The 115,343-nt window shown below is 41.7% G+C and carries 106 protein-coding genes, 1 riboswitch and 1 other annotated feature (2 of these 108 cut by a window edge); of the genes, 72 read left to right on the top strand and 34 right to left on the bottom strand.

Annotated features, from left to right (window positions below; translation table 11 throughout):
• The 7 genes from C4B60_RS13020 to C4B60_RS12990 all read left to right on the top strand — a co-directional run.
• Positions 1 to 273: the end of an ABC transporter substrate-binding protein gene (locus C4B60_RS13020; RefSeq protein WP_104058434.1), read on the top strand. It extends 1,272 nt beyond the left edge of the window; the window shows 273 of its 1,545 coding nt (coding positions 1,273–1,545); the start codon falls outside the window, past its left edge; it ends in the stop codon at positions 271 to 273.
• A gap of 85 nt (positions 274 to 358) precedes the next feature.
• Entirely contained in the window at positions 359 to 1,276 is a 918-nt protein-coding gene (locus tag C4B60_RS13015; protein WP_104058433.1) for an ABC transporter permease, read from the top strand.
• 8 nt (positions 1,277 to 1,284) lie between these two features.
• Entirely contained in the window at positions 1,285 to 2,184 is a 900-nt protein-coding gene (locus tag C4B60_RS13010) for an ABC transporter permease (protein WP_104058432.1), read from the top strand.
• 15 nt (positions 2,185 to 2,199) lie between these two features.
• Positions 2,200 to 3,189: an ABC transporter ATP-binding protein gene (locus C4B60_RS13005; RefSeq protein WP_104058431.1), complete on the top strand. Its 990-nt coding sequence runs from the start codon at positions 2,200 to 2,202 to the stop codon at positions 3,187 to 3,189.
• The gene (locus C4B60_RS13000) at positions 3,147 to 4,199 is read left to right on the top strand and encodes an ABC transporter ATP-binding protein (protein WP_425331163.1); all 1,053 of its coding nucleotides are present in this window, start codon (positions 3,147 to 3,149) and stop codon (positions 4,197 to 4,199) included. The genes C4B60_RS13005 and C4B60_RS13000 overlap by 43 nt, the downstream gene beginning before the upstream one ends.
• Positions 4,174 to 5,355, top strand: a complete 1,182-nt coding sequence (locus C4B60_RS12995) for a M24 family metallopeptidase (RefSeq protein ID WP_104058430.1) — start codon at positions 4,174 to 4,176, stop codon at positions 5,353 to 5,355. The genes C4B60_RS13000 and C4B60_RS12995 overlap by 26 nt, the downstream gene beginning before the upstream one ends.
• Positions 5,356 to 5,698: 343 nt before the next feature.
• Positions 5,699 to 5,784, top strand: a riboswitch (cyclic di-GMP riboswitch).
• Positions 5,785 to 6,270: 486 nt separating this feature from the next.
• On the top strand, positions 6,271 to 6,501 hold the full coding sequence (locus tag C4B60_RS12990) for a hypothetical protein (protein WP_104058429.1): 231 nt from the start codon (positions 6,271 to 6,273) through the stop codon (positions 6,499 to 6,501).
• Here the strand turns inward: C4B60_RS12990 and C4B60_RS12985 are convergent.
• From C4B60_RS12985 to C4B60_RS21845, 8 genes are all read right to left on the bottom strand, one after another.
• Positions 6,498 to 7,238 (bottom strand): serine/threonine protein kinase, encoded by a 741-nt coding sequence (locus tag C4B60_RS12985; protein ID WP_209020087.1) that lies wholly within the window; start codon positions 7,236 to 7,238, stop codon positions 6,498 to 6,500. The two genes, C4B60_RS12990 and C4B60_RS12985, sit on opposite strands and share 4 nt — an antisense overlap.
• A 284-nt stretch (positions 7,239 to 7,522) precedes the next feature.
• Complete coding sequence (locus C4B60_RS12980) at positions 7,523 to 7,765, bottom strand: hypothetical protein (RefSeq protein WP_104058427.1); 243 nt, start codon at positions 7,763 to 7,765, stop codon at positions 7,523 to 7,525.
• Between the two features lie 63 nt (positions 7,766 to 7,828).
• Positions 7,829 to 8,455 carry an HNH endonuclease family protein gene (locus C4B60_RS12975; protein WP_104058426.1) on the bottom strand — a complete coding sequence of 209 codons (627 nt, stop codon included), beginning with the start codon at positions 8,453 to 8,455 and terminating at the stop codon, positions 7,829 to 7,831.
• A gap of 465 nt (positions 8,456 to 8,920) precedes the next feature.
• Complete coding sequence (locus C4B60_RS12970) at positions 8,921 to 9,784, bottom strand: sulfurtransferase (RefSeq protein ID WP_104058425.1); 864 nt, start codon at positions 9,782 to 9,784, stop codon at positions 8,921 to 8,923.
• 384 nt (positions 9,785 to 10,168) lie between these two features.
• Positions 10,169 to 10,333, bottom strand: a complete 165-nt coding sequence (locus C4B60_RS21490; RefSeq protein ID WP_167578659.1) for a hypothetical protein — start codon at positions 10,331 to 10,333, stop codon at positions 10,169 to 10,171.
• A 72-nt stretch (positions 10,334 to 10,405) separates the two neighbouring features.
• Entirely contained in the window at positions 10,406 to 10,852 is a 447-nt protein-coding gene (locus C4B60_RS12960; protein WP_104058424.1) for a GlcG/HbpS family heme-binding protein, read from the bottom strand.
• 620 nt (positions 10,853 to 11,472) lie between these two features.
• Positions 11,473 to 12,492 (bottom strand): zinc-binding alcohol dehydrogenase family protein, encoded by a 1,020-nt coding sequence (locus C4B60_RS12955; protein ID WP_104058477.1) that lies wholly within the window; start codon positions 12,490 to 12,492, stop codon positions 11,473 to 11,475.
• A gap of 348 nt (positions 12,493 to 12,840) precedes the next feature.
• The gene (locus C4B60_RS21845) at positions 12,841 to 13,572 is read right to left on the bottom strand and encodes a toxin regulator (protein WP_104058423.1); all 732 of its coding nucleotides are present in this window, start codon (positions 13,570 to 13,572) and stop codon (positions 12,841 to 12,843) included.
• Positions 13,573 to 14,008: 436 nt separating this feature from the next.
• Between C4B60_RS21845 and C4B60_RS12945 the strand changes: the two genes are divergently transcribed.
• The 14 genes from C4B60_RS12945 (at position 14,009) to C4B60_RS21485 (ending at position 35,227) form a co-directional block, all read left to right on the top strand.
• Entirely contained in the window at positions 14,009 to 16,678 is a 2,670-nt protein-coding gene (locus C4B60_RS12945; protein WP_104058422.1) for an endo-beta-N-acetylglucosaminidase, read from the top strand.
• A gap of 154 nt (positions 16,679 to 16,832) precedes the next feature.
• Positions 16,833 to 18,212: a glycoside hydrolase family 1 protein gene (locus tag C4B60_RS12940; RefSeq protein WP_104058421.1), complete on the top strand. Its 1,380-nt coding sequence runs from the start codon at positions 16,833 to 16,835 to the stop codon at positions 18,210 to 18,212.
• Positions 18,164 to 19,129, top strand: coding sequence for an ROK family protein (locus C4B60_RS12935; RefSeq protein WP_135122120.1), 966 nt, complete (start codon positions 18,164 to 18,166; stop codon positions 19,127 to 19,129). The genes C4B60_RS12940 and C4B60_RS12935 overlap by 49 nt, the downstream gene beginning before the upstream one ends.
• Positions 19,122 to 19,742, top strand: a complete 621-nt coding sequence (locus C4B60_RS12930) for a YesL family protein (protein ID WP_167578658.1) — start codon at positions 19,122 to 19,124, stop codon at positions 19,740 to 19,742. The genes C4B60_RS12935 and C4B60_RS12930 overlap by 8 nt, the downstream gene beginning before the upstream one ends.
• 20 nt (positions 19,743 to 19,762) lie before the next feature.
• On the top strand, positions 19,763 to 22,459 hold the full coding sequence (locus C4B60_RS12925; RefSeq protein WP_104058418.1) for an alpha-mannosidase: 2,697 nt from the start codon (positions 19,763 to 19,765) through the stop codon (positions 22,457 to 22,459).
• 23 nt (positions 22,460 to 22,482) lie between these two features.
• Positions 22,483 to 23,784: a glycoside hydrolase family 125 protein gene (locus C4B60_RS12920; protein WP_104058417.1), complete on the top strand. Its 1,302-nt coding sequence runs from the start codon at positions 22,483 to 22,485 to the stop codon at positions 23,782 to 23,784.
• Positions 23,785 to 23,818: 34 nt separating this feature from the next.
• Positions 23,819 to 26,950 (top strand): alpha-mannosidase, encoded by a 3,132-nt coding sequence (locus C4B60_RS12915; protein WP_104058416.1) that lies wholly within the window; start codon positions 23,819 to 23,821, stop codon positions 26,948 to 26,950.
• A gap of 66 nt (positions 26,951 to 27,016) precedes the next feature.
• Entirely contained in the window at positions 27,017 to 28,792 is a 1,776-nt protein-coding gene (locus C4B60_RS12910) for a sensor histidine kinase (RefSeq protein WP_167578657.1), read from the top strand.
• Position 28,793: 1 nt separating this feature from the next.
• Complete coding sequence (locus C4B60_RS12905) at positions 28,794 to 30,317, top strand: response regulator transcription factor (RefSeq protein WP_104058414.1); 1,524 nt, start codon at positions 28,794 to 28,796, stop codon at positions 30,315 to 30,317.
• Positions 30,318 to 30,498: 181 nt separating this feature from the next.
• Positions 30,499 to 31,437 carry an ABC transporter permease gene (locus tag C4B60_RS12900; RefSeq protein ID WP_104058413.1) on the top strand — a complete coding sequence of 313 codons (939 nt, stop codon included), beginning with the start codon at positions 30,499 to 30,501 and terminating at the stop codon, positions 31,435 to 31,437.
• Positions 31,438 to 31,503: 66 nt separating this feature from the next.
• Positions 31,504 to 32,427, top strand: a complete 924-nt coding sequence (locus tag C4B60_RS12895; protein WP_104058476.1) for a carbohydrate ABC transporter permease — start codon at positions 31,504 to 31,506, stop codon at positions 32,425 to 32,427.
• A gap of 63 nt (positions 32,428 to 32,490) precedes the next feature.
• Positions 32,491 to 33,945, top strand: coding sequence for an ABC transporter substrate-binding protein (locus tag C4B60_RS12890; protein ID WP_104058412.1), 1,455 nt, complete (start codon positions 32,491 to 32,493; stop codon positions 33,943 to 33,945).
• A 105-nt stretch (positions 33,946 to 34,050) separates the two neighbouring features.
• Positions 34,051 to 34,959, top strand: a complete 909-nt coding sequence (locus tag C4B60_RS12885; protein ID WP_104058411.1) for an ROK family protein — start codon at positions 34,051 to 34,053, stop codon at positions 34,957 to 34,959.
• A gap of 103 nt (positions 34,960 to 35,062) precedes the next feature.
• Positions 35,063 to 35,227 carry a hypothetical protein gene (locus C4B60_RS21485; RefSeq protein WP_167578656.1) on the top strand — a complete coding sequence of 55 codons (165 nt, stop codon included), beginning with the start codon at positions 35,063 to 35,065 and terminating at the stop codon, positions 35,225 to 35,227.
• Positions 35,228 to 35,381: 154 nt separating this feature from the next.
• Here the strand turns inward: C4B60_RS21485 and C4B60_RS12880 are convergent, their stop codons facing one another.
• A complete protein-coding gene (locus C4B60_RS12880) occupies positions 35,382 to 36,164 on the bottom strand; it encodes an ABC transporter permease subunit (RefSeq protein ID WP_167578655.1) in 783 nt (260 codons plus the stop codon).
• Entirely contained in the window at positions 36,157 to 37,062 is a 906-nt protein-coding gene (locus C4B60_RS12875) for an ABC transporter ATP-binding protein (RefSeq protein WP_104058409.1), read from the bottom strand. Before C4B60_RS12875 ends, C4B60_RS12880 begins: the two co-directional genes overlap by 8 nt.
• A 134-nt stretch (positions 37,063 to 37,196) precedes the next feature.
• Between C4B60_RS12875 and C4B60_RS12870 the strand changes: the two genes are divergently transcribed.
• From C4B60_RS12870 to C4B60_RS12860, 3 genes are all read left to right on the top strand, one after another.
• Positions 37,197 to 37,769, top strand: a complete 573-nt coding sequence (locus C4B60_RS12870) for a TetR/AcrR family transcriptional regulator (RefSeq protein ID WP_104058408.1) — start codon at positions 37,197 to 37,199, stop codon at positions 37,767 to 37,769.
• Between the two features lie 107 nt (positions 37,770 to 37,876).
• On the top strand, positions 37,877 to 38,992 hold the full coding sequence (locus C4B60_RS12865) for a plasmid pRiA4b ORF-3 family protein (protein WP_167578654.1): 1,116 nt from the start codon (positions 37,877 to 37,879) through the stop codon (positions 38,990 to 38,992).
• Positions 38,993 to 39,175: 183 nt separating this feature from the next.
• Complete coding sequence (locus C4B60_RS12860) at positions 39,176 to 40,441, top strand: M48 family metallopeptidase (RefSeq protein WP_104058406.1); 1,266 nt, start codon at positions 39,176 to 39,178, stop codon at positions 40,439 to 40,441.
• 63 nt (positions 40,442 to 40,504) lie between these two features.
• Here the strand turns inward: C4B60_RS12860 and C4B60_RS12855 are convergent, their stop codons facing one another.
• A complete protein-coding gene (locus C4B60_RS12855) occupies positions 40,505 to 41,914 on the bottom strand; it encodes a YfcC family protein (RefSeq protein ID WP_104058405.1) in 1,410 nt (469 codons plus the stop codon).
• A 353-nt stretch (positions 41,915 to 42,267) separates the two neighbouring features.
• Here C4B60_RS12855 and C4B60_RS12850 point away from each other — a divergent pair, with 353 nt between their 5' ends.
• The 14 genes from C4B60_RS12850 to C4B60_RS12785 all read left to right on the top strand — a co-directional run bounded on the left by C4B60_RS12850 (position 42,268) and on the right by C4B60_RS12785 (position 60,162).
• Positions 42,268 to 43,365, top strand: coding sequence for an amidohydrolase/deacetylase family metallohydrolase (locus C4B60_RS12850; protein WP_104058404.1), 1,098 nt, complete (start codon positions 42,268 to 42,270; stop codon positions 43,363 to 43,365).
• A complete protein-coding gene (locus tag C4B60_RS12845) occupies positions 43,343 to 44,446 on the top strand; it encodes a DgaE family pyridoxal phosphate-dependent ammonia lyase (RefSeq protein ID WP_104058403.1) in 1,104 nt (367 codons plus the stop codon). Before C4B60_RS12850 ends, C4B60_RS12845 begins: the two co-directional genes overlap by 23 nt.
• Position 44,447: 1 nt before the next feature.
• Positions 44,448 to 45,203, top strand: coding sequence for a 2-dehydro-3-deoxy-phosphogluconate aldolase (dagF, locus tag C4B60_RS12840; RefSeq protein ID WP_104058402.1), 756 nt, complete (start codon positions 44,448 to 44,450; stop codon positions 45,201 to 45,203).
• The gene (locus C4B60_RS12835) at positions 45,196 to 46,212 is read left to right on the top strand and encodes a sugar kinase (RefSeq protein ID WP_104058401.1); all 1,017 of its coding nucleotides are present in this window, start codon (positions 45,196 to 45,198) and stop codon (positions 46,210 to 46,212) included. The genes dagF and C4B60_RS12835 overlap by 8 nt, the downstream gene beginning before the upstream one ends.
• Positions 46,212 to 46,925 carry a GntR family transcriptional regulator gene (locus C4B60_RS12830; RefSeq protein WP_104058475.1) on the top strand — a complete coding sequence of 238 codons (714 nt, stop codon included), beginning with the start codon at positions 46,212 to 46,214 and terminating at the stop codon, positions 46,923 to 46,925. The genes C4B60_RS12835 and C4B60_RS12830 overlap by 1 nt, the downstream gene beginning before the upstream one ends.
• Before the next feature lie 91 nt (positions 46,926 to 47,016).
• Positions 47,017 to 48,501: a sodium:solute symporter family protein gene (locus C4B60_RS12825; RefSeq protein WP_104058400.1), complete on the top strand. Its 1,485-nt coding sequence runs from the start codon at positions 47,017 to 47,019 to the stop codon at positions 48,499 to 48,501.
• 399 nt (positions 48,502 to 48,900) lie between these two features.
• Positions 48,901 to 50,046, top strand: a complete 1,146-nt coding sequence (locus C4B60_RS12820) for a GntR family transcriptional regulator (protein ID WP_104058399.1) — start codon at positions 48,901 to 48,903, stop codon at positions 50,044 to 50,046.
• Positions 50,047 to 50,357: 311 nt separating this feature from the next.
• Entirely contained in the window at positions 50,358 to 51,653 is a 1,296-nt protein-coding gene (locus C4B60_RS12815) for an ABC transporter substrate-binding protein (RefSeq protein WP_245153969.1), read from the top strand.
• A 174-nt stretch (positions 51,654 to 51,827) separates the two neighbouring features.
• Positions 51,828 to 52,679, top strand: coding sequence for a carbohydrate ABC transporter permease (locus C4B60_RS12810; protein ID WP_425331165.1), 852 nt, complete (start codon positions 51,828 to 51,830; stop codon positions 52,677 to 52,679).
• Positions 52,680 to 52,690: 11 nt separating this feature from the next.
• Positions 52,691 to 53,524, top strand: a complete 834-nt coding sequence (locus tag C4B60_RS12805; protein WP_104058398.1) for a carbohydrate ABC transporter permease — start codon at positions 52,691 to 52,693, stop codon at positions 53,522 to 53,524.
• 29 nt (positions 53,525 to 53,553) lie between these two features.
• Complete coding sequence (locus C4B60_RS12800; RefSeq protein ID WP_104058397.1) at positions 53,554 to 54,453, top strand: sugar phosphate isomerase/epimerase family protein; 900 nt, start codon at positions 53,554 to 53,556, stop codon at positions 54,451 to 54,453.
• Positions 54,454 to 54,456: 3 nt separating this feature from the next.
• A complete protein-coding gene (locus C4B60_RS12795; RefSeq protein WP_104058396.1) occupies positions 54,457 to 55,575 on the top strand; it encodes a Gfo/Idh/MocA family protein in 1,119 nt (372 codons plus the stop codon).
• A 121-nt stretch (positions 55,576 to 55,696) separates the two neighbouring features.
• Positions 55,697 to 57,001: a glycoside hydrolase family 125 protein gene (locus tag C4B60_RS12790; RefSeq protein ID WP_104058395.1), complete on the top strand. Its 1,305-nt coding sequence runs from the start codon at positions 55,697 to 55,699 to the stop codon at positions 56,999 to 57,001.
• A gap of 26 nt (positions 57,002 to 57,027) precedes the next feature.
• Positions 57,028 to 60,162 (top strand): alpha-mannosidase, encoded by a 3,135-nt coding sequence (locus C4B60_RS12785; RefSeq protein ID WP_104058394.1) that lies wholly within the window; start codon positions 57,028 to 57,030, stop codon positions 60,160 to 60,162.
• 93 nt (positions 60,163 to 60,255) lie between these two features.
• Here the strand turns inward: C4B60_RS12785 and C4B60_RS12780 are convergent, their stop codons facing one another.
• The 3 genes from C4B60_RS12780 to C4B60_RS12770 form a co-directional block, all read right to left on the bottom strand.
• Positions 60,256 to 60,960, bottom strand: a complete 705-nt coding sequence (locus tag C4B60_RS12780; RefSeq protein ID WP_104058393.1) for an NlpC/P60 family protein — start codon at positions 60,958 to 60,960, stop codon at positions 60,256 to 60,258.
• 197 nt (positions 60,961 to 61,157) lie between these two features.
• Complete coding sequence (locus tag C4B60_RS12775) at positions 61,158 to 61,523, bottom strand: DUF948 domain-containing protein (protein WP_104058392.1); 366 nt, start codon at positions 61,521 to 61,523, stop codon at positions 61,158 to 61,160.
• A 188-nt stretch (positions 61,524 to 61,711) separates the two neighbouring features.
• Positions 61,712 to 62,164: a DUF948 domain-containing protein gene (locus tag C4B60_RS12770; RefSeq protein ID WP_104058391.1), complete on the bottom strand. Its 453-nt coding sequence runs from the start codon at positions 62,162 to 62,164 to the stop codon at positions 61,712 to 61,714.
• A gap of 454 nt (positions 62,165 to 62,618) precedes the next feature.
• Between C4B60_RS12770 and C4B60_RS12765 the strand changes: the two genes are divergently transcribed.
• Positions 62,619 to 63,554, top strand: coding sequence for an acetamidase/formamidase family protein (locus C4B60_RS12765; RefSeq protein ID WP_104058390.1), 936 nt, complete (start codon positions 62,619 to 62,621; stop codon positions 63,552 to 63,554).
• Positions 63,555 to 63,615: 61 nt separating this feature from the next.
• Here the strand turns inward: C4B60_RS12765 and C4B60_RS12760 are convergent, their stop codons facing one another.
• The 4 genes from C4B60_RS12760 to C4B60_RS12745 all read right to left on the bottom strand — a co-directional run bounded on the left by C4B60_RS12760 (position 63,616) and on the right by C4B60_RS12745 (position 66,060).
• Positions 63,616 to 63,972, bottom strand: a complete 357-nt coding sequence (locus tag C4B60_RS12760) for a VOC family protein (RefSeq protein ID WP_104058389.1) — start codon at positions 63,970 to 63,972, stop codon at positions 63,616 to 63,618.
• Between the two features lie 81 nt (positions 63,973 to 64,053).
• Positions 64,054 to 64,653, bottom strand: coding sequence for a YdcF family protein (locus C4B60_RS12755; RefSeq protein ID WP_104058388.1), 600 nt, complete (start codon positions 64,651 to 64,653; stop codon positions 64,054 to 64,056).
• Positions 64,654 to 64,817: 164 nt separating this feature from the next.
• Positions 64,818 to 65,303, bottom strand: coding sequence for a competence protein ComK (locus C4B60_RS12750; protein ID WP_104058387.1), 486 nt, complete (start codon positions 65,301 to 65,303; stop codon positions 64,818 to 64,820).
• Positions 65,304 to 65,577: 274 nt separating this feature from the next.
• Complete coding sequence (locus C4B60_RS12745; RefSeq protein WP_104058386.1) at positions 65,578 to 66,060, bottom strand: sigma-70 family RNA polymerase sigma factor; 483 nt, start codon at positions 66,058 to 66,060, stop codon at positions 65,578 to 65,580.
• A gap of 352 nt (positions 66,061 to 66,412) precedes the next feature.
• Here C4B60_RS12745 and C4B60_RS12740 point away from each other — a divergent pair, with 352 nt between their 5' ends.
• Positions 66,413 to 68,125 (top strand): DUF2207 domain-containing protein, encoded by a 1,713-nt coding sequence (locus tag C4B60_RS12740; protein ID WP_104058385.1) that lies wholly within the window; start codon positions 66,413 to 66,415, stop codon positions 68,123 to 68,125.
• A 180-nt stretch (positions 68,126 to 68,305) separates the two neighbouring features.
• Here the strand turns inward: C4B60_RS12740 and C4B60_RS12735 are convergent, their stop codons facing one another.
• Positions 68,306 to 68,749 (bottom strand): GNAT family N-acetyltransferase, encoded by a 444-nt coding sequence (locus C4B60_RS12735; RefSeq protein ID WP_104058384.1) that lies wholly within the window; start codon positions 68,747 to 68,749, stop codon positions 68,306 to 68,308.
• 178 nt (positions 68,750 to 68,927) lie between these two features.
• Positions 68,928 to 69,144: a binding site (T-box leader), on the top strand.
• Between the two features lie 35 nt (positions 69,145 to 69,179).
• Between C4B60_RS12735 and proS the strand changes: the two genes are divergently transcribed.
• Entirely contained in the window at positions 69,180 to 70,631 is a 1,452-nt protein-coding gene (gene proS / locus C4B60_RS12730; protein WP_104058472.1) for a proline--tRNA ligase, read from the top strand.
• Positions 70,632 to 70,740: 109 nt separating this feature from the next.
• On the top strand, positions 70,741 to 71,196 hold the full coding sequence (locus tag C4B60_RS12725) for a GNAT family N-acetyltransferase (RefSeq protein WP_104058383.1): 456 nt from the start codon (positions 70,741 to 70,743) through the stop codon (positions 71,194 to 71,196).
• A 133-nt stretch (positions 71,197 to 71,329) separates the two neighbouring features.
• Here C4B60_RS12725 and C4B60_RS12720 read toward each other — a convergent pair whose 3' ends face one another.
• Both C4B60_RS12720 and C4B60_RS12715 read right to left on the bottom strand, forming a co-directional pair.
• A complete protein-coding gene (locus C4B60_RS12720) occupies positions 71,330 to 72,457 on the bottom strand; it encodes an MFS transporter (protein WP_104058382.1) in 1,128 nt (375 codons plus the stop codon).
• A gap of 76 nt (positions 72,458 to 72,533) precedes the next feature.
• Positions 72,534 to 73,070: a TetR/AcrR family transcriptional regulator gene (locus C4B60_RS12715; protein WP_104058381.1), complete on the bottom strand. Its 537-nt coding sequence runs from the start codon at positions 73,068 to 73,070 to the stop codon at positions 72,534 to 72,536.
• 363 nt (positions 73,071 to 73,433) lie between these two features.
• Here C4B60_RS12715 and C4B60_RS12710 point away from each other — a divergent pair, with 363 nt between their 5' ends.
• Positions 73,434 to 73,646: a hypothetical protein gene (locus C4B60_RS12710; RefSeq protein WP_104058380.1), complete on the top strand. Its 213-nt coding sequence runs from the start codon at positions 73,434 to 73,436 to the stop codon at positions 73,644 to 73,646.
• Positions 73,647 to 73,675: 29 nt separating this feature from the next.
• Here the strand turns inward: C4B60_RS12710 and C4B60_RS12705 are convergent, their stop codons facing one another.
• From C4B60_RS12705 to C4B60_RS12695, 3 genes are read right to left on the bottom strand one after another with little or no spacing between them, the layout of a single operon-like run.
• Positions 73,676 to 74,287, bottom strand: a complete 612-nt coding sequence (locus C4B60_RS12705) for an FMN-binding negative transcriptional regulator (RefSeq protein ID WP_104058379.1) — start codon at positions 74,285 to 74,287, stop codon at positions 73,676 to 73,678.
• Positions 74,265 to 74,822, bottom strand: a complete 558-nt coding sequence (paiA, locus tag C4B60_RS12700; RefSeq protein ID WP_104058378.1) for a spermidine/spermine N(1)-acetyltransferase — start codon at positions 74,820 to 74,822, stop codon at positions 74,265 to 74,267. Before paiA ends, C4B60_RS12705 begins: the two co-directional genes overlap by 23 nt.
• Positions 74,823 to 74,846: 24 nt before the next feature.
• Positions 74,847 to 75,299, bottom strand: a complete 453-nt coding sequence (locus tag C4B60_RS12695) for a MarR family winged helix-turn-helix transcriptional regulator (protein WP_104058377.1) — start codon at positions 75,297 to 75,299, stop codon at positions 74,847 to 74,849.
• Positions 75,300 to 75,599: 300 nt separating this feature from the next.
• Here C4B60_RS12695 and C4B60_RS12690 point away from each other — a divergent pair, with 300 nt between their 5' ends.
• From C4B60_RS12690 to modB, 7 genes are all read left to right on the top strand, one after another.
• A complete protein-coding gene (locus C4B60_RS12690) occupies positions 75,600 to 76,022 on the top strand; it encodes an RDD family protein (RefSeq protein WP_104058376.1) in 423 nt (140 codons plus the stop codon).
• Between the two features lie 121 nt (positions 76,023 to 76,143).
• Positions 76,144 to 76,848 (top strand): class I SAM-dependent methyltransferase, encoded by a 705-nt coding sequence (locus C4B60_RS12685; RefSeq protein WP_104058375.1) that lies wholly within the window; start codon positions 76,144 to 76,146, stop codon positions 76,846 to 76,848.
• A 39-nt stretch (positions 76,849 to 76,887) separates the two neighbouring features.
• Positions 76,888 to 77,052 (top strand): hypothetical protein, encoded by a 165-nt coding sequence (locus C4B60_RS21480; RefSeq protein ID WP_167578653.1) that lies wholly within the window; start codon positions 76,888 to 76,890, stop codon positions 77,050 to 77,052.
• Between the two features lie 60 nt (positions 77,053 to 77,112).
• Positions 77,113 to 77,289: a hypothetical protein gene (locus C4B60_RS21475; RefSeq protein WP_167578652.1), complete on the top strand. Its 177-nt coding sequence runs from the start codon at positions 77,113 to 77,115 to the stop codon at positions 77,287 to 77,289.
• Positions 77,290 to 77,335: 46 nt separating this feature from the next.
• The gene (locus C4B60_RS12680; protein WP_104058374.1) at positions 77,336 to 77,968 is read left to right on the top strand and encodes a class I SAM-dependent methyltransferase; all 633 of its coding nucleotides are present in this window, start codon (positions 77,336 to 77,338) and stop codon (positions 77,966 to 77,968) included.
• Positions 77,969 to 78,157: 189 nt separating this feature from the next.
• Complete coding sequence (gene modA / locus C4B60_RS12675) at positions 78,158 to 78,937, top strand: molybdate ABC transporter substrate-binding protein (protein ID WP_104058373.1); 780 nt, start codon at positions 78,158 to 78,160, stop codon at positions 78,935 to 78,937.
• On the top strand, positions 78,937 to 79,596 hold the full coding sequence (gene modB / locus C4B60_RS12670) for a molybdate ABC transporter permease subunit (protein ID WP_104058372.1): 660 nt from the start codon (positions 78,937 to 78,939) through the stop codon (positions 79,594 to 79,596). The genes modA and modB overlap by 1 nt, the downstream gene beginning before the upstream one ends.
• A gap of 130 nt (positions 79,597 to 79,726) precedes the next feature.
• Here modB and C4B60_RS12665 read toward each other — a convergent pair whose 3' ends face one another.
• A complete protein-coding gene (locus tag C4B60_RS12665) occupies positions 79,727 to 80,755 on the bottom strand; it encodes an ABC transporter permease (protein WP_104058371.1) in 1,029 nt (342 codons plus the stop codon).
• A complete protein-coding gene (locus C4B60_RS12660; protein WP_104058370.1) occupies positions 80,752 to 81,483 on the bottom strand; it encodes an ABC transporter ATP-binding protein in 732 nt (243 codons plus the stop codon). The genes C4B60_RS12665 and C4B60_RS12660 overlap by 4 nt, the downstream gene beginning before the upstream one ends.
• Before the next feature lie 169 nt (positions 81,484 to 81,652).
• Between C4B60_RS12660 and C4B60_RS12655 the strand changes: the two genes are divergently transcribed.
• The 4 genes from C4B60_RS12655 to C4B60_RS12640 all read left to right on the top strand — a co-directional run bounded on the left by C4B60_RS12655 (position 81,653) and on the right by C4B60_RS12640 (position 84,687).
• Positions 81,653 to 82,270, top strand: a complete 618-nt coding sequence (locus C4B60_RS12655) for a TetR/AcrR family transcriptional regulator (protein ID WP_135122123.1) — start codon at positions 81,653 to 81,655, stop codon at positions 82,268 to 82,270.
• A 256-nt stretch (positions 82,271 to 82,526) separates the two neighbouring features.
• On the top strand, positions 82,527 to 83,009 hold the full coding sequence (locus C4B60_RS12650; RefSeq protein WP_104058368.1) for a DUF2975 domain-containing protein: 483 nt from the start codon (positions 82,527 to 82,529) through the stop codon (positions 83,007 to 83,009).
• Between the two features lie 9 nt (positions 83,010 to 83,018).
• Positions 83,019 to 83,228, top strand: a complete 210-nt coding sequence (locus C4B60_RS12645; protein ID WP_104058367.1) for a helix-turn-helix domain-containing protein — start codon at positions 83,019 to 83,021, stop codon at positions 83,226 to 83,228.
• A 238-nt stretch (positions 83,229 to 83,466) separates the two neighbouring features.
• Positions 83,467 to 84,687 carry an MFS transporter gene (locus tag C4B60_RS12640; protein ID WP_104058366.1) on the top strand — a complete coding sequence of 407 codons (1,221 nt, stop codon included), beginning with the start codon at positions 83,467 to 83,469 and terminating at the stop codon, positions 84,685 to 84,687.
• A gap of 482 nt (positions 84,688 to 85,169) precedes the next feature.
• Here the strand turns inward: C4B60_RS12640 and zupT are convergent, their stop codons facing one another.
• Together zupT and C4B60_RS12625 are read right to left on the bottom strand one after the other, a co-directional pair.
• A complete protein-coding gene (zupT, locus tag C4B60_RS12630; protein WP_104058365.1) occupies positions 85,170 to 86,024 on the bottom strand; it encodes a zinc transporter ZupT in 855 nt (284 codons plus the stop codon).
• 245 nt (positions 86,025 to 86,269) lie between these two features.
• The gene (locus C4B60_RS12625; protein WP_104058364.1) at positions 86,270 to 87,199 is read right to left on the bottom strand and encodes an LCP family glycopolymer transferase; all 930 of its coding nucleotides are present in this window, start codon (positions 87,197 to 87,199) and stop codon (positions 86,270 to 86,272) included.
• A gap of 277 nt (positions 87,200 to 87,476) precedes the next feature.
• Here C4B60_RS12625 and C4B60_RS12620 point away from each other — a divergent pair, with 277 nt between their 5' ends.
• From C4B60_RS12620 to C4B60_RS12565, 12 genes are all read left to right on the top strand, one after another.
• Positions 87,477 to 88,385 carry an ROK family protein gene (locus C4B60_RS12620; protein WP_104058363.1) on the top strand — a complete coding sequence of 303 codons (909 nt, stop codon included), beginning with the start codon at positions 87,477 to 87,479 and terminating at the stop codon, positions 88,383 to 88,385.
• Between the two features lie 209 nt (positions 88,386 to 88,594).
• Complete coding sequence (locus C4B60_RS12615; protein WP_104058362.1) at positions 88,595 to 89,602, top strand: LacI family DNA-binding transcriptional regulator; 1,008 nt, start codon at positions 88,595 to 88,597, stop codon at positions 89,600 to 89,602.
• A 158-nt stretch (positions 89,603 to 89,760) separates the two neighbouring features.
• Complete coding sequence (locus tag C4B60_RS12610; RefSeq protein ID WP_104058361.1) at positions 89,761 to 90,486, top strand: RraA family protein; 726 nt, start codon at positions 89,761 to 89,763, stop codon at positions 90,484 to 90,486.
• Between the two features lie 24 nt (positions 90,487 to 90,510).
• Positions 90,511 to 91,374 carry an NAD(P)-dependent oxidoreductase gene (locus C4B60_RS12605; RefSeq protein WP_104058360.1) on the top strand — a complete coding sequence of 288 codons (864 nt, stop codon included), beginning with the start codon at positions 90,511 to 90,513 and terminating at the stop codon, positions 91,372 to 91,374.
• A 169-nt stretch (positions 91,375 to 91,543) separates the two neighbouring features.
• The gene (locus C4B60_RS12600; protein WP_104058359.1) at positions 91,544 to 92,866 is read left to right on the top strand and encodes an ABC transporter substrate-binding protein; all 1,323 of its coding nucleotides are present in this window, start codon (positions 91,544 to 91,546) and stop codon (positions 92,864 to 92,866) included.
• Between the two features lie 90 nt (positions 92,867 to 92,956).
• The gene (locus C4B60_RS12595; RefSeq protein ID WP_104058358.1) at positions 92,957 to 93,847 is read left to right on the top strand and encodes a carbohydrate ABC transporter permease; all 891 of its coding nucleotides are present in this window, start codon (positions 92,957 to 92,959) and stop codon (positions 93,845 to 93,847) included.
• Positions 93,848 to 93,857: 10 nt separating this feature from the next.
• Complete coding sequence (locus C4B60_RS12590) at positions 93,858 to 94,784, top strand: carbohydrate ABC transporter permease (RefSeq protein ID WP_104058357.1); 927 nt, start codon at positions 93,858 to 93,860, stop codon at positions 94,782 to 94,784.
• Between the two features lie 37 nt (positions 94,785 to 94,821).
• Complete coding sequence (locus C4B60_RS12585) at positions 94,822 to 95,517, top strand: RraA family protein (RefSeq protein ID WP_104058356.1); 696 nt, start codon at positions 94,822 to 94,824, stop codon at positions 95,515 to 95,517.
• Complete coding sequence (locus C4B60_RS12580; protein ID WP_104058355.1) at positions 95,495 to 96,598, top strand: Ldh family oxidoreductase; 1,104 nt, start codon at positions 95,495 to 95,497, stop codon at positions 96,596 to 96,598. Before C4B60_RS12585 ends, C4B60_RS12580 begins: the two co-directional genes overlap by 23 nt.
• Positions 96,598 to 97,788: an iron-containing alcohol dehydrogenase gene (locus C4B60_RS12575; protein WP_104058354.1), complete on the top strand. Its 1,191-nt coding sequence runs from the start codon at positions 96,598 to 96,600 to the stop codon at positions 97,786 to 97,788. The genes C4B60_RS12580 and C4B60_RS12575 overlap by 1 nt, the downstream gene beginning before the upstream one ends.
• A 15-nt stretch (positions 97,789 to 97,803) precedes the next feature.
• Positions 97,804 to 99,300: an aldehyde dehydrogenase family protein gene (locus C4B60_RS12570; protein ID WP_104058353.1), complete on the top strand. Its 1,497-nt coding sequence runs from the start codon at positions 97,804 to 97,806 to the stop codon at positions 99,298 to 99,300.
• A gap of 92 nt (positions 99,301 to 99,392) precedes the next feature.
• Positions 99,393 to 100,028 carry a DUF624 domain-containing protein gene (locus tag C4B60_RS12565; protein ID WP_104058352.1) on the top strand — a complete coding sequence of 212 codons (636 nt, stop codon included), beginning with the start codon at positions 99,393 to 99,395 and terminating at the stop codon, positions 100,026 to 100,028.
• Positions 100,029 to 100,189: 161 nt separating this feature from the next.
• Here C4B60_RS12565 and C4B60_RS12560 read toward each other — a convergent pair whose 3' ends face one another.
• The 5 genes from C4B60_RS12560 to C4B60_RS12540 form a co-directional block, all read right to left on the bottom strand.
• Positions 100,190 to 100,813 (bottom strand): polysaccharide deacetylase family protein, encoded by a 624-nt coding sequence (locus C4B60_RS12560; protein ID WP_104058351.1) that lies wholly within the window; start codon positions 100,811 to 100,813, stop codon positions 100,190 to 100,192.
• Positions 100,814 to 101,055: 242 nt separating this feature from the next.
• Positions 101,056 to 102,636: a hydantoinase/oxoprolinase N-terminal domain-containing protein gene (locus tag C4B60_RS12555; RefSeq protein WP_104058350.1), complete on the bottom strand. Its 1,581-nt coding sequence runs from the start codon at positions 102,634 to 102,636 to the stop codon at positions 101,056 to 101,058.
• Between the two features lies 1 nt (position 102,637).
• Positions 102,638 to 103,729, bottom strand: coding sequence for an S-methyl thiohydantoin desulfurase family protein (locus C4B60_RS12550; protein WP_104058349.1), 1,092 nt, complete (start codon positions 103,727 to 103,729; stop codon positions 102,638 to 102,640).
• The gene (locus C4B60_RS12545; protein WP_104058348.1) at positions 103,726 to 105,063 is read right to left on the bottom strand and encodes a purine-cytosine permease family protein; all 1,338 of its coding nucleotides are present in this window, start codon (positions 105,061 to 105,063) and stop codon (positions 103,726 to 103,728) included. Before C4B60_RS12545 ends, C4B60_RS12550 begins: the two co-directional genes overlap by 4 nt.
• A 27-nt stretch (positions 105,064 to 105,090) precedes the next feature.
• Positions 105,091 to 105,693, bottom strand: a complete 603-nt coding sequence (locus C4B60_RS12540; RefSeq protein WP_104058347.1) for a TetR/AcrR family transcriptional regulator — start codon at positions 105,691 to 105,693, stop codon at positions 105,091 to 105,093.
• Positions 105,694 to 105,998: 305 nt separating this feature from the next.
• Between C4B60_RS12540 and C4B60_RS12535 the strand changes: the two genes are divergently transcribed.
• On the top strand, positions 105,999 to 107,516 hold the full coding sequence (locus tag C4B60_RS12535) for a hypothetical protein (protein WP_104058346.1): 1,518 nt from the start codon (positions 105,999 to 106,001) through the stop codon (positions 107,514 to 107,516).
• Between the two features lie 188 nt (positions 107,517 to 107,704).
• Here the strand turns inward: C4B60_RS12535 and C4B60_RS12530 are convergent, their stop codons facing one another.
• Positions 107,705 to 109,888, bottom strand: coding sequence for an FUSC family protein (locus C4B60_RS12530; protein ID WP_245153965.1), 2,184 nt, complete (start codon positions 109,886 to 109,888; stop codon positions 107,705 to 107,707).
• A 136-nt stretch (positions 109,889 to 110,024) separates the two neighbouring features.
• Between C4B60_RS12530 and C4B60_RS12525 the strand changes: the two genes are divergently transcribed.
• The 5 genes from C4B60_RS12525 to cntA form a co-directional block, all read left to right on the top strand.
• Entirely contained in the window at positions 110,025 to 110,903 is an 879-nt protein-coding gene (locus C4B60_RS12525; protein ID WP_104058344.1) for an AraC family transcriptional regulator, read from the top strand.
• Positions 110,904 to 111,129: 226 nt separating this feature from the next.
• A complete protein-coding gene (locus C4B60_RS12520) occupies positions 111,130 to 111,972 on the top strand; it encodes a histidine racemase CntK family protein (protein WP_483413972.1) in 843 nt (280 codons plus the stop codon).
• A 17-nt stretch (positions 111,973 to 111,989) separates the two neighbouring features.
• Complete coding sequence (locus C4B60_RS12515; RefSeq protein WP_104058343.1) at positions 111,990 to 112,787, top strand: SAM-dependent methyltransferase; 798 nt, start codon at positions 111,990 to 111,992, stop codon at positions 112,785 to 112,787.
• A 26-nt stretch (positions 112,788 to 112,813) separates the two neighbouring features.
• Positions 112,814 to 114,115: an opine metallophore biosynthesis dehydrogenase gene (locus tag C4B60_RS12510; RefSeq protein ID WP_104058342.1), complete on the top strand. Its 1,302-nt coding sequence runs from the start codon at positions 112,814 to 112,816 to the stop codon at positions 114,113 to 114,115.
• A 99-nt stretch (positions 114,116 to 114,214) separates the two neighbouring features.
• Positions 114,215 to 115,343 carry the 5' portion of a staphylopine-dependent metal ABC transporter substrate-binding lipoprotein gene (gene cntA, locus C4B60_RS12505; RefSeq protein ID WP_104058470.1) on the top strand. 479 nt of this gene lie beyond the right edge of the window, so 1,129 of the gene's 1,608 nt are visible here — the first part of the coding sequence; the start codon lies at positions 114,215 to 114,217; its stop codon lies beyond the right edge, outside the window.

Raw genomic sequence — 115,343 nt, 5'->3', positions numbered from 1 at the left:
GGGCAGTCCACTATTGAAAATTTATTCACTCAAGAAGCCCCATATAGCAGCTTTTACCAAGAAGATATTGAAGAAAAAATCACTCAAACTAATCAGCTCTTTGATCAGGACGAGCGTAAAGCAGGCTATGAAGAAATTCAGCAGGATTTAGTCGAGCAGGCAGCATGGGTGCCATTATGGCAGCAAGCTGACCTTTACGCTATTAGCACATCGTTAAATTTCACTCAACGTGTAGATGAAAAGCTGAATGTGTATGAAATGTCATGGAAATAGATTCATAGTTTTTAGTTAAGAAAGTAGAGAATGGGAGGTTACGGCCTCTCTTCTTTTATTGAAAGGCATAAGGGGGGGATAACCTATGTTGGATTTTATAGTAAAGCGATTGCTGCAAGTTGTTCTCGTGGTATTTCTAGCCCTTACAGTTGTTTTTTTCCTAATTCGTTTATCTGGAGATCCAACAACACTTTTTTTGCCTCCTGATGCTCCAAGGGAACAAATTGAAGAGTACCGGGAATTACTTGGATTTAATCGCCCGTTGTACGTGCAGTATGGTGATTTCATGTTCAACGCGGTGCAGGGTGATTTTGGACAGTCCCTAAGAAGCGGGGAGGATGCATTGAGTTTAGTCTTGCAAAGAATGCCTGCTACCTTCCAGTTAGCTATTTCAGCACTGTTTCTTTCAATCATAATCGCCATTCCTCTAGGTGTACTCTCAGCCTATAAACGAAACACCTTTTTTGATAAAGCGAGTGTAGGGATTACTGTCATTGGTCAGGCGATACCAAACTTTTGGTTTGGATTAATTTTAATCTATATTTTTGCAGCTCAGCTTCAGCTGCTTCCTTCTAGTGGAGGCGGGTCACTCTCGCACCTGGTACTTCCGGTTATCACATTAGCCCTGTACAGTGTATCCAGATTTGTCCGTTTTACAAGGTCTGCCATGCTTGATGTTTTAAGTAAGGACTATATTCGGACCTCCCGGGCAGCAGGTGCCCCTACGTCAAGATTGATCATGAAATATGCATTAAAGAATTCTTTAATTCCAATTATCACTCTGGTCGCACTTGATCTTGGGGTTTTGCTGGGAGGAGCCGTTATAACAGAGGCTGTCTTTTCCTGGCCGGGTGTGGGTAGATTACTGCACCAGTCCTTAATGAATCGTGATTTTCCTATTGTACTGGCAGGCGTCTTTATCATTGCCATTATATATGCCGTCATTAATTTCATTGCAGATATTTTATACGCATATGTAAACCCTCAAATTAGAGTAAAGTAGGTGAGGATATGGAAACGGGCACGGTGACAACAGCTAATCCACTAAATGTGAAGGCAAAGAAAGAATCAAAGTCAAAAGAGATAGCAAGGAAGCTATTACGAAGCTGGACAGGAGTAATTGGTTTTAGTCTTATCATCCTGCTGCTGATCCTAAGTATATTTGGTGAAGTCATTGCTCCATTTGATCCAATGGATGCCCAGCTGAGAGATCGGCTCCTGCCGCCTTTAACAGATGGTCATTTATTAGGAACTGACCAGTTAGGACGAGATATATTATCCAGGGTTATTGTAGGAGCAAGAGTGTCAGTTGTGATCGGTCTTTCAACGGTTTTATTAGCTGGTCTGATTGGCACCATTGTCGGAGTAATCGCAGGGTATTACAGAGGCTGGATCGATATTGTTCTGATGAGAATCGTTGATGTGCAGCTAAGCTTTCCATTCATCTTACTTGTTCTTGTCATAAGTGCGGTACTGGGAGCAGGACTTACGAATATTGTTATTTCTTTAGCACTTGCAGGCTGGGTCATTTTTGCACGGGTGATTCGAAGCGAGGTGCTCGCTTTACGGGAAAAAGAATTTATCACTGCTGCCATTGCAACAGGGGTCCCAAAGCTTCAAATATTAGTTCGGCATATCCTGCCTAATATTTTCACGCCCATTATCATTCTGGGGTCCTTGCAAATTGGAACATATATTATCGCGGAGGCATCGGTCAGTTTCTTAGGCTTCGGTGTTCAGCCGCCAACAGCCGCATGGGGGAACATGCTGGATGAAGGGAAGGATTATATTTTCAATTCCTGGTGGCTAATTACATTCCCGGGAATTGCGATTATTCTAACCGCATTAGGCGTTAATCTGTTTGGCGACTGGCTGAGAGACACACTCGACCCTGAACTTAAAGGTGAATGATAGGAGTGAAAAATAATGTCTGATATCCTGCTCGAGATCAAAGATCTTGGCATCCAATTTAATACAGGCAAGGGGCCGATTCAACCGATCCGAGGAGTCAGTTTCTCGTTAAAGTCAGGAGAAACCCTCGGAGTGGTTGGAGAATCAGGCAGCGGAAAAAGTGTAACCTCTTTAGCTGTTATGGGCCTGCTGCCAGAGAAAAAAAGTAAAATCGTTTCTGGAAGTATTCATTTTAATGATGAAGATATTACCAAGTTAAGTGAAAAGCAGTACAGAAAGCTGCGTGGCAATGAAATGTCGATGATTTTTCAGGAACCCATGACCTCTTTAAATCCAGTGTTTACGATTGGTGAACTATTAAGTGAACCATTAAAGCAGCATAAAAAAATGTCTAAAAAAGAGAGAAAAGAAGCAATAATTAATGTCTTAAAGCAAGTAGGAATCCCCAGGGCAGAACAAATCATAAATGAATACCCTCATCAATTATCCGGCGGAATGAGACAGCGGGTTATGATTTCTCTGGCTTTGTTGTGTGAACCAAAGCTCCTGATTTGTGATGAGCCTACTACAGCACTAGATGTTACCATTCAAGCGCAGATACTGGAATTGATGAAAGAGATCAAAGCAGAAAAAAATATGAGTCTATTATTTATCACACATGATTTAGGCGTAGTAGCAGAAATGTGTGATCGGGTTGTCGTGATGTATGCAGGGGAGATTGTAGAAGTGGCGGAGATAAATGAATTATTTGACCAGCCCCTTCATCCTTATACTCAGGGGCTGATTCACTCACGTCCTACTAATAATAGTAGAAAAAGTGCTCTTTATTCGATAAAAGGACAAGTGCCAAGACCCGAGGAAATAGGAATAGGATGTACATTTGCTAACCGATGCCCGCATGCATTTGAAAAATGTTTAAAAGAAACACCGCCAATATTTGAAAAGGGAGACCACTTAAGTAAATGCTGGCTGCAGGATTCAAAAAGGCAGGCGGTGATGAAATGACAGACATCCCGATTCTTGAAGTAACTAATTTAAAAAAATACTATAAAATTTCGCAAGGCTTATTTAAATCCAATATTGTCGTTAAAGCAGTCGACGATATAAGTTTTTCTATTAAAAAAGGGGAGACGTTTGCTTTAGTGGGAGAATCCGGATGCGGAAAATCTACTACAGGAAGAACCCTTCTGCGATTAACGGAGGCCACCTCAGGTGAAGTCCGATATAAAGGAAAGGATCTTATGTCCTTACCTTATGAAAAAATGAGATTTTTGAGAAAAGAGCTGCAAATGGTTTTTCAGGATCCTTATGCATCACTTAACCCTAAAATGACCATAAAACAAATCCTGACTGAGCCGTTGCGCGTCCATAAAAAATATACTCCAAGCGAGCGGACTAAGAAAATAATCGAGATATTAAAAATAGTCGGACTCTCCGAGGAGCATCTTGATCGTCATCCAAATGAGTTCTCGGGAGGACAGCGTCAGCGTATTGGAATCGCAAGAGCTGTTATCTTAAATCCTGATTTTATTGTCGCTGATGAACCCGTATCTGCTCTGGATGTTTCCGTGCAGTCTCAGGTAATCAACTTAATGCTTGATCTGCAAAAGGAGTTTGAATTAACTTATTTATTTATCTCTCATGACTTAAGCGTTGTAGAGCATATGACCGACCGGGTTGCAGTTATGTATCTGGGTAAAATAGTTGAATTGACTGAGACAGAGAAGCTTTTTAAAGACCCTAAACACCCTTATACCCAGGCGTTAATTTCCGCTGTTCCGGCCTCTCACCCGAGAGAAGTTAAAAAACGTATTGTGTTAACAGGAGATGTCCCTAATCCTGCAAACCCTCCATCCGGCTGTGCGTTTCATACTAGATGCCCTTTTGTCATGGAAAAATGCAAGTCCATAGCGCCAAATTTAACAGAAGTAGCTGATGGCCATCAAACTAGCTGCCATTTATATAGCGAAAAAAAGGAGGAAAAAACAAATGTTATTATCCATTCCGAAGTATGAATTCAAAGAAAGACAGCAGAAATTTGTCAAAGCCTATCAGGAAAAGGGGTGTGAAGCTGCTGTTCTATTTTCAGTAACAGACATCTTTTATTTAACCGGGTTTCATTTTCACCCAACTGAAAGACCGATGGGACTCGTCATTGATCCAAATGCTAAAATTCATTTATTCGTGCCGGAATTAGAGCATGAACACGCAGAAGAGTATAGTGTAATAGATTATGTTCACTCGTATCCTGAATATCCAGGCATCAAGCATCCGATGGAATATTTTAAAGAGCTGCTAAAAGAAAACCACTTTGAGAATAAGGCAATTGGCTACGATTCTTTAGGATATGGTTCCACCATGGGGTATCGTGGGCCGTCTATTGATAAACTAATTGATGCGAAACAATTCATTTCTTTACAGGGTGTAGTAGAGGAACTGAGATTTATTAAAAGCCCAAATGAAATTGAATTAATAAAAGAATCATGCCGGTGGGGGAATTTGGTTCATCGACTGCTGCAGAAGTATACGAAAAGCGGCTTAAGCGAAATTGAGATTACGAGTAAAGCATCCTCTGAAGCGACTAAAGCTATGATCGATACACTTGGACCTGATTATAAACCTCATGGAAGTACGGCCTACGCTGTTTTCCGGGGACAAATTGGTCCGGAATCTGCTTTTCCCCATGCAGTAACTCAAAATATTGTCTTGAAAAAAGGTGACACGCTCGTAACCGGAGCTGCCTCCAGTGTATTTGGTTACACAAGCGAGCTGGAGCGGGTTATGTTTGTAGAAGAAGCAAATAAAGAGCAGGAGAAATATTTTACCCATATGTATGAAGCACAGGAAGTTGCATTTAAAGCGATAAGACCTGGTAGAAAGTATTCAGATGTGGAGGAAGATGTTCAAGCTTACTTTAGAGAAAATAATCTAACGGAATTAACTAAACATCATACTGGCCATAATATCGGATTGCTGGGCCATGAAGCACCTTTCTTTGACTTGGGAGATCATACTACTATTGAACCGGGAATGGTCGTAACAGTAGAACCAGGCATTTATGTGAAAGGATTAGGAGGCTTCAGGCATTCTGATACTGTTCTTGTTACAGAGAATGGAATCGAAATGCTTACTTATTATCCTAGAGATTTACAGTCGTTGATTTGTTATTAATAGTAGTGCGATGAGGGAAAAGTAAAAATATTAAAGTCCTGCAGAGGTAGATTTTCTGCAGGACTTTATTTCGTTTTGGGCAGGTGTTTAGCTGTTTTTCATCTTCCTTAGTTTCATTTATTTTATACACATTCTTAAGCATTAATCTTCTATTAATAGCTGCCCTATCACTTAGGTTTGAGAATCTAGAAGTATACTATTCAGAACAATCTTCACCTATTTGATAATTTATATGGGTAATAAATAGTATTTAAATTTTAATATATTTTACAGTTATTTAAAATATTGTTTTTCAGGAAAAGATTTTGTATAATAATTACATAAATAAAGAAAATCTTTGTATCTAAGATAAAGGCAAATTTATTGAAAAGTAGAGACGCAAAGCTCCAGGTCTAAGGCTTAAAACGCTATGATGGCTGAGTTGCCAGAGTACAAAAGAACATCTTGTGTTTTGGGGGAGAAAGATGAACAACGTATCATTTTTGAGTGTGGGTTATAAAGAATGAAGAAGCTTAGATACTGGGTGGATTGCCGATTTAAGAAAAAACATCGTTATAATTTTTACACAGGCCGCTGCATTGTTTGTGGCAGAAAAAAATAGATTAGAATTGAGCAATAATCGACAAGTGCCTCGACAAGTGCCTTCGACAAGTGCCTGGCACCACCCGAGTGTATCTTGAAGGAAACAAAGGTTTACCGCAGCATTGTAGATAAAGGGTATCCTTCTGATCATTATCCGGTTGTGGCTGTGGTTGATATTGATTCAAAGGGATTTTAGTTGTACAAAATTATAAACAGCATTATGATCGTTACAGAAGGTGTGTTTGACGTTTATTGTGGCACACCTCTACGCGAGAGGAGAATGCTGAATGTTTAAGAAGATTATAAAGAGCATTTCAAAAGGACTCAAGAAGCGTGGCAGCAGCAGTGGGCGAAGAAAGTATCGTCGACACGGATCAAGCAGTGAAAAGAAGCGCGGGTATGGCGGAAGCAGCAGCAGCCGGCGCGGACGTGACCCTTTCTCTGGTTCAAACCGCTATAAAAACAAAAGATACTACTCCAGCAGCTGATTATATCGAAAATAATGTAGTAAAGACTCCGCTGATCGGATGTACTGATCAGCGGAGTCTTATTTGTGTTTTTTAAGAAAGCAGGGCGATCGTTTTCTCGATATCAGTCAAGATCTCTTCACAATTCTTATAGGGGTGCGAAATGTTGAGGAGACGTTTTAACAGCCCCGTTGTGTGTGGATGAAGGCTCATCTCCTGAGTCCAGGGCCTTCCTTTTTTTGCTTCTCCTTCATAAGACGAGTAAAGAAGGAACAGAAGGAAATCACCCAGGTCAAAAAAATCATCCTGTGCGAGCTGTTCACGCTGCTTTTGATTTTTGCTGTCCGCATGCAGATGGCTTGCCAGACCGAAGTCTATCAGGTGGATGTCACCATTGTGAAGGAGTACATTGGGAACCCTGATATCGCCATGAAATACGCCTTTTTGATGAATGTAGCAGACGATCGCAGTCAGTTTTTTAGCCATTTCCAGAGATTCCTTCTCGGTGTACTTCTGCTTTGATGCAAATAACGTATCTTCTACATTCTTCCCTTCAACAAATTCCATTGAAAAAAACTTTTCATCCTTGTATGAGAATGCTTCGATTAATGCGGGGATACCTTTATGATCAAGCAGCTGAAGAATGACAGTTTCCTGTACATAATTCTCTAAGTTTTCTTTTCTTTTACTTTTGCGCATCTGTTTTACAACGCATCTCTCTCCGGTTTTTAGATCCTGGCATAAATATATGATTCCATAGCTCCCATTCCGTAGCACTTTCTCAATCTTATATCGCCCCGCCAGTCGGTCGTTGATCTTATAATGATGGTCCATAATCCTCTGCCGTGCCCTTTTAATCAGCAAATGTACAGCTTCCATACGCACCTCTGTGTTGTATTTTTCATCTCATGTAGAACAAAATGAACTGGCTCCGCTAATACCATTATGATTGTTCAGCACTACTATTATATAGGAAGAAACAACACCAGGCATTACCTATTCAGCTGAGCCCTCAGTAAAATCAAAAACTGGCATCCTCTTTAAATAGCGGGGATGCCAGTCGTTTTAACTAAATTTTAAAATCAAGAATCGAAAACTCTTATCCATAGTATATGGACTTAAGGACGTTCCAGAACAGCAGCAAGCATACGATGAACAACCTCATGATCACTCGGATCATTCAGCTTGTAGTTTTCACCGGGAAGGGTGTACCATTCCTTCGCACCGACATATGTGATTTCTAAGGTAAGGCTGCCGCTGTCATCACAGCTGGTTACCAGTTCAAGCTCTCCGCTTATCACGCCAACTTCAGTCGTCATAACGCCGTGTGTTGCGGTGAAGATGGAAGATTTTTTATCCATGAGTTTGTCTCCTTTCTTAAAAAGAATAGTTAGTTTGTTAGTTTTTTAGATATGTAAACCATGTTAGTAAGAGCATCCATTTAGCATCGTTTGAAGAGAGGATTTCTCTGTAGACTGCAGGGTCAGATCCCACTTGTGCTTCGTGTTGATCCACCATTTTGCGTATCCGCAATGGGCGGCATAGCGTGGAGGCTGCCATGTGGAAGGATCCTGGTCACCCTTGGAACGATTGACGCTGGCGGTTACGGCAATCAGATGAGGGCCGCTTAAGTCATTTGCGAATGCTCTTCGTTCTTCTCTTGTCCATGAGCTCGCTCCGGAACGCCATGCCTCCGCTAACGGAACGATATGATCAACGTCAATTTCAGATGGAGAGTAGACGATTACGCCGTCAAAATAACTGTACCATTTTCCAGAGGTGGTAGGGCAGGTTCCGCTGTAGTAGTCAGCATCACGCTGAAGTACAATCTGGCGTGTGTCACACCCATTCCCCTGACCAATCCAGTGTGGAAACTCATCTCGCGAATAGCCGGCCATTGAGCTTTCAGGTGCTACTGTCAGTGAGTTCAGTTGGTTCTGGGCGGCTGACTTTGAAGGCGTTTCAGGTAAAAATGCTGATGCTGATTCCTGTGTAAAAGTGGAAATGGAGAGAAGCAGGGCAAAAACAAAAAACAATGATTTTCTAAGCATGTAAAGCCTCCTGTATGTAATTTTATATATTGACATCCAGGTTCAAGGTTGATGAACAGGATGTTAATATCCCTATGAGAATTATGCTTTCAGGCGGTTACTAGCAATGATGATCGTTAGAAAAAGATAGTATTTAATAAGGGGAAAAGCAGAGAAGAGCTTCTATCTGTAATGATAGGCTATGGTTAAATTCTATAACAAGTTAAGAATATGTAAATGAGCGAGAAGGTGTGAAAGGATGGAAGCTGAGGCAGTAGACCTTTGTTATGGGTAAAAGGATATATTCGTTAAGATTGGGGACGTATTGATGTGTAATTAGGATACTGACCTGGGTAAATCGATCTGTTATAATTCATTTTTGGTGAGAAATTTAAGTAATTGGTTTACTAAAACTTAATGCAAATCTATACAGAAAAAAGCAAAAATCCTCTTTAACGATTGAGGATTTTTGCTTTTTTCTATATGTCATCTTTCAATCGGCAGTTCTTTATCAGCCATCCACTCAGACATAGACCCATCATAAACCGCTACATTCGTTTGACCAAGTTTTCGGAGCAGCAAAGCATTCCACGTAGCAGCAATTCCTCCGCCACAATACGTGATCACTTTCTTATCTGTGTTAAGGAGGTTTGCTTTTTCAAAGGTTTCTTTTAGCTGTTCATCTGAATGAAGAGCCTTCGACGCTCGATCAGAGTGATCAACAAAAGGAATGTTGCAGCTCCCAGGAATTCTGCCATTTTCGAAATCCTGCTGGGACAGGCTGTTTACAAGAATCACATTTTCATCATTTATTGCTTCCTGAACTTCTTCTTTAGAAACGAAAAGATCATTGCGCCGCGTTCCTGTAAACGAGGAGCGTGGATAGGTTTCCACACCTGATGCATTTTCCCGTCCTTCGTCCTGCCATTTAGCAAAGCCGCCGTCAAGAATGGATACATAATCAAATCCTTCATATAGAAGCTGCCACGCAAAGCGGGAGGCCCAGTCGGATGCAATGGCTTCGGATCCAACGGTTGCATAGCCCTGATCATAAATCACGACATGCGTGCCTTCATCCCCAATTCCAATCGATTCAATTTTTTCAATGAACTGCTCTCTTGGCGGGACGGTAAAGCGTAAAGTAGAAGCCGGATCAGAGAAATCATTCAGCAAATCAGCAAAGACCGCGGAAGGAATATGATTCTTCTTATACGTTTCTTCCCCTGACCATAAGTCCACTCCACTTTCAGTAGGCTTAAGGTAGGTTGTCGCATCTACAATACGGATGTTTGGATCGTTCAGATGCTCAGCCAGCCAATCAGTTGAAACAAATAACGGTATACGTTCCATTAAAATCCCTCTTTTCAGATAGTGTTTAATTTCATTTATCTTGGTTAGTATTTTAACATTTTGGGTGAGGGGGTTCTATTTTTTAGTCTGATTCTGGTTTTACTATTGATAAACTGGTAAGCATTTTAATTACTATTTTTCAGGACTTATTGCTTAAAAAAGTAATGAATTTGATAGATTGAACAGCTGCACAAGTAAATGAGGTTTTTTAAAGGAATATAAGAATCAAAACATTGTATTCATTTAATCTATTTAATCCAGTTTTTAATTGACTAGCACTGTGAAAGGATGTTGACAGGGTAGTAAAGCAAAAAGGCTGGCTATAAAACAGAAAGAAATTTCTTTTAGCCAGCCTTTAGGAATAGGCAGTTTTGGAAAGCTGTATCAAAAATTATGGCAGTCGAGTTCGATTCGACTGAGATCATCACGCATAAAGTACGGCTCGATCAGACGCATGACGCGTACAACACCTTTTACAACCATGCGGACAAATGTATTAGATTCGTCCTGAAGCCTTAAATGATCGCATGAGAAGAGGGGCTGTGCCACGAGGGCTCGTACCCTGAGGGACAGCCCTATGTGTTTAGCCGTTTCGTCCAATATTGGAGGAACCCAGTATCGTTATAGCAAGCTCACGGAAGACCCGATCCGCACCTTCGGATAGGTTTCGAAAGCCCGCACCGCCGCTTTCGCAACCTCAATATCGTTTGCGACCGTACTGCCGCTTGCGCCGACCGCCCCTACGACTCTCCCTTCGAACGATAACGGAATCCCCCCTCCGAACACGACCACACGTCCGTGGTTGGTCGTATTGATCCCGTACAGCTCGCCGCTTGGGACCGCCAATTGAGCAAGGCTCTCCGTGGGCATATTTAGCGCGACCGCCGTCCATGCCTTATTATGGGCGATGTCGATACTGGCCAGCCAGGCATTGTCCATTCGGTGAGAAGCAACGAAATTCCCGCCATCGTCTACGATGGCGATCACTTCCGCAATCCCGAGTTCCCTTGCCCGGACTTCTGCTGCTTGAATCAAAACCTTGGCGACCTCCAGAGTGATTTTCAACATCTGCGTCCTCTCCCTCTCGACTGAATCGAAACATGATATGCATTAAACGCTTTAAATATACACTCGATCCCGTCATCATAGGGATTCGTACATCCATGAATGGAGCGGGTAAAATTCCGCTTCTTTTCTTGCTCTCCATTGTATTATCCTAAAGTGGTATGACGGAAAGGAACGGTTTGTGGAGGTAATACAGTTAAAAGTTACGTGATGAAAATAGTAAATTGAAAGAGACAAAATAACATTTAAGAGCTTGAATACTATTCCTGCGATTAGTAAGTTTAGATTAGGTGGTGCTATGCTATAAATATTTCCTATTAACAGGTGAAGATATTTAATCCCTTTTTGGTAACTTGGGCAGCGATGTCGAGCAATCCGGAGGAAAACGAAAGCGGCTTTTCAAAAACGACGAGAACAGAGCCGTTTTTTAGAAATTGTTCCACGGAAGACTGAAAATGTTGGAATATCGAACTGTTTCATAAATTGTTTCATAATTTTCTTATTGCAAAATTAGAGCCGACTACAAACAGCAGCCGGCTCTAATTTATTTCTTCTTGCGAATAAACGTATCACCTGCTTATTGGGCAAGAAAATTCTATTAGGTGCTTTCCGAGAAAAGGTGCTTAAACAAAATTCTCTAGCACAACCTTGCCAATCGTCCTATTGCTCTCCAATAGCTTGTGAGCTTGGCGAAGATTTTCTGCTGAGATCGGTCCTAGTACTTCGGCGAGCGTTGTCTTCAATTTTTGATGATCCACAGCATCAGCTATCTGATTGAGCAGTAAGTGCTGCTCGATCATATCATCCGTTTCATAAAGCGAACGCGTAAACATAAACTCCCACACGAAAGTGGCGCTTTTTTGCTTAAGCAATTTGAGGTTAAGCGGAGAGTCAGGGTCATCAATTGCGCAAACGACTCCTTGGGGAGAGATGGCTTCACTGATACCGGCCCAGTGTTTTTCCAAAGCATTCAGGCAGAAAATATACGGAACGCTTGAAAACCCAATTGCTTCAAGCTGCGGAAGGAGCGGCTCATGGTGATTAATGGTATAGTCTGCGCCCATTGATTTAACCCAATCGACGGTTTCCGAACGGGAAGCCGTCCCGATTACATTGAGCCCCGCCTGTTTTGCAAGCTGGATGGCAATCGACCCTACCCCTCCAGCTGCCCCGATGATCAGCAAGGATTTTTCTTGATTGGCGCCTGAATCTTTAGAAATCGACATTCGGGTAAATAATGCTTCCCAAGCTGTAATAGAGGTTAAAGGAAGAGCTGCCGCTTCCGCGAAATTCAAGGAAGCTGGCTTGCGCCCTACAATCCGTTCATCAACCAGATGGTATTCACTATTTCCACCTTGTCGTGCAATGCTGCCCGCATAAAAAACTTCATCCCCCGGACGGAACAACGAGCAGTCCGGTCCCGACTCTTCAACAATACCTGCAACATCCCACCCTAAAATTTTAGGAGCTTCTTCAACGCTGTCTTTAGGAGCACGTACCTTAGTGTCAACCGGATTGACCGATATGGCGATAACTTTAACCAAAATGTCACGACCAGCCGCTCTTGGTTTCTCCACAACTACATCTACTAAGCTTTCTGGATTTTCAATTGGAAGGTACCGGGTTAGTCCTACCGCCTTCATTGTAGCCATAATGAACCACATCCTTTCCTTACTAGTATACAACTTATAACGTAATGATTAAAATGCTGTTAGTCGTTACAAAAAGAAAACGAGAGGGGATAAAGTCATCCCCAATTCAGTCATGAACTATTGGATAAAGTAAAAAGAATTAAAACAGAGAACAAATTTAGTATGTGAAATCGAGTCTGGTGAAATTAGATCTCCTTTAGATACGTCACGGTGACCCTATTAGGATTAAGTATTTTAGCATTTTTGGGGGAGGGTTTCTATTTATTAGTTCTGGATTGAATATCCGTTTATAAATATGAAAAACCACACGAATACGCTCGTGTGGTTAAAGAAAAATCATTATTGCTCAATCTTAAGAATCAATACACTTGGAATTGTAATGTCTCCACCCATTGTTGATTCATAAGTAATCAAACCATCAGAAAGCCCCATTATGGTTATCACATCATCTTCAAGAATTCTGGAGTCAGTAATGGAAGAATCAAATTCTCCTAAAAGGATATTGTCATAGTTTTCATTAACTGCGAATCTGATTTGAGTAATACCATCGCCTTCAATAACTTGTACTACTTGACCAGAAAATTTGACCTTTGAGGCACTGTAATCATCAGGGGTTCTAGCTAGTTGGTCATAGGTTATACCAGTATCGTATCCTATTCTTTCTTCTTCTTCAGCTTTTCTCTGAGCTTCAGCTTCCTCAGCAGCTTTCTTTTCAGCAGCTATTCTAGCTTCCTCTTCTTCTTTAGCTTTTTTAGCGGCTTCTTCTTCAGCCTTTTTCTGTTTTTCTTTTTCTTCAGCAGCTTTTTGTTCATCAATTTTTTTCTGCTGTTCTTTTTCACTTAAATCAAACCAAGGTTTAGCTTGCTCGACTTTTTCTTTCAGCAGCTCATTTTCTTCACTAAGGCTGCTTATTTCTTTTTGTTTCTCTTTTATTTCTTTTTCCAGAGAAACAATTGAGGTTTCACTTTTAGAAGCCGCTTCCGATGCAGAGGAAGAGTAAAAAAGCAGACCCAGAGAGACAATAGCCAAATAAACGATAATTGCTTTTTCGCTTTGTAAATATTTTTTCATGATGTCCTCCAACTAGTAAAATAGTTTACTTATTAATTATTACTATACGAATAAAGTAATAGGTAACGAGTAAAAATATTATATAACAAAATGATCATATAGTATACAAAAAATAGTAATTAAACAACATATTGGTTTATAAGTGTGACTCCTCGAAAAACTTGATGATGTTGCTTTTGATAAGAAATTTTGTTCACTTATAGATGAACAAACTATAGTTTAAGTGAAAAAAGCTTACCATTACGCTGGGAACGATTGACATCATTAGTTTCCTCTACTATGTTTTATCCAATTAACAGACAATGACAAATCCATAGGATTGTTTAAAAATGAAAGCGCTTTATTTTAGAAGGCTGTCATTCGTCAATTAATAGGAACGGTGGTGAAGCAGTACGAAAAGCTAGTCTGAAAACTACTAAAACATAGAGGAGTGAAAATGGTGAAAGTAAAACATTTTATTGTAATGGGATTTCTCGCATTTTTCTTGGTTGGATTTCAAAGCCAGGCGTTAGCGAGTCAGCCGGAGTCTTCCTATTGGTATCCGGAAGGGCTTTTGGATTGGAGTCCGGAAAATGATCCGGATGCAGCGTTTAATCGAAGTACAATTCCTCTTGCCACGAGAGATGTGCATTATTCAACCAATGAAACGCAGCAGGATGATGCCAGATTGGTCGCATTATCAGCTTTGAACCCGAATACGAGTGGTGTTCCTTCACAGGGGGATCGAGAATTTTTTGCTAATACCTTCAGCTACTGGCAGTACGTGGACTTGATGGTGTATTGGGCAGGCTCTGCGGGAGAAGGGATCATTACTCCTCCAAGCGGGGATGTCATTGATGCATCACATAAAAATGGAGTGTCCATTTTAGGAAATGTATTTTTTCCTCCGAAAGTATATGGCGGGAAGGACGAGTGGGTGGACCAGATGCTTGCTCAGGAGGAAGATGGATCATTCCCGGCTGCAGACAAGCTTTTAGAAGTTGCAGAATACTACGGATTTGATGGATGGTTTATCAATCAGGAAACAGAAGGCGGAACTCATGAAACTGCACAAAAAATGCAGGATTTCCTGGTTTACTTACAGGAAAATAAACCAGAGGATATGGAAATCATGTGGTATGATTCCATGATTAAAGATGGCAGTATTAAATGGCAAAACTATTTAACCGATCAAAATACGATGTTTTTCCAGGAAGGAAATGAAACTGTTTCTGACAGCATGTTTTTGAATTTCTGGTGGTGGAATGCCAGCCAAAAAAGCTCGTATGACAAGGCGTTAGAATTAGGAAGAAACCCGTATGACCTTTATGCAGGAATAGATGTGGAGGCCAATGGAACAGAGACCTATGTTGAGTGGGATAATTTGTTTCCAAATGGCGAAGCGCCTTATGCATCATTAGGAATTTATCGTCCGGATTGGGCGTTTAAATCCACTGATACTATGCAGGATTTTTATAATCGGGAGCATGAATTTTGGGTCGGGGAAGCAAAAGACCCTTCTAACACAAGCGAAAACCCTGATAACTGGAAAGGGATGGCCCACTATTTTAATGAAAAAACCGCGATTGATACACTTCCGTTTGTGACTCACTTTACTACGGGAAGTGGAGAGTTTTTCTCAATAGACGGCACAGTAAAGTCTGATAAAAGCTGGAACAACCGAAGCCTGCAGGATATCCTGCCTACCTGGCGCTGGATCACTGAAAGCGACGGGGAGTCTCTTGCTGTTGATTTTGATTGGGAAGACGCTTTTTATGGAGGAAGCTCCTTGAAAATCTTTGGTGAGCTTTCGAAAAAGAATGCCACCCATGTAAAGCTTTATAAAACAAATCTGCCTGTGGACAAGGACACAGAGCTTTCGATTACGTATAAGACACCATCAAAGAAATCGAATTTAAAGGTTGGACTCAGCTTTCATGATGCACCTGATGATTTTACGTTTTTGGATGTGAAGAAAAAAAGCAATGGGAAATGGGCAACTGATGAAATAAAGCTAAAGAAATTTAAAGGAAAATCGATTGCCGCTATTTCTTTATATGCGGAAAGTGATGCTGTGATCGAAGACTATCAATTAAACATAGGTGAGCTGAAGGTAACGAATAAAGAGAGTAAAAAAGATAAGCCGGAAAAGCCATCAAATTTTGTGATAGATGATTTGTCGTTTAAGGATGGGATTTATGCGGATATTCGGTTGAGGTGGGATGCCAATGAAAATCAAAACGGTACGTATGAAATTTATCGTAATCTCGGTAAAGGGAAAAAAGAATTTCTTGGATCCACTCCAAACAATGTCTTTTACGTTTCTCAATTAAAGAGGGATGGAAAAGAGGATACTGGCACGATAGAGATTGTTTGGGTAAATGAAAATCATGAGAGAAGTAAAAAAGGGACTGAGGCTTCGTTTGACTGGCCGGACTATCCTGCTCCAACGGCTGGATTCAGTGTAAGTAAAACGATCGCGGCTCCCGGGGAAGGGATCACCTTCTTTAACCAGTCTTCAGAGGTCACTGAAAGCGTACAATGGACATTTGAAGGAGCAAGCCCCTCAGTTAGCGAAGAGGAAAATCCGGTTGTCACTTATGAAAATGAGGGCACCTACTCAGTTAAGCTTGTTGCGAGTAACAGTGAAGGTGAGGATGTGCTGGTAAAGGATCAATACATTACGATTTCAGAGGATGCCAAAAATATCACTAATGTTGCCCTTAATAAACAGGCTACAGCCAGCGGACAATGTGCAGCAACGGAAAGCCCCGCTTATGCACTGGATGGGATTGTTACTGGAAATAGTAAATGGTGTGCAATTGGTTCAGCAAGCTGGATGATAGTGGATCTGGGAGAGGCTTATCAGCTTTCAGAGTTTGTCTTGAAGCATGCAGAGGCGGGGGGAGAGCCGGCAGCCTTTAATACGAGAATGTACACCATTGAAGTAAGTAATGACCTGGATGAGTGGGTGGAGGTGACGAAGGTAACAGATAATACACAGGCGGTCAGCAGTCACTCGATTCCATTAACACAGGCCAGGTACGTCCGCTTATCCATTCAGCAGCCTACGCAGGGCGGAGATCAGGCAACGAGAATGTATGAGTTTGAGGTGTATGGGTTTTAACGTTTTGAAAGCGTCCCGTATTTAATGTTATTTTTAAAGTTTTCATGCGTTTATTAAAGGACTTGGAGTGAACTTATTCCAAGTCCTTTTTGTTCTTTATATGATAGGGATAAGTAAAATGTAAGCGATTTCTAAACATTGGAGGCAAGTTGATATGAGTAGAAACTTTCCTGATCAGTTTTTATGGGGCGCAGCATCCTCAGGTCCTCAAATGGAGGGAGCGGGCAGCCTGAACGGAAAAGCTCAAAATGTATGGGATTACTGGTTCGAAAAAGAGCCTGAAACGTTTTATCAGCAAATCGGGCCGGAAGAGACGTCCGGTTTTTATCACCACTATAAAGAAGACATCGTTTTGATGAAGGAGATTGGATTTAATTCCTTTCGCACATCGATCTCGTGGACAAGGCTGATTCCTGATGGACTTCAGGTTAATGAAGAGGCTGTCAGCTTTTACCGGGATGTATTTAAAGAGTTAAACGATAAAGGCATTAAGCCCATCATTAACTTATACCATTTTGATATGCCTGTACGGCTGCACAAGCAGGGTGGATGGGAAAACCGGGAGACGGCAGAAGAGTTTTCCCGGTATGCAAAAATTGCTTTCACCCGTTTCGGAGACCTGGTTGATGAGTGGGTAACCTTTAATGAACCGATCGTTCCGATTGAAATGGGCTACTTAAATGATAAGCATTTACCCGCAGTCTATGACCTGAAAAGAGCATTTCAAGCAGGCTTTCATACAATGCTTGCCCATGCGAAGGCTGTTAAGGCGTTTAAGAAATCAGGCCATTCAGGAAAGATCGGCATCATATTAAATTTAATGCCAAGCTATCCGCGCAGTTCAGATGAAAAGAATGACCAGGATGCTGCCTTCTATGCAGATCTTCTCTTTAATCGAAGCTTTTTAGACCCAGCGGTAAAAGGAGCGTATCCTGCCGAGCTGGTCGAGTTCATGAAGCAGGAGGGCATTACCCTTTCCTTTACTGGAGAAGACCTTGAGATCATTAGAGCTAACAAAATTGATTTTTTAGGGGTCAATTATTATCAGCCAAGAAGAGTACAAGCAGGGGATCCTTTAGGGAGTGGTCTGGACAAGTATTTTCAGCCGTATCAGTGGCCGGAAGCGAAAATCAATCCACATCGGGGCTGGGAAATCTATGAAAAAGGGATCTATGATATTGCCATCACCATTCGGGATCACTACAGCAATATTCCCTGGTTCATTGCTGAAAATGGCATGGGAGTAGAGGGGGAAGAGCGCTTTGAGGATGAGAAAGGAATTATCCAGGATGATTACCGGATCGACTTTATGAGCGATCATCTGGGCTGGCTGCATAAAGCAATTGAAGAGAGATCGAACTGTTATGGCTATCATGTGTGGACATTTATCGATAACTGGTCGTGGCTGAATGAGTATAAAAACAGATATGGGCTGGTACGGCTGGATCTCGCTTCAGGCAAGCGCTATAAAAAGAAAAGTGCTGATTGGTTCAATGCCCTGGCTTCCTCCAATCAGCTAACGGACAAATGGTGATGGAGCGGGAATATCTTTTAGCCATTGATATCGGCGGCACTTTTATCAAGCTTGCACTCGTTTCACCTACTGGTCAGTTAAACGGAAAATCCCAGGTCAGGACTCCTGATTCCCTTGAACAATTCTGTTCTATAATTGACCGCTATTATGAGCTGCAAAAGAACCAATATAACATTATAGGCGTTGCAATCAGCAGTCCCGGAAGTGTGACGGAGGCAGGGGATAGCTTAGGCTACAGCTCAGTTCCTTTTGTCCACGAAATCAATTTAGCCAGTATGTTCAGTGCAAGGTATGATCTGCCCGTATCCATTGAAAATGATGCAAACTGTGCAGCCCTTGCAGAGCTGTGGAATGGGGAGGCTGTTCAATTAAAAACCTTCGCCTGTATCGTTTGCGGCACGGGGGTTGGGGGAGCTGTTGTCATTAATAAGCAACTGTATAAAGGAGCTAATCTTCATGGGGGAGAATTTGGCTATACGATTCTATCAAGCAACCTGAAAGAGAGCAGCTACGATACATGGAGTGAGCTCGGTTCCTCCTCTGCCATTACCCGAAGACTTACTCAAGAGCCGCCATATTACACAAATTGGACAGGGCCTAAGGTATTTCAGCAGGCTGGAAATGATCATGATAAAGCATTGGCGTCTCTTCATACTTTTTTCCATACATTAGCAGTCGGGATCCACAATATCCAATACATCCTGGACCCGGAAAAAATTTTGATCGGCGGGGGAATTACAAGACAGCCGGATTTTATGAATCAGGTACACAGCGAACTGAATAACATTTATGCTGAGAAGCCATTTGCGAAGATACGGCCATCTGTTTCATTATGTCAGCATCTTGATCAGGCCCAGCTGTTTGGGGCTGCGTATGTATGGCTCGAGCGATATAGAAAGGGTGAGAGATATGTTTAATCGACTTGGCAGTTTTTTTACGGAAGCGAGCTTATGGATTTGGAAAATCATGCAGCTAAATCTTATCTGGCTTGCTCATATTTTGTTAGGAGGCGTGATCCTTGGACTTTTTCCCGCTACTGTTTCGATGTTTGCCACAACTAGAAAATGGTTAACTGGCGGGCTGGATAGTCCGATCTTAAAGGACTATCACCGCTATTACCGGGAGAATTTCTGGAAAGCAAACGGTCTTGGCTGGATTTACGTAAGTCTTGGTGCGTTTTTGCTTTTTGACCTTCATCTTGTGACGCAAATTACCGGGATGATCGCGCTGGTTAGTACCATGCTCCTGCTATTTTTATTGCTCATTTATGTATTTTCATTTCTATACTTATTCCCCTACTATGTTCATTTTTCGCAGTCCTTTAAGCAATATTTAATTCAGCCTTTTATCATTACCGTCATTAGCTTTAAACAAAATATTTTAGTTGCGATTGGCTTAATTATGGTTGGTTCCTTGATTTATCAAATGCCCGGGTTAATTCCATTTGTTCCTGGGGTTATGCCTGCTTATTGGGTGATGAAGGTATCCATGAACCGTTATAAGGAAATGCAATTGACTCATTCACATTAAATGGTTGGAGGTTTGTTGTAATGGAGAAAAAAACAGCTCATATTATTTCTCATTCACATTGGGATCGTGAATGGTATATGTCTTTAGAGGAGCATCGTTATTATTTAGTAAAGCTTTTTGATGATTTATTGGAGCAGCTGGCAATCGACCCTGACTTTCATAGCTTTCATTTAGATGGGCAGACAATTATGGTGGATGACTATCTGCAGGTGCGGCCGCAAAAGGAAGCTGAAGTAAAAAAATATATTCGTGAGGGGCGTCTTATAATAGGGCCCTGGTATATTTTGCAGGATGCTTTTTTAACAAGTGCTGAAGCGAATATCCGCAATCTGCTTTACGGAATGAAGGATACAAAAAAGCTTGGACAGGAAGGCACGCTCGGCTATTTTCCGGATACATTTGGAATCTATGGCCAGGCCCCTCAGATTTTAAAGCAGGCAAAAATTGACGTGGCTGCTTTTGGAAGAGGCGTTACACCGACAGGATTCAATAATCAGGTCCACCACAGCGATGATTTTTCATCCCCCTACTCTGAAATGATGTGGGAAGCTCCAGATGGCTCAAAGGTGCTCGGCATTCTTTTTGCCAATTGGTATTCAAATGGCAACGAAATCCCTGCTGAAAAAGAAGCAGCCGCTGCATTTTGGCAAAAGAAGCTTACGGATGTGGAAAAGTTCGCCTCAACTTCTCAGCTGCTGTTCATGAATGGCTGTGACCATCAGCCGCTTCAAAAAGACGTCATAAAGGCGATTGACCTTGCAAATGAATTGATGCCAAACGTTACTTTTAAGCATTCAAGCTTTAATGAATACATAGCCGAGCTCAAGCAGGAGCTGCCAAAAGAGCTTCAGACGATCATCAAAGGAGAGCTCCGTAATCAGAAAACAGATGGCTGGTCCACTCTTGTGAATACTGCCTCTGCAAGAATCTATTTAAAGCAGGCCAATGATCGCTGCCAGACGTTATTAGAACGGGTACTGGAGCCGATGGGTCTGATGGCGCCGGATAAAGATCTTCATCGTGACTTTACGGAATTCTATTGGAAAATGCTGATGGAGAATCATCCGCACGACAGCATTTGCGGATGCAGTGTGGATGAGGTTCACCGTGAAATGGAAACGCGGTTCGAAAAAGTCGAAAAAGGGGCTAAAAGATATATCGAAGAACAGGCAAGAGAGATTGCAGCCACTCTGCCAACAAGCCATCAAAATCCGGATGCAGTGCCGCTTGTCCTTTTTCATGCAAGCGGTAAAGCCTGCGGAAAAGTGATCAAAACAAATGTATTTGTTCATAAAATCTATTTTGACGAAATGAATTTTCAGGACATTCCGGAAGCACTTAAAAAGATTGATCTTCCATCCTACTTTGTTGAGCGTCCTGACGGCTCAATCCATCAGGCTCACGTAAAAGAAATAGGTACGACCTTTGGCTATGATCTTCCGAAGGATGGATTCAGAAAGCCTTATTATGCAAAAGAAATAGAAGTGAACTTTTGGCTGGAGACGGATATCCAGGTTGGATTTGAGGTTTGTCATTTAGTTCCTGGTGAAAGAACGTTCAGTGAAGGCAATCCTATTTGGCAGGCTTCAGCAAAAAAACTTGAGAACGAGCATCTTAGCGTATCCATCCATGAAGACGGCACCTATTGTATCAAAGACAAAAACACAGGGCTGGCATATAACCATTTAGGTTCGTATGAGGATACAGGCGATATTGGTAATGAGTATATGTATAAAGCGAGTGGAGACGGAAAAACATTGTCAACAAAAAATAGCTCATCCTCGATTGAAGTGATAGAGAATACGGCGTTTAGAGCAAGCATCTTACTGTCAACTACCTTCTCTGTTCCCAAACAGGCGGATGATCAATTGAAGCTTGAGCGGGAAAACCTAGTTTGGCACCCTGAGCGTACGGCGGGAAGACATCAGGAGTCAGCCGAATTGAAAATTCAAACCGTTTTAGTGCTGGAAAAAGGATCTAAAGGATTAGAGGTAAAGGTGAACATAAATAATCAGGCGAAGGATCACCGTCTGCGTGCGCTGTTCCCTGCTGGTTCAGGAAACAGCCACCATTACGCGGACAGTATTTTTGAAATTGTTAAGCGTCCGAATCAGCCAGAAAATCAATGGAGTAATCCTTCCTTTGATCACCATATGCAGCGTTTTGTCAGCTTAAATGATTCAAACCAGGGATTAACTGTCGCCGGCAAAGGACTGCATGAATACGAAATCCTGGACGGGAAAACGATCGCCGTAACGCTGCTTCGGTCAGTAGGAGAGCTTGGGGACTGGGGCGTATTTGAGACTCCGGAGGCTCAGTGCATTGGAGAGCAGCGGGCAGAATTTTTCCTGATTCCGCATAAGGGAGATGTCATTTCCTCAGAAGCCTACAATCTCGCATATGACTATCCGCTGGAAACTGTGGTTATTCAGACAGCTCAAAGCGCAGGAGAAGGAGATCAGGCTGCTAATTTGCTGAACTGGAGTGGAAGTGCTCTATCTCTAACAACCTGCAAACCGGCTGAAGAAGGCAATGGAATGATTGTGAGATGGTTTAATCCTGGAGAAAAAGTGCAGGAGCTTACGGTTCAGGGAACTGAAAATAAAGCTATTTATTTATCAACGATTTTAGAAGATAAAGAGGAGCATATGGGAAGCGGAGCAGTAAAAATGAATGTTCAGCCTCATCAGATTATTACACTTTTATTTGAACAATAATCATTAAAGGAGAGAAGACTAAAATGATAGATAAAAAAAACATCCCGCAATCATTTCAAAAGATTATTAATCAAGTAAATGAAGTGTACGCGGACGATCAGGATGTTCAAAAGCTATTTGAAAACTGCTTTTTAAATACGTACCAGACAACATTAAAGCAGGATGACGAGGGCACGTTTGTGATTACCGGCGACATACCAGCGATGTGGCTGCGTGATTCATCCGCTCAAGTAAGGCCTTATCTTGTGCTGGCAAAGGAAGATCAAGAGGTCGCCGGGATGTTAAAGCAGGTGATTGAACGGCAATGGAAGTACATTCTGATGGATCCATATGCGAACGCTTTTAATCGCACACCTTCAAATCAGGGGCATCAAAACGACCGCACCGACATGAGCCCATGGATTTGGGAAAGAAAATATGAAGTGGATTCATTATGCTATCCAATCCAGCTCACCTATCTTTATTGGAAGGCGACAGGTGACAGATCAGTTCTGAATGAAGAGCTTAAAAGAGTTCTTAAGACGATTCATGATGTATGGAAAGTGGAGCAGAATCATGAAGAACAGTCCCCTTATTTGTTTGAGCGGGATGATTGCCGTGTTTCTGATACATTGCTGAGAGAAGGCAAAGGAGGATATTCTGTCAAAACCGGAATGACCTGGTCCGGTTTCCGCCCAAGCGATGATGCATGCTTATACGGCTATTTAATCCCTGCGAATATGTTTGCAGTAGTGACGTTAGGCTACGCAGAAGAAATGTTATCAGAAATGGGAGAAACAACACTTGCCAGTCAAATGGCTGAGCTTGCTGGGGAAATAAAAAACGGAATTGAAACGTATGGGAAAATTCAGCATCCCGTTTTTGGCGAAATGTATGTGTATGAAACAGATGGAAATGGCCAGGTAAACTTAATGGACGACGCCAATGTGCCAAGTCTTTTGTCCATGCCATATTTAGGCTACACCGCTTTGGATGACCAAACGTATAGGAATACCCGTAATTTTATCTTGAGCCGACACAATGCTTACTATTATGAAGGATCTTCAGGCGATGGGATTGGAAGCCCGCATACTCCGGATCACTATATTTGGCACATCGCTTTAGCCATACAGGGGATGACTGCAGCATCAAAAGAAGAACGGGCAAAGATCCTTGCCATGTTTAAACATACACACGGTTCCACCTATTTTATGCACGAAGGATTTAATGCAGATCGGCCGGAGGAGTATACACGCACCTGGTTTGCATGGGCTAACTCCATGTTCAGTGAGTTTATTTTAAGCGAAATTGGTCTTCATGTACCTGGCAGTCCACTTTCCCGCTAACCTGAAGTGAAAATTTCTTTATTGGAGGTTTCCTATGTTTTATCGAATTGAAAAACTTGAAAATCGAATAAATGAAATAGACCGGCTGCGCTACCGGAAACAGGAGCAAATCAGCCATTTTCATACGTACAGCCCAAAAGAGGGAGAAGAAAATCAGCTGCCGGCAGCCTTTTCAGATGAGAAGCTATCGGTTAACGACACCTGGTCAGGAAGAGACCGATATCTCTGGTTGAATTGTACACTTGAGATCCCGGAGCAATGGAAGGAAAAAAAGACGGTTCTTTTCCTGGATTTAGGAAGAACAGGCGGCGGGAACAATTCAGGCTTTGAATCGTTAGTGTATGTGGATCAAAAACCCTTCCAGGGAGTCGATTCAAATCATAAAGAAGTAATTTTACCCCGCTCTACGCACGGACCAGTTGAGATCTCGATTCAATTATGGTCCGGATTAGAGGGCGGAGGCGTTCCTTCTAAACAGTTCTATCGATTAAAAGAAGCCTGGTTCGGCTATTTGGATGAAAGAGTAGACGAATTGTTTTTTAAATCAAAAGCCATTCTTGATTCGATTAAAAAACAGGACATGAATGACCCGAATCGTTCGATCATGCTATCCATTCTTAATGAGTCGCTTGAGCAAATCGATTGGTCATCTACCGGAAGCGATGCATTTTATGATTCCTTGTATCAGGCATTTGATAAGTTGAAAACCGAGCTTGGGAAGCTTAAAAAGCATGCGGATGTTACCGTTCATGCGATCGGTCATTCCCATATTGATCTTGCCTGGCTATGGAGAACGAAGCACACGAAGGAAAAAGCAAAACGGACCTTTTCAACTGTCCTGAGATTAATGGAGCTTTACCCTGATTATACGTATCTGCAAAGTCAGCCACAGCTATATGAATGGATAAAAGAAGAAGATCCGGACTTGTTTGAAGCGATTAAGCAAAAGGTGAAAGACGGTCAATGGGAAGTTGAAGGATCAATGTGGGTGGAGGCTGATTGCAATATTCCTTCAGGTGAATCATTTGTTCGTCAGCTGTTATACGGAAAGCAGTTTTTCCAAAAAGAATTTAATCAAAAAAATCGAACGCTTTGGCTGCCGGATGTATTCGGCTACAGCTGGTCGCTGCCCCAAATTCTCCGTAAGTCCGGAATTGATACCTTTATGACGACAAAAATCAGCTGGAATCAGTACAATCGCATGCCTCATGATACGTTTAACTGGAGAGGTATAGACGGGTCTGAGATTTTAACTCATTTTATTACAACACCTGAGCCGGGAAGAGCGGAGGATTCATGGTTCTATACGTATAATGGGTTAATTACAGCGGAGACTGTTAAAGGGATTTGGGAGAAATATAGAGATAAAGAGCTTAATAAAGATCTTCTATTAGCTTATGGATATGGAGACGGAGGCGGCGGTGTCAACCGGGAAATGATTGAAATGAAGCGTCAGTTTGATGAGATCCCAAGCATGCCAAAAGTCAAATCCACTAAGGCAGAGGATTATTTTAAAAAACTGCACGAAAACGTAGAAAGCTCAAATGAGTATGTGCACACCTGGGACGGGGAGCTTTATCTTGAGTATCATAGAGGGACCTATACGAGCCAGGCTAAGATGAAAGAAATGAATCGCAGGCTTGAATTTGCTTATCGGGAGGCAGAATGGCTGTCAGCCTGGAATAGTGTCATGCACGGCTGGAGCAGCTATCCTGCTGAGGTACTGAAAAAAGGATGGAAATTAGTGCTGCTGAACCAGTTTCACGATATCATCCCCGGCTCCTCGATCACAGAGGTTTATGAGGATGCTCACCGGGATTATGAAACAGCAGCCAGCATGAAGGATGAGGTTATTTCTGCTCAGGAGCATCACATCATTAAGGGGGAAGAGACCAGCTGGTCGTATTCGCATCCGCACCAGTACGAGACGCCTCAGCTCTTAGTGGTACCAGGAGGAAAGGATTCCCATGCCGGTCATTTTCAACTGGATGGCGAGGATTTAGTAAGCCAAAAACTGACGAATGGCGATCACCTCGTTTTAGTTAAAGAAACGAAGCCTTTTACCTATCAAACGATCAATGCTGTTGACCATGAAGATGACAAAGCTGAATCATTAAGCGAAATTAATTTGGAGAAGCGCATATGGGATACTCCGTATTACACGATTAGCTGGAATGAAAATGGTCAGCTGACAAGCATGTTTGATAAAGAAGAGAAGCGAGAAATAATTGAATCCGGAAAAGCTGGTAATGTGTTTAAACTATACGAGGACAAGCCGCTTGCCCATGACGCCTGGGACATTGATTTATTCTATCAGGAAAAATCTGCTTCTATTGATTTCTTAAAAGAGTGTACTATACTTGAAAATGGACCCCTGCAAACAACTGTAAGCTTAGTATGGAGTTCTCCTCAGGCGGAAATTGTTCAGCAGATTCATAGTTATTCTCACACAAAGCGAATTGATTTTGAAACAGATGTGACATGGACAGCGCGCCAGCAGCTTCTTAAGGTTGAATTCCCGGTAGCTATTCGTACGACAGAAGCCATCTATGATATACAGTTTGGCAATGTGAAACGGCCAAACCACTGGAATACATCATGGGACTTTGCACGATTTGAATCAGTCGGCCATAAATGGGCTGCACTAGCAGAACCTTATTACGGAATCAGTCTGATGAATAACAGCAAATACGGTTATTCGATTAAAGAGAATGTACTAGCACTATCCTTATTAAAAGGGGCGGTTCATCCCGATCCTTTAGCAGACATTGGATCCCATCATTTTGTTTACTCCATTTACCCATTTAGCGGGCAAACGAATAAACAGGATGTAGAGCGGGAGGTAACTTACCTGAATTCTCCGCTAAGGGTTGTAGCCGGCAGCGTCCATCCTGATTTTCAACAGTCACTATTTTCGCTATCAAGTAATCAGGTTATTCTTGATACGATTAAAAAAGCTGAAGAAAGAGACACCATTATCTTAAGGCTTCATGAAATGGAAGGTTCGCGTTGTGCCGTAGCCTTAAAGAGCGGGCTTAAGATAAAACAGTGGAGAGAAGTGAATCTCATGGAGGATGAAGTGATGACTGACTTCAGTGAGGGTGAGATGACTCTTGCTTTTGCTCCATATGAAATTAAGACAATTGAAATTGAGATAGATAGGTAAGAGGAGAACAGGGGCTATGAAAATTTAGTCTCTGTTTCTTTTACCTTTTACCGGGGAGTGATGAAATTGAAAGCGCTTCGCTATATTAAAAAAATAAGCCGCAGAATGTTTTATCGTGTATTTTTAACGTACTCCCTCATCATTTTTCTAACCATGTCTGCGTTATTTGTTTTTCTATCCGAATATTATTCTGATTTTATTGTTCAACGGGAGCTTGACAGGCATGAAACGCTCATCAACGAGATTAAGTCCGAGCTTCAGGAAAAGCATCAATTTGTAAATCAAGGGATTCGGCAGCTTTATTTGGAAGAGAGGCTCATTGAAGATCTGGCATTTGCCTTGCAGCATGATTACCAGGAGTACATCGGCTACCGGCTCGATAAATTTTCCTCAAGCGATTCCTTCGTGCCCTACAATTTTGATATTTACGTGAAGAACTATTTTTCCAGAGATCCTGAAGCGATTGCGCTGCAAATTCGAAATGAAAATTTAGGAACAGAATACGTCTATCTCTATGACCATAGCAGATGGAATCAAAGTAATCATTACAAGGAAGATCATGCGACAGAGTTTGATACGTATAATTCAGCACCTGTTGAGACATATCAGCCTCCTAAAGACATGTTTATCGTGGAAGAGCAAATCAATGATCCGGTTTCAATGGACCGGCTTGGAAAAGTAATGGTGTATTTCAGCTATGAAAATATTAACCGGCTATTATCCCTAAGAGACACACCGGCTCAAGGAACGATCTTTATTACTGATGAGCAGGGGAATTTATATTATTCCTATGGCAGTGTTTCTGAAAGTTTAATAGACGAATTAAATTATACTGTTGTCCAAAAGCAGGTAAAACGGGATGACCGTTATTATATTCAGTCCTCTATTGATCCTGCGAGCCAGCTTATGGTCACAGCTGTTATTCCGGAAAAAGAGATCGCCCAGCTGCTTACGTATAAAACAACGATTTTTTCCATCATTCTTGTATTAACAGTCGTTGCGATTGCTCTTCCTTATTTTTCACTGAGGGGTTATTCAAAGCGGGTTGATGAAATTCTTACGAAGATGAGAGACGTTCAGAACGGCAATTTGACAGCCAGAATCCATGCAACAAAAGTAGATGATGATCTGACGATTATTTCTCACACCTTTAATGAAACGCTGGATGAGCTGAATAACTATATTAACAAAGTTTATTTTTCAAAGCTGAAACAAACCGAAGCAGAGCTTGCTAATCTGCAGGCGCAAATTAATCCTCATTTTTTATATAACACACTTGAGGCGATCCGGATGAAATCCCTTGCTGAAGGTGGTAGAACATCCGCCAAAATGATCGTCCAGCTTGCTGAATTATTCCGTTATTCGTTAAAAAGTGCTGATGTGGTAACAGTGGAAGAAGAAATGAAGCATGCCCTTCAGTATATTGAATTATTTAAAATAAGATTTAAAAATCAGTTAAACAGCCATTTCGAGGTCGACGAAAAATATTATTCCTATTACCTGCCTCCATTTATCCTGCAGCCTTTAATTGAGAATTTTTTACTCCATGGATTCAAAAGGGGAAGCGAAGTAAACCAGGTGAACGTTACGATTTATGAAAAAGAGAATTCCCTTAAAATTGATATTGAGGATAATGGGAGTGGGATTGAAGGTGATAGACTAAATGGGATCAAAGAAAGACTTAAGCGCGGGGAAGGGTCTGAGAATTCCATTGGACTCGGAAATGTGAATCAGCGAATACGTTTAAAATACGGGGAACAATACGGAGTCAGCATTACGAGTACGCCAAATGTAAAGACTACTGTATCCGTAATGCTGCCACTGATAAGGGGGGTGGATTGACATGATCAGAGTCATGCTGGTAGACGATGAACCACTTATTTTAGAGGGGTTAACTTATATCATTGATTGGGAATCGATCGGCTTTGAGGTTGTGGCGACAGCTGAAAATGGGCTGGAAGCATTGGAAAAGTCGCGAAGCATCCAGTTTGATGTATTAATTACCGATATTAATATGCCCCAAATGACAGGGCTGGAGCTGATCGAGAAGATTAACCAGGAAAATGAGTCAATAAAGTCTATTATTCTATCAGGTTTTCAAGAGTTTGATCTTATTAAAAGGGGATTAAAGCTTGGAATTGAAAATTATCTTTTAAAACCGGTTAACGAAGATGAGTTTTTATCATCTCTTCTTCATGTAAAAGAGAAAATAGAACGTTCAACACTGGAAGAAGAGTCGGTTCTCATTCTTCGTGATCATTCTATTTGGCGCTGGTTAATGGGGAAAATGGATGATCAAGATTTCAAAGAAAGACTTTCCTTTTACCCGACAACGAAATTCCGGGCACCCATGCATCTTGGGCTATTAAAACTGGATTGGGAAGAGCAGACAGAGCATCTTTTGTACTCTCTTCAGGCAAAAATAGAACAGGAGACGAATGGAGTTGCCGTGATAACCCCGTCTGGTGATTTATTTTTAATCTGGTGTGAAGGTTCAGAGCAGGATTTTGAAAGGGAAAAAGAAGTCTTTGCTTCTCTTATCCAGCACGAGGCAGCCGGTAGAGAGCATGTGTATGTAATTAGCGGTACGGTAGATTCCTTTAAAGAAGTGCCTGCTGTCTACCGCTCATTGGAGATGGCCTGTGAGTTAAAGCTGCTCTTGCCGGATCAGGATCATTTGATGGCTGAACAAATGTATTTAAAATCCTCCCGTAAAAATGCAGATCAGGATATACAGATCCACAGGTATTTAAAGCCTGAATTAATGGAGCAGCTAGCCAACCAGGACTATGATTCGGTTAAACATTATTTAAAAGAAGTTTTTATTCAACTGGAGCAGAACAAAGAATTTTTCGTGATAAAAAGTGTATTGCTGGAGTTCTTTTTCCAGGTCAAGAATAAGTTCATGATTTCGCTGGAGTACACGCATTACATCCAAATGATTCATCAGATTCTTTATTTGCAGCAGGCAGAGGATGCATTAGGTATTATTGATCAATGCACAGATTTAATCGAACAGGATCGCACAGTTGAAGAGGAGAAAAGCCCAATTGTTCAAACGGTTCTTTCTTATATTCATAAAAATTACTCAGAGGATATGTCCTTAAAAACGTTAGGTCACACCTTTCACATTAATCCCATTTATTTAGGGCAGCTGTTTCAAAAAGAAGTGAAGAGTTCATTCACTAAATATCTTAATCAACTTAGGATCGACCGTGCTAAAAATCTGCTGTTAAACTCTTACGAAAAGGCTGGCCATATCGGAAAAAAAGTAGGCTACACCGATGCTACGTATTTTTATAAGCAGTTTAAAAAGTATGAAAAAGTTACGCCATCAGAATGGAGAAAAAAACATATGCAGGTGTAAAGGAAATCTCTTATCAGGAGGTTTCTTTTTTATTAGTAGATTGATAGAAGTGCTGTGTTTACAAAAGCTTTAAAAAATTGTATTTATTTTTACCATTAAATCTAAGATATCTCAACTATAAGAAATGTAAGGGTTTTCATATAATTGATGTAGGCAGTAAAAGGTTGAAAGGAGGCAGGCTATGAAGAAACTAAAACAATTTGGAAAGAATTTATATGATAACCGTATCTGGCTGCTAATGATTTTGCCGGGATTTATCTGGCTGATTGTTATGAAGTATATTCCAATGTTCGGTCAAATCATTGCATTTAAGGATTTTCGATTTCACCCGGATGGTTTTTTTGCAAGTGTTTTTCATAGTGAGTGGGTGGGGTTAGAGAACTTCCAATTTTTGTTCAGTACAAATGATGCATTTATTATTACACGAAACACGCTGCTATATAATATTGTTTTTATCGTAGTCGGACTCATTTTAGCAGTTGCAGTAGCCATCATATTAAGTGAATTAACTAAACAGAAGCTTGCAAAGGTATATCAAACAGGCATGCTGTTTCCTCATTTTTTATCATGGGTTGTCGTTAGTTACTTTGTTTTTGCCTTCTTGAGCATGGATAAAGGATTGTTTAACAATGTACTAGGGTTTTTTAATATAGACCCGGTAGCCTGGTATAACGAACCGGATTATTGGCCTTATTTTATTACCGTCATTAGCCAGTGGAAGGGTGTAGGGTTCAGCAGCATTGTTTACCTGGCTGCTATAGTAGGAATTGACCGCACCCACTATGAAGCCGCCATGATTGACGGGGCAAATAAATGGCAGCAAATCAGGCATGTAACGATTCCAATGATTATGCCACTGATCGTCATTTTAACCATCTTAAATATTGGCAGTATTTTCAGTGCGGATTTCGGTCTGTTCTATCAAATCCCGCGTGACTCAGGACCTCTATACTCTGTTACAAATGTTATTGATACATATGTTTATCGCGGTCTCATGACAATGGGAGATATCGGCATGAGTACGGCTGCCGGGTTATATCAGGCAACAGTTGGCTTCGTTTTAATCTTATTAACAAACTATATTGTAAGAAAAATAGATGAAGAAAATGCGTTATTCTAATTCATTTAGGACAAGGGGAGTGATGATATGGATAAACCAGCCGAGCTATTAGAGCGGGAGGAGAGCATGCCGAAAAGGATTCCCAGAAAAAAACGATACAATCCATATGGCTTCTCAGGTAAAACAAGTATTTTCATGCATGTCATGCTGGGGACCTTTGCCTTTCTCTGTATCTTTCCTTTTCTTTACGTCATTATCATCTCTTTATCGAACGAACAATCGTTAGCTGCCAATGGTTATCAGCTTATTCCTGAACAGTGGAGCTTTGAAGCCTATAAATATTTATGGCAAATGAGATCACAGGTCGTGCAGGCCTATGGAGTTACGATTCTCGTGACAGTGTTAGGTACCTTAATCAGTGTTTCCGTAATCGCCCTATATGCGTACGCGATTTCACGTAAACAATTCATATACCGTAAACAATTTACCTTTATCGCTTTTTTTACCATGCTGTTTAGCGGTGGAATGGTTCCTTTTTATATTGTAATGACTCAGTTTTTAGATTTGAAGAATTCGATATGGGCGTTAATTCTTCCGATGGCAGTCAACGCGTTTTACATTATTATTATGAGAACGTTTTTTATGAGAACAGTACCTGAAGCTATTCTGGAATCTGCCAGAATTGATGGGGCGGGGGAATTAAGAATCTTTTTAACGATTGTATTGCCTCTTTCGATCCCGGGTATTGCCACAATCGCTCTTTTTAGTACGCTGGCATACTGGAATGACTGGTTTAATGCATTGCTGTTTATCGATGATCCAAACCTGATTCCTCTGCAATCTCTTTTAATGAGAATTGAGAACAATATGGATTTTATTAAGCAAAATGCCATGCTGTCCAATCAAAACAGTGCTATTTTAAGTTCGATTCCACAGGATTCTGCAAGAATGGCGATGGTCGTTATCGCGACTCTGCCGATTGCTTTATCTTATCCGTTCTTCCAAAAGTATTTTGTTAAAGGCCTGACGATAGGCGGAGTAAAGGACTAATTTGTTCACTGAAGGAGCTTGCTTCTTTTTTGATAGATTAAAGATGAAATAAAGGGGATGTAAATGAAGAAGATTGGGTTATTATCACTTGTCTTTATGATGTTTGCAGGGGTACTGGCAGCTTGTAGCAGTGATGATTCAAGCGCTGATTCATCGGGGGATTCTACAGACGATCACGTTACATTAGTCTGGTATTTAATTGGTACTCCACAGCAGGATACTGAAATGGTGATGGAGGAAGTTAATAAGTATACGAAGGAAAAAATCAATACCTCCATTGACCTGAAGCTTCTTGACTGGGGTGAGTTTGGTGACAGAATGCAAGTAATCACTACTTCAGGCGAAGAATATGATATAGCATTCTCAAGCTCATGGGCTAACAATTATTCGTTAAACGCAAGACGCGGTGCTTTTGTTGGTTTGAACGATTTAATGGATGAGTACGGTAAAGAAATGAAAGAACTCATTGACCCTGCATTTCTTGAAGGAGCTCAAATTGACGGGGAGCTTTATGCAGTCCCTACAAATAAAGAAGTTGGCCAACAGGCTGTTCTATCTTTCAACAATGAGCTTGTTGAAAAACACGGTTTGGATCTTTCAACTGTAAACTCGATTGAAGATCTTGAGCCTCTATTGGCTGTTATTAAAGAAAATGAACCTGGTGTGACTCCGATTGCTACGTTTGATGCTCACCTGCCTTTTGACTCTGTTTTACAAGGGGAGCTTCCATTTGCTTTCCGTCTTGACGGCAACACAGATGAGGTCATTAATAAGTACGAAGAAGACATTACGATGGAAACGTTAAAAACGATGCATGAATACTACAAAAAAGGCTATATCGCACAGGATGCAGCAACAAGTACAGATTCATGGCCTCTGGAAACACCTAACTGGTTTGTTCGTAAGGAATTGTACCAGCCTTATGCAGAATCAGTTTGGTCAAGATCTGCAGGATATGAAATTGTAACCCGCCCATTGGAAGAACCACATATTTTTAATGGCTCAGTAACGGGTTCCATGCAGGCAATTTCAGCTACTTCCAAGCATCCGGAAAGAGCAATGATGTTTTTAAATCTTCTTAACTCTGACCCGTACCTAAGAAACCTGCTTGATAAAGGAATTGAAGGTACACATTATGAAGAAAATGAAGATGGAACCATCAAACACCTGCCAGCTCGAATTGACAACTTCAATATGCCTAGCTTTGCTATTGGGAATCAGTTCCTTCTTAAGCTTTATGAGGACGATCCTGAGGATAAGTGGGAGGCATTTGAAGAGTTTAATGCTAACTCTACCCCTTCCCCTGTACTAGGCTTTTACTTTGATTCAAATCCTGTACGTACCGAAATCGCAGCGCTTTCGAATGTAGCGAGTGAATTTTCACCTGCATTACTAAAGGGAGCTGTGGACCCGGAGGAGTACCTGCCTGCCTTTAATAAAAAATTAGAAGAAGCCGGTATGCAAAAAGTAATGGATGAGATTCAAAAACAGTATGATGAATGGAAAGAAAATCAATAATTGTTTTCAGGATTAGTTGGTAACGGAGGGGCGCTAAAAGGTTGAGAAGACCTTTTAGTTCCCCTCCATTTTTGTATTAATAAAAGTGAGAAGGGGAAGATCTTCATGTATACAGCAGGAATAGATCTTGGCGGTACAAGGGTTCGAGTCGGAGTAATAGATGAGCACTATAAGCTTCTACACTGGGAGGAAGCAGCTTCTGAGGTCGCAAAGGGACATGAATATACACTTGGAATTATCTTTGATATGCTGAATCGTGCCAGAGAAAAGTATCAATTTTCGCGAATCGGCATTTGTGCTCCAGGCCCGCTTGATCATAAAAAGGGGATTCTTTTAAACCCTCCTAATCTTATAAACTGGATTAATGTACCGGTTACCAGTTTAGTTGAAAATCAGTTTAAGCTGCCAGTGTATTTGTTAAATGATGCGAATGCAGCGGCTTTATCTGAGGCAAGCAGTGGATCTGGTGCAGACTACGAAAGTGTATGGTTTACAACTGTGAGTACTGGCGTTGGAAGCGGCTATGTTCATGACGGGCGATTAATTCAGGGAGCTTTCGGATGTGCCGGGGAAATCGGAAACATGATTATAAAGCCGGATGGACTTGTGCATTCAAACCTGAACCCTGGTGCACTTGAAGCGTATGCGAGCGGAACCGCTTTGTCGCAGGTCAGTAAAGAACAATTCGGCTGGCAGGGAGGAGCCCAGGAAGCGATTGAAAGAGCGATGCATGGAGAAAAAGAAGCTTTACATTTAATAAATGAAACCATGACGTATTTAGCAATTGGACTCGCGAATGTTGTACATACTGTAAACCCGGACGTTTTCGTCATGGGAGGAGGCGTTATGACAAACCATGCGTTTCTCCTGCCGATTTTGGAAGCTAAAACGAATGAGCGGGTTTATGAAAGTTTGAGGGGCACGTTTGATTTTAAGTATGCTATGCATGGGAAGGAATCGGGGGTGTTGGGGGCTGGGGTTTATGCTAGAAGCCAAATACTTGATGATTTATGAGTAAGGGGAGAAATTTATTTATGCTGGGATGAAAAGTGCACTATTTTGTGTGCTTTTTCTTTTATGGGAAAACAATAAAGTTTGATCGGCAGCAGGGTTCTTAATGATTTTGAGTTTTGGTTTTACAGCATTTTGGATTGTTTTTGATTTTAGCTCTGGAAGAGGGGATTCTCCCAATTATGCACCGTTTATCGCGGCATTAGTTGGATACAATGCAGGGGAAATCACCAGGATGAAAAAACTAAAAAGAGAAGTACCTGCTAGTTGATTGATAAACATCTTTCTGATAATGCGTCAGGCTACATTATTGTAACTCTCCAAAATTAGTTAGAGTAACTTGGATATAAATAATTGTGATTGTAGCCTTTAGTAAAAAGGCTACAATCATTTTTAATTTCTATAGGAGAAATGCTACAAGCGCCTTACAACGGCAAGTCTTTTCGCTTAAAGACGAGCATTCCAAAGAAGTAAAGAATAACCGCTAACAAGGCTAAGAGACTTAATTTCCACTCATAGCTATTATTTTGAATAATGGCGTTTGTGTCATAAAACGTGATAATCGTTGCGTTTTTCAGAAACTCCAGGCTATCACTCATTCCTGAAAGCAGATTAGCAGCAAAGAAAAACACCGATAGTCCTGCGCCAAGAGCAAGTGAATGACTGCTGCGGTTGAATAAGCACGAAGCGAAAAAAGTGATTCCGCTGATCGCCAGATGCAGAAGGAAGGAACCTGCTGTTAGAAGGAAGAATTCTTTAACCGGCAGTTCACCGGGCTGAACAAGCTCTGCGACTCCATACCCTGTCACAAAGATCAACCCGAACATGATCAAAAGTGAGGAAACAAGGTAAAGTGCGCTTGTAAAAGTATATTGATTCCTTGTAATAGGTGCTGACAGATGATAGGCCATGCTCCCTTTATCGACCTGATCTGCTACGAGTTTATTGCCGAAAATAATGGAATAGATAATAGCAAAGATGAGCGCGAAATTGCCGAAGTACTGATTTGAAACAAAGCTAATTAAGGTTGAGATGTCCCCTAAAGGATTAATGGGTGCATCCATGCTTGTTTGCGTAATTTCCTGCATCGTTTCCGGGGTGAAGATACTCATCACTATTCCGATCAACAGAGTAAGTGCCCCTGCGATAAGGAAAAAAAGATTCCTATTCGTTTTGATTAAATGGATAAATAACGGCTTATTAAACATGGTCATGATCCCCTTGCTTATAGAAATTCATAAAAGAATCCTCAAGTGAAACTTTCATTTCACGAATGGATAACACATCTTTTTTCCCCAAAGACCCTATGAGCTCATTAATCTGAAGGTCCTCAATTTCAACTAGTACAGCTAATGCTTCGCTTTGAATGTCGGTAATCGTAAATTCTTCCTTCTGAATAGCGTGAAAGTCCTGGAGACTGCGAAATGTTATTTTGTAGGTGGTTTTATCAAAATGTTTAAAGTCCTGTGAGTTCAATGCTGAAGTTAATCTCCCTTGTCTGATCATCGCAATGCGATCACAGGTACCTTCAATTTCCTCGAAGTGATGAGAAGACATAAGAATGCTTTTCCCTTTTTGTTTTTCCCGGTGTATTAGCGTAACAAAGACGGATTGCATGAGAGGGTCAAGACCTGTTGTCGGTTCATCAAGAATGAGAATTTTAGGATCGTGGATAAAAGCACAAACAATTCCAACTTTTTGCTTCATTCCCTTGGACATTCTTTTTATAAGAGGAGAGGGATCCAAATCAAACATCGTGATTAATTCCTGAGCCAACGTCATGTCTTTAAGACCGCGCATATTCGCCGCATGCTGTATAATCTGTGCTCCTGTCATATTTGCCGGAAACGCAATTTCTGCCGGTAAATACCCAAGATGCTGGTGTATTTCTTTTGATTGTTTCCAGGAATCCAGACCTAAAATGGTTGACGTTCCGCTTTGTGGTTTAGTGAATCCCAGCAGGTGGCGTATGGTTGTGGTTTTACCTGCACCATTAGGACCTAAAAATCCAAAAACCTCACCCTCTTCAATATGAAAGGAAACCCCAAAAATTCCTTTATTGTTGCCGTAATCCTTTGTTAGCCCCTGTATTTTTATTGCTGGCATGCTACATCCTCCGTTTCTTCTTTTAAAATCCTACAACATGTCGTATGATCTAAGTGTAAGATGACAATAAGGTATGATCAACCGACATTATGGCCTCTCCTGTCGGAAAATGGAGAGGCGATAGGAGGAATGACATGAAAAAGAATCCGCCAATCACTGAGCTAACGAAACAAAATTTAAACGATGCTTTTTGGGAACTCTATTGCACGAAGCGAATTGAAAAAATTACCATTAAGGAAATTACGATGAAAGCGGGCTATAACCGCTCTACTTTTTACGAATATTTTTCAGATGTATATGATGTGTTGGAGCAAATTGAAGATCAGCTGATTTCTAAGCTTCAGGAGCTGCCTCTAAAGCAGCTGTCACCTCAAACGGACTCATTTCCGCTTGAAGCGCTTGTAAAAATATTTTCAAAACACGGTCACGTTCTTGGGATCCTTCTTGGAGATCAAGGAGATCCGGCTTTTCAGGGAAAAATCAAAGCCAGCATGAGGCCAATGATAAAAGAAGTACTCCTGGCACAGGGCGCAATAGATGACTTTGAACTGGAATATACACTGGAATATGCCCTATCAGCCATGATTGGAGTCTTAAGCTACTGGTTCGGTCAGGATGAAAAATCACCGTCGATTGAAGAACTGGTGAAGCTGCTGACCGAGCTTTCAGAGAGAGGGATTATAAAGAAATTAAAAGGGGAGGAGTGAGTGCTGGTTTTGAGGGTGGCTTGAATAAGGCATGTGGTATAATTGCGACGAAACAGAGGAAGAGATGTTTGTAGAGATCCTCTATAATGCTGATAGGAGCGCTAAACATGTTAATCCAATGTACAAAAAAGCTATTAACTGGATTAAAGGTTAAACCGATGCAGACGGAGATTTACGAGCCGCTGTTTTCCTGGCATGCCAATATTTTTACGATTAATCGCAGGAAGACGGTTGTTCTGGTGAATGACAGCAATCGGTATGTGATTGTTCTATATGGTTTAAAAGCGAAGGAACTTAAGAATATTGATCAATTAATTGTAGAAGCAATTGGTGAAGCTTTCCGAGGAGAGGGGATTAAGAAGGAGGTAATTGAGCGGTATCTTTCGGCGTCTCAGAGTTTTAGCTTTACAGGGACACAAGACAGGAGTTCTATTAGTAGAGTGAATAAAGCAATTGAGAGTGTGTATGTTTTTGATAGAGAGCTTTATGAGGCTTCGAATTTTCAGATTTCATTAAGCAAAAGGCTGAGCCGCATACTCGTTGGACGGGGAAAAGGGAAGAGTGGCTACACCCATCCCAATAAGGATTTATATCGCGACCTGGAGGAGTTTACAGGAGGCCCCGTGTTTAATTCTGAGGCGGTCATTGTTCGTGTATCGCTTGAGCTTGGTAATCACTCCATTTGGCGCAGAATAGCAATTCCAACGTACTTATCTTTCCCAGAGCTGCACGAAACGCTGCAGATTATTTTTGACTGGAGCGACTCCCATCTTCACGAGTTTTATCTATTTCCCGGTCAGCCGTTTAATCCTCAAGGACTGAGCGGCAAGAAAGATCAGAAGGATGTTGTCAAACTAGTCTCTCATGAAGAATCACTAAGCTTTCAATCCAGGATTCCTATGAAGCTTGAAAAAGGTGAGAAGCTCTCAGACTACCTCCCTGGTGAAATGCTGTACATTTATGATCTTGGCGACAGCTGGCAGCACCGGATAGTGGTTGAGGAAACGATTGATGATTATGATGTGAATTATCCTATCTGTCTCGCAGGGGAAGGCGAAAGACCGCCTGAAGACGTTGGTGGTGAAGGTGGATATGAGGAATTTCTGAAGGTGATGGCTGATCCCACGCATTCCGATTATGAGCATCTGAAGGATTGGAGCGAGGACCAGTTCATTGATGAGTTTGATCTTGAGATGGTTAATCGGGGATTGATGTATTTATAGGGATTTTGAAGAAAGCTTTGCAGGTGGGTTTAGACTCTGCAAAGCTTTTTATTTGCTAAATTTTAGTTCTTTTTATCTTAAAAAGTAGGTTAAATGATAAAAAATAGATTGACCACCTCCTACTCCTGAACTATATTTAAATTTGTATGTAAAATGTATCCAGTATCAGGGGGAGTTTGGGAAATGAACGGAGCAATTAAGTCTGAGCGTGAGACGGTCTATTTTATTTTAAGCGCCATTTTTAGTGGAATTATTTATCTTATTGCAGCTATTTCAATTATAGGGATCGGCATTGCGCTTGCGGTATTCGCTGTCGTGTTATTTATGAATGCGATGATGCTTGGGTCCATTCGCGGGAATGGGGTCAGGATTAGTGAGAAGCAGTTTCCGGATGTGTATGCACGAGTGACGGAGTTATCGGAGCAGATGGGCTTGAAAGCCGTTCCGGATATGTTTGTAATTCAGTCGGAAGGCGCGCTAAATGCCTTTGCGACACGTTTTTTCGGGCGGAATATGGTTGTTTTGTATTCGGAAGTTTTTGAGTTAGCGAGACAGGAAGGGCAGGATGAGCTGGATTTTATTATTGCGCATGAGCTTTCTCATATAAAACGGCGCCATGTTTGGAAAAACATCCTCGTTATGCCAGCACAGTTTATTCCGTTTTTAGCTCAGGCCTACAGCCGGTCGTGTGAGTATACCTGTGACCGCGAAGCAGCTTACACGATTCAAAACGTAACGGCTGCAAAACGGGCGCTAACGATTTTAGGCATTGGAAAGTTAACCGCAAATGAAGTAAGTGAGGATGCTTATTTGGAACAGATTCACTCTGAATCGAATGGAGCAGTTTGGCTGAGTGAGGTCCTATCCACGCACCCGCGTCTACCAAAGCGTATTCAATCGGTAGGGCAGTTTATGAGTCCGGAAACGACGCCGTTGTATCAACCGAATAATGGGAAAATTGCGCTTGGAGCAGGGTTGTTGTTAGGTGGAATGTTTGCGGCTTATATTGCGGTGATTTTGACGTTTTCAGTGGGGGGAGCGGTGTTTGCTTCGTTTTTGCCAGATGATTTTTTTGAAATAAGTAATCCTCCATTAATTGAAGCAGTTGCCGAGGGTGATCGGGAAGCTGTTCAGGAACTGATTGATGAGGGGGCAGACTTAGAAGAGACGGATGAATTTGGCTCAACAGCCCTAATGTTTACTACTTATTATGGTGACGTAGAAATGACACGCCTTTTATTGGACGCAGGTGCTGATCCGAATGCTGAGGATGAATACGATACTGTCCTTACCTCAGCCATCAATAACGGATCCTATGATATTGCTTTGCTATTATATGAATATGGAGCGCTTCCTGACTATGAAAACGAATACGGTGAAAGTGGATTTAGTCTTTTAGGGGTAACGAATGAGACCAACTTTGTGAGGGAACTGGAGTCCATGCAATAAGGGTTGATAACTATAAAGAAGAGCCGCTTGTGTCTGTTGCCCAAGCGGCTCTTTTTCTTTTTTCTAAACTGGTCCCCACCCAATAAATACAGCAAAAACCAGCATTGATACAGCAATTACTGTCCAAATGAGCAGCAAAGGAAACATCCATTTTGCCCATTTGATCCAGGAAACACCTGCGACAGCTAAGCTTGCCATAAGCGGTCCTGAGGTTGGGAAGATGCTGTTGGTGAAGCCGTCTCCAAACTGGTAGGCCTGAACTGCGATCTGGCGGTTAATGCCGATCATATCTGAAAGCGGCGACAGAATCGGCATTGCGATCATTGCCTGGCCGCTGCCGGATGGAATTAAAAAGTTCATGATACCATTGGCTACAAACATGCCAAGCGTTGCGAAAACCGGTGATAAATTTTCAAGCGGAACAGATAGCGCCTGGACGAAGGAATCAAGGATAGATGCGTCTTCCATGACGATTAAGATCGCACGAGCCACGCCAATAATTAATGCACCGTATACAAGCTTCTGACATCCCTCTAAAAATGTAATGGCAACTTTGTTGTAGTTCATCCCGGCAATCACACCTGATACAAGACCGATAATGATAAAGAAGGCGGCCATATGATCAACCGTCCATTCATATTGAATGGTGGCAAAGATGAAAAAGGAGAGCATTAACCCGACGAATGACAGAATGATTTTATGACGTTTGGTGAAAGGTGCCTTAAGGTCTTCGTTTTGGGAAGAACCTTCATCAAGTACGCCAATGAGACTTTTGGATGGATCGTTTAATATTTTTTTCGCATAGATCCAGGTGTACCAGATCGTAGCACCGACAATAATGACAAAGGCAATGACACGAAGCAGCATACCGGAAAACAGTGGCACTCCTGCGATCGATTGTGCGATTCCAACGGTGTAGGGATTTAAAAACCCTACATTAAAACCGGCAAATGTTGCACCAAATGTGATGGCAACAGCGACAATGGCATCAAGCTTAAGCGCTCGTGCGATAATGACACCAATAGCTACAAAGGGAATGACTGAATTGGCGACAGCACCTACCGCTCCTCCAAGAGCAAATAACAGGGAAACGAATGCGATCAAGTAGAACTCTTTTCCTTTTGTTTTATTGACTGCGCGTAAGATCCCGCCTTTAATCGCTCCGGACCGTTCAATCACTTCAAACGCGCCTCCTGCAAACAATACAAGAAAAATCAGTCCGCCAGACTCCACCATCCCAAACTGAAGGGCAAGAAAAATATCCATAAGCCCTGTCGGATTCCCGCTTACTTCACTATACGTCCCCGGCACAACCCTTTCGACCCCGTCAACCATCTCCCGGTCAAAGGATCCAGCCGGCACAAAGTAGGTAGCAATAACTGCGATCAGCAGAACAAGAAACAAAATTACATATGTATCAGGCATTTCCCATTTTTTCTTTTTTGGTGTGTTTTCCTCGATTTGTGAACTCATCTTGTTATAGGCCTCCATGTGGTTGATTTTCTATATTCGTGTGAACCTCCAATCTTATTCGTTTTCAATATGTAATAAATAATGTTGCCTATTATATAACTCATATAATATTTTTGCAAAATTTAAAATATATTGTCAGATTGAGTAGGGGGGGACAAACCGGGGAGTGACAGGCACTTGTCGAATGCGTCGACAAAAATCGGGTAGTGACAGGCACTTGTCGAAGAGGAACATGTCTATTTTAAACAACATAACATTATAACGTTATGTTTACAGAAAATTCATACTATGTTATCTTTTTATTTATAGGTTTGATAGGTAAGTAGATGGCTGATTGGAAAAGGTGAAGAGAAATGGAAGAACGTATAGTTTTGAGAAATGTAAAAAAGGTCGATGGTGAAGTGGTTGATCTTGTTATAGAGCAAGGCAACATTGTTGGGATCACTGTGCCTGGAGAAGGGCGAGGCGAGATAAGGGATTGCACGGGGCTGTTTGTTTCAAGTGGATGGATTGATCTGCATGTTCATGCGTTCCCGGAGTTTAAACCGTATGGCGATGATATTGATGAGATTGGGGTTAAGCAGGGGGTAACAACGATTGTTGATGCGGGGAGCACTGGTGCTAACCGGATTTCGGAGCTGGCTGCCAGGGGGAAAGAAGCGAAAACAAATGTCTTTGCTTTTTTGAATATATCCAAAATCGGTCTTGAGAGAATTGATGAGCTTTCCAGGCTGGAATGGATCGATCAACAGGCTGTGATAGAGGCTGTTCAAGCCAACGATGAGATCATTGTAGGGTTAAAAGCACGCATCAGCCAATCGGTGGTTAAGGAGAATGGACTTGAACCACTTCGCATCGCACAGGAGCTTTCAGCTAAGACACAAAAGCCGCTAATGGTTCATATCGGTTCAGCTCCCCCGAAAATAGAGGATGTGATTCCACTTTTAAAAGGAGGAGACGTCATCACTCATTATTTAAATGGGAAAGAAAACAAGCTTTTTGATCAGGAAGGAAAACCTCTGCAGGTTTTACAGGAGGCAATCTCTAGAGGGGTTCAGTTGGATGTTGGGCATGGAACGGCCAGTTTCTCATTCAAGGTCGCAGAAGGAGCAAAGGAGTCAGGTGTCAGGTTCAATACCATCAGCACGGACATTTATAAAGATAATCGGCTGAACGGTCCGGTTTATGGAATGGCAAATCTTTTAACGAAGTTTCTTTCACTGGGTTATTCACTAGAGGAAGTAATCGAAGGTGTTACGGTCAACGCAGCTGATTGGCTGCAAAAGCCGGAGCTTGGACGTATCAAAATTGGTGAAAAAGCTAATTTGACGCTGTTTTCAATAAAGAATGACCCAATCGTCTTAAAGGATTCATACGGAAATGAGAAGAGGTCAAATACAAGAATTAAAGCAGAGGGGGTAGTTGTAAATGGCGAATACATTGAGTGCTAAATACGGTTTAAAGCGTGTGATCAATGCGAGCGGCAGGATGACGATTCTTGGGACCTCCACTTCCACTGATGGCGTGATGGAGGCAATGAAGCAGGGTGGACAAAATTATGTGGAGATCGCAGATTTAGTTGATAAAGCGGGACAATACATAGCGAATCTTCTGGGCGCCGAATCGGCAATTGCTGTTAATTCCGCATCAAGCGGCATTACTTTATCCATTGCTGCACTCGTCACAAAGGGTGACAGACGCAAAAGTGAAAGACTTCATCAGGAAGAACTTGTGAATAACGAGATTATTTTGCTGAAGGGCCATAATGTGCAGTACGGAGCACCTGTTGAGACCATGATTTATTTGGGTGGCGGAAAGCTGATAGAGGCAGGCTACGCAAATGAAGGGAAAGCAGAGCATATTGAAAGTGCAATTTCAGAAAAAACGGCGGCGATTATGTATGTGAAATCCCATCATGCTGTACAGAAAAATATGATTCCAATTGAAGAAGCATGGGAAGTGGCACAGCGGAATAATGTTCCGTTTATCGTTGACGCAGCGGCAGAAGAAGACCTTAAAAAATACATTATGTATTCCGACCTGGCAATTTACAGTGGTGGGAAAGCAATAGAAGGCCCAACATCAGGAATTGTTGCCGGTAAAAAAGAGTATATCGACTGGCTGAAGGTTCAAATGCATTGCATTGGCAGAAGCATGAAGGTCGGGAAAGAAACGACATTTGGCTTGCTGCAGGCATTGGATGAGTACTTTGTAAAAGAAGATACGAGTGATCAGGAAAAAGAATCACTGCAAGGCTTGCTTGCTCTTAGTGAACTGGATGGAGTCACTGTCAAAATTGTGCAGGATGAAGCGGGACGCAAAATCTTCCGTGCAAGAATCCTAATTGAAGAGGACCGCTGCAACCAGAATGCCAAACAGACAGCAGAAGCTTTGAAAAATGGAGACATCGCCATTTACACACGAGACTACGGTGTCCGTGAAGGTTTTTTTGATATAGATCCTAGACCACTCAATGGCGATGATATAGAAGTAATTGAATCTCGAATACGCGAAATATTGGGAGGGAACTAAAATGTCAACAATCGCAAAACGTTTTTACAAAAATCGGGTGGCGCTTAATGTACTGGCTAATAGCATTGAAAACGCAAAAGACATTTTTACAGCAGCAGAGGGCTTTGTTGTTGTAGGCGTTCTGTCAAAAAACTATCCAACAGTTGAAGAAGCAGTGACTGCAATGAAACAGTATGGTCAGGAAATTGATGACGCAGTATCGATCGGCCTTGGCGCAGGCGACAATCGCCAGGCGGCAGTTGTTGCAGAAATTGCGAAGGAGTATGCGGGCAGCCACATTAATCAAGTATTCCCTTCCGTTGGTTCAACACGAGCTAATCTTGGAGAAAAAGAGAGCTGGATTAATAGTTTAGTTTCTCCTACGGGGCGCGTTGGCTATGTCAACATTGCAACAGGTCCGCTTAGTGCTGCTCAGGAAAAGCAAGCAATTGTACCAATCGAGACAGCCATTGCCCTGGTGCAGGATATGGGCGGCAATGCATTAAAGTATTTTCCAATGAAAGGATTAAGCACGGAGGATGAATTTCGAGCTGTCGCAGAGGCGTGCGGGAAAGCCGGTTTTGCGCTAGAGCCAACAGGAGGAATTGACAAAGAAAACTTTGAGAGAATTTTAGCCATCGCACTAGAAGCAAATGTTCCTCAAGTTATCCCTCATGTCTATTCATCTATTATTGATAAAGAATCCGGGGATACTAAGGGGGAAGACGTAAGAGAGCTTCTGGAGACGACAAAACGTTTGGTCGATCAATATGAGTAAAAAGATTGCGGCTTTCGGGGAAGTAATGATGCGGCTGCAGGTACCAGGCTATGAGCTGCTTTCACAGGCAAACACGCTGCATTATTCTTTTTCAGGAACAGGCGTTAACGTGGTTTCAGCCATGACAAATTACGGTCATGAAGGCTATCTCGTATCTGCATTGCCAAAAAATGCTGTAGGGGATGCAGCGGCGACCTATTTAAAAAAATTAGGGATCTTCCAGTCGTACATCGTTCGAAGAGGAAATTATCTTGGGCAGTATTTTTTAGAGACAGGTTTTGGTATAAGGCAAAGCCGGGTTACCTATTCCAACCGGCTTGAAAGCAGCTTTAATACAGCCTCTGAAGATACGTATAACTTCAGCAAAATTGCTAAAGAAGTAGACATTGTTCACTTTTGTGGCATTACTCTGGCAATGAATGAAACGACCTTAAGTAATACACGAAGATTTGCACATGCTGTTAAAGAAAGTGGCGGGCTAATCGTGTTTGATTGCAACTACCGGCCTTCTTTATGGGGAGAGGGAGGCTATAAAAAAGCGAAACCTTTTTATGATGAGCTTCTCGGACTTTCGGAAATTGTCCTGATGAATGAAAAAGATGCTATGTATGTGCTTGGGTTGAAAACGGAGAAAAGCAGCCGCATGGACCAGTTGACAGAGCTGATACCGCTGGTTGCAAAAAAATACTCTATCCCGGTCATTGCCGGCACTCACCGAACGATCAACGAAAACCAAACGCATTCTTTGCAGGGCTACCTTTATAAAAATAATAAATTCACATTTTCTGATACTCTCACCTTTTCAGTCTATGACCGGATTGGAGCGGGAGATGCATTTACAAGCGGGATTATACACGGGGAAGCTGAAGGATTTACAGAACAAAAAACGATTGATTTTGCCGTAACGGCGGGGATGCTAAAGCATACGACGTTAGGAGACACACCGGTTTTATCGGAGTCGGATATTCTCCGGGCGATCTCTATGAAAGGGGGAGACATTAGACGATGATGAGCATTTCAAAACGAAAAGGTCCTCTTTATTTGCAAATCAAAAACATTCTAAAAGACCGGATTACGCATGGTGTTTATGCGTTAGGAGAAAATATTCCACCGGAGCCGCAATTGGAAAAGGAATTCGATGTAAGTAAAATCACTATCCGTAATGCCATCTCAGAGCTTGTGCAGGAAGGCTATTTGGAGAAAAAAAGTGGCAAAGGCACCAAAGTGATTCGCAACATGGTTATCTCAAAGGTATCAAAAGGGAAGCGGTTTACGGAAATTCTGGTTGGATCAGGACACAAGATTTATAAGCAGTTAATCGAGGCAGAGGTTGTCTTTAATAAAGAGGACACGGAACAATACGAGCTATTCGGTAAACAATGTCTGCGTATTGAACGGCTTTATCATTTCAATGAGGTGCCATACATTCACTTCACGCATTATTTAACGACACGTATGGAGGAAATGGACCTTGAGGATTTAGACAAGCAGTCTTTATATGGGCTTGTAGAAGAGGCAGGGATTTCACTAGAAAACTTCCGTGATGAATTCGCGGCTGTCATAGCACCCTCTGAGATTACAAAAATTTTAGCAATGGAAGCTGACACACCAGTATTAAAGCGAATGCGCTACGCCTATGATGAAGCGGGAAACATCATCGAAAACAGTATTGGCTACTACAATACGGAAATGCAGCACTACGTGGTCAATTACGATATTTAACGTATTAAATTATCGGAACATTGCGCTTTTTAAAAGAATAAGAAGTACAAAAAACAGATAGATGCAGGTTAACAACTAAAGGGGGATCATCATGGTTGAAAATCAATGGGTATATATTTCTGTTTTCATTACTGTCACAGTGTTAATGATTTTGGTCGGGGTTTGGGCAGCAAAAAAAGTAAAGAGCGGGGACGACTTCCTGATGGGTGGCCGTAATTTACCTCTGCCTTTATTAATTGGTACGACGGTTGCGACATTAGTAGGTACGGGATCGAGTATGGGGGCAGTCGGATTTGCTTACACGAATGGCTGGGCTGGAGCTTTATATGGATTAGGCGGCTCAATTGGTATTTTTGCTCTTTTGTTTCTATTTGCAAATGTCCGTAAGTACAACTTCACAACTTTTTCAGAAGAGCTTGGTTTTTACTTTGGGGAAAGTAAATTATTCAGAGGCGTTACGGCAATTCTCTTGTATTTGGCGGCAGTCGGCTGGCTTGGTGCTCATATCATGGGGGGCAGCCTGTACTTATCCTGGATTACAGGATTGGATTTATCCACAGCAAAACTGATTACAGCTTTAGGGTTTGCAGTCTACACTCTTATTGGAGGTTATTTAGCGGTTGTTTATACTGACACGATCCAAGGGTTCATTTTGTTCTCCGGTTTCGTTTTACTCGCTGTTCTTTCGCTTGTCGAAGTCGGCGGTTATGAAACGATGTCAACACAAATTCCATCAGAAATGGTTTCCTTCCTTGGTATCGATGTGATGGGTATTCTCCCAGCCGTTTCAATGATTGTCGTTATTGCAATTGGGGTACTAGCAGCGCCATCGTACCGTCATCGAATTTATACGAGTAAAAACACGTTTACATTAAAAAAAGCATTAGTGATTTCAGGTCTTCTTTTTGCAGCATTCTCCATTTTCCCTTCTATTATTGGTATGGCGACGCAAATCCTGAACCCGGAGCTTGAGGCGGGGTATGCATTCCCTTACTTAGCAACGGAAGTGTTTCCATTATGGGTTGGTGCGATCATATTAACGGCTGGTCTCAGTGCTACGATGTCTTCCGGCAGCTCTGACTTCATTGCTGGTGTTACGATCCTTGTAACGGATGTTTATCAGATCGTTTTCGGAAAGTCCGTACCTAAAGAAAAGCTAAAAACGTATTCCCGAATTGCACTTCTTTTGACCCTGACTTTGGCATTTGTCGGAACCATGGGTGCTACGAATATTATCGATTACATAACGAACTTTATTTCAACCATTATGGCAGGACTCTTCGCCGCATCAGTTTTAGGAAAGTTCTGGCCAAAAGCAACGTGGCAGGGCGGACTGGCTTCCCTGCTAGGCGGATCCATTACTTCATTTATTGTTCTGAATACTCCTTCATTGCTGGAAACGTTCGGAAATCCTGTTATTCCCGCTTTAACAGTAGCTTTCCTGGCAGGAATCATCATCAGCCTGATCACCCCGGGAAGTATCGTAACAGAAGAAGAAGCATTGAGGAAACTAGAAGAAACCAGACAGCAAGAGGCCGCAAGCGCAGCGGAAGTAAAGGCAGAGCTTACAAAATAATAAGTAGTGAGCAGAAGGAGCACATGGGCATGTGCTCCTTCTTTTTAATAGTAAAAAATCGGGTGGTGCCAGGCACTTGTCGAAGGCACTCTTCGATTAGTCGATACCTTTAGTAAAAGTTCGACAAAAATCGGGTGATGACAGGCACTTGTCTAACAAAGGTTGTTCCTATTTATTGAGGTATTGGTTGAAAAAACATAAAAGTCTTTAAATTAGGATAAATTTGATTTTGGTTGTTATACTGTAAGAGGATAGTGAATAAATTGGCATAAGTCGTAGACAATAATTAGTAGTAATATATACTAAATTCTACTTGTGATAAGAAATTGACAATGATAACTTGAATGATATAATTTACATACCAAATATAACAACTGGATTTGAGGGTGACGAAAAGCTATGAATATACCCCTGTATGAGCAAATTTATAATTCAATACTTGAGCAAATAAAAGAAGGATTCTTAAAAAAAGGCGATCGTGTTTTATCTGAAATAGAATTAGCTGAGAAATTTAATGTAAGCCGTATTACTTCGAAAAAGGCGTTAGACAAGCTCGCCCAAAATAATATTATTGAAAGAATTAGGGGGAAGGGCTCATTTGTTGCGCAGGATCATCCAACGGTAAATCAAGCTGATATATCAAAGCCTTATAACACTTCTAATAGTAAGTTAATCGCATTGATCGTTCCTGGATTTTCAGACTCTTTCGGTTCGAAACTTGTAGGAATGATTGAGGAAACATGTTCGCAAAATAATTGCAACCTGATTATTCGATTTACACGAGGGGATGTCATAGAAGAAGAAAATGCGATAAAAAGCCTTGTGGATTATGGAGTGGACGGTCTCATTATTCACCCGGTTCATGGTGAAAATTATAACGTAGAATTATTGAAGCTGGTGTTAGAGAATTTTCCGTTAATTCTAATTGACCGCTACCTGAAAGGGATACCTGCAAGTTCCGTGAGTACTGATAATCAAAGGGCAAGTGAGTGCTTAACTAATTACTTGTTCGATCTGGGGCATGCTGAAATTGGATTTTTATCTTCTTCTCCCGACGGCACATCTACCATTGAAGAGAGGGTAAAAGGTTTTAATCTTGCGTACTCTAAAAGGGGATTAATTTTAAATCCGAGTTTTCACATAAATCATCTTATATCCAACTTACCTCAAAATCATAATAGAGAATCACTGGATAAGGACTATGCAGCAGTAAAACAATTTATCCTTGATCATCCTACTGTCACCGGTTTTAATGTCTGTGAATATGACTTAGCGCTAATTCTATTAAAAGTGATAAAAGATCTGGGGAAAAATATCCCTGAAGATTATTCAATTGTTTGCTTTGACTCACCGGAAAACCTTTTAAACAGGCCCGTCTTTACTCATATACGTCAAAATGAGTTTGATATGGCCAAGATAGCGGTACAACATTTATTGCAGCTGATTCAAGGGGAACAAATACCAAAACATACTATGGTTGATTTCACCTTAGAGGAAGGTGAATCTACGATGGGTCTGATTTCAACTCAATTAAATGAATGTTGATTTAAAACAATCCTTCAATGTGAGGATTGTTTTTTATTTTTCTTTTTTTGTCCGGAATGAGAGATGTGCTTGAATCTAATCGAAGCAACAAAAAATAATTTAATAATTCAGTTTAATTTTAAAAAACATATTGACTTATAAAATATATGAAGTTAATCTACTAATATATTAATAAGTATATCAAGTGTAAGTTGTTATACTAAGTTAATAATATGTCTTATATTTTTTTATTGTTTTATGTAAGTGCTTTATTTTTAGATCATGTATTCATTTTAGGGGAGCTAGACCAACTATTAAAAAGGGGGATTAACATGATTAAAAGTAAAAAAATGATGATGAAGTTAGGGATGGTTTCTGTTTTAACATTATCCACGGTTATGGCCGGCTGTTCGTCTGATTCTGGATCTGGTGCAACAGAAGATGGGAAAACAACTGTAACATTTTGGCATTCGCTGACTGATTCTACTGGTGATGCTGCTGAAGCCGTTATTAAGGCATTTGAAGAACAAAATCCCGATATCAAAATTAACTCTGTTTATACTGCTAATCAAGGCGAAGGACAAAATGAAAAACTTCTTACAGCTGTATCAGGGGGAAATCCGCCTGATGTCGCTTATTTTGACAGATTTGAAATAGGTTCGTGGGCTGCTCAAGGATCATTAGAGGATTTATCAGCACTTGCTGAAGAGAGTGGCATTAATGAAGAAACGTATTATCCTTTTGCATGGGAAGAAGCAAGCTATGACGGTAATTTATACGGATTGCCGATTTCAACTGACTCAAGACTTGTTTATTTTAATGTAGACCATTTCGAAGAAGTAGGATTGGATCCTGAAAATCCTCCGCGAACAATTGCTGAATTAGAAGATGCAGCAGATAAATTAACGATTAAGGATGGCAATCGTTTTGAAAGAATTGGATTTATTCCTTGGTTTGGACAAGGCTGGTTATACGGATGGGGCTGGTCCTTTGGAGGAGAATTCTTTGATCCTGAAACAAATATGGTTACCGCAAATGATCCTAAAATTGTAGAAGCCTTGCAATGGATGACTGATTTTGGACAGAAATATAATGTTGAAGACATTGCTGGTTTCACGGATTCCCAAGGTGATGGCGCGATGGATCCTTTCTTAACAAGCCAGTTAAGTATGAAGGTCAGCGGGCCGTGGGAAGTATCAGCAATTAATAAATTCAAGCCTGATTTGAATTATGGCGTTTTTCCTATTCCGACGCCTACTGGAGAAGATCATACAACCTGGTCGGGTGGTTGGTCTGTCGTTATACCAAAAGGTGCGAAAAATAAAGATGCTGCCTGGGAATTCATGAAGTTCTTTGGTGGAGAAGAGGGCCAGAAGATTTTTAGTGAGATTGCGAGAGATTTCTCTGTTATCGATTCTGTGAATGAAGAGCTTGGCTATAAAGATGATCCTATTCTCGGTGAATTCGTTGAAATATTGCCAGTATCAAACAATAGACCTGTTATGACCCAAGGCTCTTTATATTGGAATGAATTGGCGAGTGCTGTGGAAAATGCTACACGAGGAATTGTGACACCACAAGAGGCATTAGACAATGTGACTGAAAAAGTAAACAAAGAGCTGAAGTAATCAATTGAAAGGGAGAGGTTTTTTCTCTCCCTTTTATAAAAGAAAGGAGAGAAACTATTGAGTGAGAATGCTCAAAAGATAGAGCCGGCCAATAATTCAGAACCGCCATATGAAAGACAATTAAAATTAGTCCCAGCAAAAAAGAAATCTTTTTGGAGTAAAAATAAGCACGGGATATTATTCGCTTCACCTTGGATATTAGGCTTATTAATTTTTTATGCCATCCCGTTATTTTCTTCTATTTACTTTAGCTTTACCACCTATAGTATCCTGCAGCCGGGAGAGTTTGTTGGATTGCAGAATTATAAAGACTTATTTACGGATTCACTATTTTGGAAATCTGTCTATAACACAGTATATTTTGCCGTATTTTTTGTTCCTTTAAGTATTATTTTTGGTGTGGCACTTGCCATGATGTTGAACATGAACGTAAAAGGGATGGGGATTTACCGTACCATCTTTTTCCTGCCAACCCTTGTTCCGCATGTAGCCCTTGCCGTTTTGTGGATGTGGTTATTAAACCCGGGCTTTGGTCTGGTTAACGGCCTTCTTAGTACTATTGGTATTGACGGTCCAGCGTGGCTCGGAAGTGTAACGTGGTCTAAGCCTTCCTTAATTATGATGTCCTTATGGGGAATTGGACAGGCTGTGATTATTTATCTCGCAGGATTAGGTGATATTCCGGAAGATTACTATGATGCAGCAAAGGTTGATGGGGCAAACTGGTATCAAAAGATGCGCCATATCACCCTGCCTCTTTTAACACCAGTGATCTTTTTCAATCTGGTTATGGGGATTATCGCAGCGTTTCAACAGTTTACTTTGCCTTATACCCTGACTCAAGGGCAGGGAACGCCGGCTAATTCGTTAAGTTTTTATGTTATGTATTTATACGACAATGGCTTTAAATTCTTTAAAATGGGCTACGCATCTGCAATGGCCTGGATTTTATTTGTGATCATCATGGCACTTACTGCACTGGTGTTTATCACATCTAAACGCTGGGTTCATTATCAAGGGAAATAAGGAGGGAAACGATGGATAGCACAACGAAAAAGAAGGTTAGCCGATATTCAGCACATATAGTTTTAATTGTTGCATCATTTTTCTTTTTAATTCCATTTCTGTGGATGGTTTCGACATCTTTAAAGCCATTAACTCAAGTTTTTACATTTCCGCCTGAATGGATTCCAAGACCATTTATGTGGAGCAATTACACTGATGCAATGGAGTACATACCATTTTTCACTTACCTAAGAAATACCATTGTCATTACGGTTTTAAGCACACTCGGCGCCGTTATTTCATGTCCGCTTGTTGCCTATAGCTTTGCTAAGCTAAGGTGGCCTGGGAGAAATATTCTTTTTATCATCACAATTGGGGTAATGATGATTCCCGGTCAGGTTACGATGATCCCCTTGTTTTTATTGTTTGAAAAGTTCGGGATGGTTGGAACACCTTACCCATTAATTATCCCCGCATTCTTTGGTGTACCGTTTTATATCTTCCTGCTAAGGCAGTTTTTTATGGGGTTACCTGACAGTTTAAGAGAAGCTGCACGAATTGATGGAGCTGGAGAGTTTAGAATTTATTGGCAGATTATGCTGCCTTTAGCTAAGCCGGCGGTTTTAGCTGTTGGGTTATTTCAATTTATGGCAAGCTGGACCGATTTCATTGGACCATTACTCTATTTAACTGATTCACTTCAGTACACATTATCACTTGGCTTACAGCAATTCCAAAGTCAACGGGGCTCAGAATGGGGTCTGATGATGGCTGTGTCAACGATGATGACGTTACCGATTATCGTTCTGTTTTTCTTATTACAAAAAACATTTATTCGAGGTATTACATTCAGTGGAATTAAATAATTTGAAATTAGGTTGATGGAGGTATGATGATGGACAGGAAAATAGGGATGAGATTGTCCCCCAGTATAGGGAATGAAGGTATAGAAGCTGTAGCAGAATGGGCTTCGGGTGTAGGAATAGACGTCATTGACGTTCCATATTACAACCAGGAGATCAAATCTGTCTTAGAAATAGCGGGACTTGAGGTTGGATCGATCGACGGCATAGGAGCAGTAGGACAAACAAACCTCTTAAGCTCTGATGAGAAAATCCGATCTGAGGCAGTGTCTGCTTTAAAAAATCAAATTACAGAGGTAGCTGAACTCGGCGGTAAGGTCATCTTTATGTGCCTAGTTCCAGATGACCTTAATATGTCACGCAAGGATGCTTTTGAGATATGGAGAAAGTCATTTCCTTCTATCGTTGAGCATGCTGAGAACCATGATGTTTATATCGCACTTGAAGGCTGGCCTGGGCCATCGCCGCAAAACCCAACATTAGGCTGTACACCAGAAATGCTCAGAGCGATGTTTAAGGTTATTCCGTCGAAGCATTTTGGCATTAATTATGATCCCTCTCATTTAGTTAGGCTCGGAATCGATTATCTGAGATTTTTAGATGAATTCAAAGACAGAATTAATTACTGCCATGGAAAAGATACGCAAGTACTGCAGAAGGAATTATATGAAAGCGGGGTTATTTCATCCACCTTTGATTCGAAATACTTGTTTTCTGAAGGCTCCTGGCGTTATACCATACCGGGCAAAGGTGATGTGGACTGGGCAGAGGTTGCAGTGCGTTTAGAAAAAACAGGGTACCAGGGACCTGTCAGTATTGAACTGGAGGATCATTATTATTGGGGTTCCTTAGAGGCAGAACGTAAGGGAATCATGGAAGCTAAAGAACATCTTGAAGCTCATTTTAAAAATAAGGCAATAGTGGGGGAATAATATATGTCAAGAAAAATTAAAATAGCGATTATCGGCTGCGGAGGTATTGCGAAAGGAAAGCATATGCCAAGTTTATCTAAAATTAACCATGTTGAGCTTGTGGCATTTTGTGATGTCATCCTTGAAAGAGCTGAAAAAGCAGCAGCTGATTACGGGGTTCAGGATGCTAAAGTCTATCAAAACTATAGAGAGCTGCTTCAGGATGAAACGATTGAAGTGGTGCATGTCTTAACACCTAATGAATCCCATGCTGAGATCACTGTTGCAGCTCTTGATTCAGGCAAGCATGTAATGTGTGAAAAACCAATGGCTAAATCTGCAGAGGAAGCTGCCCAAATGGTTGAAGCGGCTAAACGTTCTGGTAAGAAACTAACCATTGGATACAATAATCGCTTCCGGCCGGATAGCCAGCACTTAAAGAAAATTTGTGAAAATGGTGATCTTGGAGAGGTTTACTTTGCTAAAGCTCATGCCATTCGCCGTCGTGCAGTTCCTACCTGGGGAGTGTTTCTTGATGAGGAAAAACAAGGAGGAGGCCCATTAATAGATATTGGTACACATGCGCTTGATTTAACATTATGGCTTATGGACAATTACAAACCAAAAACGGTAATGGGTTCTGCCTATCATAAATTAAGTCAGAAAAAAGATGCAGCCAATGCATGGGGACCTTGGGATCCGGAGAAGTTTACTGTTGAAGATTCTGCCTTCGCGTTCATCGTCATGGAAAACGGAGCAACCATTACTTTAGAGGCGAGCTGGGCACTTAATTCTCTGGAGGTTGACGAAGCAAAATGCTCGTTAAGTGGAACAGAGGGCGGAGCGGATATGAAAGATGGTCTGAGAATAAATGGTGAGAACTTTGGCAAGCTCTACACGACAAACGTTGAACTCGGTGCTGGTGGTGTAGCATTTTTTGATGGCAAGACAGAATCAGATGCAGATCTGGAGGCCAGATTATGGATTGATACTCTTCTTCATGATACAGACCCAATCGTCAAACCGGAACAGGCATTGGTAGTAACAAAAATTATTGAAGCGATTTATGAATCTGCAAAAACAGGAAATGCGGTCCATTTCGAGGAACAGCCTGAGTTCAGCTCTCCGAAATTACTGCTGTAAGGAATGATTTTTAAACAGCGTTTAAATGACTTGGAGTGAATAGATTCCAGGTCATTTTTTATCTACTAAGTGAGTACTAAACAATGGGTCAAAAGCTTGATGAGAAAGGAGTCCAGTACAAATGATTGATACAAAAAAAGTTCCACAGTCGTTTCAAAGCATTATTAATAAAGTAAGAGAAGTGTACAGAGAAGACGAAGAAGTTCAAAAGCTATTTGAAAACTGTTTTTTAAATACGTATCAGACAACATTAAAGCAGGATAATGAAGGAACTTTTGTGATCACGGGGGATATACCGGCTATGTGGCTCCGTGATTCATCCGCACAAGTCAGGCCTTATTTGATTCTTGCAAAGGAGGATTCTGAAGTTGCCGGGATGCTAAAACAGGTCATAAACCGACAATGGAAATATATTTTAATGGATCCCTATGCCAATGCTTTTAATCAGACCGCCTCAAAACAGGGGCATCAGTTAGATCGCACTGAAATGAACCCTTGGATTTGGGAAAGAAAATATGAAGTAGATTCATTATGTTACCCCATCCAATTAACCTACCTTTACTGGAAAGCGACAAACGATGATACCGTTCTAAATGATGAGTTTAAAAAAGTATTGGAAACGATTCATGATGTGTGGAAGGTGGAGCAGGATCATGAGGAGGAATCCTCCTATCTTTTTGAACGAGACAATTGCAGTGTGTCAGATACTTTACTGAGAAATGGCAAAGGAGGATATTCAGTTAAAACAGGCATGACCTGGTCCGGATTCCGTCCAAGTGATGATGCGTGCTTATACGGCTATTTACTACCTGCGAATATGTTTGCGGTAGTGACATTAGGCTACGCAGAAGAAATGCTAACAGAAATGGGGGAAACGACACTTGCGGGTCAGGTGGCTGAGCTTGCAGCAGAAATAAAAAACGGTATTGAAACGTATGGAAAAATTCAGCACCCCGTATTTGGCGAGATGTACGTGTACGAAACAGATGGCAATGGTCAGGTAAACTTAATGGACGATGCCAATGTTCCAAGTCTTCTTTCTATTCCTTACTTAGGCTACACGGACATGACTGATCAAACCTATATCAATACCCGAAATTTTATTCTGAGCCGGCATAATCCCTATTACTATGAAGGTGTATCAGCAGAAGGAATAGGAAGTCCGCACACACCGGATCACTATATTTGGCCTATCTCACTAGCCATCCAGGGAATGACTGCCACATCAACAGAAGAAAAGGCAAGGATACTCGATCTATTTAAAAGAACACACGGATCTACCTATTATATGCATGAAGGGTTCAACGCGGATCGTCCGGAGGAATTTACGCGCCCTTGGTTTGCCTGGGCTAACTCTATGTTCAGTGAATTTATTTTAAGTGAAATTGGTATGTATGTCCCCGGCAGTCCGTTGGGGCGGCGCTAACAAAAAGTCTTTAGAGGAGGTCTTCTATGTTTTATCGAATCGAGAAGCTCGAAAAAAGAATAAATGAATTAGATCGACTGCGTTACCGGGAGCTTGAGCATATTGACTATTTTAAGATGTATCATCCTAAAAATGGTGAAGAAAACCTTTTGCCTTCAAGTTATTCAGAAAATAAAATGAATGTTAACGACACCTGGTCAGGCAGAGATAAATACCTTTGGCTAAATAGCGCTCTTTCAATTCCTAAGGAGTGGAAAGGCAAAAAGGTTGTTCTTTTTTTAGATTTGGGACGAACTGGACCTGGAAATAACTCTGGATTTGAATCTCTTTTATATGTAGATCAAAAACCCTTTCAGGGAGTAGATTCAAACCATCGGGAAGTCATCTTACCTCAGAATATCAATGGTGAGGTTGATATCTCCCTGCAAGTCTGGTCCGGGCTGGAGGGCGGCGGTGTGCCTGCTGAACAGTTCTATCGATTAAAGGAAGCGTGGATTGCCTTTTTAGATGAGAAAGCGGATGAATTGTTCTTTAAATCAAAAGCTCTACTCGACTCTATAAAAAAGCAGGATCTCAATGATCCGAATCAGTCGATTGTCTTATCCAGCCTTAATCGGTCACTTGACCTAATAGACTGGTCTTCTCCAAGGAGTGATGGTTTTTACGATTCTCTGTATAGCGCATTGTATAATCTCACTAGTGAAATAGAAAAATTGCCAAAACATGCGGACGTTTCGGTACATACAATTGGTCATTCCCATATTGATCTTGCCTGGCTATGGAGAACGAAGCATACGAAGGAAAAAGCGAAGCGAACCTTTTCGACCGTCCTGAGATTGATGGAGCTTTACCCGGATTATACGTATTTGCAAAGTCAGCCTCAGCTGTACGAGTGGATAAAAGAAGAAGATCCGGACTTGTTTGAAGCGATTAAGCAAAAGGTGAAAGACGGTCAATGGGAAGTTGAAGGGTCGATGTGGGTGGAGGCAGATTGCAATATTCCTTCAGGTGAATCATTCGTTCGTCAGCTGTTATACGGAAAGCAGTTTTTCGAAAAAGAGTTTAATCAAAAAAACCGGACACTGTGGCTTCCTGACGTATTCGGCTACAGCTGGTCACTTCCGCAAATCCTTCGTAAATCTGGTATTAGTACATTTATGACGACAAAAATAAGCTGGAACCAGTATAACCGTATGCCTCATGACACATTTAAATGGAGAGGAATTGACGGATCTGAGGTTTTAACTCATTTTATTACAACCCCAGAGCCGGGAAGAGCGGAAGATTCATGGTTTTATACGTATAATGGGTTAATTACGGCTGAAACAGTAAAAGGGATCTGGGAGAATTATAGGGATAAAGAGCTTAATAAAGATCTTCTTTTAGCCTATGGATATGGCGACGGGGGAGGCGGTGTAAACCGGGAAATGATCGAAATGAAACGTCAGCTTGATACGATCCCAAGTATGCCTGCGGTTAAATCTACCAAAGTAAAAGAGTTTTTTAAAAAGCTGCACAAAAACATTCAGGACTCAACTGAGTACATTCACACCTGGGATGGGGAGCTTTACCTGGAGTACCATAGGGGAACCTATACGAGCCAGGCAAAGATGAAAGAAATGAACCGGAAGCTAGAATATGCGTATCGTGAAGCAGAGTGGCTATCAACGTGGAATGGTGCATTAAGTGACTGGAAAGACTATCCTTCTGACTTAATTAAAAAAGGATGGAAGCTGGTTTTACTTAATCAGTTTCACGATATAATCCCAGGTTCTTCTATTACAGAGGTTTATGTTGACGCACTTGAAGATTATCAAGCTGCAGCATCCATGAAAGATGAAATCGTTTCGTCTCAGGAAAATCAGCTGATTGAAGTAAAAGAAGCAAGCTGGTCTTATTCTCATCCTCATCAGTATCATTCACCGCTGCTTTTGACAGTACCGGAAGACAAGAATTCGAAAGCGAAGGGATTTAAGCTGGAGGATAAAGAATTGGTTAGTCAAACCCTTCCTAATGGAGATCATCTTGTTTTAATTGAACAAGCAAAACCATTTTCGTATCAATCGATCGTTGAAACAGAGGACGCACATCAAAATGTGAAGCCTATGAGTGAAATCAATCTAAAGGAACGAACCTGGAATACACCACATTACACAATTGAGTGGAATGAAAATGGTCAGCTGACAAGCATTTATGATAAAAATGAGCAGCGGGAAATCATTGCTTCAGGAAAAGCAGGAAATGTATTTAAATTGTACGAAGATAAACCTTTAGCTCATGACGCTTGGGACATTGATCTGTTCTATCATGAGAAATCGATGTCCATTGATTCATTGGATGAGTGTACCATCCTTGAAAATGGACCTATTAGAACCACATTAAACTTTGTCTGGCGTTCTCCACAGGTTGAGATAAACCAGCAGATTCATAGCTATACTCATTCTAAACGTATTGATTTTAATACACATGTGGAATGGACAGCCCGTCAAAAACTTCTTAAGGTTGAATTTCCTGTTGATATCCGAACAACAGAAGCCATATACGATATTCAATTTGGCAATGTTAAACGGCCGAACCATTGGAATACTTCCTGGGATCAGGCAAGATTTGAATCAGTTGGTCATAAATGGGCGGCCCTTGCCGAGCCATATTATGGAGTCAGTTTAATGAATAACAGTAAATACGGGTACTCAATTAAAGAGAATATCCTTGCCCTTTCCTTATTAAAAGGACCCATTTTCCCAGATCCTTTAGCTGATATTGGTTCTCATGAATTCGTGTATTCCATTTATCCTTTTACTGGACAGACAAACAAACAAGATGTAGAAAGAGAAGCTACTTACCTTAATTCTCCGGCAAGAGTTATTCAGGGTAGTGTGAAAAAGGAATACCAGCAGTCACTATTTTCTGTTTCCAGTGACCAGGTTATCCTTGATACGATTAAAAAGGCAGAAGAAGGAGAGTCTGTTATCGTACGATTCCACGAGATGGAAGGTTCGCGAATCACTGCAGCCGTTACTAGCGCGTTAAACGTAAAGCGCTGGAGAGAAGTGAATTTAATGGAGGAGGATGAAAAAGGGACAGAATTTTCGGAGGAGGCAATAAGTCTGGCGTTTACTCCTTATGAAATTAAGACTATTCAAATTGAGATAGATAGGTAAGGTCGAGGGAAGGATTTTATTTTCCATTCTGGGCAAAGAATGAGCTCTGCCGAATAGACATCGGCAGAGCTCAATTTATAGAATGAATGCCGATTAATTAGTAAATCTCCCAAACCCCGCAAACTTTTCCTGCCAATAGGCATTATCAAGGTCGGTGATGTGGACACCCTCGCCATCATTCGTATGAATAAATTGATTGTTTCCAAGATAGATCCCTACATGAGAGATCCCGACTTTATACGTATTTTCAAAGAAAACTAAATCTCCTGCTTGTGGTGAACTGACGTTAGCGGTAAGCGCATGTTGGCCTTCTGCTGTTGTTCTGCCGAATGGTAAGCCTGCCTGCTTGAATACATAATAGATAAACCCGCTGCAATCAAACCCATCAGGTGTCGACCCGCCCCATACATACGGAATTCCCATCTGCTCTTTTGCGATAGTAATGACGGTTTGAACGGATACTGAGGTGGCAGGTGTTTCTGAAGCTGGAGCTGCCGCTGGTGCAGGAGTGGTCAATTCTCCTGAGACCGCTAATTCCTGTCCCGGTAAAATAAGTGTCCCGGAGAGTTGGTTGACTTCCATTAGTTTATCTACTGTCATCGAGTGATTCGTTGCAATGGAATATAGAGTGTCTCCAGACTTCACTGTATAAATGATTTGGCTGGGAGCTGCTTGATCCTCCATTGGTGCATCGCTTGAACGAACCCCTTCTGCATTCGTAATTCCTTCTGCCTGAGACGCAAACCCCGCAAACAATGAAACTGTAAGAATCGTCATAATGACGCCTGCTCTTTTCATCTTAACTCCTCCTAAGATTAACGAGTTAAGATTAGTATGGACAGAGTTTTGGATTTTTAACGGTTGGGTGAGGGGGAGAGGTTGTGGGTTTGAGGATTAAAAGAGTTTACTTAATTAACAGAGTGCCTGTCATCCCCCCGGTTTATGTCGAATGCTATCGACAGAAATCGGTAAGTGACAGGCACTTCTTATCAAGTCTACCTGATATTTTTCTTAAGGTTGGACGGGGTTCTATTGGGGCGGGGCTGCCCTACACTTCGGGTGTTTGTTGCCTGTTTTACTGAGTTTGTGATTTGATGGATTACTTCACCTACATCCTGGACTGATTCCATTAGAGGGTCGACTGTCCGCATTTTATGCTTGGCATCGACTGTGACCTGATTGGCAGTGTTGATCAGTTTGCTGGATTCTTGCGTCAGGCCATGTACCGCATTTCTCACCTCATCAAGTGTCCTGTTGGTTTCACCAAGCGTTACCATCCCTTTTTGCAGCAATCTAATTACAAAAACAACCAGCCAAATAAAGGCGATAGCGATGGCGGCAACACTGGATTCTATAATCATAAAAGAAACCTTCCTTCTTTTAGTTTTATGTACAAGTCTATTTTATGTACAAGCCTATTAGATATTCCTTGCATATTGCCATGGTTAGGTCCTTTCTTTTAAGCCGTTCGTTATCAATGTTCATAAAAAACGAAAACTGCTTTCCGTTATTGCCGGAAAGCAGTTCTTTACTACAATATGATTACTTCTCAATTAATTCTAATTTTTACGCCCCCATTTTTAGAGGAGATGATTGTGTTTATAGGAATATCGCTATCACGTGTAAAGACGTCTGTGTTTGCAGGAAGGTCTTCAACAGGTGCTTTCCATACAGTATCTGCAGGTCCAATGGATTCGCTCTGAAGAGTCTGTTTAGGTGGGAAAACCACAGTCTGCTTAACTTTATCCGTTACACTATGAACCACTTCGCCTACATCCTGGGCAGATTCTAGCAATGGATCCAAGAGATTAATTTTACTATGGATATCATTAGTTGTCTGTTCGATGGAATTGATCAACCTTTTTGAATCAGTTGTCAGGCTGTTAAGACTATTTTTCACTTCCTCGATGGTAAGTTGAGTGGTCCCTAGGGTTTGGATTAATTTAGCAGTCAAACAAACAAAAGCAGCAGAAGCACTGGCGACGCTGATCTTAATAATCAAAAAGCTTCACCTTCCCTTCACATTATTTTATGTGTCCGCTGTAGGCTATATTCCACAATTCCACATAGCAGGCACTTGCCTTTCTTTCCATAGTCCAGAAGAATTTGAGGTTTTATAGGGAAGTAAGCGTCTCTTTAATCTATTATTCTTTTTGAAGTGCCTGGCTCCACCCGATGTCACTCCTCGGATCCCTGTCGAAAGCATTTTGACAGGGATCGGGGAGTGACAGGCACTTTGAATGATAGAAGGCGGAAAAAGTCCATATAATAAATAATTTACTTATACCAGCGGATGTTATTTTGGAATCGTTCGTGTTTTAGAGGGCTGGAAATGAGGAAATTTTGGAAGGGAAAAGCCTCTAATTCTCATAAATTGAGCAAATTATTTGAAAATTAAAAGTAAAGACGTTACGATGCTACTTAATTCCATATATACATAGGAGGTAATGTGCAAGATGCCAAAGACATACCATTTTCCCGAGGATCAGGTTCATTATGCGTGGGCGAAGGATCCAGAGCCTGTAATGACAATCCAGAGTGGAGACACTGTTGTTTATAGCACGCGGGAGGTTGCGGATAACCAGTTTTCGATTGAATCTAAAACAGAAGACATCGCCAATTTAGATTGGGACAGAGTGTACCCGCTGGCTGGGCCAGTTGCCATTGAAGGAGCGGAGCCAGGTGATACGTTAGAGGTAGAAATCGTTGACTTAAAGACTGGCAGCTGGGGTTGGGCAGCCATTTTACCTGGACTGGGTCTGCTTCCTGACGATTTTCCGGATGCTTATTTGCGAACCTTTGATTTGTCAGATGGGGAATTTATTCATTTCTCTGACCGAATCAAAGTCCCAATCGAACCGTTTTTAGGCACGATGGGTGTGTCTCCAGTGGATGCGAGTGGACAGGCTATTATGCCGCCTGGCTCGTTTGGCGGAAATATGGATACGCGCCAATTAACGATCGGAACGAAGCTGTATTTACCTGTGCAGGTGAAGGGGGCTCTTTTCAGCTGCGGTGATGCCCATGCTGCCCAGGGTGATGGCGAGGTTTGTGTGACAGCGCTTGAGTGCCCGATGCATGCGACATTGAAATTCCGAGTAATTAAAGGGAAATCCATCCCCGCTCCGCAGTTTCAAACTCAGGGAGAATTGACGCCAAAAGTGAATCACAAAGGCTTTTACGGAACCACCGGCGTTGGGCCGGACCTCTTCAAAGCTTCCCAGGACGCAATAAAAGCCATGGTTGTTCATCTATCTGAAGAATACGGACTGGAGCCAAAGGATGCTTATATTCTTTCTAGCTTGTGTGTGGATTTGAAGATTTCTGAAATTGTAGATGCAGGGGAGTATGTGGTGAGTGCGGTGTTTCCGCTTGGGGTTGTGGTGGAGTGATTTATTTTAAAAACGTGAGAAGGATCGACTTCTCACGTTTTTTTGTGGGGAAAAAGTGATGCTAACAATAACAAGCCATCAACAAATTCCCATCCGGATCTTTAAAATTAAACCAGTGTCCGTTCTCTATTTCGGTGACGATTTCAATATTTTTGTCCTGAAGAAATTGATAAGCCTTCTGTATATCATCTGTGTTGAAATGGAAAGCGGGATTTTTATACACTGCATCCTTGTCGTAGATATTGCTGTCAAGAACGAGGTTCAATCCGTTGTTATCAAAAGGGATGCAGCACAAGTGACCAGCGATAATTTCGTATTCAGGCTCTAAGCCAAGCAGGGAACAGTACCATTCCCTGGCGTTTTCGATGCTGCTGACCGGAATGAAGATGGCTCCGGCTTTGGTTGAAATGATGCTCATTTAGTGTCCTCCTTGATATTTTATCTACTAATAATTTCAAGAAAAAACACTGTTATTCCTGCTTCATTTTTTTAAAAAGTCTCAGAGTTTTTCATCCACCAAAGCTCCCTGTTTTACATAATCAATTATTTTCTCAGCCTCTATTCTGACGCGATTTCTTCCTTCTTCCGTAAGGTGCCAGCGGTCTATTTTAGTAAGCTGATCCTTTGAGGGGCAGAGAGTGAACTCGATCCAGGATGGCATATAGGTTTTCATGGTGAGGTGGAGCCTTTTTATGTGGTAGGGAGAGGTGACGATGAGAATTCTTCTGATATGTTGAATATAAAATGCCCGATTTAGAACCAGGAGGGAGGCCAAAACATTTTCGAGCGTGTTATGTGACAGGCCTTCTGTGAGAATGTCCTTTTCTGGTACGCCAAGTTTTATCGCTTCTTTTTTAAGCGTGATGGATTCTGAGTAGGGGGTTCCTTTCCAAACGACGCCCCCTGACACAAGGATTTTTCCTGCACGTCCCTGCTTGTAGAGCTCTACGGCTTTTGGCAAGCGGGAGGTGGCAGCCATACTGCTCCCTGCAACAAAAATGCAGTCCCCTGACTTTTGATCGTCCTCTATTCCTTCATATAAAAGTTTATTCATTTGTGAAAGGGTAAGGCTGGCTTTATCTAATTCGGAAATATACATAGTTCACCTCTTGGATAGGGGATTGGTTATTTATTATCATATAAGGATTGGAAGGAAAACAGAAGGGAAGATTTCCATGTTGGAGGGAAAAAAGTGGAAGTGGTGTGAAGAAGAGAGTATGCGTGAAAACATGCACATACTCCTTTATCACTTAAAAAGATGGGTCAACCAGGATGTCGCATTGCTTTAATCGTATGGACATAGCAGAGCTGTGATGTTCTAGCAAACTGGCTTTGCGCTGTGCTGTATGAGCACTTAGCGGTTATGGTCAGTCCGTTATGTAGATCGAAATTTGCTTGTTTTGAATACTCTGGATGAGGTTTTATGGCTTTAATGTGGTCCAGAAAAATCCATGCGTTAAGCAGATTTTTATGGGAATGGGTTGGGAATGCATATATATGGTTGAACGGGTCTATGATGAGAGGGATTTTATTGCGAATGCCCAACGTATATTTTGCTGCTTCCAATCGTCCGCTCATCTTGCTTCCGCCGCGGAGACAGGCTTCCTCTAACAACTCCTTCATGGTTCGATTCGAATAGTACGTTCCTTGGATGTCATGAATAATGGTCTGGTGCGTCATATGCTCAGCCGGCAGTAATGCAAAAGTCGTTTTTCTTACATAATAGTCATTATCTAGTAAATAAGTCATCAATCATCCTCCTTCTTTTTTCCTATTATACGACATAAAAATCCAAATAAAAACAATAAATTAGAAAATTTTGAATAATTATAGTGTTTTCTCCTAAGGAAAATTGAAAAATCGGGTTAGGTGGAGGGGGAATTGTGGATAAGTCTGAGCGAGTGGAATGCGTGGTGCCTGTCACTCCCCGGTTTTTGTCGATTGAGGATGCGGGGAGAAATCGAGTGGTGCCTGTGACTTGTCGAGGGCATTCGACAAGTCACAGGCACCGTTTTAAAAAAATCTATAATAACTGGGAGGACTGGAGCTTTGTTAGGGCTCCCTTTTTCCATTTCTTCACTGCGGATACACTGACGCTTTCATGCTCTGCGATTTGTGCAACGCTCAGGTCGTGTTCGAAGGTGAGCCAGAACCATTTTTGCTGAGCAGGTGTGAGAAGGTTGGCGTAGAATTGCAGGGTTTCTTTTCGTAAGGCTTGATCTGGTGCTGCATGCTGACGCATTTCCCAAAATTCCTCTGAACGTACAATTTCTCGTTCCTTTCGCTTGTTATCGGTTCTCATATAGGTGAGCATTCCGCCTTTGATAGACTGATAGGCGTAAGGGGCGAATTCGCCCTGCGTTGGATCGAATTTCTCCCAGGCACGCCACAGGGAAAGCATTCCTTCCTGGATAAACAGATCATGGTCCTGTCTGATATTCAGCTTTTTAATCATATGATAAATCATTGGTTCAAACTGTACATAAACCTCTTCAAACGTATTCATTTTCCTGCTCCAATAAGGAGGCGCGCCTGCCGGTTATTCTCGAGTAGTGTAAGTGTAATGTGTAGGTTCGACGGGGGCGAATGATGGTTTAGGGGAAACGCAGCTTATTTGAGGGTGTTTTACCCGGAATCGTTACGCGCAGGGGAGAAATGGATGGGGTTGGAGAGGGAATGGATGGAAGTTTGGATGGAGCATTCGGGTGGTGCCTGTCACTTGTCGAATCCATTCGACAAGTGACAGGCACTTCACGAAGGCACTTCACAAAAGGCCCTCCACGAATTTCTAATCCCTGATTACCGAAACCTTTTTTGCTTATATTCGTATTAGATAAGTAAGAAAGCGGGTGAGAGGGATGCATAAAGCGAAGGTATTGTTAATTGTATTAGCAGGTTTGTTTTTGTTTTTTCCTGTTCAGGCGCTTGCGGTGGAGTATGAAATAGATGAAACAGTGATTAATGCTTATTTGACTGAAGATGGAGATGTGAATGTCAGCGAAAGGCATGTCTACACATTTGAAGATGAGTTTAATGGAATAATGAGAGAATTGAGGCCAAAATCAAATGCAGCAATTGAAAATGTAGAAGCAACTGAAGGTGATCAGCCGTTAAAGGTCGAACAGGATGGCGATCTTTATCGCATTTATCGTTCAGGTGATGATGAAACGATTGAGGTAGAGCTTACTTATACCATTACAGGCGGACTTGAAGTTTATGAGGATATGGTTCAGTTTTATTGGCCGTTTTTTGACCGCTCCAATGAATCAACGTATGAAAAATTGACGATTTCATTATTTCCTCCAGCAGAAACTGACGATGTGATCGCGTTTGGCTATGATGAGGCATTTGAAACAGAGGAAATTGGTGAAGATGGCTCGGTGGTGTTTGAGTTTGGCACAGTGCCTGATGGAAAAAATGGTGATGTGCGTGCTGCCTGGAATGCTGAGATTTTTGCAATGGCGCCGACTGAAAAGGGTGAATTGCGAGAGGATTTACTTAGTGAACAGCAAAAGGGGATTGAGGAAGGAATTTTATTTACTGAGCGGCGCGAGTTAATCTCCACAATTGGAATAGCGGTTATGGCTGTTTTAGCGTTATTGCTGACATGGGTCATCCTTCGAGGCGTGACTAATGCAAAACGATTACGCGAAAATGCTGCACATGAAATAGGAGATGACCGGCGAATTCCTCCTGAGAGAATGACATTGGCAGCAACAATTTCGTATCTAAAAACTTTTTTGCCAAGAGAAGTTATACCTGCCTCCCTACTGGATTTAGTTCGAAAAGGAAATGTTGTCCAACTGGATGATCAAACCTATAAAGTAGTTCAACGGGAAGGCCTCAAAACGCATGAAGAAATTTTGATTGAGTGGTTATTTGAAGAAATTGGGGACAGCGGTGAGCTTCATTTAGAGCAATTAGAGGCTTACACTAAAAATGAAAAGAACCATGAAACGTATCAAAAATATGATGCTGAATGGCAGACGTCGATTAAACAAGAAATTAAGGAAAACGTGTTGTATCAGGATAAAGTAAACCACCGTGTGAAAATTGGGCTGACTTCCCTTGTGCTTATTCCATTGTTTGTCTTGTTTCCATTATTTGATCTGCTTCCACATTTATTCTTCTCCATTCTATTGGCAGGAGGTCTCATAACCTATGCCGTGGCGTATTCGCCTCGTACAGAAAAAGGCCATCTGATCTTTATGGAGTGGAACGGGTTCAACAACCAGTACGCTGACGTTTCAGAGAGTGAATGGGAAGACTGGACGGAAGATGAAAAAATGCGATCGTATTTGTATAGCTTCGGAACAAATGATAAAAAATTGAAAGATAAAAATGATCGATTTGTCAGCACATTTGAAATGAAGAATGGCTACGGATCAACCGCTGCAGTGGCTGCACCATTGGACGTCCACATGCTTGCCCTATATTCAGTGACAGCAGGAGCAAGCTTTCACACGGCAAATGAAACCGTGTCATCATCCTCATCATCGGGCTCTTCCATTTCTACTTCAGGTGGTGGAGGTGGAGTTGGAGGAGGCGGCGGTGGATCGGGGGCGTTTTAATTCGATCAACGTGATAAATCTTTACTATTTAACCCGAACAGATCTGGTGTGCTGTTCGGGTTTTTTGTAGGATTTCGGGTAGATTAGGTTTCGGGAGTTGCCTCGGGTGGTGCCTGTCACTTGTCGAATACAATCGACAAGTAACAGGCGCCAATCGAAGTAGTTTACTGTTCAAGTAGATTAAGATAAGGCTAATTCATAATGATAAAACAGAGAGTCTTTTTTATATCCATTCTTTTCGTACAGCCTTTGTGCAGAGTGATTGTCAGGTGCTGTGCTTAGACTGATGCTGACGGCTCCAGTTTCGATGGCAAAATCCTTGGCTTTGTTTAACAGCATCTCGCCAACACCTTGTTTTCTTGCAGAGGCAGCAATATATAAATCATTTAGTATCCATGCTTTTTTCATTGATATAGATGAAAAGGTGGGATAAAGCTGTGTAAATCCTACATAATTATCACGGTCTTTTGCTACAAAAATAATAGAATCTTTATTTTTCAAACGTTTTTCTATGTAAGCAGCAGCTCCTTCAAAATCCGATGGCTGCTGATAAAACTCACGATAAAGATTAAATAACGTTGAAACACCTTTTAAATCCTCCATAGTAGCCTGGTAAATTTCCATTTGTTTAGCACTCCTTCAGTTATGTAGATTTCATGAATGGGACATAATTATATTGTATAGACTTTATTCTCAGGTGTCTTTAGAACAGCTAAAAAATCGACAAGTGACAGGCACTTGTCGAATATCTCATTTTCAATTAAGCATTGCTATTTCTACAGGAATTATTATAATTTAGTAAAAGTATTCTGTGATGTGGTCAAGTAGGTAAGGAATTGTGAGACAGAGAATGCCGCAGCTGCTGAGAGCGGTGTCACTTCTTCTTTATTGAAACCTGCCACGGAGAAGTTATGTAAACATAACCGGTTCGTTGCCGTTATTAAATGCATGAGGGCTTTAGGGATCTAAGGCTGAATATAGGTGGTACCACGTTTTTTAAGCATGAAGACGTCCTGTTTTTAGGGATGTTTTTATGCTTTTTTTATATGAAAAAATGAAGGAGGCCAATGTAATGGCAAATGAAAATGAGTTCACAAAATGGTATATCCAAACGATTCAGCAGGGGGAGTTAATGGATTACACACCTGTACGTGGGTGTATTGCCTTTAAACCGGATGGCTATGAGATCTGGGAGCATATTCAACAGGAAATGGATCGGCATTTTAAAGAAACAGGACATCGAAATGCGTATTTTCCGATGCTGATTCCTGAGTCTTTTTTTGAAAAAGAGAAGGATCATATTGAGGGCTTTTCGCCTGAGCTGCCTTGGGTTACAGAGGCTGCTGGAGAAGTGCTGGAGGAGCGTCTGGCATTGCGTCCGACCTCTGAAACGATGATCGGTCATTTGTATTCGAATTGGATTAACAGTTACCGGGATCTCCCGTTATTACTGAATCAGTGGAGTAATGTTTTTCGCTGGGAAAAGAAGACTTTGCCTTTTATCCGTACGTCGGAGTTTTTATGGCAGGAAGGCCATACGGCCCATGAATGCGAAGAAGAGGCGCGGCAGGAAACGTTTCAGATGCTTGAAATTTATAAAAATGTCATTGAGAACTTTTTAGCGATTCCGGTTTACGATGGAACGAAAACTCCTTCAGAACGTTTCGCAGGAGCGGTTGACACGTTTTCGGTGGAGGCGATGATGAAGGATGGCAAAGCTGTGCAGGCTGGTACCTCACACTATTTAGGCACGAAATTTGCTGAAGCATTTGATATTAAGTATTTAAGCCGGGAGAATAAACATTCCTACGCTCACACAACTTCATGGGGAACATCAACGCGCTTGATTGGCTCGGTTATCATGGTTCACGGTGACGATAAAGGGCTTGTCCTGCCGCCAACCATTGCGCCGGTGCAGGTCGTGTTAATTCCCGTTGGACCGGTCAAAAAGAATCCTCAGGTTCTTGAAAAATTAGAGGAAATGTTTGCTGAATTGAAGAGGAATGGCGTTCGGGTAAGGCTGGATGACAGTGATCAGTCCCCTGGATTTAAGTTTAATAAATGGGAACAAAAAGGGGCCGCGCTGCAAATTCAATTCGGCCCCCGCGATCACCAAAATGGAAATTTTGTACTAAAATCGCGTGATGAAGAGGACAAGCAAACCTTTGAAATTACTGAGCTGCTTTCGGTTGTGGAGGAGCAATTAGAAGCGATGCAAAAGCGGTTATTCCAAAAAGCAAAAAGCTTCAGAGACCAAAATTCTCACTTGGATATCGACACACTTGAGCAGTTGAAGCAGCATATTAAAAAGAGCCAGGAAACCGATGCAGTTCCAGGCTGGATACTGGCAGGCTGGTGCGGAGCTGAAACCTGTGAACAAAAAATCAAAGACGAAACAAAATTCACATCACGTAACATCCCTTTTAATGCGATTACAAAGAAATCCCACTGTATTTCATGTGGGGAGAAAGCAGCTCATACAGTGTGGTTTGCCCGGGCTTATTAATGGAGGGTTTTGGGATGAGTTCGGGGAGTGCCTTTTTCGAGGGGTGCCTGTCACTCCCCGAAATTTGTCAAACGATGAATAGGGGGAGAAATAAAAAGGGGGGATTACCTTGTACCACTACTTTCATAACCTGATTATTAGAGAAGGAACAGAAGGCGTGCCTGGTTCTTATGTTGAAGCTCTTTTTGAGGATGCAGGCTGGGCAGGGAAGACTCCTGACTGGCAGAAGGAGAAGTTTTCACTAATACTTCAAAATTCCACCTGGGCGTTTACCGTGTGGGATGAAGAAAAAATGATCGGAATGGTCAGGGTTATTTCGGACAAAATCATGTATGCGAACATCGTTGATTTAGTGGTTTTATCTGAGTATCAGGGAAAAGGCATAGGTAAAAAACTTGTGGAGCTATGTGTCCAAAAGCTGCCACATGCAGACTGGTTCGCCCACACCTCAGCCAAAAATTTCCCATTTTATGAGCGCTGCGGCTTCGAAGTAAAAGATCTTTCCCAAAACGGCACCTGTGTCTACTATGGTTTCAGGAAGGCACGCCGGGACGGGCATCGATAAAAAGCTGTCACCATCCATTTGGGTGGTGACTTTTTTGTGGCATGTTTTTACGACTTTAAGGAGTTACATTTCGGGTGGTGCCAGGCACATGTCGATTTTGTCGGGCGCGGTGACAGGCACCTGTCGATTCATGTCAACTCCCATCCTCCACTAACCTTTCTACAGGGACAAGCAACCCTATTAGCCCAATTAAGGAGAAGAGTGTGAAGCTGAAGGGATAGGAAAATGCAGCGATTGTGGTGCCGGCAATGGTTGATCCGATGGATTGGCCAATGCCAAGAAACAAAAAAGACAGACTGACCCCAAGTGAAGGGGAGTCGGAAAAGATTCTTGTTGCCCAAACGATGAAGATACCAGTCATGAAAATGTACGAAATTCCAAAAAGAATTCCCGAAGAGTATATAGTCAGAACGCCAGGGAGGGTTATAATCCAAATGGCAATCTGCATAAATACAAGTGTCAGCCGATAAGCCAGGCTTAGGCCAAATTTGTTAATGAACCCGCCAGCAATTCCTCCTAAAATTCCTGATGCACCCATTAGGACCCAGAACATTACACTTTCACCATTTGTCATCTCATGAACAGCTGTTAAGTAGCTTCTTGAAAATGTCCAAAAGATTGACGAGCTTATCCCTGTTATCAATGAAGCACAAAGCAGGAATTTTGCCTTATTCACGGTGACCCTCCAATTTATCTTACTCCCGTTTGAATCAGAAGCGTTTGTGGCAGAGAATATTTTCGAATTCCAAAGCGTCACCACAAAGGCAATTGCTGCAAAAAGGATAAACGCGAGCCTCCAGTGATCGGTGAAAAAGAGCGCGATGGGACCTGAAATAATAAGCCCAAAGCTCGTTCCGCTATTGATCCATGTGTTTCCGCTATCCTTGTCTTTTTTCTTAAAAGTGCTTCCGACGATTTGTGCGTATGCCGGAGATGCCCATCCACTTCCTAGTCCGGCAACAAATGAGCTGAGTGCTAAGCTAGAAAAGTTTTGTGAAAACGCGATGCCCGCTAACCCAATAACTGCACTCCAACCAGCAAATTTAATAATACGTAATTGTCCGTATTTTTGAATTAGATAAGCAGAACTTAACAAAGCGAGTGAATAAGAGGCAAAGGCCAGTGATCCAACAAAACCGGCATTGCTTTCTGTGAGATCAATAGATTGAGAGATGTTTGGCAAAAACAGACCAAAGCTAAACCGGGCAAAGGCAAAAACTACACCAATCATAGCAATTCCCGGAAATACGTATTTCCACATAACCTAACCTCCTTTTATAGATAGAACGATCATTATATTGATTGGTGAAAAAATAAGTAAGCTTAGAATAGCCAGCTTACTTTTCAAATACCATTTTTACTAGTGAATAAAGGTTGTTTTCAACGTTCTCCAAATCCCCAACCTCTGCTAAAGCGGTTGCGCCCTCTAACAGCATGGTCAGCTGAACAGCTTGGTTTTTTGTGATATTATGCTTTTGAAAAAATGAGATGAGGGTTTCTTTATGTGCAATCACCTGATTGACGATATCTTCATTTTCAAATGTATACTCTTCCTTTGCGCGTAAAAACATACAGCCATTTTTCCCTTCAGTACGCAGCCAATTTATATGAGATTTGGCTAGCAACATAGCAATGTCAGCCTGATTGTCACTATTTTCAGCTTCAACAGCTTTATTTAAAAGACTAAAATACCGTTCCTCGCGACCAGTTAACACCGCCATAATCAGATCCTCTTTCGATTCAAAATGATTATACAGCGTCATCAAAGCCACTCCGGCCTCACTCACTACACGCTTAAGCCCCACACCATGGAACCCATTCTCATAAAACAAAACCTCAGCCCGCTCCATTAAATCCTGACGCTTCCTGCTCATCATACAGCCCTCCATTAGATAGAATGATCACTCTAAAAATAACATAGTGGTGGTTGAGGTGCAAGGGAAGAGAGGTGTGGTGAAGTGCGGGGTGTCAGTGCGGAGTGCCGAAGTGCGAGGTGCCTGTCACCACCCGAACTTTGTCAAATGGATTCGACAAGTGCATGTCCCCGCAAATGCACCTAATATAGCCTTTGGTTTTAAAAAATATTTAGATTTAATGTTAAAGTACACTCCTTAATTTAATTCTATGATTTTTTCCATATTTTACGTGTTACAATATGGGGAGATAATTCGAGTGGTGACAGGCCCCACTCGATATTTGTAAAATGGTGTCGAACAGAGAAAGAAATGAGGGGTTAAATGAAGTGGAGTAAAGAATTATCAGTTAAAAAATGGATGGTTCTTGTGGGTGTTTTCACAGTGATGATTGGAGCGTTTCTCCTTGCCTCCCAGGCTTATTTTAGTTACACAGAGGTAACGGAAGCAGCTAATAATTGCTTTGACCAGGGTGGATTGCCCACTATCGAAAAATCAGGATTTAAGATGACTTATTTTGATTGTGAAATGGAGTAATCGGGTGGTGCCTGGCACCGCCCGATTTTTTAATACTTCTTTTTCATGACCTCTGCCAGCTGCGCAGAGTTTGGGGTGGGTTCGTTTTGTAATTGATTGATGATGTTTGTGTGATCGTGGTCGTTTCGGTTTTGACTTAGTTTGTAGGCAGCTTGGACTTCCTGTATTTTTATTTTGAAACCAACGATTCCTTTTATTTGTTTTTCCAGGAGGGGAGGGGAGAGTTTATCCCATAAAACTGGATTTTCGCGATGGTTTTCGTATGTTTCAAGCATTAAAGTCATTTCTTCAACGAGCTCTTCTTTTTCCAGAATGCTCGCTTTTCCGTATAGATGAACGGCCTGGTAGTTCCAGGTCGGGACATTCTCTTGCTCATACCAGGAGGACGAGATGTAGGCATGAGGTCCTTGAAATATTACCAGCACATTTTCAGCGTCCTTAAAGGTTTTCCACTGAGGATTTCCATAGGCCATGTGTCCGGTTATATAATCCTCGTCACCTTTTTGAGAAAAAATTAAAGGCAAATGAGTAGCAATTGGTTTGCCGTTTTCCGTTGTAACGATTGTGCCAAAGGAGTTTTCTTGAATAAAACTCTTGATTTCATTCATATCGGTTACCTTAAAATGTTTTGGAATATACATCATTTTCCCCCTTACTTGTCAGTGATTTAGTCATAATAAAATCAATTTGTTCTTCATCACCCATGTAAAATGGATGAGCGCCGGTGCGGATAAAGCCCATTTTCTCATAAAAGGCAATCGCTCCCGCATTGTTTTCCCATACTCCTAACCAGATCTTTGTCTTATTTTGAGCGTTTGCAATTTCAAAGGCTTTGTTGAGCAAATGCTTACCGAGTCCGAGCTTTTGAAATTTATTTTTAATATAAATCCTCTCAATTTCAAGTGACTCAGGATCTCCTTCATTTTCAGACAATGCATCATCAACATTAATTTTCAAATATCCGGCAGCTTCATTTTTAAAATAGATAAAGTAAAATTGTGAAGAAGTATAGGTTAATTCCTTCTCAACCTGCTGTAAATTAAAAGCCTGTTCTAAATAAGCATTCATATTTTCAGGTTTATTTTGAGCTTTAAATGTCTCGTTAAAGGTTTCATAACTCAATTTCTGAAGCAGGGAAGAATCCTTGAGGGTACACTGCTTGATTTTTACTGCCATTTCACCATTCGCTCCTTTTACTGATTAATATGTTCTTTTATTGCCTTTTTTCACAAATTCCCAGTCAACCTCTACATTTTTTCTTACCTTTTGAAGGAGGTCAAAAAGAGCTTCTGCGTCGTGTTCTGACAGACCAGCCAGTGCAACTTGATTTGAATGTTCATTTTCCCTTTTGATAATCGGAAAAAGCTCTTCACCTTTTTCGGTTAGATACAGCTTTTTAATCTTTTTGTTTCGGTCATCATCTTTCCTTTCAATAAAACCCTTCATCTCAAGCTGCTTAATTGCCCGCGCTGCAGTGGTGCGGTCCACCTTAATCATTTCAGCTAATTTCTCCTGAATAATCCCCGGATTTTCCCCAATTCGCACAAGATACAAATACTGCCCCTTTGTAAGCTCAATCTCCTTAAACTCAACATTACTAATCGAATCAAGCGCACGTGCAATCATCCCAATCTCCCGTAAAATCTCCTTCATAGCAAACTCCTTTGACTTAAAATTTTGTTGTAAATGCAATAAAATAGTTATTTATATAATACTTTAGTTTTGTTGTAAATGCAATAAATAATTACAAGTGCCTGTCACCACCCGTTTTCGACAAGTGCCAGGCACCTCCCGAAAGGCACCCCCCGTAGACACACCCCCCGAAGGTCTACTCAACCAGGTGTAAATAAATTCAAAATTAAGATTTTATTCCCTCTCAATGTATAGTACGATATTTTACAAGGTGTTTTCTATGTTGCAAAATTCCCTAAGTTTCGGGTAGGAGGAGATAGAATGAAGAATGAAATTAATCCAGCGGGGTTTTGGGTTCGGTTTTTTGCAAGTATCTTAGATAATTTGATTGTTTTCTTGCCATTATCTATCCTGGTTTATTTCATAACAGACCACATTCCTTATTATAGTGAAGAATTTTGGTCATGGAATCTTCTTTATTATGTGTACCTAGTCGCTATACCGCTTATGTGGTCCGGCTATGTGATAGGTAAAAAAATAATGGGAATTAAGATTAAACGGATGGACGGAGAGAAACTGACGTTATTTAATATGGTTCTAAGAGAAATTGTGAGTCTATTTTTACTTTCCTACATCACATTTGGTGTCTCGATGATCGTAAGTGTTTTTTTGGTTATATTTAGAGAAGACAAACGCGGAATCCATGATTTGATTGCCGGTACAAGGGTTGTGCATGTGAATTAGTGTGGCGTGTTATTCGACAAGTGCCTGTCACGCCCAGGATTTTGTCGCCCAGGATTCGACAAGTGACAGGCACCACTCGAAAGGTACCACTCAAAAGTACTAAATGAAAGGGGGGATTGGGATGAAGGAGACGATTCTTAATCACGAGGATTTGTTGGATATGCTGGATTCTTTGTTGCGTGAGCCGGAGGGCTTTTGGGATAGTTTTTATTCTGATCGTTCAAAGGGCGTGCCGTTTTTTGTAAATAAGCCGGATGAGAGTTTGGCAGGTTATTTTAACGGCGGTATGTTGAAACCCGGGAAGGTATTAGAGATGGGGAGCGGGCCTGGGAGGAATGCGATTTATTTTGCAGAGAATGGCTGCGAGGTAGATGCGATCGATTTGTCAGAAGAATCGCTCCGTTGGGCAAAGGAAAGAGCAGATGAACGAGGGGTAAGAGTGAATTTTATTCATAGCAATCTATTTCGTTTTCAATTTGAAGAGAATACATATGATATTGTCTACGACTCTGGCTGCTTTCACCACATCGCACCGCACCGAAGAATGAACTATATCGAAATGGTCCAAAAAGCATTAAAACCAGGAGGCTATTTTGCCCTGACCTGTTTTGTGGAAGGCGGAAAGTGGGGAGGTTCAGACATCACCGATTGGGAGGTCTACCGTCAGCGAAGTTTAAATGGAGGCCTTGGATTTACTGAAGAAAAATTAAAAACCATTTTCTCGGACTTTGAGGTCATTGACATACGAAGAATGAAAAATGCAGACGAAGATGCCCCGGTGTTTGGGGTGTCGGGGCTTTGGGCTGGGTTATTTAAAAAGAAATAGACTTGGTTAAAATTTCGGATAGCTTAAGGAGGAACTTCAATGAAGATAATCGACCGTTTTTCTAAAAATAATGATGTTTCCCTTCATTACCTTGAATCACAGAATGAAAGTTCAACGGTAACACCTTTAGTTTATTTGCCTGGGATTTTAAGTGCTGCAGAACAATTTAAGAACGAAATACAAGCCCTTTCTCCAAGACATTAAGTGCCTTCGACAAGTGCCTGTCACTTGTCGAAACAGTGTTTTCCAACGAGGGGGGATTACATGAACGGCCGCGTTACTCTAAAGGTTATTGGGATTCCTATTTTCGTATTTTTATTGCTTTTAATTTTCAATCAGATTTTTAACTTTAGAACTGAAGTGATGTTAGCGATCCTTGTATCTGTTACCTTGGTTGGGTATTGGCAAGTGTTTTATTTAGAGAAAAAGAATCAGAAATAGTTTTTGAGCTTAAAATCCCTAACAAAAATATCCCTATTATGGAGGAATGTCAGTGTTAAACAAACAAGGATTTGATTTATGGGCAGAGGATTATGATCGTACGGTAACGGTTAGCGAGGAAAATGACCGTTATCCTTTTGCTGGTTACAAGGAAATAGTAAATACGATTTTTAATGAAGTGATGCAAAAAGAGGGTTCACGGGTTCTCGATATTGGATTTGGTACCGGTGTTTTAACGACTAAACTTTACGTAAATGGCCATGTAATAGATGGAATTGATTTTTCGAGCAAGATGGTCGGCATTGCACAGGCTAAAATGCCAAAGGCAAATCTAATTGAGTGGGATATACAAAATGGATTGCCTCAAGAAATTTCAAACCAAAAGTACGATTCGGTTATAAGCACCTATGCGCTTCACCACCTCACAGATGAAGATAAAATCACGTTTATTTCCAGCCTACTGCCTTTACTTACTAACGAGGGAAAGTTATTTATTGGTGATATCGCTTTTGAAACCCGGGAAAAGTTAGAACACTGCAAAAAAGAAAGTGCTGACTACTGGGATCACGATGAATTCTATTTCGTTCATGAGGAACTCAATGCAGCCTTGCCGGTTGCCTGCAGCTGCAGATTTTATCCCATTTCTCATTGCGGAGGGGTATTAGTGATTTCGAAGTAGACAGGTGCCTGGCACCACCCGGTTTTTGTCAAAATTCGTCGTAGAAAACAATCGTAGTGCCTGTCACCTGTCGGCTCTTCATCGACAGGTGACAGGCACTTGTCGATTTAGTTGCACCACTCAAACACGAAAAAATGCTATTCTTTTAGGGTGAAGATAGTTTTTTGGCAGGGCGGAGGGAAGTTCAGGATGCTGTTACATAAGAGGGTAGGTTTTTTCGTTATGATGAGCATGTTTGCGTTAACGGTTTTGAGTGCGTGCAGTTCGTCTGCTGAGGAAGAAGAGCAGCTGACGATTATGGCTGCTGCTAGTTTGACGGATGTGATGAATGAGTTAAAGGAAATGTATGTAGAAGAGCATGGAAATGTGAAGCTTTTAATGAATTACGGTTCATCGGGGCAGCTCCGCCAGCAAATTAGTCAGGGGGCGCCTGCTGATCTCTTTTTGTCTGCAGCGAAATCCGATATGGATAAGCTGGAAGAGGCGGGTGATGTTGCAGAAAGGCAGGATCTTGTGATGAATCAGCTTGCTCTGATTGCAACACCGGATACCGCAGAAACTTTGACGAGCTGGGATTCGTTGGCTGATGGGAACATTGAACGATTATCTGTTGGAAGGCCTGATTCCGTTCCAGCTGGAAAATATGCTGAGCAAGTACTCACGGAGCTTGGGATGTGGGATGAGCTCAAGGACGATTTGATCTATGCGTCTGATGTACGAGGTGTATTGACTTATGTGGAAACTGGAAATGTCGATGCGGGAATTGTTTATCATACTGATGCTTTAACATCAGACAAAGTAAAGGTTATTGCCAATGCTCCTGAAGGGTCCCATGAACCGATTTTATATGCAATTGGTCTTTTAAATGGGGCAGAGGATAATGATTCTGCGAGAGATCTTTATGAATGGCTGCAATCAGAAGAAGCGCTTGAAGTGCTTGAATCTTATGGATACGGCAGGGTTCAGTGATGCTTGGGCCTGAATTTTGGACGCCGGTTTGGGTGTCGGTGCGGGTAGTTCTGTTGGCAAGTACACTGGCATTTTTACTTGCCATAGCAGCAGCGTGGCTGTTGAAAAAAAGAACATTTCGAGGGAAAACAGCTCTTGAAACGGTGCTTATGCTGCCGTTGGTACTGCCGCCGACTGTCGTTGGTTTCGGACTCCTGGTCCTGCTCGGACGAAATAGTGTGGTAGGAAGCGGCTTTGAGTGGTTATTTGGACAGCCAATTGTTTTTACTTACATAGCGGCCGTTATTGCAGCGACTGTTGTCGCGTTTCCGCTCGTTTACCAAATGCTGATTAATGGATTTGAAGAAGTGGATAGTGAGCTCGAAGCGGCGGCAAGACAAATGGGGGCCTCTGAAATAGAAGTTTTCAGGTTCGTGACTCTTCCCTTATCTTGGCGTCAAGTCACATCAGGTTTCATGCTCGGGCTAGCTCGGGCATTAGGTGAATTTGGTGCTACCCTAATGTTTGCCGGAAGCATCTTCGGCGTAACCCAAACCGTTCCCGTCAGTATTTACCTGGCAGTGGAAACAGGCAACTATTTGTTAGCCTACTATTGGGTTGGGTCAATTATATTGTTCTCGTTTGTTTTGCTTGCGTTTGTGCAGCAGATGAGGAAATAGAGGAGTGCCTGTCACCACCCGGTTTTTTTCGGGTGGTGACAGGCACTTGTCAATTCACCCAATTTTTTTCGGGTGGTGCCAGGCACTTGTCGAAGGCACTTGTCGAAAGGCACTTGTCGAGCACTTATCACTACATTTGCCTGAATTTTTTTAAAGCACGAGTGTTTATCAAGAATAATAAAATTGCAAAGGTAATTAATCCGGCAAGATATCCCCAAATTTCCATGAAGCCATTCCCATAAACCATAACGCCCTTGATGGCTGCTGCTCCGTAATAAATGGGCATGATATAGGAAAGGTTTCCGAGGTGATAAGGGATGAGGTCTAAAGGAATCAGCCCCGAAAAAAACACCTGGGGAATGATGGTGAATGGAATCATTTGAACCACCTGCAGCTCTGACGTGGAAAAAATGGATATTGTCGCTCCGAATGAAACGGCTGTAACAGCTAACAACACCATTGTGAGCAGAATCCAGCCAATATTTCCTGCTGAACTTAATTGCAGGACAAAAATGGAGTAAAGAACAATAAGAAGGGCCTGAAGGATTGCAAACACACCGTACCCTGCTGTATATCCAAGAATTACCTCGCCCCTTTTACTGGGAGTCATCAATAATCTTTCCAATGTACCTCCGCTGCGTTCTCTGACTAACGCCATCCCTGAAATGATAAATACTAAAAAGAAAGAAAATAAGGCAAGAAATACATAACCGAGGGAATCAAAGGTTGATTGTTCCTGTGTCCCGTAGACATACTTCATTGTAAATTGTGCGGAAGGATTGAGAGAAGCCACTGCTTTTTGAATCTCATTAACAGCCTTTGCTCCTTTTGAAGAAGGTTCATACATGGTAATGGTCATCCCTGAATCCTGAGAAGATTCCATAATTGCGTCAATTCCCTGATGGTCATTCAGGTATTTTTCTGCCTGCTGCACTTCGTTGTCAGTAAGGTCTGCAATCACCAAATCCTGTTCCTCTAAAGCAGTCGTAAGGGATTCAGGTATGGCACCCTGATTGACCCCAACAGTCGGCACATAATCAGAATCACCTAATAGGAAATAAATTAACGTCAAAATAAGGAGCGGGGCGACCAGGATCATCATGATACTTCGTTTGTCATTGAGCGTTTGCCGAATAACGCGTTTAGCTAAATGGATCATTGAACAGCACCGCCCTTCGAAATTTTAGAAGCGGTGAAAAAAAGCTCCTCTACTCGACCGTTTTGCGTTTTCTTGAGCAAATTTGCTACTGTATCAAACTCAATCAAAGAACCATCGTAAATTAGTGCTGCTTTATCACACTCAGTTACCTCATCCATCACGTGGGTGGAAACGATAATCGTTGTACCCGACTGTTTCAATACCTGAAATTGATCCCAAATCTTTCGACGAAGCACGGGATCGATTCCAACTGTCGGTTCATCAAGAAATAAAATTTTTGGAGAATGTAAAATAGCAGCGGCAAGTGAAAGGCGTTTTTTCATCCCGCCGGAAAAATTTTTAACCAGCTTTTTTCGATGCTCTGTTAACTCGACGATCTCAAGTGCTTCCTTGATGCGCACTTCTAAACTGGATTTTGTCATTTGAAAAAGGCCACCAAAAAATTTTAAATTGCCTTCAGCAGATAAATCATCATATAAAGCATCATTTTGAGGCATAAATCCTATTTCTTTTAGCAGACTCATTTTAGGGTTTTGACTTTCATTAAAATGGATAGCTCCTGCATCAGCGGGAATGGCCCCAATCATCAGACGGATCAATGTCGTTTTCCCGGAACCGGAAGGACCAAGCAAGCAGCATATTTCTCCGGATGAAATCGAAAATGTGATGTCTTTAATAACCAGATGGTGATCAAAGCTTTTACTGACATTCGAAACGTGGATATTCATTGAAATTTCTCCTTTCTGGTTTTAATAAATAACAAACATGGTGTCGTTTTACTGTATGCTATAAGTATAGAATCCAGGTAACAACTGAACAATAATCAAAAATTAACGATGTGTCGGTTAAACTACACTATTTACGAAAGTGTTGAAAAAAATGAGTGAAGTTAATGAAGTGGAGGATATGAACATGGATTTGCGCGTCATTCGCACGAGAGAATCGATCAAGAATGCATTTATCGAGTTAGTGGAAGAAAAAGGGTTTGAAGCCGTCACTATTAAAGATTTAACTACCAGGGCACGGATTAACCGCGGCACCTTTTACAGCCATTATCAGGATAAATATGATCTAATGGCGAAATGCGAGGAAGAAGTGGTTGCTGAACTGGAAGACAAGATCATTAAAAATATTCCTAAGGTCATATCAGAATTGGAAACCAAAGCTCCAAACACAATCCCCTTCGCCATTCTTGTACCGTTCTTTGAATTTATTAATAAAAACAGAGGACTAATGAAAGCTTTACTGAGCCCAAAAGGTGATTTATCCTTTCAATCTAAATTAAAAATTTTTATGCGAAAAGCTCTCTTTGCCAGTGAAAATGCTTCTATTTTTAAGGAGGAAAATCTCCTGGTACCGGCAGAATACCTCATTTCCTATATCTCATCAGCCCATCTCGGTGTTATTCACGAGTGGCTGAACAATAACAGAGAAGAATCCCCCCAGGAAATAGCCAGAATCATCCTCACCATGACTGTAAACGGCCCCTTCTATGCAGCAGGATTAAAAAAATAGAATTTAGGGTGCGCATTCGGGTGGTGCCAGGCACTCCTCAGGCACTACTCGATTTTTGTCGACTCGTTCTCAATTTTTTTGAGTGGTGCCTGTCACCACCCGATTAGTAAAGCATTTCGTCTCGAAGTGCTTTTTTATTTTGAATAAATTTCATAAAGGAATAATAAAATATCTCTAAACAATATAATTTTATTGATAATCGATAAATAATTAGGTATTATCACATTAATACTACTAATTAAGTGAGGTGCTTTTTATGAAAATGGGAACGACGCTTTTTTTAAAGATTGCTGTATTTCTTATTGGTCTCCCGATTTTGGCTCTATGTATATTTTTAGTTCCCGAAATCGCAAGTTACTCTTTAGAATTAAATTCCGGCATTAATTATCTAAACTATCTTGTTTTTCTTCTGTTTTATGGAGCTGCTATTCCTTTTTACTTTGCTCTGTATCAGGCTTTTAAGCTGTTAATCTATATTGACCATAGTCATGCGTTCTCAAATTTATCGGTAAATGCTTTGAAGAGAATTAAAATCTGTGCCCTCATGATCAGCACCTTCTTTGCAGCAGGGCTTCCGTTATTTTATCTAATAGCCCAGGAAGAAGATGCGCCGGGGATTATTGTCATTGGAATGATCATTGTTTTTGCTTCCTTGGTCATTGCTGTTTTTGCCGCTGTCCTGCAAAGGCTTTTACAGGAAGCAATCGAGATCAAATCTGAAAATGATTTAGTAGTTTGAGGTGAAACTATGACCATTATAATCAATATCGACGTAATGCTGGCGAAAAGGAAAATGAGTGTCACTGAGCTCTCGGAAAAGGTCGGAATCACCATGGCAAACCTTTCCATATTAAAAAATGGAAAAGCAAAAGCCGTTCGCTTCTCCACATTAGAAGCCATCTGCAAAGCCCTGGACTGTCAGCCGGGGGATATTTTGGAATATAAAGATGAGGAATGATCAGTAATTCGAGTGGTGCCTGGCACCACCCGAATCTTTTTGCCCTTGTACCCAGAATTAAGAAGTAGAGGAGTGCCTGTCACCACCCGGATTTTTTCCGGGTGGTGACAGGCACTCCTCGATTTTTGTCGACTCGTTTTCATCCTTTTGTCGTAGTTCTTTTTCTGCCAAATGCAGGAAGGCTTCGGGTGTGTTTTGTTTTATAGTGGAGGAAATAGATGGTAAAGGGGATTGAAGGATGAGGAGTTTGTTGCAGGATGGCCGGTTTCGGTTAATTTTATTAGGAAATATTGCTTCTTCGGTTGGGGCAGGAATTACGATGATCGCGATCCCATGGCTTTTGGTATCGGGGGAGAATGGAAGTATTATTTTTGGCTATGTGACCATGGGGATGACGGTTATTAATTTTCTGCTGGCACCGCTTGTAGGGCAGTTAATTGACAGGGTTTCGCGAAAACAGCTGCTTCTTACAAGTAAAAAAGTGAGCTTACTCGTTGTGCTTGGTTTTTCAATTTACGGGATGGCCGGGATGACATTTGAAACGTGGCATTATATGGTGCTGTTCGTGACAGGAAGCTTGTACTACACGATTTTCTATCCTACGATGTTTGCACTAAATCAGGAGTTATTTTCAAAGGATCAGTATAAGTCCTTAAATGGCACGATTGAAATTCAGGGACAGTTATCAAGTGTGATTGCAGGAGGAGCAGCGAGTATTCTTTTGATGGTTGTAGAGCTTCAGACTATTTTGCTCGTTAATGCAGCAGCCTATGGTATTGCGATTTGGTTATACATACGAATTCCTTATTTGAAAAAGAAGACAGAAGTCAGTGGAGTTAAGTTAAAATCAGCCAAACCAATGAGCTTTATAAAACACAACCGGGCAATTTTTCTGCTGTTTTTATTTTCGACGATGCCGTTTATCGGGGTAATGCTTACAAATTACTTGTTTCCCGTTTATCTGGTGGATGTTCTGCAAACCTCGGGAAGCGTCTACGGTTTTAAAGAAATGATATACGCCATTGGCGCTGTGGCAGCGGGGATCCTTGCACCAATTGCAGCAGCAAAATGGGGAGAAGGGAAGACAATACTATTCACGATGTCGCTGTATACGGCAGCTATTTTCATCGTGTTAGTGGCGAATGTTCCGGTTTTTCTCATGCTGATGTTCTTTCTGGCTATTGGTAATAGCGGAGCACGCGTTGCCAGAAATGCCCTCATGATGGAGAAGGTGCCAAATGAGATGATCGGCAGAATTGATGGGCTAATCCGTTCAATTGGATTGTTCGTTCGAATCCTTTTGCTCGGAGTCTTTACTGGAATGGTTTCCGGAGGCGCCATTATGATGTGCTTCATGATCCTTGGTCTTCTAGTTTTCGCCAGTTTGATTATCGTTCTGTTCGCTTCACGGGCTGCACGCTTTGAAGGAAAAGTTGTACCGGAGGAGACGGTGGCGTAAGGGGAAAGAGCTCCCTTTTCTTCGAGAAAAACAAGTATACTAATTAAAAAGGGGAAATGAAGGATGGGCCAGATTGATGACTATATTTCTCAATTTCCAAAGGAGGTTCAGGATAATTCACTTCAATCGCTGCGTGCAGTTATTTTAGAAGAGATTCCCGGAGCGATTGAAAAAATGAGCTAAGCTTGCCAACGTTTTCGTTAAAAAAGAATATCGTCCAATTTGCTGCATACAAAAACCACATCGGGCTTTTACCCCGGCGCCAGCGGAGTTGAAGCGTTTCAGGGTGAACGAGTTAAGTTGAAAATTGATACTTACGATCTCATACTAGAACCGTTCAAGTTATAAGAAGAAGTTGTTAAAGGTGTCCGGGGGAGAACTTTGGGAGCGGGTAGAGCATTTAAATAGGCTACAGAGGCAGGTATTAACCTAAAAAAGTACCGGTATATTGCGTACCGATACTTTCTTGAGGGGGTGAAATTTTACATAAGCAAAATCAGGCTGGTGGCCATGACAGCCATTCCGGCGACCATTCCGTACATCGCGTGGTGGGCTTTGCCATATTCACGCGCTGCAGGAAGGAGTCCATCCAGTGAAATGAACACCATAATACCGCCTACAGCTGCAAAAACGAGGCCGAAAAGAGTGTCAGAAAGAAAAGGCATCAGGATTAAAAAACCGATCAAGGCACCAGCCGGTTCAGCAAGTCCTGAAAGAAAGCTTAGTTTAAAGGCTTTTCTCTTTGAGCCCGTTGCATAATAAATTGGGACTGAAACCGCAATCCCCTCTGGAATATTATGAAGTGCGATCGCGATTGCAATGGCAAGGCCGACTGCAGGGTCATTGAGCGCTGAAATGAATGTTGCGAGCCCTTCTGGAAAGTTGTGAATTGCTATAGCAAGTGCCATAAATACGCCTGTTTTTCTCAGGCGGAGAGCTGCACTTTTAGAAAGAGTTGTGTGATTGGCTGCTTTTGACGCAATGGTTTGCCCATCCTCCGGGTCCTGTCCGGACTCAACGAATTTTGCTTCGTGAGGATTTCCGACTGTGGGAATCAGCTTATCGATCAGACCGATCAAAAGCATCCCTGCGAAAAACGCCAAAACCGTGTAGATCATTCCCGGCTGGTCACCGTGTGCTCCGGCAAGCTCATGAAGCGCTTTTGGAAAGATCTCTACAAATGAAACGTAAATCATTACACCTGCTGAAAAGCCCATTGCAATTGATAAAAATGCCGTATTCGTACGCTTCGCAAAAAAGGCAAACATACTGCCGACTCCAGTGGCAAGACCGGCAAACAGCGTTAACAAAAATGCATATAAAACCGTACCATCCATACCGCATTCTCCTTTAATTAAAATGATTCTTATCATACTATATGATAAATCTTTGCCTAAGGCAACTTTTTTGATAAATATAAATAAAAGTTGCTATGGCTAACTTTCGTCATGGAATCGACAAGTGCCTGTCACTTGTCGAATGAATGAATTCCAAGTGACAGGTACTTAGTCGTGGGGTGCCAGGCACCACGACAATGGATTCGACAGAAATCGGGGAGTGACAGGCACTTGACAGGCACTCGTCAAAATCCTAATTCACCCCGAAGAATTTTACTTGCTGCTGCGATTTCTTCTTCAGGGATGACGTAGTAGTAGACGCCTTTTATGGATTGGTTGGTTCCTTCTTCGAGGGAGAGCTGCTGGATGGTTTGAGTGGCGCTTTTGTAGTCGTTTTGGATGCCGATGAGCTGGTCGAAGGTGAGGTTGGTTTTTACGTTTTCCCCAAGCGTTTGCAGGATGTTTCCGCTGTTAAAAAATGCTGATAAGGTAGTGCCTTCCTTAATGATGGACTGAATGACGTTACGCTGACGTTCCTGCCTGCCGAAATCTCCATTGGGATCCGCTGCACGCATGCGTGAATAGGATAATGCTTGTTTTCCGTTCATGATGATTTTCCCTTTTGGAAATTGAAAGCCTCCTGCTGTAAATTCAAAAGTATTATCTACTGTTACGCCACCGAGGAGATCAATTATATCCTCAAAGCCCTCCATATTAACTTTTACATAATAATCAATCGGGATATCAAGCATATTTTCTACCGTACTCATCGCCATTTCCACACCGCCATAAGCGTAGGCATGATTAATTTTATCCTTTGTACCATAGCCTGCAATCTCAGTGTAAGTATCTCTGGGAATGCTGAGGATATTCGTTTTCTCATCGGCAGGATTTACGATCACGACCATCATTGTATCCGACCTGCCTGCATCTCCCTCCCGTTCATCCACACCTAAAACCAGTACAGAGAAGGGATCCTTTTCTTCAATACGCACTTCCTCTGAACGTTTAGCTGACTTATCACGATCAAGCGGAGAAAGCATTCCCTTTGAAGCGGTGTGAAGAGAGTGATAAAGCACAGAAAAACAGCCCGCACCTGTTATTAAAAGAAAAACCAAGATCAACAAACTCCATCTCACCCAGCCGCTTCTAAACTTATCCCTTATTCCATTCATACCATTTCCTCACTTTTCCTTCACCTTTACTTCTTATCACTTATCCTATAAACAAATGGTGGAAATCAGAATGGAATTTTTTATCGACAAATGGATTCGACAAGTGCCTGTCACCCCCCGATGTCACCTCCCGAAGCATCACCAAAATCACTCGACAAAAATCGAGTGGTGCCAGGCACTACGACCCCTCCCAGCATGGTATATTACTGTATATAGAGTTTATTATGCCTCATGATATTTGCGTTTTATTTATTCTTATTGGAAGAAGGGGAGAAGTATGTATACTGCCGGAATAGATCTTGGGGGTACCCGGGTGAGAGTGGGAATTATTGATGAGGAGTATCGGCTGCTTTATTGGGAGGAAGCTTTTTCGGAAGTGGGGCTAGGCTATGAGCATACATTAACGGTGATTTTTGGTTTGTTGGATCGGGCGAAGGAAAAGTACGTTTATAACCGGATCGGGATTTGTGCACCGGGGCCGCTCGATCATAGAAGTGGAGTCCTTTTAGATCCTCCCAATTTACAAAGCTGGGGGAATGTTGCCATTGTGGATCTTGTAAGGGATCGTGTGAATGTACCTGTGTTCTTACTAAATGACGCCAATGCAGCAGCTCTTTCTGAAGCGAGAAGTGGAGCGGGAAAAGGGTATGAAAGTGTGTGGTTTACTACTGTAAGCACCGGTGTGGGAAGCGGCTATGTCCATGAAGGGAAGCTGATTCAGGGAGCTGGAGGCTGTGCAGGAGAAATTGGCAATATGATTATAGTTCCTGATGGAGCTGTTCATTCTAATTTAAATCCAGGTGCATTAGAAGCCTATGCAAGCGGCACAGCGTTAACCCGCATCAGCATTGAAAAGTATGGATGGGCAGGCGGTGCTCAAGAGGCAATTGAGCGGGCCATTGCTGGTGAAAAAGAAGCTATAAAATTGATTGATCAAACCATGACCTATCTGGCAATCGGCCTCGCAAATGTTGTACATACGGTAAATCCTGATGTGTTTGTTATGGGCGGCGGCGTGATGACCCACCATGAATATTTATTGCCAATACTTAAAGCAAAAACAAACGAACGGGTTTATGACAGTTTAAAAGGGACCTTTGACTTTACGTACGCTGCTTATGGAGTAGAGGCTGGAGTCATTGGCGCCGCCACCTACGCGAGTTTAAAATTAAATGTAACTATATAGAAAATCCGTTCCTGCCTGTGAGTTGGGTAGGAACGGATTTTTTTGTTGAGGCAACTCTAATAAAAATGAAAATAATGAAATTATTCCGAAAATTTAAATAAAACTTGTTGCAATTTGGAAAAAGTGGAGGTACTATATGTTTAGGGTAACGGTTTCCAAAACCGATACCCAAGAAAAATCTTACATTTTTCTTAGATATGGAGATGGATATGAAAATAACAATTGCAGATGTAGCTATTAAAGCAGGTGTATCCAAAACTACAGTTTCCCGGATTTTAAACGGAAATTTTGATCACACCACTGAAGAAACAAAACAAAGAATTTTAAAGGCTATTGAAGAGCTTGATTACAGACCCAATGCTCTGGCTAAAAGCTTAAAATCAATGAAAACAAATGTATTAGGAATTGTTTTATCCAATTTTAAAAACCCTTTCTGGATTAATGTATTAGAAGGAGTGGAGGACACTTGCAGAGAGATGGGCTACAATCTGATGATCTCCAACTCTAATGAGGAATCGAGTCTTGAAAAACAGTATATACAGGAATTTCAAATGCGTCAGGTGGATGGAATGATTATCAATCCAACTGCTCAAAATCATCATGTTTATCAAAAACTGGTCGATGCAAAATTTCCAATTGTTTTCATCAACCGCCGGGTAGAGCCTGTGGTGGCGCAAAATGTAGTCGTAGACAATATTAAAGGGTCTTACGCTGCGGTAAAGCAATTGCTAAAAAACAATCGAAGAAAAGTCTCAGTCATTCTCTTTCGTAATGAACATGTAAGCACCTGGAAGGAAAGGGTGGAGGGATATAAGAAAGCGCTACTCGATCATGGTTATACGGAGAAGGATTTCTTAATTTTAGCTCTGGAGCCGGCTGAAAAAAATAAAAAAGAAAGAATTATCGAGTACCTTCAGCAAAATCCGGAAATTGATTCGATTTTTTCAACAAACAATATGCTTACTCTTGAAATTATGGAAGCTATTCGCAAGCTGGATAAATCAATTCCTGAGGATATTAGTTTAGTAGGTTATGATGAAACGGTTTGGGCTAAGCATATCAATCCGCCACTCACGACTATTTGGCAGCCTGGCTACGAAATGGGCAGGGTGGCAGCGGTGAATTTAATCAATAGCATTGAAGGAAAGCCGCCAACCTTTAACACAGTTGTATTGGAGCCTAAATTAATTGTCAGAGAATCCTGTGGAGAGAAGTGAAATTTTTTAGCTAAAAATTAAAGCGCTTACAAAAATCCTGTTTCTAGCGCTTGAAAGTGCGATTACTTACTTTAAGGAGGTGAAAAGAATTCCCCGGCGTAATACAGTTTTTACAAAACTATTCATCAAAAAACACAATTTAAAGGAGAGAATAAAACATGAATATTAATCAGGAAAATCAAGTAGAAAAGCAGGATGACAGAGCAGAGATCTTAGAGCTTTATAAAGGCTTGCGTGTTACGGACGTTAGAGACGGAATGGACTGGGTAGGCTATCACCAATACGGTACGGTTCACCATAGTATAAAACCGTTATTCCGCGGCGCCCCGGTAATTGGAATCGCTCATACTGCAAGATATTTGCCATTTGAGGGACCGGCCCCGCGTGTAACAGGAGATGAATACACTCAATGGGTGAAATGGTATTACAGAGAAGTGTGTAATGATCCATGGGGCAAGGAAATTCAAGAAGGGGATTTCATGGTATTGGATGTAGCAGGGCTGGACGTTGGTCTTTTAGGCTCTAACAATACGCTAGACTTTAAAGGAAGAGGATGTGTCGGCTATTTAACAAATGGCGGAGGGATTCGCGATACTGATGAAGTAATCATGCAGGGCATTCCGGTTTGGTCTAAATTTGTTTCGCAGGGAATGGATCAGACAAGAATCCGCTACTACGAAAAAGACATTCCGGTATCAATTGGCGGAGTGGCTGTGTATCCAGGAGATGTGGTCGTAGCAGATGGTGACGGTGTTATCGTCGTGCCGAGAAAGATTGCTAAGGAAGTAGCTAAATATGCACATCAGGAGCTGACCGGGGATAAAGCAGGACGCAAAAAACATTATGAGACTCTTGGATGGAAGCTTGATGACTCTGTTTTATAAGTAGTTTTATTAAGGAGGAATTTGATGAGCTTTAAACAAATTGGGTTTATTGGTCTCGGTGCAATGGGGCTGCCAATGGCAAAAAATCTAATCAAAAATGGGTTTGAGCTACATATCATTGCCCACAAAAATCGCGAACCGGTCGAAGAGCTGAAAAATGAAGGCGCAACTGAACACAATTCCCTTTCTGACCTGGCACGCAGCGCAGAAGTTCTAATCAGTATTCTGCCAACAGACCGGGAAATGGAAGGCGTACTGCTGTCTAAAGACGTATTAGAAAATCTCTCTGAGGATTCACTCCTGATCGAAATGACTTCCGGTACACCCGAAATGATGAAAAAAGTTAGTGAAGCTTACGGAAAGAAAGGTATCGAGGTGCTTGATGCGCCAGTAAGCGGCGGCACTGCCGGAGCTGAGCAGGGAACGTTAACGGTTATGACAGGTGGTGACGATGAGGTATTAGATCGTGTGCGCCCGGTACTGGATGCCATGGCGAAAAATATCTTTTTAGTGGGTGGCATCGGGGCAGGAAAAGGCATTAAAGCGATTAACCAAATGCTTGCAGGTATTCATATGACCGCTACAGCAGAGGCCCTTGCGCTTGCAGAAAAGCTTGAGATTGATAAAGAGAATATTAAAGAAGTGATCGGAACGAGTTCTGGTGCTTCCTGGATGCTGATGAATAAAATTGATCCCGTATCGGAGGAGCAATTTGAACCGGGCTTCAAACACAAATTAATGCGCAAGGATTTAAACATTGCAGTAAGTGAAGCAAAAGGGTTGAACCTCCCAGTTGCCTCACTGGTTTTGGATATGTTCGAAAAGTCGGAAGATAGTTTTGGCGAACTGGACTTTTCTGCCATTAGCAAAACCTACCGCAATGACTAGTTTTTAAGATAGAAAGTAGAACACTCTCTTTGTTGGATTATAACATAAACGACTCCTTAACTCAGCAAATAGATAAGTTTAATTGATAACCATAATGTTTTATTTACCATTTAAATGTAAGCCCTTACTTTAAACGTTTTTCATTCTCAATAGAAAAAGAGGGGTACAAATGAAAAAAAATAAAGTTATCCATACACTGCTTTCCGCAATCATGCTCACATCCCTGTTTTTGGCAGGGTGCAGCGGATCTGACAACAATTCAAGTGAAGGAAACGGTGAATCTTCCGGTGGAGGAGACGAGGTTACCATTCGATTTTCCTGGTGGGGAGATACAAAACGTAATGAGATTTATAACTCTATCATCGACCGCTTTGAGGAAGCGAATCCTACGATTAAAGTGGATCGGGAATTTGGCGGATGGAATGATTATTGGGACAGGCTTTCCACTCAAATTGCAGGTGGAAATGCACCTGATGTAGTTAGTATGCATCAATTTTATGTCTCTGATTATGCAAGAAGAAATGCGCTATTGAATATGCAGGAGTTTGCTGACGCTGGAACCATTGATTTAAGTAACTTTGCAGAAGCTACCGTTGAAAGTGGAACGGTTGATGGCAATCTGTTTATGGTTGCTAAAGGGGTCACAATGCCGGGAATCGTTTATAATGCTGGATTTCTAGAAGAAATTGGTGTTGAACCCCCGGATATGAACTGGACCTGGGATGAATTTAATGAAAAAATGCTTGAAGTAAATCAAGCGATGCCTGAAGAAAATTTTGGGGTACCGGATTTGAGCGGTGGACAACTCCAGCCAAACTTCCGCTATTTTGTAAGACAAAGAGGGAACGATGTGTTTACAGAAGATGGGATGCTTGGGTTTGAAAGAGAGGATCTTGTCGCTTGGTGGACCATGTGGGAAGACCTGAGACAAAAAGGAGCTGTTCCGGATGGTGCAACGACTACAGAATATGATTCTGCCCCTTTAGAACAAAATATGTTTACTACTGGTTTAACTGCCTTTACTCAGGTTCCTGCAAATCAGCTCCATCTTTATCAGGAGCAATTTGACAATGGAGATCTTGAAATAGTCAGAATGCCAGGATTAGAGGATGGCGAAACGGGAGAATATATTGAGGGTGCCTATCTATCAATAACTGAAAGATCTGAGCATCCTGAAGAGGCAGCAAAGTTTATCGATTTCTTTGTTAACACTGAAGAGGCTTTAGAATTATTTAAAGTCGAGCAGGGGTCTCCGGGCTCATCTGAAATGGCTGAATTTGTTCTTCCTTTATTGGAGCCGGCACAGCAGCGTGCGGTTGACTTTATACAGGAAACAGTTGAATATGCCAGACCTGCTCCTTATGCACCGCTCGGAATTAATGAACTGGAGCAGTCTTTTGCTGATAATGCATCGGGAATCGCTTTCGGACAGCTGACTGTTGAGGAAGCGGCAGATAATTTTATGGCAGCAGCAGAAAGTATTCTGCAATAAAACACGTAAAGCTAATCAGTAGATTAAGTGATTACCAGAACTAAATGGGGGAACGATGATTCTCCCATTTAGTTTAGATTGGAGTAAGCGATGATTGCACTAAAAAATGCATGGCGACGTAACGCAGTAGCTTATATGTTCTTGACTCCATGGATTGTTGGACTAATTGGTTTAAGTGCAATTCCCATGGTCGCTTCACTTTATTTTTCGTTTACGAACTACGATATGTTTACTGATCCGCAATGGGTTGGACTAGCCAATTATGCACAGATGTTTCAGGATCAAAAATGGCTGAATAGTGTAGAGGTTACATTTAAGTACGTATTCATAAGTGTTCCGCTTCAGCTTACTTTCGCACTTTGTGTAGCACTGGCTTTAAGTAAGGGTTTAAAAGGCTTGCGATTTTATCGGGCCATTTATTATGTGCCTTCTTTATTTGGCGGAAGTGTTGCCGTAGCGCTTTTGTGGCGTCAGCTATTTGGCGGAGATGGATTAGTAAATAGAGGATTAGCAGTGTTTGGAATTGAGGGGACGAACTGGATTTCACAGCCGGATACCGCTCTTTACACCTTAATTATTCTTGCTGTATGGCAATTTGGTGCACCGATGATCATTTTCTTAGCAGGCTTAAAACAAATACCAATTGAATTATATGAAGCAGCAAAAATTGATGGAGCGGGCAAATTTAAACAGTTTTTTAAGATTACTCTGCCGTTATTGACTCCTATTGTACTATTCAATCTTGTTATGCAGGTCATTTCTGCGTTTCAAGCCTTTACGCCTGCCTTCATTATCAGCGGCGGTTCAGGCGGTCCGTTAGATTCAACTTTATTTTACACCTTGTATCTGTATCAGAAAGCCTTTACTCAATTCCAGATGGGATACGCCTCTGCAATGGCGTGGCTGCTTCTTGCCGCAATTGCTATTTTAACGGCGCTGATTTTCCTGTCATCAAAAAAATGGGTGCATTACCAAGAATAGAGGTGATTGTATGGAACCGAATAAAATTCCTGAGGAGGAAGTGGGGCCTTCTGTTGCCAAGCCTTTGCTCAAAACATTGGATCCTGTAAAAAACCATAAACCGCGTGTTAAAAAACCAAGGTATTTGACACATGCTTTAATTATTGCGATCGGGTTGATTATGTTATATCCGCTGCTGTGGATGGTTATGTCTTCTTTTAAAGAAAATACAGAAATTTTCCAAAGCGGCTCATTCTTTCCTAAGAACTTCACGTTAGAAAATTATATTCAGGGCTGGACTGGCGTTTCAGGCGTTACATTTGGACGTTTTTTTCTTAACTCCGGGATTATCGTAACTCTTTGTATTATTGGAAATGTTTTTGCTTGTTCAATGGCTGCTTATGCATTCGCCCGATTGGATTTTGCGTTCAAAAAAGTATTGTTCATGATTATGCTTATAACACTGATGCTGCCATTTCATGTGACAGTTATTCCACAATATATCATGTTTAACTACTTGGATTGGATAAATACGTTTATCCCTCTAACATTGCCTAAATTCCTTGCAACAGAAGGTTTCTTCATTTTCTTAATGGTGCAATTTATGCGTTCGATTCCGCGGGAGCTTGAAGAAGCAGCCCAAATTGATGGATGCGGGAAAATACGTATGTACTGGCAGCTGATTATGCCGCTATCTGTACCAGCACTGATTACAACAATGATTTTCACCTTTATTTGGACATGGAACGATTTCTTCAGCCAGCTGCTATATCTAAGCAATATTAAATTGTATACAGTGGCGGTTGGTCTTAGAATGTTCGTCGACTCAATGGGGGAAAGCTCATGGGGTGCATTGTTTGCCATGTCTGCTCTGTCTTTAATCCCGCTGTTTGTAGTCTTTATATTCTTCCAGCGCTACATCATTGAAGGAATAACTGCTGGAGGCGTAAAAGGGTAGTGAGTTTTTAAAACCTGATAGAAGGAAGTGAGTGCACGTGAGTAATATCGGTTTTCGTATTTATCCCGTAAAAAAGAAAGTCGATCAGAAAATCGTTGAGCAATATAACGGAGTCGTAACACCGCATATCAGTGATAATCTAAACCGGATCCACGCTGTATCAAGTCACTTGCGTCCTTTTCATAAAAGCGGCAGACTGCTCGGTACAGCCCTTACCGTAAAAACACGACCTGGAGACAATCTCATGGTCCATAAAGCGATTGATCTGGCTGAGCCTGGAGATGTGATAGTCGTAGACGCCGGTGGCGATGTGACAAATGCGATTGTTGGAGAAATCATGCTCCGGCTGGCAGTGAAAAAAGGAATCAAAGGCTTTGTAATTGATGGAGCCATTCGTGATACAGCAGCTTTTGCAGAGGGGGATTTTCCAGTCTACGCCCGTGGTATTACTCACCGGGGACCGTATAAAGATGGACCAGGTGAAATAAATGTCCCTGTCTCCATCGGCGGGGTACTAGTTAATCCTGGCGATTTAGTCGTTGGAGACGACGATGGAATCGCTATTGTGCCGCTTGACGAGGCGGAAAAAATCCTTGAGTTAGTAAAACGTCAGGAAATAAGTGAGAACAACATAATGGCATCGATCGAAAATGGAACGATTGATCGCAGTTGGATCGATGAACTCTTAAGGCAGAAGGGCTGTGAATTTCATGGTGTTGCCAACAAAGTTTGACTGGGAAAAACTGCAGCAATTCTGCATTGAGATATTTGAAAAAAACGGACTTTCGAATAAGGATGCAACAACAGTCTCGGAGTCACTCGTTCAAGCAAATCTTAGAGGAGTCGATTCACATGGTGTAGTCCGTACCTCTATTTATATTAAACGAGTAGAAGAAGGCTTGATCAACCCTGAGGCAGAAATTGCGATGGAACAAGAAAAAGGGGCCGTCACTTTGCTTAATGGCCAAAATCATTTTGGGGCAGTAGTCGGGACGAAAGCGATGAATATGGCAATTCGGAAATCAAAAAAATATGGTGCAGCTTTAGTGGGAGTAAAGGGGTCTAATCATTTTGGGACAGGCGCATATTATGCCCTGAAGGCGATTGAACAGGATACACTGCTTATCGTTGTTTCCAATGCATCGCAAACAATGCCTCCAACCGGAGGGGTAAGACCATTTTTAGGAACGAACCCGCTCGCGGTTGGCGTCCCCGCTGGAAAAGAGCAGCCATTTGTTCTTGATATGGCTACCAGTGTTGTAGCAAGGGGGAAAATTATCGTTGCTGCTCAAAAAAATGAAGAGATCCCGCTCGGATGGGCAATTGACTGCAACGGCACGGAGACAACGGATGCTCAGGCAGCTCTAGACGGATCCGTTCTTCCTTTAGGAGGAGCAAAAGGGTACGGTATTTCAATGTTTATTGATATTTTATCAGGTGTATTAACGGGGGCCGGCTTTGGGAAATACGTAAATAATATGTATGAAAACTGGAATGATCCCCAAAATGTCGGTCATTTTTTTATTGCAATAGATATTAATCAATTCATGCCTGTTGACCAGTTTAAGAGCCGAATGGATCTTTACATACAGGAAATTAAAGCAGAGCCTAAAGCGCCGAATGTAAAAGAAATTTTCATTCCCGGAGAAATCGAAAAAAGAATTGAAGAAGAACGCAAGAAAAACGGAATTGCACTTCCTGAAAAACTGGTAGAAGAATTCATTCAGCTCGGTGAAAAATATGGTCTTAATTTTTTGTCAACTGAATGGACAGGTCATGCAGCTAATGGCAGTGAAAAGGAGACGATTAAATAATGCTGACATCGAAGAAATTTCGTTATCATATCCCAACCATTATTGAATTTGGAAATGGATATGCAAATAAACTTCATGAATTTGTAAGTGAATTAGGCGGCTCCAATGTACTGGTAGTTGGAGATCCAGGCGTACTGAAGGCTGGAATTGTTGAGCGTCTGGAAAAACCGTTGCGAAATGCAGGAATACCATTTACGACTTTTACAGAAGTAGGGATGGAAGCAACGATTGAGTCAGTTGGAGAGGGGGTTTCAAAAGCAGTAGAAGCCGGCTGTGACATTATTGTAGGAGTCGGGGGCGGAAGTGCGCTTGATACAGCTAAATCGATTGGGCTTTTACTAACAAACGGAGGAGATATACGGGATTATATTGGACTTGATCGTGTCCCTTCACCGGGAGTGCCGGTTATTGCGGTCCCAACTACTGCAGGAACAGGCAGTGAGATTACAAGATTTGCTGTTTTGTCTGATAAAAAAGCCCAGGCAAAGCTTAGCATTGGCAGTATGTACATTTGTCCTGATCTTGCTTTATGCGATCCAGAGCTCACCATTTCGCTTCCGCCTTCCATTACAGCTGCCACTGGTATGGACGCTTTAACCCACGCCTTGGAATCATATGTTAATAAAGTAACTCAGCCATTTTCAGAGGGTTTATCCATTCAATCTATGAAGCTGGTAGCCAAAAGCCTGCGCTTAGCTGTTATCCAGGGGGAAAATGCAGATGCGCGGTCCGATCTAATGACGGCAAGCACGCTGGCAGCGATGGCGTTTAACTCAACAAGGCTCGGTCTTGCTCATGCTCTTGCTATTCCCCTCGGCGCTAATTTTAATATTCCACATGGAGTAGTAAACGCGATATTGCTTCCTGAAGTAATGGCTTTTAACTTGATTGGCAACCAGGAGAAATTTATTGAGATTGCTAAAATCTTTGGTGAAAAGGTAGATCAATTATCAGATAGGGAGGCTGCTTTAAAAGCGGTCGAGGCTATTAGATTATTAAAGGAAGACATTGGAATTACACAAACATTATCTGATTTTGGGGTAGAGGAAAGACATTTAGATCAAATTGTAAAAGAAGCAATGGAGTCAGGAAATGTACCAGTAAACCCGGTAAAGCCAACGGAAGAGGATCTGAAAAATATTTGCCGTATGGTCATGACGCCTGAGGTTCCCAACAAGGTGCTGACTTAAAGGAGGGGGAGTAAAATGTCTTCAATAGTGAAAACAGATATGCAAAAATGGATGGATAAAACTGAAGTATCGAGCTATCAGAACTTTATTAATGGAAAATGGGTTTCTTCATCTTCAGGTGAAACCTACGCTTTATACCATTCAGCGAACTATGAACAGACAATCGGAGAATTCCCAAAATCTACTAAAGAAGATGTGGATCAGGCAGTGAAAGCAGCGCATACAGCGTTTAAGGCCTGGACTGCTACACCAGGTCCGGAACGCGGTGCTATTTTAAACGAGTTTGCCAACTTACTTGAAAAAAATAAGGAAGAAATGGCATTTAGATTATCAGCTGAGCAGGGAAAACCGTTAAATGAGTCGTTAGGCGAGGTAGGGCGTGCGGTGAAGGAAGCCAGATATGGAGCAGGGGAAGCGTTCAGGATTGAAGGAGAGACGCTGCCTGGTGAACGAGGGAACGTATGGAATTCAACGATCCGTCAATCAACCGGTGTAATAGCAGCCATTGCACCTTGGAATTTCCCGGTCGTAACGCCGGTTAGAAAAATTATTCCAGCACTTGCTTTTGGCTGCACTGTCGTTTACAAGCCTGCATCTGTTACACCATGGACGTCGATTTTATTAATGGAGCTTCTATCCGAAGCAGGAGTGCCGGCCGGGGTTGTGAATCTCATCATAGGGAGTGGGTCAGAAGCAGGAAATCCGCTTATTGAGCACCCTCTCGTCAAAGGCATCAGCTTTACAGGGTCATCAGAATTAGGAAAAAAAATAAATGGGTCTGCCGGACAGAGGCTTGTAAAGACCCAGCTCGAATTAGGCGGTAAAAACCCTGCAGTTGTATTAGATTACAAAAATCCACAAGAGGTAGCAGCACAAATCGTATCGGCGGCTTTTGCCTGCAGCGGACAACGATGCACCTCTATTAGCAGAGTCGTCGTGACAAAAGATAAAAAAGAGGAGTTGACAAAAGCTTTAGTTGAGGAAACGAAAAAATTAGTGGTGGGACCTGCCTGGCAGGAAGATGCAAATGTAGGGCCGCTTATTAATAAAAGTCATCTTGAGTCGGTGCAAGGCTATGTCAAATCAGCAAAAGAAGAAGGGGCAAGGCTTTTGTATGGTGGAGAGATATTAAAAGAAGGCGAATTTGCCTCAGGAGCCTACATGGTACCGGCCATCTTTGATCAGGTCAGTCCGGAAATGAAGGTTGCAAAGGAAGAGATATTCGGTCCGGTTTTAATCGTGCTGGAGGTTGAGGATGCAAAAGAGGCACTTGAAGTCGCAAATGGAGTCCAATACGGACTTGCTGCCGCCATATTTACCGACCAACTTCAAGAAGCTTTTCAATTTGCAGAGCAAGCCGAAGCCGGAATGGTTCACGTAAACCATGGAACCGCCAGTGCAGCTCATTTACCTTTTGGTGGAATAAAGCAATCAGGGGCAGGTGCTTTTTCAATCGGGCATACAAATATCGAATTTTATACAAATGTGAAGTCAGTCTATTTTCAGTATTAAGTTATTCTCGAGGCAGGAAAGTATTCCAAACCTGAGTATCAATTGCCTCAAGACTGAATATAGATTCCCGTTGAGAGAAGGAAGGTGTTTGGATGGTTGGCTCACAAAATCCTGTTTTTCGTACCATGGAGGTTTTAACTGCATTTTTTCTGCTTAATTTTGTATGGCTTATTAGCTGTTTACCTCTCATTACTATTTTGCCTGCCACAAAAGCGATGTTTGCAGTGTTAACGGAGTGGAAAGAAAAAGGGATCTCAACGGGAGTTTTTATCCCTTTTTACAAAAAAATTAAACATGATTTTTTTAAAAATTTCTTTTTAGGGATTATCTGGATGGGGGTAGGAACAGTATTATATCTGGACATCCTAGTACTTATGCAGATGAACTTCCCGGGAAGCGGGTTCGTTTTGCTATTGACAGTATTTCTTTCTTTGGCATTCTTATTTACATCTATTTACTTACCAATGATGAAAGGGCAGTGTGCCGTTTCAATGGTGGCTTCAGCAAAGAATTCCTTCTTATTTTCCATTGCTAATCTTCTTCATACGCTGTGGTTGCTGCTCATTTTGATATTCTCAATTTTTATTATCTATCTATTTCCGTTCATGCTATTTATAAATATCAGTCTCACTGCGTTTTACTTTAACCATGTTTTCACCAGGCTCACAAACCGCTCAAGACCCGATATGAAACTGACCTTACTGCCAGAAGGTCAAACTCAAAAATAAAGAACCTATTAGCATAACAAAAAAGCTGTACAAGAAACCCATTTCAAACCATTGGGTTCTGTGCAGCTTTTTTTATTTGAATTTCGGAATTTCGTGGTGCCTGTCACTTGCCGAAATGCCTCGACAAAATTCGAGGAGTGCCTGTCACCACTCGTCTCACATTAAGGAAGCCGGCGGAACGTAAAGCCCTGAGCTGTAAGGCCGGTGATTATGCCGGGAAGGGCTTCTACTGTGGTGGTTTTGGCCGGGGCATCGTGCAAGAGGATGTTGATGTTTGATTTGTTTGCAGCACCGGTAAGTACGTTGTTTGTGATGATATCAGGTTCCACCAGAGCAGCTGCTGTGTCGCCGCTGTCAACATTCCAGTCGTAAAAGATGTAGCCTCTCCGAAGGACTTCCTTTTTTAGCACTTCCATAATATCTGGTGGTCCATATTTCTGGCTGATTTGATTCGTTGAACCGCCAGGGAACCGGTAAATTGAAGGAACAAAACCGATGTAGTACATCAGCGTATTTTCAAGCATTGTCAGGTCCTCTTTAAAATTTTCAAGAGAGGAATAGATATAGGAGTAATCATGTGTATACGTATGAAGACCGATGCTATGGCCTCTGCGTACGATCTCCCAATAAAGTGCTTGGTTTTTTTCGCTCACATTACCTATCACAAAAAACGTTGCTTTAACATTATAAGTATCAAGTATATCTAAGATTTTCAATGTATTATCTGAAGGCCCATCATCAAACGTAAGATAAGCCACCTTCGTCTGGCGGTAAAAATACACCATAGCAATGCCCCCTTTAAAAGCCCCTTAGCGACCAGTTGCCCGCCCATATACTATCTTATTTTTATCAGCAATAAAAATGCATTTGAAATAAGAAGCGGGACAGTCGACATAAATCGGGTGGTGACAGGCACCACTCAGGCACCACACAGGCACCACGCACAACGAGAATCAAAAACCTCAACTGAAGTCACTTTATTAGTGACTTCAGTTGAGGTTAGTTTTTTATGATGCACAATAGCATATTAAGACTGAATGTTTTCCCGTTCGCTTAGGAGGCCTCCTGCTGCTTTGGCTCGGATTTTTGTTGCATTTCCGGGAAGGTAGGAAAGGGGCACTTCCTCAAGGTCGATGAGTGTTAACTGGTCAGGATCGGCACCAGCTTCAATTGCTTGCTGGAATGCCATATTTCTGGCAAGTTCCAATGTTTTTTCTCGTCCAAGCTCATCTGCATTAAATATTTTTTCAATCTGCCCGCTTACTTGAGATATTGCAGATCCAATTGCATTTGCAACGCCGGAGTTTTCTGGTTTGATAACTTCAGAAGCTCCTTTTAGCTGATCAGGAAAAAGGATACTTCCACCACCTACTAAAATAACTGGAACTGGTGTGGAGCTGGTTTTCATCTTATCGATTGTATCTTCTGCCATTTCGACCATTTTTGCGTAGATTTTATCTACAGTATTTGGATGCAGGTGATTGACCAACTCGGGATTTCCTAACTTCGCTTTTCCGGCAGCTACTGCAATATCTGTAGTTGTCAAAGTATCACCGCCAAAGACGAGGCCTTTTTCAATAAGGCGATAACCAACGCTCTCCGGACCGATTTGGTAGGAGCCGTCTTCTTTAATCGTTATAACAGTTCCGCCTCCAAGTCCAATCGATGCAATGTCAGGCATGCGGAAATTTGTTCGAACGCCTCCAATTTCAACAGCTAGAGATGATTGACGAGGAAATGAACCTACAAGAACACCTACATCAGTCGTTGTTCCACCAACGTCAACAACCAAGGCATCCGGCTTATCTGTCAGGTAAGCCGCGCCCCGAAGACTGTTAGTCGGTCCGCAGGCAATGGTGAGAATTGGATATTTTACCGTGTATTCTACAGACATTAAGGTTCCATCATTTTGCCCGAAGAAAACATCAGCATGGATGCCTTCTTTTTCTAATGCTTTTACAAATCCATCGGCAGTAGACCTTGCTACATCTACAATTGCTGCATTTAAGATTGTTGCATTTTCACGTTCCAGAAGACCGACACTTCCGATTTCGCTGGAGAGAGATAAGACAGTCTCTTCACCCATTACTTCTTTGATGATTTTGGCTGTACGAAGTTCATGATCAGTCGAAACTGGGGAGAAGACAGACGTTATCGCTACTGAGTCAACTTGTCCTTTTAGTTCCTCTGCAATTTGCCGGATGCCTTCTTCATCTAGAGGAGCAATTTCACGACCATCAAACTCATTTCCACCACCGACGATATACAAATGCTTGCCAAGGATTGCTCTTAAATCATCCGGTACACCGACAAGGGGTTTTATGGCGGTGGTTGCAGGTGCGCCGATGCGGATGGCGGCAACTTTATTAAGCCGTTTTCGTTCAACAATAGCATTTGTACAGTGAGTTGTTCCAAGCATGGCATACCGGAATTCTTCAGCAGGCAGCCCGGATTTGGCGACTACCTTTTTCAATGCATCATAAATACCTGAACTTACATCTTCAGTCGTCGTGGCTTTTACTTCTGCTATAACGTTATATGCTTCATCAAGTACGACAGCGTCTGTATGAGTGCCGCCAACATCAATTCCAATTCTGTATGTACTCATTTTAAACTTCCTCCTTTCTCAGTAATTCTTCAATTGGACGATACTTCGTTTCATAGCCGAAATAGCCAGGTCCGGCAACTTCAATGCCTTTTTCTGTACGCCATTTAGGATCACAAGGCATACCAATAACGATGCACCGTGCGCCGTATCGCAGTCCTTCAGTTGTAATAGGCATTCCGGTTTCTGCATCCAGTACGGCTATTAAATCAGGAGTTATACAGATCGCCTTACCGTCAACTTCTGCAAGCAAGTGTTCATTTTGAAAATGAAGGCGGCAGGATTTATCTAAGTCCGTTCCAAGACCTTCTATGATTGCCGTTCCTTTTGCAAAACCGTCTTGCGTTTTGCGGTCGATATCCATTACTTTTCCTTGGAATAATACACGGCCATTTGTGAGCTCAAGAATTTCATTAATTGGCTGTTTATTGTTTTTCAGCGCTGCCTCAATTCTGGCGCCGATCTGTTCTTCTAACGTCAGGATATGGTGGATGGATGAATTCTTCATTGCCCGTCCAGTCATCGGATAAATTGCATTCATAACAGAGCCGCCCATCTCAATTGTCGCTTTTCGTGCAATTCTTTCAGCCCAGACACTATCAATCGTATTAAGAAGTAAGCTGTTTCCTTTTTCGTCCGATAGAACCATAGGAGTCGCAGATACACCTTCCAGATAGAATGTAACCATTTGGAGTTCGGGAAATGCTCGTCCCATACCATCTGCATCCACAACAGGAAGACCGAGGCGTGCAGCGAGAGCTAAAGGAAGCATGGAATTAACTCCTCCTGCTTCAATTGGCATCGTTGCATAAATTTCTTGACCTAAAAATTCTTCCAATGCTTTAAATGCAGCAATGGCTTCTTCACCATTCGGTATTTTTTCAACCATAACGGTCGGTGCACCCATCATGGCGGAAGGGACAACTAAGGCTTCATCAGGAACTTCTTCCGGAGAAAGAAGTTTGATAGGACCATATTCTTCAACAGCCTGCAAGGCCATCAGTTTCCCTATATATGGATCACCGCCACCGCCAGTACCAAGTAATGCAGCACCAATGGCCATGTGTTCAATTTCTTTTTTACCAATTAATCTCATTGGATATTCCTCCTTCTAGTAGTTGCAAACTCTGTTTGATTTGATGCTTGAAACGTTTTACTTACGATTAATTGAAGTCCAAAAGCAATCAGGAAGGCATCAAACCCTGAAGCCCCAGTAAGTGAGAAAAGCCCAAATCCTGTAGGTGCAGGTGTTGTAGCAAAGGCAATTAGCGTGGCTATTGCCCAAATGGATACCCCGAACACATTTACATTTTCCTGTAAATCTACCTGTTCAAATGTATAACGAGTTTTGTTAATTAGATAATCAGCTACATAGATTCCGCCGATGGGTGGAATTAAGACACTTAAGAAAGACAGAAATGGAATGAAGTGACTGTATATCCCACCAACTGCCATTAATGTTCCTATCAGGCCAGCCGCGATGGTGAGAATGTATTTTGGTACCTTGCGGAAAATAACCGAAAACCCTAAGGCAGAAGAATAGAGATTATTATCATTGGTCGTCCATTGAGCAAGAATCAAAATAAGCATCGCACCAGTTCCCCAGCCAACACCGAGCATAATTGATACTACATCCACCTGGGATGTTGCTTTCGCTAGCATTGCGGCAATTAATAGCACTACAGTAAAACCAGCAAAGAATCCAACAAAAGACGAGATGACGGCATCTTTTGGACTCCTTGCATAACGTGCAATATCCGGCCCGATAATCGCTCCTACAGCGAGAGAGCCGATGATTAAGGAAATGGAAACACCAATTGATAAAGGTTTTGATGTGAGTGGAACGGTTGCAACCTCAGCTATCGATTGACCATTCATTACACGAATTAATGAGCCGATCAAAAGAAGTGCGAGAAGCGGTACAGCTATTAAACTCAATTTTTCGATTGCTTTAAAGCCGATGAAAGCAGTAGTAGTCATCAAAATTCCACCAATAATAATCAATAGCTGACGGTTTGCTTCGATATTAAATACATCTAGTAAAACATTTTGTAAGCTGGAGCCAAATAAATCTACTTGCACACCGAACCAGCCAAATAGTGAAATTGCGATAATAGCTGAAACTGCATAGGAACCGTAGCGTCCAAGAGCAAATATCGAAACAAATGAGGTGGACAGACCTGTTTTGGCTCCGACAACAGAACATACAGCACTGACTACTGCAAGAAGGAAACAGCCAATTAACGTTGCAATGATCGTGTGCGGCATACTAAGTCCCCCGCCGAGTGCACCTCCAAGTGCTGTTGCGGAAAGAGCAATAATTGAACCCATCCAAACAATCGAGAGCTTTAGCCAGCCTTTTCTTTTTTCAAGCGGCACAGGCTCACGTTCGTAATCCTGAATAATTTTTTTAGCTTTTTCTTTTTCCATTAAGTCTTCCCCCTTTTTGTCGAGACGCTATTTACGAGTATGAGTATATCTATTTGATAATTGTTCAAAGAGAGAATCGTTCATTAAAATAGCTAAATGAACCTGCTCTTTCAGGTATTTTTCGTTGTAAAGGTTAATTCCCCAAAAAACCCCATTTCCCAGCAGGACAAACTGCTTTATTACCCGGTCGACATCACTCGAGTCGATGGTTGGGAAATCTCTTCGAAGAGCATCTTCCAGAGAGGTTGTAAGCCACTTGTTGAAATTCTGCATATATTCTTGAAGATGGTTTTTTATCTCTGGAATGGGTGCCGTGACTAAGGATATGTAAGAAGAGGTCTCGATGAAATTCGTGGTGTGATGATCAACAATTCCTTGCAGCATTGCTGAAAAAATCCGGTGTACAGGCTCATTTTGATGAATGTTTAAAACAGATTTCATTGCATCATGGTGATTTTGAAGTATTTGCTGAAAAGCTTGAACAAATAGCGATTCTTTGTTTTCGAAAAAGAAATATATGGAAGCAGCCTTTATGCCTACTTCATCAGCGATTTTTTTCATTGTTGCACCCTGATATCCATATTTCGAATAAGACAAGAGAGCAGCTTTTATAATTTCCTCATGTTTCATTTTCTCACCACCTAACAAGTATTAGGTTGAAGTATAAATGTACAAATTATAAAACGCAATGACTTTTTAGAAAAATTTGAATAAACTCTATTTTTAGTTAACTTTATAACGCTTTCATTGTCATTGATGTCATTTATTAGGGGGTTGAAGAAGTTTTTTTAAAAAAAGGATTATATCTCTATAAGACAGTTGGCTACATACACGCATTCTAGAGACCGCCTTTTACCCACGCAATGTATATTCCATCCACCTAAAAAATAATAGTAAAACATCCTATTTTGATCTTAACTTTGGGAGGTGCACCTATGAAATTTGAATTTTACTGCTGTGAGGAGCTGCCGAAGCTGGCGTGGGGGTTGCGGGTTGAATCCGGAAGTGATGTTATTAGGGTGGCGCATGGAGAATGGGTGGAGGTTGGGGATCTTTTTTTTGTGGAAGGTGCCTGGGATGGTGAGTTTCGGGAAGGTCGGGTGGAGGAGGCTGAGAGTTTGATGGGAAGCGGAGCTGTGATTAAACAGGATCAGCTTGTCATTTGCCCACCTGCACATATAACAGAAGCGATTTATAGCATCAGAGGAAGTGAATGTATTTGGTTTTCGAATTCTCTCCCTTTTGTTCTTGAAGCTGCCAATGAAAAACTGAGATTTGACTATTTGGATTATGAAAGTGATTTTTTAAGGATCGCTGATGGGCTAAAAAAATATAAAAGAGACATTCCCCTGCAGTCAAATAATAAGCTGAATATTCATCTCTATTACAATTTATTGGTGACAAAGGACTTGAAAATTTCAGAACAAAAAAAGCCTCTGTCAGCTGATTTTTCTACCTTTGAAGAATACAAAATTTTTCTAATCGACACATTGAAAAAAATAGAAGCAAATGCTAGGGATTCTGCCAGAAAGAAGACCTATCGCCCTATTGTCTTTTGTTCAAAGGGGTACGATTCAGTCGCCTGCGCGGCTATTGGAAAAGATATCGGGTGTGATGAAGCGGTTGTTTTTGAATCAAAAAGAAGCAGCCGCTCAGACAGCGGGAAGGAAGTTGTGGAGCAGCTCGGCTATTCCATTATTCATGAAAAAGAAGAATTGCAGTACATGGCCTGCAGTATTGCTGAGGATTTTGTTGCCTCCGGTGAGCTTGGCACATCCATTTTCTTTGCTGCTGCGGAGAAGGAGCTAACAGGATCGTTGTTACTAAGCGGCGTTCATGGTGATCGAGTGTGGGATAAGCATCTTAGCTGTGAGGATGATGAGCTGATCAGATCTTTTTATCCTGACTCAGCTAAAAAGGAATTTCGTTTACGAGCAGGCTACATTCCCGTGGCGATTCCTTTTATAGGTGCTCTAAAGGAAAGCAATTTCTACGCGATCTCTAACTCCCAAGCGATGAAGAAGTGGTCGGTTGGCGGGGACTATGACCGGCCGATTGCCAGGAGATTTGCTGAAGAAAAAGGAGTTAGGCGGGAAGCCTTTGGATTTATGAAAAGCGGAGGTGCCGGAAGCAGTCTGCGTTTTTTGCATCTTGAATATTTAAAAAAAGTAATGCCTCCTGGCAGTTTTGCTGATTTTGAGCAATTTTATAAGCGGACAAAAAGCAAAAGAAAAAAGTCACTCCAGTACGGGTTCCGCTCACTGGTCTACTTCATTTACTGCATTACCCATCTGGCAGAAATGAAAAAGATCCCACTGCAAAAAATCCTGAAAATCGATCGATGGAGCCTCAAGCTAAAATGCAGTCCCTGGGCACCATCCTTCCTCTTTTTATGGGGCATCAACAAACTAAGCACCAAATACCAAAAAGGAGCAGCCCGCTTAAAAATATAAGCAGGCTGTAGTCGACATATTTCGAGTGGTGCCTGTCACCACGCCTTCGCCTTTCCCGTCGAGTGGTGCCTGTCACCACGCCCTTTATCACCACGCTCGCATACGACCCCAAGTCTTTCCTTTCTTTTCGACAAAAAAAGAGCGGTGCCTAAAAGAGCGGTGCCTGGCACCGCCCGAACTTCACCGCTCTATTCTTCCTCATCTCCAACCCCGACCCCGACTTCCTTCCCTAGCTCCAAAATCGACTGGTTGATTCGCCAGATGTAGTAGAGGTGGTGGATGAGGTCACGTTGGGATTGAGAGCGGGTGGGGGCGAGTGTTTCGATTTGCTCGCGTTCATGGTTGAGTGTTCGCATGATGCCCTGGTGCTCCGGTTTTTTGAGTGCTTCGCTTAAGGTTTCAATGTTATGTTCAAGTTTTTCTTCCATTCTCATGAATACTTCTGTCAGCTCCTCGGGATACTCAAAACCTTTTCGGTAAGCTGAGGCTACGAGGTGGCCGGCATGATAATTGATAGCAGTTAGTATTGTAAACCAGCGTGTCATTTCTGAGTGCGCGCTAGAGCCCGGCCGCTGATAAAGGGAATGACTTTCTTCTCTTATGGTCTGAAGCTTTTGAGAGAGCGTAATCGCATTTTCAGAGAGCTCCTTGACACTAACATCTTCTCTGAAGCTTTTCACGTATTCCGTTACAAATGGCTTGAGCTCAGCTAAGAAATCAATAATGGTCTCATCCACCTTCGCCTTCGTTTTTTTGGGGAAAACAAAGGTCGACACCCCAACAGCAATCGCAGCTCCTGCAATCGTATCGATGACTCTTGCGCCAATCAGTGTCAGTGTAATGCCGCCAAGCAGAAGATCATACATTAGGGCAACCATCATCGTGATAAACATGCTCATCAACGTGTAAGACACCGTAAAAAGGTAGAAGGCAAAAAATATCACGATAAAGATCAGGATCACTTCAATCATTGACTGGCCGGATATAAGGTTGGCCAATGAAAACCCAAGAACTGCGCCAATAACGGTGCCAAGGGATCTCTGAAGACCCTTTGTGTATATTCTGCCAATTGATTCTGTTCCCAAAAGGACAAGAAATGCGGTCAGTAAAACCCAATATGGCTGGGCAGGTGATATCATCTGGCCTATTGTAATTGCAAGAATTCCTGCGAGTAAGGCCTGAAATGCTTTTTTTGTTGTAGGAAGCAGTTTTTTCTCATCCTCTTCAGCACTTTCTTCTTCAGCTATCTCATCAGCATCCTTCCCTCCATCGGATAACAAAGGCTTTTGATGGATCGACTGCTGAATGGAAATAGCACCATTGATGACATGATTGGCTATGGATTCGATCCGGCGTATTAAGAACACCCAGCCCTCAGGCTTTTCTTCACGTCCGAGCATTTCTGTGATCAGCATGCGAAGTGCCTGAACAGCTTTTTCTGCTTCCTCTAAATTTTGTTCCTCGTATTGCGGAGCAAGTACACGCGCATCCCGAAGTGCCTGTGTTACCCACAGTAAAAGTCGTCTGATTTCACGAATTTCAAGGGCATCCTGATTTTTTAAGCTCTTCATGGATTCTGTAAGCGTCTCAATCAGCATCCCGGTATCAAATACATATAATCGCAGCTGGGCAGGCTTCAATCCCGGCCACAGCTCCTGTACATCTTCATCCTTAATATAGCCAGCTACAATAATGGCATATTCTCTGAGCTTCAGAACATTTTGCTGAAGGAATCTCCTTTGAGAAGCGGTGATCTCATCGCTCTCCATGGCCTCCATTAACAGATTAAAGGTCAGATTGCCCTGATAATGAAAGGAGCGGATGCTTTGCTTAAGGTTTTTTGAGGTGCGCTGAAATAAAAAGAAATTCACTCCATACGCATAAGCCGTCCCGATCCAGATCCCTGCTGCAAACCAGGGGAGCTGATCGACCGGAAGGGGTAAAACAGATGAAATATAAACCATCATAAATGCAACCATAAAAATGGAAAAATACCTGGAGCCAAATCTTGAAAAGTAAAAGCTGCAAAAAATACTTACAACCATAAATCCCTCTATATAATGAATATGGTCCCCTAAAGCTGAGCCGACGGTAATCCCGATCGTCCCGGATACCCCGAGCAAAAGAGTGGTTCCCTTCATTTTTTCTCTCGTGTCATCCATCACCATCATAATTCCAAGCATGCCCAGCATTCCTGATACAATTGCCGGTGTGATCGGCGTGTGGCCGGCTGCACGCATGATCAATAGCATGGTGAATAGGGAGGCGATCAGGCTGATCGTTGCCCGCCCCGCTTTAAATAGTCTGATTCTGCCTGGATCAGAGGCCAAAAATCTCCCCATCCAATGCTGCCTGCTTTGGTAATACGCCACACATCTCACCCCGTTCTTTCGTAAAATTTCTTTTAGAACCATACTCCGTTCAAAACATCCTTGAATTATTGTACAAGAAAAGTCGGAGGATGCCTATTAAGCCGTGTTATTCTTTTGAGGAAAGGAGGTCATTTCAATGGATTCACTTGGGAAAATGAATGAAGCCCTACGTTACATCGAGGATCATTTGACTGATGACATTGATGTGAAAGAAGCAGCGAGGCTTGCTTATTGCTCAGAGTATCATTTTAAACGAATGTTTTCATTTTTAGCAGGAATCCCTCTGTCCGAGTATATCCGCCGCAGACGTCTGACGCTTGCAGCAAATGAATTGCAGACAGGGAGGTTAAGGGTTATTGATCTTGCAGTAAAATACGGCTACAATTCCCCGGATTCCTTCACAAGAGCATTTCAAAGTCTACATGGCGTAACGCCTTCAGAAGCGAGGAAAAAAGGGCAGCCATTAAAAGCTTTTCCACAAATGACCTTCCAGCTGTCCATCAAAGGAGGAGAAGAAATGAATTACCGATTAGAAGAAAAAACAGCATTTCGAATTATCGGGATTAAAAAACGAGTTCCAATTATCTTTCACGGTGTTAATGAGGAAATTGCTTCGATGTGGCAAGGTTTGAATGAGCAAATGATAAATGAATTAAAGGGGCTTTCAACGGTTGAGCCGATCGGGTTTTTAAGTGCTTCCACTAACTTCTCAGAGGATAGAATGGAGGAAAAAGGTGAGCTTGACCACTATATTGGCGTGGCGACGGATCAAGTATGCCCGTCGCACTACGACTCCCTTGAAGTACCCTCTTCGACGTGGGCTGTATTTGAATCAGTCGGGAAATTTCCAGATGCCTTGCAGGACGTTTGGGGACGCATTTACGCAGAGTGGTTCCCATCCTCAGGCTATGAACAAATAGAGGGACCGGAGATTTTGTGGAATGCAGATAAAGATACTTCCTCCAAGGCTTTTCGTAGTGAAATTTGGATCCCGGTTAAAAAGAAAAAAATATGACAAGAGGCAGCCCATTTTTAAGGGGCTGTCATTTTTAATTAAAAATGAATTTATAACAAAACATTTCTTTTTCCTCGTTTTAAAATCCTCTTCGTGAACGAATTATCGGAAGCTTAACTATCCGATTTTCAGCGTGGTAAATAAATCACGGCTTTACAAAAAAAGGTGAGTGTGTTTTCATATAACTATTAATCGTAATGATTACGATTTATAAAATAATTATGAGGTGGTTGTGATCAGGGAGGAAATTGACTTTGTAAAATTAAATCCAACTCAAAACATGACAGTCCTTGTTACTGGCAATAAATCCTACGAAAGCTATAAAGAGATAGCAGCAGAAGTAATGGCTTATGATCATGTGCATGCTGAACAGGTTGGGTTTATAGAAAAGCCAGGGAATGAAAAAGCTGATGCCAGACTTCAAATGGCTGGAGATGAATTTTGCGGAAATGCATGTATGTCATTGGCAGCTTTTATTGCAATTGAAAAGGAATTGGAAGGAGAGAATGAATTATTTCTTGAGGTATCAGGCAGCGAATGTTTAATCAAGTGCAGGGTCACCAAACATGAAGACCAGTATTGCTGTGAGGTAAATCTACCATTACCTGAAAAGATAAAGGCAGAAACTATCGTGTATGAAAAAGAAGAGCTTGAGATCGTAATAGTTAGCTATAGCGGGTTTTTACATATTGTTGTTGAAGTGGATCAATTCAACGAAAAAATGAAAAGGAAAGGTCAGGCTCTGGCAAGATTACTGGGGTTATCATCTGACAGAAAATTAATAGGGATATTATTTTACAACCCTCAAACGAAAGAGCTGCTTCCACTAATCTATGTGCCAAAACTGGACAGTATGGTTTGGGAAAGAGGATGCGGCTCAGGAGCAGCTTCCATTGGTGCCTGTCTTGCCTGGAAAAATAAAACAAGAGTTGCAGCAGCAATAAAGCAGCCTGGAGGGAGTATTAAGACTACAGCCAATTATGAGAACGGCAGGATAACCTCCCTTTCAATTAAAGGCTCGGTTGAACTGGTGGCAAAAGGCAAAGCATTTGTAGATATCACTAAATAAATGGGAGTGATTAATTGATGAAGGAAATCAACCATCTTAAGAAAAACTTACTGCCATTTTCAACGAAATTTAGTGTGCTGGCAGAGAAATATGATCAAACCGCATATAATTGCGCTGAATTAGAAACGGTAATCGATAACTACTCGATGTTTATAACGAATAAGGAAAATAAAATGAAGTGGGAGAAATTACAACCCTGGGAACTAGACGAAGTAAGTCAGCTGGCAGAGGACCTAAGAAGAAAATCTGCTGTTTGTGTCAGTCTAATGGAGAAGTACCGTGCAATGAAGCTGCTTGAGGGAAAAGGCGAAATGGCAGCATATTTTAAGAATATTGAATCCTCCATAGAAAGGGAGTTTGGCAGCTTTCACATAACCCCGGCGTCTAAAGTGCTGTTAGTGGGGGCAGGATCATTTCCCATGACGGCGTTGCTAATTGCCAGAGAAACCGGAGCAGAAGTCATAGGCATTGACATTGATGAGGAGGCCGTAAAGCTTGGGCAAAATGTAATCAATGCAATTGGCCAGGGGTTAAGAATAAGTTTGGAGAAAACATTAGCTCAAAATCTCGAAGCCATCGGTGATGTCACCCACATCATATTTAGTTCAACGGTGGCAAGCAAATACGATATTTTAGATGAGTTATATGAACGGACCAATGAGCATGTTGTTGTCGCGATGAGATATGGAAATCAACTAAAATCGTTATTTAATTATCCTCTTAAGGAAGTAAATGAGCAAAAATGGGAGTTGGTTGAACAGGTTGTTCGTCCAAAACAAATCTTTGATATTGCATTATATCAAAAGGCAATCTGAACGAATACTCATTACAGGAGGCGCCTATGAATCATTTAAAACGGACTTTACTGCTGGGTACTGGCCCTGCATCTGTTCAACTGGCTGTAACGCTAAAAACCTTCCTCGGCTGCGAGATTGGGATTGCGGGAAGAAAATCAGTACGTTCAGCCGCTTTTTTTGAGGCACTTATGGGAAACGACCGTCATATTTATGCTGAGATTCAAAACGAAAAGCATCGTCAAATGCAGGGGGATTGCACAGTTGACCAGGTTTTTCAGGGCATTTCAACCATTAAAGGCGAGTGGGATACAATCATTTTATCTGTCACGACAGATGCCTACATAGAAGTGCTAAAACAAGTCCCTCAGGATGTATTAAAACGGGTTGAGTCCATTATTTTACTGTCCCCAACCTTTGGCTCGAATAGTCTGGTGAAAAGCTTTCTTAGCAGCGTAAATCCACTTGTTGAGATTATCAGTTTTTCGACTTATTTAGGAGACACGAGATGGAAACAGGGCCATCCGTCTAACCAGGTAGTAACAACTGGTTTAAAGAAAAAATTATACATAGGCTCCACCAACCCTTCTTCTCAATGCTTAAATAATTTAAAGATGCTTTTCAAGCAGCTGAACATTCTTCTTGAAATTATGTCAACACCCATTGAAGCGGAATCTAGAAACATTTCCTTATATGTACACCCTCCGCTATTTATGAATGAGTTTTCGCTAAGCGCAATATTTGGAGAGACTGAAGCAAAAAAATATGTCTATAAGCTTTATCCGGAAGGACCCATCACCCCATCTCTAATTCGGGATATGCTTGCGATGTGGCGAGAGATGATGAGTATTCTGCATAAATTAACGATTAACGGGCTGAATCTTCTTAAATTTATGATCGATGATAACTACCCTGTAAGCAAGGAAAGCTTATCACGAGCGGATATCGAGCAGTTTACTGAGCTTGAACCGATCCATCAGGAGTATTTACTTTATATTCGTTATTCTGCCTTATTGATCGATCCTTTTTCCACGCCGGATGAAAATGGAAGATACTATGATTTTTCAGGTGTTCCTTTTCAAAAGTTATTTGTAAATAGAGATGCACTTCTTGATATTCCAAGGATGCCAAAGGAAGATTATTACCGGCTAAAAATCATTCAGGGAATTGCGCGGGGCCAGGATCTGAGCTGTCCGACTATCGATAATTTTATTAGGATCTATGAACGAAAAATAATAAGTACAGCTAAATTTCATCCAAAAGAACGCTTATCTCCTGCGTTTACGGTTTTAAATCTGGATGAAGATCTGCAAATGATTAACAGTGAGCTTAGAAGCAGGAACGCATAGGCAGGGGAAAACATGATTTGGTCCGATTGTTAAACAGTAATGATTACGATTTAAAATTTTTCATAAAAGGAGAGGGAACAATTGACAGTGAAAAAATATATGAGCCCGGTTATTTTTCTATTAATGTTGGCTTTGTTAACGGCCTGTTCTGATAACACTGAAGGCGGAGGAGAAGCTCAGGATGATAATTCAACAGCTGCCACAAAAGAAATTATTTATGCCACAGCAAAGGATATTAATGACATGAATCCTCATTTATATGCAGGTTCCATGCCGGCGCAGGGAAAGGTTTTTGAATCATTAGTGGAAAACACAGAAGAGGGAATAAAGCCTTTACTTGCTGAATCCTGGGATATTTCAGAGGATGGAAAAGTGTACACCTTTACATTAAGAGAAGATGTGGAATTTCAGGATGGAGAGCCGTTTAATGCTGAAGCTGTTAAGAAAAACCTTGACGCTGTCCAAAATAATGCTGACACCCATTCATGGATTAAGCTATCAACCAAATTAGAGAGTACGAATGTACTGGATGACCATACAGTAGAACTTGTTTTGACAGAGCCTTATTACCCAGCGCTCGTTGAATTATCCATGACAAGACCGTATGTTTTTCTATCTCCTAATGATTTTATGGATGGGGAAACAAAAAGCGGGGTTGAAGGTTACCATGGAACAGGTCCTTATAAGCTTGCAGAACACAAGACCGATGAATATGCAGTTTTTGAAGCGAATGAAAATTATTGGGGCGGGGCTCCTGCTATTAAAAAAATTACGTCAAAAGTTCTTCCGGCAGGGGAAACCACTTTCTTAGCGCTGCAAAAAGGTGAAGTTAACTTTGCTTTTACAGATGACCGGGGAGCAGACAGCCTTGAGTCTGAATCGATGAATCAACTGGTTGAGGAGGGTGAGTACCAGCTGGTGAGAAGTGAGCCCATGAACACGAAAATGATTGTGGCAAACAGCAGCAGAACAGAAAATGCTGTGAGTGAGACGGAAGTAAGGGAAGCGATTTGGCACTCCATTGATCGGGAGACGATCAGCCGGGATATTTTTGACGGCACTGAGACACCTGCTGAGACTTTGTTTTCTTCTAATATCCAATATGCAGATGTTGAGTTAAAAAAACGGGAGTACAGTTTGGAGAAAGCGAAAGAAATTTTAGATCAAGCAGGCTGGAAAGAGCAGCAAAGTGGGGCGGTGAGGACGAAAAACGGCAACGAATTAGCAA

This window comes from Jeotgalibacillus proteolyticus (assembly GCF_002926065.1).
Classification (GTDB): Bacteria; Bacillota; Bacilli; order Bacillales; family Jeotgalibacillaceae; genus Jeotgalibacillus; species Jeotgalibacillus proteolyticus.
The sequence above is the reverse complement of the archived record's forward strand: the minus strand, read 5'-3'. Positions and strand labels throughout refer to the sequence as shown.

Coding starts and splice junctions, on each gene's coding strand:
- C4B60_RS12805 (WP_104058398.1), top strand. CDS start 52,691: ATGGATAGCACAACGAAAAAGAAGGTTAGCCGATATTCAGCACATATA.
- modA (WP_104058373.1), top strand. CDS start 78,158: ATGCTGTTACATAAGAGGGTAGGTTTTTTCGTTATGATGAGCATGTTT.
- C4B60_RS12590 (WP_104058357.1), top strand. CDS start 93,858: ATGGAACCGAATAAAATTCCTGAGGAGGAAGTGGGGCCTTCTGTTGCC.
- C4B60_RS12885 (WP_104058411.1), top strand. CDS start 34,051: ATGTATACAGCAGGAATAGATCTTGGCGGTACAAGGGTTCGAGTCGGA.
- C4B60_RS12575 (WP_104058354.1), top strand. CDS start 96,598: ATGCTGACATCGAAGAAATTTCGTTATCATATCCCAACCATTATTGAA.
- C4B60_RS13000 (WP_425331163.1), top strand. CDS start 3,147: ATGCTGGCTGCAGGATTCAAAAAGGCAGGCGGTGATGAAATGACAGAC.
- C4B60_RS12660 (WP_104058370.1), bottom strand. CDS start 81,483: ATGAATATCCACGTTTCGAATGTCAGTAAAAGCTTTGATCACCATCTG.
- C4B60_RS12800 (WP_104058397.1), top strand. CDS start 53,554: ATGGACAGGAAAATAGGGATGAGATTGTCCCCCAGTATAGGGAATGAA.
- C4B60_RS12880 (WP_167578655.1), bottom strand. CDS start 36,164: ATGTTTAATAAGCCGTTATTTATCCATTTAATCAAAACGAATAGGAAT.
- C4B60_RS12710 (WP_104058380.1), top strand. CDS start 73,434: ATGAAGTGGAGTAAAGAATTATCAGTTAAAAAATGGATGGTTCTTGTG.
- C4B60_RS12905 (WP_104058414.1), top strand. CDS start 28,794: ATGATCAGAGTCATGCTGGTAGACGATGAACCACTTATTTTAGAGGGG.
- C4B60_RS12685 (WP_104058375.1), top strand. CDS start 76,144: ATGAAGGAGACGATTCTTAATCACGAGGATTTGTTGGATATGCTGGAT.
- C4B60_RS12785 (WP_104058394.1), top strand. CDS start 57,028: ATGTTTTATCGAATCGAGAAGCTCGAAAAAAGAATAAATGAATTAGAT.
- C4B60_RS13015 (WP_104058433.1), top strand. CDS start 359: ATGTTGGATTTTATAGTAAAGCGATTGCTGCAAGTTGTTCTCGTGGTA.
- C4B60_RS12580 (WP_104058355.1), top strand. CDS start 95,495: ATGGTGTTGCCAACAAAGTTTGACTGGGAAAAACTGCAGCAATTCTGC.
- C4B60_RS12720 (WP_104058382.1), bottom strand. CDS start 72,457: ATGTGGAAATACGTATTTCCGGGAATTGCTATGATTGGTGTAGTTTTT.
- C4B60_RS12625 (WP_104058364.1), bottom strand. CDS start 87,199: ATGAATGGAATAAGGGATAAGTTTAGAAGCGGCTGGGTGAGATGGAGT.
- C4B60_RS12680 (WP_104058374.1), top strand. CDS start 77,336: ATGTCAGTGTTAAACAAACAAGGATTTGATTTATGGGCAGAGGATTAT.
- C4B60_RS13010 (WP_104058432.1), top strand. CDS start 1,285: ATGGAAACGGGCACGGTGACAACAGCTAATCCACTAAATGTGAAGGCA.
- C4B60_RS12985 (WP_209020087.1), bottom strand. CDS start 7,238: ATGGACCATCATTATAAGATCAACGACCGACTGGCGGGGCGATATAAG.
- C4B60_RS12535 (WP_104058346.1), top strand. CDS start 105,999: ATGAAATTTGAATTTTACTGCTGTGAGGAGCTGCCGAAGCTGGCGTGG.
- C4B60_RS12955 (WP_104058477.1), bottom strand. CDS start 12,492: ATGAAGGCGGTAGGACTAACCCGGTACCTTCCAATTGAAAATCCAGAA.
- C4B60_RS12565 (WP_104058352.1), top strand. CDS start 99,393: ATGGTTGGCTCACAAAATCCTGTTTTTCGTACCATGGAGGTTTTAACT.
- C4B60_RS12895 (WP_104058476.1), top strand. CDS start 31,504: ATGCCGAAAAGGATTCCCAGAAAAAAACGATACAATCCATATGGCTTC.
- C4B60_RS12735 (WP_104058384.1), bottom strand. CDS start 68,749: ATGGAAATTTACCAGGCTACTATGGAGGATTTAAAAGGTGTTTCAACG.
- C4B60_RS12825 (WP_104058400.1), top strand. CDS start 47,017: ATGGTTGAAAATCAATGGGTATATATTTCTGTTTTCATTACTGTCACA.
- C4B60_RS12820 (WP_104058399.1), top strand. CDS start 48,901: ATGAATATACCCCTGTATGAGCAAATTTATAATTCAATACTTGAGCAA.
- C4B60_RS12925 (WP_104058418.1), top strand. CDS start 19,763: ATGGAGAAAAAAACAGCTCATATTATTTCTCATTCACATTGGGATCGT.
- C4B60_RS12980 (WP_104058427.1), bottom strand. CDS start 7,765: ATGGATAAAAAATCTTCCATCTTCACCGCAACACACGGCGTTATGACG.
- C4B60_RS12650 (WP_104058368.1), top strand. CDS start 82,527: ATGAAAATGGGAACGACGCTTTTTTTAAAGATTGCTGTATTTCTTATT.
- modB (WP_104058372.1), top strand. CDS start 78,937: ATGCTTGGGCCTGAATTTTGGACGCCGGTTTGGGTGTCGGTGCGGGTA.
- C4B60_RS12975 (WP_104058426.1), bottom strand. CDS start 8,455: ATGCTTAGAAAATCATTGTTTTTTGTTTTTGCCCTGCTTCTCTCCATT.
- C4B60_RS12845 (WP_104058403.1), top strand. CDS start 43,343: ATGGCGAATACATTGAGTGCTAAATACGGTTTAAAGCGTGTGATCAAT.
- C4B60_RS12525 (WP_104058344.1), top strand. CDS start 110,025: ATGGATTCACTTGGGAAAATGAATGAAGCCCTACGTTACATCGAGGAT.
- C4B60_RS12920 (WP_104058417.1), top strand. CDS start 22,483: ATGATAGATAAAAAAAACATCCCGCAATCATTTCAAAAGATTATTAAT.
- C4B60_RS12745 (WP_104058386.1), bottom strand. CDS start 66,060: ATGAATACGTTTGAAGAGGTTTATGTACAGTTTGAACCAATGATTTAT.
- C4B60_RS12640 (WP_104058366.1), top strand. CDS start 83,467: ATGAGGAGTTTGTTGCAGGATGGCCGGTTTCGGTTAATTTTATTAGGA.
- C4B60_RS12865 (WP_167578654.1), top strand. CDS start 37,877: ATGTTAATCCAATGTACAAAAAAGCTATTAACTGGATTAAAGGTTAAA.
- C4B60_RS21485 (WP_167578656.1), top strand. CDS start 35,063: ATGATTTTGAGTTTTGGTTTTACAGCATTTTGGATTGTTTTTGATTTT.
- C4B60_RS12555 (WP_104058350.1), bottom strand. CDS start 102,636: ATGAGTACATACAGAATTGGAATTGATGTTGGCGGCACTCATACAGAC.
- C4B60_RS12860 (WP_104058406.1), top strand. CDS start 39,176: ATGAACGGAGCAATTAAGTCTGAGCGTGAGACGGTCTATTTTATTTTA.
- C4B60_RS12665 (WP_104058371.1), bottom strand. CDS start 80,755: ATGATCCATTTAGCTAAACGCGTTATTCGGCAAACGCTCAATGACAAA.
- C4B60_RS12755 (WP_104058388.1), bottom strand. CDS start 64,653: ATGTATATTTCCGAATTAGATAAAGCCAGCCTTACCCTTTCACAAATG.
- C4B60_RS12765 (WP_104058390.1), top strand. CDS start 62,619: ATGCCAAAGACATACCATTTTCCCGAGGATCAGGTTCATTATGCGTGG.
- C4B60_RS12915 (WP_104058416.1), top strand. CDS start 23,819: ATGTTTTATCGAATTGAAAAACTTGAAAATCGAATAAATGAAATAGAC.
- C4B60_RS12760 (WP_104058389.1), bottom strand. CDS start 63,972: ATGAGCATCATTTCAACCAAAGCCGGAGCCATCTTCATTCCGGTCAGC.
- C4B60_RS12540 (WP_104058347.1), bottom strand. CDS start 105,693: ATGAAACATGAGGAAATTATAAAAGCTGCTCTCTTGTCTTATTCGAAA.
- C4B60_RS12995 (WP_104058430.1), top strand. CDS start 4,174: ATGTTATTATCCATTCCGAAGTATGAATTCAAAGAAAGACAGCAGAAA.
- C4B60_RS12600 (WP_104058359.1), top strand. CDS start 91,544: ATGAAAAAAAATAAAGTTATCCATACACTGCTTTCCGCAATCATGCTC.
- C4B60_RS21480 (WP_167578653.1), top strand. CDS start 76,888: ATGAAGATAATCGACCGTTTTTCTAAAAATAATGATGTTTCCCTTCAT.
- C4B60_RS21475 (WP_167578652.1), top strand. CDS start 77,113: ATGAACGGCCGCGTTACTCTAAAGGTTATTGGGATTCCTATTTTCGTA.
- C4B60_RS12790 (WP_104058395.1), top strand. CDS start 55,697: ATGATTGATACAAAAAAAGTTCCACAGTCGTTTCAAAGCATTATTAAT.
- C4B60_RS12890 (WP_104058412.1), top strand. CDS start 32,491: ATGAAGAAGATTGGGTTATTATCACTTGTCTTTATGATGTTTGCAGGG.
- C4B60_RS12960 (WP_104058424.1), bottom strand. CDS start 10,852: ATGTTGAAAATCACTCTGGAGGTCGCCAAGGTTTTGATTCAAGCAGCA.
- zupT (WP_104058365.1), bottom strand. CDS start 86,024: ATGGATGGTACGGTTTTATATGCATTTTTGTTAACGCTGTTTGCCGGT.
- C4B60_RS12595 (WP_104058358.1), top strand. CDS start 92,957: ATGATTGCACTAAAAAATGCATGGCGACGTAACGCAGTAGCTTATATG.
- C4B60_RS12830 (WP_104058475.1), top strand. CDS start 46,212: ATGAGCATTTCAAAACGAAAAGGTCCTCTTTATTTGCAAATCAAAAAC.
- C4B60_RS12510 (WP_104058342.1), top strand. CDS start 112,814: ATGAATCATTTAAAACGGACTTTACTGCTGGGTACTGGCCCTGCATCT.
- C4B60_RS12620 (WP_104058363.1), top strand. CDS start 87,477: ATGTATACTGCCGGAATAGATCTTGGGGGTACCCGGGTGAGAGTGGGA.
- proS (WP_104058472.1), top strand. CDS start 69,180: ATGAAGGAGGCCAATGTAATGGCAAATGAAAATGAGTTCACAAAATGG.
- C4B60_RS12780 (WP_104058393.1), bottom strand. CDS start 60,960: ATGAAAAGAGCAGGCGTCATTATGACGATTCTTACAGTTTCATTGTTT.
- C4B60_RS12750 (WP_104058387.1), bottom strand. CDS start 65,303: ATGACTTATTTACTAGATAATGACTATTATGTAAGAAAAACGACTTTT.
- C4B60_RS12695 (WP_104058377.1), bottom strand. CDS start 75,299: ATGAAGGAGATTTTACGGGAGATTGGGATGATTGCACGTGCGCTTGAT.
- C4B60_RS12515 (WP_104058343.1), top strand. CDS start 111,990: ATGAAGGAAATCAACCATCTTAAGAAAAACTTACTGCCATTTTCAACG.
- C4B60_RS12645 (WP_104058367.1), top strand. CDS start 83,019: ATGACCATTATAATCAATATCGACGTAATGCTGGCGAAAAGGAAAATG.
- C4B60_RS21845 (WP_104058423.1), bottom strand. CDS start 13,572: ATGAAAAAATATTTACAAAGCGAAAAAGCAATTATCGTTTATTTGGCT.
- C4B60_RS12870 (WP_104058408.1), top strand. CDS start 37,197: ATGAAAAAGAATCCGCCAATCACTGAGCTAACGAAACAAAATTTAAAC.
- C4B60_RS12740 (WP_104058385.1), top strand. CDS start 66,413: ATGCATAAAGCGAAGGTATTGTTAATTGTATTAGCAGGTTTGTTTTTG.
- C4B60_RS12875 (WP_104058409.1), bottom strand. CDS start 37,062: ATGCCAGCAATAAAAATACAGGGGCTAACAAAGGATTACGGCAACAAT.
- C4B60_RS12715 (WP_104058381.1), bottom strand. CDS start 73,070: ATGAGCAGGAAGCGTCAGGATTTAATGGAGCGGGCTGAGGTTTTGTTT.
- C4B60_RS12945 (WP_104058422.1), top strand. CDS start 14,009: ATGGTGAAAGTAAAACATTTTATTGTAATGGGATTTCTCGCATTTTTC.
- C4B60_RS12560 (WP_104058351.1), bottom strand. CDS start 100,813: ATGGTGTATTTTTACCGCCAGACGAAGGTGGCTTATCTTACGTTTGAT.
- C4B60_RS12610 (WP_104058361.1), top strand. CDS start 89,761: ATGAATATTAATCAGGAAAATCAAGTAGAAAAGCAGGATGACAGAGCA.
- C4B60_RS12900 (WP_104058413.1), top strand. CDS start 30,499: ATGAAGAAACTAAAACAATTTGGAAAGAATTTATATGATAACCGTATC.
- C4B60_RS12795 (WP_104058396.1), top strand. CDS start 54,457: ATGTCAAGAAAAATTAAAATAGCGATTATCGGCTGCGGAGGTATTGCG.
- C4B60_RS12570 (WP_104058353.1), top strand. CDS start 97,804: ATGTCTTCAATAGTGAAAACAGATATGCAAAAATGGATGGATAAAACT.
- C4B60_RS12940 (WP_104058421.1), top strand. CDS start 16,833: ATGAGTAGAAACTTTCCTGATCAGTTTTTATGGGGCGCAGCATCCTCA.
- C4B60_RS12835 (WP_104058401.1), top strand. CDS start 45,196: ATGAGTAAAAAGATTGCGGCTTTCGGGGAAGTAATGATGCGGCTGCAG.
- C4B60_RS12855 (WP_104058405.1), bottom strand. CDS start 41,914: ATGAGTTCACAAATCGAGGAAAACACACCAAAAAAGAAAAAATGGGAA.
- C4B60_RS13005 (WP_104058431.1), top strand. CDS start 2,200: ATGTCTGATATCCTGCTCGAGATCAAAGATCTTGGCATCCAATTTAAT.
- C4B60_RS12850 (WP_104058404.1), top strand. CDS start 42,268: ATGGAAGAACGTATAGTTTTGAGAAATGTAAAAAAGGTCGATGGTGAA.
- C4B60_RS12690 (WP_104058376.1), top strand. CDS start 75,600: ATGAAGAATGAAATTAATCCAGCGGGGTTTTGGGTTCGGTTTTTTGCA.
- C4B60_RS12605 (WP_104058360.1), top strand. CDS start 90,511: ATGAGCTTTAAACAAATTGGGTTTATTGGTCTCGGTGCAATGGGGCTG.
- C4B60_RS12615 (WP_104058362.1), top strand. CDS start 88,595: ATGAAAATAACAATTGCAGATGTAGCTATTAAAGCAGGTGTATCCAAA.
- paiA (WP_104058378.1), bottom strand. CDS start 74,822: ATGGCAGTAAAAATCAAGCAGTGTACCCTCAAGGATTCTTCCCTGCTT.
- C4B60_RS12775 (WP_104058392.1), bottom strand. CDS start 61,523: ATGATTATAGAATCCAGTGTTGCCGCCATCGCTATCGCCTTTATTTGG.
- C4B60_RS12970 (WP_104058425.1), bottom strand. CDS start 9,784: ATGGAACGTATACCGTTATTTGTTTCAACTGATTGGCTGGCTGAGCAT.
- C4B60_RS12815 (WP_245153969.1), top strand. CDS start 50,358: ATGATTAAAAGTAAAAAAATGATGATGAAGTTAGGGATGGTTTCTGTT.
- C4B60_RS12545 (WP_104058348.1), bottom strand. CDS start 105,063: ATGGAAAAAGAAAAAGCTAAAAAAATTATTCAGGATTACGAACGTGAG.
- C4B60_RS12550 (WP_104058349.1), bottom strand. CDS start 103,729: ATGAGATTAATTGGTAAAAAAGAAATTGAACACATGGCCATTGGTGCT.
- dagF (WP_104058402.1), top strand. CDS start 44,448: ATGTCAACAATCGCAAAACGTTTTTACAAAAATCGGGTGGCGCTTAAT.
- C4B60_RS12705 (WP_104058379.1), bottom strand. CDS start 74,287: ATGTATATTCCAAAACATTTTAAGGTAACCGATATGAATGAAATCAAG.
- C4B60_RS12930 (WP_167578658.1), top strand. CDS start 19,122: ATGTTTAATCGACTTGGCAGTTTTTTTACGGAAGCGAGCTTATGGATT.